The organism is Pantoea sp. X-Soil-OKNW-556, from assembly GCF_059730695.1.
On record NZ_AP035990.1, the window covers coordinates 4,307,169 to 4,422,511 of the forward strand.

106 protein-coding genes, 1 tRNA gene and 3 rRNA genes (2 of these 110 cut by a window edge) are annotated in these 115,343 nt (G+C 53.6%); 60 read left to right on the forward strand and 50 right to left on the reverse strand.

Going from position 1 to position 115,343, the window contains the following annotated elements:
• The 3 genes in view from AC6I8T_RS20090 to argC are tightly spaced (at most 24 nt apart) and all read right to left on the reverse strand, a layout consistent with a single transcriptional unit that may run on beyond the window.
• Positions 1–1,215, reverse strand: partial view of an argininosuccinate synthase gene (locus tag AC6I8T_RS20090; RefSeq protein ID WP_415174985.1) — the 5' portion only. 3 nt of this gene lie to the left of the window's left edge; 1,215 of the gene's 1,218 nt are visible here — the first part of the coding sequence; its start codon is at positions 1,213–1,215; the stop codon falls past the left edge of the window.
• A gap of 24 nt (positions 1,216–1,239) precedes the next feature.
• The gene (argB, locus tag AC6I8T_RS20095) at positions 1,240–2,016 is read right to left on the reverse strand and encodes an acetylglutamate kinase (RefSeq protein WP_208724393.1); all 777 of its coding nucleotides are present in this window, start codon (positions 2,014–2,016) and stop codon (positions 1,240–1,242) included.
• 18 nt (positions 2,017–2,034) lie between these two features.
• Positions 2,035–3,039 (reverse strand): N-acetyl-gamma-glutamyl-phosphate reductase, encoded by a 1,005-nt coding sequence (argC, locus tag AC6I8T_RS20100; RefSeq protein WP_208724394.1) that lies wholly within the window; start codon positions 3,037–3,039, stop codon positions 2,035–2,037.
• A gap of 167 nt (positions 3,040–3,206) precedes the next feature.
• On the opposite strand from argC, the gene argE reads away from it, so the two are divergent.
• Together argE and ppc are read left to right on the forward strand one after the other, a co-directional pair.
• Positions 3,207–4,355, forward strand: coding sequence for an acetylornithine deacetylase (gene argE, locus AC6I8T_RS20105; protein ID WP_415174988.1), 1,149 nt, complete (start codon positions 3,207–3,209; stop codon positions 4,353–4,355).
• Between the two features lie 244 nt (positions 4,356–4,599).
• Positions 4,600–7,251 (forward strand): phosphoenolpyruvate carboxylase, encoded by a 2,652-nt coding sequence (gene ppc, locus AC6I8T_RS20110; RefSeq protein WP_208724396.1) that lies wholly within the window; start codon positions 4,600–4,602, stop codon positions 7,249–7,251.
• 106 nt (positions 7,252–7,357) lie between these two features.
• Here the strand turns inward: ppc and metF are convergent, their stop codons facing one another.
• The 3 genes from metF to metB form a co-directional block, all read right to left on the reverse strand.
• Complete coding sequence (gene metF, locus AC6I8T_RS20115) at positions 7,358–8,251, reverse strand: methylenetetrahydrofolate reductase (protein ID WP_208724397.1); 894 nt, start codon at positions 8,249–8,251, stop codon at positions 7,358–7,360.
• 216 nt (positions 8,252–8,467) lie between these two features.
• On the reverse strand, positions 8,468–10,903 hold the full coding sequence (locus AC6I8T_RS20120) for a bifunctional aspartate kinase/homoserine dehydrogenase II (protein WP_497834260.1): 2,436 nt from the start codon (positions 10,901–10,903) through the stop codon (positions 8,468–8,470).
• A gap of 2 nt (positions 10,904–10,905) precedes the next feature.
• Positions 10,906–12,066, reverse strand: coding sequence for a cystathionine gamma-synthase (metB, locus tag AC6I8T_RS20125; RefSeq protein WP_013510983.1), 1,161 nt, complete (start codon positions 12,064–12,066; stop codon positions 10,906–10,908).
• Between the two features lie 277 nt (positions 12,067–12,343).
• On the opposite strand from metB, the gene metJ reads away from it, so the two are divergent.
• Complete coding sequence (gene metJ, locus AC6I8T_RS20130; protein ID WP_013510984.1) at positions 12,344–12,661, forward strand: met regulon transcriptional regulator MetJ; 318 nt, start codon at positions 12,344–12,346, stop codon at positions 12,659–12,661.
• Between the two features lie 79 nt (positions 12,662–12,740).
• Here the strand turns inward: metJ and rpmE are convergent, their stop codons facing one another.
• The gene (gene rpmE, locus AC6I8T_RS20135) at positions 12,741–12,956 is read right to left on the reverse strand and encodes a 50S ribosomal protein L31 (RefSeq protein WP_013510985.1); all 216 of its coding nucleotides are present in this window, start codon (positions 12,954–12,956) and stop codon (positions 12,741–12,743) included.
• A gap of 226 nt (positions 12,957–13,182) precedes the next feature.
• Here rpmE and priA point away from each other — a divergent pair, with 226 nt between their 5' ends.
• From priA to rraA, 6 genes are all read left to right on the forward strand, one after another.
• Positions 13,183–15,381 (forward strand): primosomal protein N', encoded by a 2,199-nt coding sequence (gene priA / locus AC6I8T_RS20140; RefSeq protein ID WP_497834261.1) that lies wholly within the window; start codon positions 13,183–13,185, stop codon positions 15,379–15,381.
• A gap of 167 nt (positions 15,382–15,548) precedes the next feature.
• Entirely contained in the window at positions 15,549–16,580 is a 1,032-nt protein-coding gene (cytR, locus tag AC6I8T_RS20145) for a DNA-binding transcriptional regulator CytR (RefSeq protein WP_208724399.1), read from the forward strand.
• Between the two features lie 152 nt (positions 16,581–16,732).
• On the forward strand, positions 16,733–17,569 hold the full coding sequence (gene ftsN, locus AC6I8T_RS20150; RefSeq protein WP_497834262.1) for a cell division protein FtsN: 837 nt from the start codon (positions 16,733–16,735) through the stop codon (positions 17,567–17,569).
• Between the two features lie 88 nt (positions 17,570–17,657).
• Complete coding sequence (hslV, locus tag AC6I8T_RS20155; protein WP_071883917.1) at positions 17,658–18,188, forward strand: ATP-dependent protease subunit HslV; 531 nt, start codon at positions 17,658–17,660, stop codon at positions 18,186–18,188.
• An 11-nt stretch (positions 18,189–18,199) separates the two neighbouring features.
• Positions 18,200–19,531 carry an ATP-dependent protease ATPase subunit HslU gene (gene hslU / locus AC6I8T_RS20160; RefSeq protein WP_208724401.1) on the forward strand — a complete coding sequence of 444 codons (1,332 nt, stop codon included), beginning with the start codon at positions 18,200–18,202 and terminating at the stop codon, positions 19,529–19,531.
• 150 nt (positions 19,532–19,681) lie between these two features.
• Positions 19,682–20,167, forward strand: coding sequence for a ribonuclease E activity regulator RraA (rraA, locus tag AC6I8T_RS20165; RefSeq protein WP_013510991.1), 486 nt, complete (start codon positions 19,682–19,684; stop codon positions 20,165–20,167).
• A gap of 59 nt (positions 20,168–20,226) precedes the next feature.
• Here rraA and zapB read toward each other — a convergent pair whose 3' ends face one another.
• Positions 20,227–20,466, reverse strand: a complete 240-nt coding sequence (gene zapB / locus AC6I8T_RS20170) for a cell division protein ZapB (protein ID WP_208725598.1) — start codon at positions 20,464–20,466, stop codon at positions 20,227–20,229.
• A 430-nt stretch (positions 20,467–20,896) separates the two neighbouring features.
• Here zapB and AC6I8T_RS20175 point away from each other — a divergent pair, with 430 nt between their 5' ends.
• The 3 genes from AC6I8T_RS20175 (at position 20,897) to glpX (ending at position 24,390) form a co-directional block, all read left to right on the forward strand.
• Positions 20,897–21,739: an MIP/aquaporin family protein gene (locus AC6I8T_RS20175; protein WP_208724402.1), complete on the forward strand. Its 843-nt coding sequence runs from the start codon at positions 20,897–20,899 to the stop codon at positions 21,737–21,739.
• A 30-nt stretch (positions 21,740–21,769) separates the two neighbouring features.
• On the forward strand, positions 21,770–23,284 hold the full coding sequence (gene glpK, locus AC6I8T_RS20180; RefSeq protein WP_208724403.1) for a glycerol kinase GlpK: 1,515 nt from the start codon (positions 21,770–21,772) through the stop codon (positions 23,282–23,284).
• 95 nt (positions 23,285–23,379) lie between these two features.
• Positions 23,380–24,390, forward strand: coding sequence for a class II fructose-bisphosphatase (glpX, locus tag AC6I8T_RS20185; protein WP_497834263.1), 1,011 nt, complete (start codon positions 23,380–23,382; stop codon positions 24,388–24,390).
• Here glpX and emrD read toward each other — a convergent pair.
• Positions 24,380–25,576: a multidrug efflux MFS transporter EmrD gene (gene emrD, locus AC6I8T_RS20190; RefSeq protein ID WP_208724405.1), complete on the reverse strand. Its 1,197-nt coding sequence runs from the start codon at positions 25,574–25,576 to the stop codon at positions 24,380–24,382. The genes glpX and emrD overlap by 11 nt on opposite strands.
• A 290-nt stretch (positions 25,577–25,866) precedes the next feature.
• Between emrD and fpr the strand changes: the two genes are divergently transcribed.
• The 3 genes from fpr to tpiA all read left to right on the forward strand — a co-directional run bounded on the left by fpr (position 25,867) and on the right by tpiA (position 28,196).
• A complete protein-coding gene (gene fpr / locus AC6I8T_RS20195) occupies positions 25,867–26,613 on the forward strand; it encodes a ferredoxin--NADP(+) reductase (RefSeq protein WP_497834264.1) in 747 nt (248 codons plus the stop codon).
• A gap of 104 nt (positions 26,614–26,717) precedes the next feature.
• Positions 26,718–27,308, forward strand: coding sequence for a YiiQ family protein (locus AC6I8T_RS20200; RefSeq protein ID WP_208724407.1), 591 nt, complete (start codon positions 26,718–26,720; stop codon positions 27,306–27,308).
• A 120-nt stretch (positions 27,309–27,428) separates the two neighbouring features.
• Positions 27,429–28,196, forward strand: a complete 768-nt coding sequence (gene tpiA, locus AC6I8T_RS20205; protein WP_013510999.1) for a triose-phosphate isomerase — start codon at positions 27,429–27,431, stop codon at positions 28,194–28,196.
• Positions 28,197–28,237: 41 nt separating this feature from the next.
• On the opposite strand, the gene AC6I8T_RS20210 is transcribed toward tpiA, so the two are convergent.
• From AC6I8T_RS20210 to cpxP, 5 genes are all read right to left on the reverse strand, one after another.
• A complete protein-coding gene (locus AC6I8T_RS20210; RefSeq protein WP_497834265.1) occupies positions 28,238–28,993 on the reverse strand; it encodes a CDP-diacylglycerol diphosphatase in 756 nt (251 codons plus the stop codon).
• Positions 28,994–29,122: 129 nt separating this feature from the next.
• Positions 29,123–30,112, reverse strand: coding sequence for a sulfate ABC transporter substrate-binding protein (locus tag AC6I8T_RS20215; RefSeq protein ID WP_208724409.1), 990 nt, complete (start codon positions 30,110–30,112; stop codon positions 29,123–29,125).
• 142 nt (positions 30,113–30,254) lie between these two features.
• Positions 30,255–31,217 (reverse strand): 6-phosphofructokinase, encoded by a 963-nt coding sequence (gene pfkA / locus AC6I8T_RS20220; protein WP_084877898.1) that lies wholly within the window; start codon positions 31,215–31,217, stop codon positions 30,255–30,257.
• A 208-nt stretch (positions 31,218–31,425) separates the two neighbouring features.
• A complete protein-coding gene (gene fieF, locus AC6I8T_RS20225; protein WP_208724410.1) occupies positions 31,426–32,328 on the reverse strand; it encodes a CDF family cation-efflux transporter FieF in 903 nt (300 codons plus the stop codon).
• A gap of 178 nt (positions 32,329–32,506) precedes the next feature.
• Entirely contained in the window at positions 32,507–33,016 is a 510-nt protein-coding gene (gene cpxP / locus AC6I8T_RS20230) for a cell-envelope stress modulator CpxP (protein ID WP_208724411.1), read from the reverse strand.
• A 149-nt stretch (positions 33,017–33,165) separates the two neighbouring features.
• Between cpxP and cpxR the strand changes: the two genes are divergently transcribed.
• Genes cpxR through trmL form a run of 3 tightly spaced genes read left to right on the forward strand, consistent with a single transcriptional unit; the run spans position 33,166 to position 35,746 of the window.
• Complete coding sequence (cpxR, locus tag AC6I8T_RS20235) at positions 33,166–33,864, forward strand: envelope stress response regulator transcription factor CpxR (RefSeq protein ID WP_013511005.1); 699 nt, start codon at positions 33,166–33,168, stop codon at positions 33,862–33,864.
• Positions 33,861–35,237 carry an envelope stress sensor histidine kinase CpxA gene (cpxA, locus tag AC6I8T_RS20240; RefSeq protein ID WP_021186123.1) on the forward strand — a complete coding sequence of 459 codons (1,377 nt, stop codon included), beginning with the start codon at positions 33,861–33,863 and terminating at the stop codon, positions 35,235–35,237. Before cpxR ends, cpxA begins: the two co-directional genes overlap by 4 nt.
• A 35-nt stretch (positions 35,238–35,272) precedes the next feature.
• The gene (gene trmL, locus AC6I8T_RS20245; RefSeq protein ID WP_208724412.1) at positions 35,273–35,746 is read left to right on the forward strand and encodes a tRNA (uridine(34)/cytosine(34)/5-carboxymethylaminomethyluridine(34)-2'-O)-methyltransferase TrmL; all 474 of its coding nucleotides are present in this window, start codon (positions 35,273–35,275) and stop codon (positions 35,744–35,746) included.
• On the opposite strand, the gene cysE is transcribed toward trmL, so the two are convergent.
• From cysE to AC6I8T_RS20270, 5 genes are all read right to left on the reverse strand, one after another.
• A complete protein-coding gene (cysE, locus tag AC6I8T_RS20250) occupies positions 35,743–36,561 on the reverse strand; it encodes a serine O-acetyltransferase (RefSeq protein ID WP_013511008.1) in 819 nt (272 codons plus the stop codon). The genes trmL and cysE overlap by 4 nt on opposite strands.
• Positions 36,562–36,629: 68 nt before the next feature.
• On the reverse strand, positions 36,630–37,649 hold the full coding sequence (gpsA, locus tag AC6I8T_RS20255) for an NAD(P)H-dependent glycerol-3-phosphate dehydrogenase (protein ID WP_036627773.1): 1,020 nt from the start codon (positions 37,647–37,649) through the stop codon (positions 36,630–36,632).
• On the reverse strand, positions 37,649–38,116 hold the full coding sequence (gene secB, locus AC6I8T_RS20260; RefSeq protein WP_021186120.1) for a protein-export chaperone SecB: 468 nt from the start codon (positions 38,114–38,116) through the stop codon (positions 37,649–37,651). The genes gpsA and secB overlap by 1 nt, the downstream gene beginning before the upstream one ends.
• Before the next feature lie 39 nt (positions 38,117–38,155).
• Positions 38,156–38,410, reverse strand: a complete 255-nt coding sequence (gene grxC / locus AC6I8T_RS20265; protein ID WP_013511011.1) for a glutaredoxin 3 — start codon at positions 38,408–38,410, stop codon at positions 38,156–38,158.
• A gap of 17 nt (positions 38,411–38,427) precedes the next feature.
• Entirely contained in the window at positions 38,428–38,859 is a 432-nt protein-coding gene (locus AC6I8T_RS20270) for a rhodanese-like domain-containing protein (protein ID WP_013511012.1), read from the reverse strand.
• Between the two features lie 249 nt (positions 38,860–39,108).
• Between AC6I8T_RS20270 and envC the strand changes: the two genes are divergently transcribed.
• Both envC and AC6I8T_RS20280 read left to right on the forward strand, forming a co-directional pair.
• Positions 39,109–40,410 carry a murein hydrolase activator EnvC gene (gene envC, locus AC6I8T_RS20275; RefSeq protein ID WP_208724414.1) on the forward strand — a complete coding sequence of 434 codons (1,302 nt, stop codon included), beginning with the start codon at positions 39,109–39,111 and terminating at the stop codon, positions 40,408–40,410.
• A gap of 3 nt (positions 40,411–40,413) precedes the next feature.
• Complete coding sequence (locus tag AC6I8T_RS20280) at positions 40,414–41,319, forward strand: divergent polysaccharide deacetylase family protein (RefSeq protein WP_208724415.1); 906 nt, start codon at positions 40,414–40,416, stop codon at positions 41,317–41,319.
• Positions 41,320–41,349: 30 nt separating this feature from the next.
• Here the strand turns inward: AC6I8T_RS20280 and tdh are convergent, their stop codons facing one another.
• Positions 41,350–42,378, reverse strand: a complete 1,029-nt coding sequence (gene tdh / locus AC6I8T_RS20285) for an L-threonine 3-dehydrogenase (protein ID WP_208724416.1) — start codon at positions 42,376–42,378, stop codon at positions 41,350–41,352.
• Positions 42,379–42,388: 10 nt separating this feature from the next.
• Positions 42,389–43,585, reverse strand: coding sequence for a glycine C-acetyltransferase (locus tag AC6I8T_RS20290; RefSeq protein ID WP_208724417.1), 1,197 nt, complete (start codon positions 43,583–43,585; stop codon positions 42,389–42,391).
• A 231-nt stretch (positions 43,586–43,816) separates the two neighbouring features.
• Here AC6I8T_RS20290 and rfaD point away from each other — a divergent pair, with 231 nt between their 5' ends.
• The 12 genes from rfaD (at position 43,817) to coaD (ending at position 56,059) form a co-directional block, all read left to right on the forward strand.
• The gene (rfaD, locus tag AC6I8T_RS20295) at positions 43,817–44,749 is read left to right on the forward strand and encodes an ADP-glyceromanno-heptose 6-epimerase (protein ID WP_021186115.1); all 933 of its coding nucleotides are present in this window, start codon (positions 43,817–43,819) and stop codon (positions 44,747–44,749) included.
• A gap of 17 nt (positions 44,750–44,766) precedes the next feature.
• Positions 44,767–45,810, forward strand: coding sequence for an ADP-heptose--LPS heptosyltransferase RfaF (gene rfaF, locus AC6I8T_RS20300; protein ID WP_208724418.1), 1,044 nt, complete (start codon positions 44,767–44,769; stop codon positions 45,808–45,810).
• 2 nt (positions 45,811–45,812) lie between these two features.
• Entirely contained in the window at positions 45,813–46,790 is a 978-nt protein-coding gene (gene rfaC / locus AC6I8T_RS20305; RefSeq protein WP_021186113.1) for a lipopolysaccharide heptosyltransferase RfaC, read from the forward strand.
• Positions 46,787–47,863 carry a glycosyltransferase family 9 protein gene (locus AC6I8T_RS20310; RefSeq protein ID WP_021186112.1) on the forward strand — a complete coding sequence of 359 codons (1,077 nt, stop codon included), beginning with the start codon at positions 46,787–46,789 and terminating at the stop codon, positions 47,861–47,863. Before rfaC ends, AC6I8T_RS20310 begins: the two co-directional genes overlap by 4 nt.
• A 9-nt stretch (positions 47,864–47,872) precedes the next feature.
• Entirely contained in the window at positions 47,873–48,865 is a 993-nt protein-coding gene (locus AC6I8T_RS20315) for a glycosyltransferase family 8 protein (RefSeq protein WP_208724419.1), read from the forward strand.
• A gap of 35 nt (positions 48,866–48,900) precedes the next feature.
• Positions 48,901–50,154, forward strand: coding sequence for an O-antigen ligase family protein (locus tag AC6I8T_RS20320; RefSeq protein ID WP_208724420.1), 1,254 nt, complete (start codon positions 48,901–48,903; stop codon positions 50,152–50,154).
• Positions 50,155–50,175: 21 nt separating this feature from the next.
• Positions 50,176–51,159, forward strand: a complete 984-nt coding sequence (locus AC6I8T_RS20325; protein ID WP_497834266.1) for a glycosyltransferase — start codon at positions 50,176–50,178, stop codon at positions 51,157–51,159.
• Positions 51,160–51,231: 72 nt separating this feature from the next.
• Complete coding sequence (rfaQ, locus tag AC6I8T_RS20330; protein ID WP_208724422.1) at positions 51,232–52,308, forward strand: putative lipopolysaccharide heptosyltransferase III; 1,077 nt, start codon at positions 51,232–51,234, stop codon at positions 52,306–52,308.
• Entirely contained in the window at positions 52,301–53,434 is a 1,134-nt protein-coding gene (locus tag AC6I8T_RS20335) for a glycosyltransferase family 4 protein (protein WP_208724423.1), read from the forward strand. The genes rfaQ and AC6I8T_RS20335 overlap by 8 nt, the downstream gene beginning before the upstream one ends.
• Before the next feature lie 92 nt (positions 53,435–53,526).
• A complete protein-coding gene (gene waaA / locus AC6I8T_RS20340; RefSeq protein WP_021186106.1) occupies positions 53,527–54,801 on the forward strand; it encodes a lipid IV(A) 3-deoxy-D-manno-octulosonic acid transferase in 1,275 nt (424 codons plus the stop codon).
• On the forward strand, positions 54,801–55,577 hold the full coding sequence (locus AC6I8T_RS20345; RefSeq protein WP_021186105.1) for a glycosyltransferase family 2 protein: 777 nt from the start codon (positions 54,801–54,803) through the stop codon (positions 55,575–55,577). Before waaA ends, AC6I8T_RS20345 begins: the two co-directional genes overlap by 1 nt.
• Positions 55,574–56,059 (forward strand): pantetheine-phosphate adenylyltransferase, encoded by a 486-nt coding sequence (gene coaD, locus AC6I8T_RS20350; protein WP_021186104.1) that lies wholly within the window; start codon positions 55,574–55,576, stop codon positions 56,057–56,059. Before AC6I8T_RS20345 ends, coaD begins: the two co-directional genes overlap by 4 nt.
• On the opposite strand, the gene mutM is transcribed toward coaD, so the two are convergent.
• The 4 genes from mutM to radC form a co-directional block, all read right to left on the reverse strand.
• Entirely contained in the window at positions 56,056–56,865 is an 810-nt protein-coding gene (mutM, locus tag AC6I8T_RS20355) for a bifunctional DNA-formamidopyrimidine glycosylase/DNA-(apurinic or apyrimidinic site) lyase (protein WP_208724424.1), read from the reverse strand. The genes coaD and mutM overlap by 4 nt on opposite strands.
• A 69-nt stretch (positions 56,866–56,934) precedes the next feature.
• Positions 56,935–57,102: a 50S ribosomal protein L33 gene (gene rpmG, locus AC6I8T_RS20360; protein WP_001051798.1), complete on the reverse strand. Its 168-nt coding sequence runs from the start codon at positions 57,100–57,102 to the stop codon at positions 56,935–56,937.
• Between the two features lie 11 nt (positions 57,103–57,113).
• Complete coding sequence (gene rpmB / locus AC6I8T_RS20365; RefSeq protein WP_013511031.1) at positions 57,114–57,350, reverse strand: 50S ribosomal protein L28; 237 nt, start codon at positions 57,348–57,350, stop codon at positions 57,114–57,116.
• Between the two features lie 243 nt (positions 57,351–57,593).
• A complete protein-coding gene (gene radC / locus AC6I8T_RS20370) occupies positions 57,594–58,247 on the reverse strand; it encodes a RadC family protein (RefSeq protein ID WP_208724425.1) in 654 nt (217 codons plus the stop codon).
• A 193-nt stretch (positions 58,248–58,440) separates the two neighbouring features.
• On the opposite strand from radC, the gene coaBC reads away from it, so the two are divergent.
• The 3 genes from coaBC (at position 58,441) to slmA (ending at position 60,811) form a co-directional block, all read left to right on the forward strand.
• Positions 58,441–59,661, forward strand: a complete 1,221-nt coding sequence (coaBC, locus tag AC6I8T_RS20375) for a bifunctional phosphopantothenoylcysteine decarboxylase/phosphopantothenate--cysteine ligase CoaBC (protein WP_497834267.1) — start codon at positions 58,441–58,443, stop codon at positions 59,659–59,661.
• Entirely contained in the window at positions 59,639–60,097 is a 459-nt protein-coding gene (gene dut / locus AC6I8T_RS20380) for a dUTP diphosphatase (protein ID WP_013511034.1), read from the forward strand. Before coaBC ends, dut begins: the two co-directional genes overlap by 23 nt.
• A gap of 117 nt (positions 60,098–60,214) precedes the next feature.
• On the forward strand, positions 60,215–60,811 hold the full coding sequence (slmA, locus tag AC6I8T_RS20385) for a nucleoid occlusion factor SlmA (protein WP_021186099.1): 597 nt from the start codon (positions 60,215–60,217) through the stop codon (positions 60,809–60,811).
• A 36-nt stretch (positions 60,812–60,847) separates the two neighbouring features.
• Here the strand turns inward: slmA and pyrE are convergent, their stop codons facing one another.
• Together pyrE and rph are read right to left on the reverse strand one after the other, a co-directional pair.
• The gene (gene pyrE, locus AC6I8T_RS20390) at positions 60,848–61,489 is read right to left on the reverse strand and encodes an orotate phosphoribosyltransferase (protein WP_021186098.1); all 642 of its coding nucleotides are present in this window, start codon (positions 61,487–61,489) and stop codon (positions 60,848–60,850) included.
• A 49-nt stretch (positions 61,490–61,538) separates the two neighbouring features.
• Positions 61,539–62,255 carry a ribonuclease PH gene (gene rph / locus AC6I8T_RS20395; RefSeq protein ID WP_021186097.1) on the reverse strand — a complete coding sequence of 239 codons (717 nt, stop codon included), beginning with the start codon at positions 62,253–62,255 and terminating at the stop codon, positions 61,539–61,541.
• A gap of 144 nt (positions 62,256–62,399) precedes the next feature.
• Between rph and AC6I8T_RS20400 the strand changes: the two genes are divergently transcribed.
• Entirely contained in the window at positions 62,400–63,584 is a 1,185-nt protein-coding gene (locus AC6I8T_RS20400; protein ID WP_036627752.1) for a NupC/NupG family nucleoside CNT transporter, read from the forward strand.
• A 79-nt stretch (positions 63,585–63,663) separates the two neighbouring features.
• Here AC6I8T_RS20400 and AC6I8T_RS20405 read toward each other — a convergent pair whose 3' ends face one another.
• Entirely contained in the window at positions 63,664–64,107 is a 444-nt protein-coding gene (locus AC6I8T_RS20405; protein WP_021186095.1) for a DUF3574 domain-containing protein, read from the reverse strand.
• Between the two features lie 151 nt (positions 64,108–64,258).
• Between AC6I8T_RS20405 and AC6I8T_RS20410 the strand changes: the two genes are divergently transcribed.
• The 8 genes from AC6I8T_RS20410 to AC6I8T_RS20445 all read left to right on the forward strand — a co-directional run bounded on the left by AC6I8T_RS20410 (position 64,259) and on the right by AC6I8T_RS20445 (position 72,131).
• The gene (locus tag AC6I8T_RS20410; RefSeq protein WP_208724427.1) at positions 64,259–65,122 is read left to right on the forward strand and encodes a YicC/YloC family endoribonuclease; all 864 of its coding nucleotides are present in this window, start codon (positions 64,259–64,261) and stop codon (positions 65,120–65,122) included.
• Between the two features lie 403 nt (positions 65,123–65,525).
• Complete coding sequence (gene lpxP, locus AC6I8T_RS20415; RefSeq protein WP_208724428.1) at positions 65,526–66,449, forward strand: kdo(2)-lipid IV(A) palmitoleoyltransferase; 924 nt, start codon at positions 65,526–65,528, stop codon at positions 66,447–66,449.
• Positions 66,450–66,617: 168 nt separating this feature from the next.
• Positions 66,618–68,039, forward strand: a complete 1,422-nt coding sequence (locus AC6I8T_RS20420; protein ID WP_497834268.1) for an efflux transporter outer membrane subunit — start codon at positions 66,618–66,620, stop codon at positions 68,037–68,039.
• 70 nt (positions 68,040–68,109) lie between these two features.
• On the forward strand, positions 68,110–69,255 hold the full coding sequence (locus tag AC6I8T_RS20425; protein WP_437180267.1) for an alanine racemase: 1,146 nt from the start codon (positions 68,110–68,112) through the stop codon (positions 69,253–69,255).
• A gap of 112 nt (positions 69,256–69,367) precedes the next feature.
• Positions 69,368–69,763 carry a polyketide cyclase gene (locus AC6I8T_RS20430; RefSeq protein ID WP_208724430.1) on the forward strand — a complete coding sequence of 132 codons (396 nt, stop codon included), beginning with the start codon at positions 69,368–69,370 and terminating at the stop codon, positions 69,761–69,763.
• A gap of 355 nt (positions 69,764–70,118) precedes the next feature.
• The gene (locus tag AC6I8T_RS20435; protein WP_235056630.1) at positions 70,119–70,466 is read left to right on the forward strand and encodes a hypothetical protein; all 348 of its coding nucleotides are present in this window, start codon (positions 70,119–70,121) and stop codon (positions 70,464–70,466) included.
• A 75-nt stretch (positions 70,467–70,541) separates the two neighbouring features.
• The gene (locus AC6I8T_RS20440) at positions 70,542–71,189 is read left to right on the forward strand and encodes an oligosaccharide flippase family protein (RefSeq protein ID WP_497834269.1); all 648 of its coding nucleotides are present in this window, start codon (positions 70,542–70,544) and stop codon (positions 71,187–71,189) included.
• Positions 71,190–71,513: 324 nt separating this feature from the next.
• A complete protein-coding gene (locus tag AC6I8T_RS20445) occupies positions 71,514–72,131 on the forward strand; it encodes a trimeric intracellular cation channel family protein (RefSeq protein ID WP_013511048.1) in 618 nt (205 codons plus the stop codon).
• Here AC6I8T_RS20445 and ligB read toward each other — a convergent pair.
• A complete protein-coding gene (gene ligB, locus AC6I8T_RS20450) occupies positions 72,078–73,814 on the reverse strand; it encodes an NAD-dependent DNA ligase LigB (RefSeq protein ID WP_208724432.1) in 1,737 nt (578 codons plus the stop codon). The two genes, AC6I8T_RS20445 and ligB, sit on opposite strands and share 54 nt — an antisense overlap.
• 239 nt (positions 73,815–74,053) lie before the next feature.
• On the opposite strand from ligB, the gene gmk reads away from it, so the two are divergent.
• Genes gmk through recG form a run of 5 tightly spaced genes read left to right on the forward strand, consistent with a single transcriptional unit; the run spans position 74,054 to position 79,910 of the window.
• Positions 74,054–74,677 carry a guanylate kinase gene (gmk, locus tag AC6I8T_RS20455; RefSeq protein ID WP_036627742.1) on the forward strand — a complete coding sequence of 208 codons (624 nt, stop codon included), beginning with the start codon at positions 74,054–74,056 and terminating at the stop codon, positions 74,675–74,677.
• A 54-nt stretch (positions 74,678–74,731) separates the two neighbouring features.
• Positions 74,732–75,007: a DNA-directed RNA polymerase subunit omega gene (gene rpoZ, locus AC6I8T_RS20460; protein WP_013511051.1), complete on the forward strand. Its 276-nt coding sequence runs from the start codon at positions 74,732–74,734 to the stop codon at positions 75,005–75,007.
• Positions 75,008–75,027: 20 nt separating this feature from the next.
• On the forward strand, positions 75,028–77,136 hold the full coding sequence (gene spoT / locus AC6I8T_RS20465; protein WP_021186074.1) for a bifunctional GTP diphosphokinase/guanosine-3',5'-bis pyrophosphate 3'-pyrophosphohydrolase: 2,109 nt from the start codon (positions 75,028–75,030) through the stop codon (positions 77,134–77,136).
• A gap of 3 nt (positions 77,137–77,139) precedes the next feature.
• Entirely contained in the window at positions 77,140–77,835 is a 696-nt protein-coding gene (trmH, locus tag AC6I8T_RS20470; protein ID WP_021186073.1) for a tRNA (guanosine(18)-2'-O)-methyltransferase TrmH, read from the forward strand.
• Positions 77,832–79,910 (forward strand): ATP-dependent DNA helicase RecG, encoded by a 2,079-nt coding sequence (recG, locus tag AC6I8T_RS20475; RefSeq protein ID WP_208724434.1) that lies wholly within the window; start codon positions 77,832–77,834, stop codon positions 79,908–79,910. Before trmH ends, recG begins: the two co-directional genes overlap by 4 nt.
• Positions 79,911–79,972: 62 nt before the next feature.
• On the opposite strand, the gene AC6I8T_RS20480 is transcribed toward recG, so the two are convergent.
• On the reverse strand, positions 79,973–80,461 hold the full coding sequence (locus AC6I8T_RS20480) for a MarR family winged helix-turn-helix transcriptional regulator (RefSeq protein WP_208724435.1): 489 nt from the start codon (positions 80,459–80,461) through the stop codon (positions 79,973–79,975).
• A 70-nt stretch (positions 80,462–80,531) separates the two neighbouring features.
• On the opposite strand from AC6I8T_RS20480, the gene AC6I8T_RS20485 reads away from it, so the two are divergent.
• From AC6I8T_RS20485 to AC6I8T_RS20495, 3 genes are all read left to right on the forward strand, one after another.
• The gene (locus tag AC6I8T_RS20485) at positions 80,532–81,467 is read left to right on the forward strand and encodes a quinone oxidoreductase family protein (RefSeq protein ID WP_208724436.1); all 936 of its coding nucleotides are present in this window, start codon (positions 80,532–80,534) and stop codon (positions 81,465–81,467) included.
• An 84-nt stretch (positions 81,468–81,551) separates the two neighbouring features.
• On the forward strand, positions 81,552–82,931 hold the full coding sequence (locus tag AC6I8T_RS20490) for a nucleobase:cation symporter-2 family protein (RefSeq protein ID WP_208724437.1): 1,380 nt from the start codon (positions 81,552–81,554) through the stop codon (positions 82,929–82,931).
• 119 nt (positions 82,932–83,050) lie between these two features.
• Positions 83,051–84,733: an AsmA family protein gene (locus AC6I8T_RS20495; RefSeq protein ID WP_208724438.1), complete on the forward strand. Its 1,683-nt coding sequence runs from the start codon at positions 83,051–83,053 to the stop codon at positions 84,731–84,733.
• Positions 84,734–84,836: 103 nt separating this feature from the next.
• Here AC6I8T_RS20495 and fabY read toward each other — a convergent pair whose 3' ends face one another.
• The 5 genes from fabY to typA all read right to left on the reverse strand — a co-directional run bounded on the left by fabY (position 84,837) and on the right by typA (position 89,792).
• Positions 84,837–85,784 carry a fatty acid biosynthesis protein FabY gene (gene fabY, locus AC6I8T_RS20500; RefSeq protein WP_021186441.1) on the reverse strand — a complete coding sequence of 316 codons (948 nt, stop codon included), beginning with the start codon at positions 85,782–85,784 and terminating at the stop codon, positions 84,837–84,839.
• A gap of 59 nt (positions 85,785–85,843) precedes the next feature.
• The gene (dtd, locus tag AC6I8T_RS20505) at positions 85,844–86,281 is read right to left on the reverse strand and encodes a D-aminoacyl-tRNA deacylase (RefSeq protein ID WP_208724439.1); all 438 of its coding nucleotides are present in this window, start codon (positions 86,279–86,281) and stop codon (positions 85,844–85,846) included.
• Positions 86,278–87,147 (reverse strand): virulence factor BrkB family protein, encoded by an 870-nt coding sequence (locus AC6I8T_RS20510; protein ID WP_021186439.1) that lies wholly within the window; start codon positions 87,145–87,147, stop codon positions 86,278–86,280. The genes dtd and AC6I8T_RS20510 overlap by 4 nt, the downstream gene beginning before the upstream one ends.
• 3 nt (positions 87,148–87,150) lie before the next feature.
• On the reverse strand, positions 87,151–87,747 hold the full coding sequence (yihX, locus tag AC6I8T_RS20515; protein WP_021186438.1) for a glucose-1-phosphatase: 597 nt from the start codon (positions 87,745–87,747) through the stop codon (positions 87,151–87,153).
• Between the two features lie 224 nt (positions 87,748–87,971).
• Positions 87,972–89,792: a ribosome-dependent GTPase TypA gene (gene typA / locus AC6I8T_RS20520; protein ID WP_021186437.1), complete on the reverse strand. Its 1,821-nt coding sequence runs from the start codon at positions 89,790–89,792 to the stop codon at positions 87,972–87,974.
• A 444-nt stretch (positions 89,793–90,236) separates the two neighbouring features.
• On the opposite strand from typA, the gene glnA reads away from it, so the two are divergent.
• The 4 genes from glnA to AC6I8T_RS20540 all read left to right on the forward strand — a co-directional run bounded on the left by glnA (position 90,237) and on the right by AC6I8T_RS20540 (position 94,598).
• Complete coding sequence (glnA, locus tag AC6I8T_RS20525) at positions 90,237–91,646, forward strand: glutamate--ammonia ligase (RefSeq protein WP_013511064.1); 1,410 nt, start codon at positions 90,237–90,239, stop codon at positions 91,644–91,646.
• Between the two features lie 260 nt (positions 91,647–91,906).
• Positions 91,907–92,956 carry a nitrogen regulation protein NR(II) gene (gene glnL, locus AC6I8T_RS20530; RefSeq protein WP_013511065.1) on the forward strand — a complete coding sequence of 350 codons (1,050 nt, stop codon included), beginning with the start codon at positions 91,907–91,909 and terminating at the stop codon, positions 92,954–92,956.
• Positions 92,957–92,963: 7 nt separating this feature from the next.
• The gene (glnG, locus tag AC6I8T_RS20535) at positions 92,964–94,373 is read left to right on the forward strand and encodes a nitrogen regulation protein NR(I) (protein ID WP_013511066.1); all 1,410 of its coding nucleotides are present in this window, start codon (positions 92,964–92,966) and stop codon (positions 94,371–94,373) included.
• A gap of 99 nt (positions 94,374–94,472) precedes the next feature.
• On the forward strand, positions 94,473–94,598 hold the full coding sequence (locus tag AC6I8T_RS20540; RefSeq protein WP_021186435.1) for a YshB family small membrane protein: 126 nt from the start codon (positions 94,473–94,475) through the stop codon (positions 94,596–94,598).
• A gap of 31 nt (positions 94,599–94,629) precedes the next feature.
• On the opposite strand, the gene hemN is transcribed toward AC6I8T_RS20540, so the two are convergent.
• Positions 94,630–96,003, reverse strand: a complete 1,374-nt coding sequence (gene hemN / locus AC6I8T_RS20545) for an oxygen-independent coproporphyrinogen III oxidase (RefSeq protein WP_497834270.1) — start codon at positions 96,001–96,003, stop codon at positions 94,630–94,632.
• Between the two features lie 236 nt (positions 96,004–96,239).
• Entirely contained in the window at positions 96,240–96,758 is a 519-nt protein-coding gene (gene yihI / locus AC6I8T_RS20550) for a Der GTPase-activating protein YihI (protein WP_208724441.1), read from the reverse strand.
• 621 nt (positions 96,759–97,379) lie between these two features.
• On the opposite strand from yihI, the gene yihA reads away from it, so the two are divergent.
• Entirely contained in the window at positions 97,380–98,018 is a 639-nt protein-coding gene (gene yihA / locus AC6I8T_RS20555; protein WP_497834271.1) for a ribosome biogenesis GTP-binding protein YihA/YsxC, read from the forward strand.
• Between the two features lie 88 nt (positions 98,019–98,106).
• On the opposite strand, the gene spfP is transcribed toward yihA, so the two are convergent.
• The 5 genes from spfP to AC6I8T_RS20580 all read right to left on the reverse strand — a co-directional run bounded on the left by spfP (position 98,107) and on the right by AC6I8T_RS20580 (position 103,549).
• Entirely contained in the window at positions 98,107–98,154 is a 48-nt protein-coding gene (gene spfP / locus AC6I8T_RS20560) for a small protein SpfP (RefSeq protein ID WP_071892919.1), read from the reverse strand.
• A 276-nt stretch (positions 98,155–98,430) separates the two neighbouring features.
• A complete protein-coding gene (gene polA / locus AC6I8T_RS20565) occupies positions 98,431–101,217 on the reverse strand; it encodes a DNA polymerase I (RefSeq protein ID WP_497834272.1) in 2,787 nt (928 codons plus the stop codon).
• Between the two features lie 368 nt (positions 101,218–101,585).
• Entirely contained in the window at positions 101,586–102,215 is a 630-nt protein-coding gene (dsbA, locus tag AC6I8T_RS20570) for a thiol:disulfide interchange protein DsbA (RefSeq protein WP_021186430.1), read from the reverse strand.
• A gap of 26 nt (positions 102,216–102,241) precedes the next feature.
• A complete protein-coding gene (locus AC6I8T_RS20575; RefSeq protein WP_021186429.1) occupies positions 102,242–103,228 on the reverse strand; it encodes a serine/threonine protein kinase in 987 nt (328 codons plus the stop codon).
• Between the two features lie 45 nt (positions 103,229–103,273).
• The gene (locus AC6I8T_RS20580; RefSeq protein WP_021186428.1) at positions 103,274–103,549 is read right to left on the reverse strand and encodes a YihD family protein; all 276 of its coding nucleotides are present in this window, start codon (positions 103,547–103,549) and stop codon (positions 103,274–103,276) included.
• A gap of 71 nt (positions 103,550–103,620) precedes the next feature.
• Between AC6I8T_RS20580 and mobA the strand changes: the two genes are divergently transcribed.
• Positions 103,621–104,196, forward strand: coding sequence for a molybdenum cofactor guanylyltransferase MobA (mobA, locus tag AC6I8T_RS20585; RefSeq protein ID WP_021186427.1), 576 nt, complete (start codon positions 103,621–103,623; stop codon positions 104,194–104,196).
• Positions 104,193–104,705 (forward strand): molybdopterin-guanine dinucleotide biosynthesis protein MobB, encoded by a 513-nt coding sequence (gene mobB, locus AC6I8T_RS20590; RefSeq protein ID WP_208724444.1) that lies wholly within the window; start codon positions 104,193–104,195, stop codon positions 104,703–104,705. The genes mobA and mobB overlap by 4 nt, the downstream gene beginning before the upstream one ends.
• A 169-nt stretch (positions 104,706–104,874) precedes the next feature.
• Here mobB and rrf read toward each other — a convergent pair.
• From rrf to AC6I8T_RS20610, 4 genes are all read right to left on the reverse strand, one after another.
• Positions 104,875–104,990 (reverse strand): 5S ribosomal RNA (gene rrf / locus AC6I8T_RS20595).
• A gap of 105 nt (positions 104,991–105,095) precedes the next feature.
• Positions 105,096–107,997, reverse strand: a 23S ribosomal RNA gene (locus tag AC6I8T_RS20600).
• A 214-nt stretch (positions 107,998–108,211) separates the two neighbouring features.
• Positions 108,212–108,286, reverse strand: a tRNA-Glu gene (locus AC6I8T_RS20605).
• A 90-nt stretch (positions 108,287–108,376) separates the two neighbouring features.
• A 16S ribosomal RNA gene (locus AC6I8T_RS20610) occupies positions 108,377–109,918 on the reverse strand.
• Together the 16S, 23S and 5S rRNA genes with 1 tRNA gene alongside form the textbook arrangement of a ribosomal RNA operon.
• 528 nt (positions 109,919–110,446) lie before the next feature.
• Between AC6I8T_RS20610 and mdtD the strand changes: the two genes are divergently transcribed.
• The gene (mdtD, locus tag AC6I8T_RS20615) at positions 110,447–111,850 is read left to right on the forward strand and encodes a multidrug transporter subunit MdtD (RefSeq protein WP_208724445.1); all 1,404 of its coding nucleotides are present in this window, start codon (positions 110,447–110,449) and stop codon (positions 111,848–111,850) included.
• On the opposite strand, the gene rbsR is transcribed toward mdtD, so the two are convergent.
• From rbsR to rbsC, 4 genes are all read right to left on the reverse strand, one after another.
• A complete protein-coding gene (gene rbsR, locus AC6I8T_RS20620) occupies positions 111,847–112,839 on the reverse strand; it encodes a ribose operon transcriptional repressor RbsR (protein ID WP_367998811.1) in 993 nt (330 codons plus the stop codon). The genes mdtD and rbsR overlap by 4 nt on opposite strands.
• Positions 112,840–112,843: 4 nt before the next feature.
• A complete protein-coding gene (rbsK, locus tag AC6I8T_RS20625) occupies positions 112,844–113,773 on the reverse strand; it encodes a ribokinase (protein WP_208724446.1) in 930 nt (309 codons plus the stop codon).
• Between the two features lie 65 nt (positions 113,774–113,838).
• The gene (rbsB, locus tag AC6I8T_RS20630; protein WP_021183614.1) at positions 113,839–114,714 is read right to left on the reverse strand and encodes a ribose ABC transporter substrate-binding protein RbsB; all 876 of its coding nucleotides are present in this window, start codon (positions 114,712–114,714) and stop codon (positions 113,839–113,841) included.
• A gap of 26 nt (positions 114,715–114,740) precedes the next feature.
• Positions 114,741–115,343 carry the 3' portion of a ribose ABC transporter permease gene (gene rbsC, locus AC6I8T_RS20635; protein ID WP_021183615.1) on the reverse strand. The gene runs 369 nt beyond the window's last position, so only the last 603 of its 972 coding nucleotides appear in the window; its start codon lies off the right edge, out of view — the gene reads right to left on this strand; the stop codon is at positions 114,741–114,743.

The following is a 115,343-nucleotide window of genomic DNA, read 5'->3' on the forward strand; positions in this document are numbered from 1 at the left end:
CTTCTTCTGCTCGTTCAGTGCACGGATGCGTGCAGACAGTGAGAACAGACGGATAAAGCCACCCGCGTGACGGTGATCGTACACTTCGTCTTCGCCGAAGGTCGCAAACTCTTCTGAATACAGGCTGTTGATCGATTTTTTCTGAATCGCTGTCGCCTGACCTTTGTAAAGTTGCAGAACCACTTCACCGTTCACCAGTTCAGCCAGGGACTCAGCCGCCGCCTGGATGGACTGACGCAGCGGCGCAAACCAACGGCCATCGTACACCACGTATGACATCTCCTGGCCCAGCTGCTCACGCCATTTGAAGCTGTCGCGATCCAGCACCAGCTGCTCAACGGCACGCAGCGCGTTAACCATAATGGTGCCGCCCGGGGTTTCATAGCAACCACGAGATTTGATGCCGACCAGACGGTTTTCCACGATGTCGATACGACCTACGCCGTGTTTCGCACCCAGCGCGTTCAGTTTTTCCAGACAGGCGAACGGACTCAGCTTCTCGCCGTTAACGCCAACCACGCGACCTTTTTCCACGGTCACGGTGACGTTTTCCGGCTGATCCGGTGCTTCCAGCGGGTCAACGGTCCACACCCAGCAATCTTTGTTCGGTGCGTTCCACGGGCTTTCCAGCACGCCACCTTCGGTGGAGATGTGCCAGGCGTTTTCATCACGGCTGTAGATTTTTTCCAGCGACGCGGTGGTCGGGATGTTGCGCTCTTTCAGGTAGTCGAGCAGCGCTTCACGCGAACGCAGGTTCCATTCACGCCACGGCGCCACCACTTTCAGCTGTGGTGCCAGTGCGGTGTAGGTGGTTTCGAAACGTACCTGGTCGTTACCTTTACCGGTTGCGCCGTGGCACAGGGCATCGGCACCCACTTTCAGCGCCAGCTCAACCTGCGCTTTGGCGATAATCGGACGCGCCATTGAGGTACCCAGCAGGTAGGTGCCTTCGTACAGCGCACCGGTTTGCAGCACCGGGTAAACGTACTCGCTGATGAACTCTTCGCGCAGGTCAACCACATGACATTCAGAGGCACCGGATTGCAGCGCTTTCTTCTCAACGCCTTCCAGATCTGCCGGGTCCTGACCGATATTCGCCACGAACGCGACCACTTCACAGCCGCCGTAGTTCTCTTTCAGCCATGGAATGATGGCAGACGTATCAAGGCCACCGGAGTAAGCCAGAACAATTTTTTTGATGCCTTGCGTTTGCATTTCGTAATCCTTGAATCAGTATCGTTAAGCGAGAATCCGGGTGCCAATCGACACGCCGTTGAAAAGAGTTGGCAGCTGTTCAGCATGACGCCAGCTGGCAATATCCACCGGGCGACCCAGAGTACGTGCCGCGTCCAGCGCTGCATTAACTTTAACAATCATGCCATCGGTAATAATGCCCTGGGCGATCAGCTGTTCCGCTTTCGCGGCCGTCATCTCTGCGATGCGTTGACCTTTGCCATCGAGAATGCCGCTGACATCAGACAACAGTACCAGATCCGCACCAATGGTGGCCGCCAGCGCAGTCGCCGCCTGGTCAGCGTTGACGTTCATCAGATCGCCACCATCAGTGATCCCGATGGAACTGATCACCGGCATATAACCCGCGCCCAGCAACGTGTTGATCAATGCCGGGTTGCCCGGTGTGGCGTTACCGACGTGGCCCAATTCTTCATCAAACTGCGCCACATTTACCAGACCCGCATCACCCAGGCACAGGCCCACCGCGTTGATGCCATACTTCTTCGCCCAGGCGAGCAACGTTTTGTTCGCCGTACCCGCCAGAGCACCGGTAATAATGTCAATCTGATCGGCTGGCGTCACGCGCAAACCGTTCTTCTTTTTCACCGGCAGCGCGAGCTTCTTCATCAGCTCATCCACCAGGCAGCCGCCGCCGTGCACAATGATCAGCGGACGCTGATACTCGTTACGATACGCCAACAGCGCATCGAACAGGCGAGCCAGCGCTTCTTCGCTATCCAGCAGGACGCCACCCAGTTTAATAATCAGAGGATTGGTCATGGTTTACTTACTCGCCCGTTAAATCAGAGACAGTGTTTCGGGGAAGCCGAAACGAATATTCAGACACTGCACCGCCTGCGAAGAAGCACCTTTCAACAGGTTATCTTCTGCGGCAACCACAATCAGGTGCTCACCCTGCACGGCAAAACCGATATCACAGAATGGCAGGCCAACCACACCTTTCAACGCAGGCACACCTTTCTTATACAGACGCACCAGCGGTTTGTCGTGGTAGGCGTTATGGAAAGCTTCTGCCACGTCCTGTTCGCTGACGCCCGGTTTCAGGCGGCAGGTGACGGTAGCAAGAATGCCACGCGGGAAGTTGCCCAGATGCGGCGTAAAGATCACCGGCGTACCGAGATGGGCAACAATTTCCGGATGGTGGCGATGATTGAAGATGCCATAAGGTTGCAGGCTGACTTCACAGAAACTGGTAGTGACGCTGGCTTTACGCCCGGCACCGCTGACGCCGCTGGTCGCGTTAATCACCGGCCACTGGTCTTGATTCAGCAGGCCCGCTTCCACCAGCGGTTTCAACGCCAGTTGAGAGGCGGTCGGGTAGCATCCCGGTACCGCCACCAGCTGGGCTTCTTTGATTTTTTCGTGCTGCCATTCCGCCAGGCCGTAAACCGCTTTGTCCAGCCAGTCGCCGTGTTGATGGGTGAAACCGTAATATTGATTGTAGAAAGCACCGTCGTTAACACGGAACGCACCGGAGAGATCAAATACCACGCAACCGGCTTTCAGGAATTCCGGCGCCAGATCGTGACTGACTTCATGTGCGGTGGCGAGGAACACCACATCGACTTTATCCGCCCACTCAGCGGCATCGCTCAGCGGCTGCAATGGCAGGTCGACAATACCTTTCAACTGCGGATGCAGGTCTGAAAGTAACTTTCCGGCATCCGGGCTTTGCGCTGAAACCGCTAAAGCGGTTATGTTCATATGCGGATGGCGATTCAGGTAGGTGGCAAGCTCTACGCCAGCGTAACCACTGGCACCAACGATCAGCGTATTCAACATCAGGCTGTATACCTTATTACAGTCACACGTTCCGGGTCGCGGCCTTGCCCCGTTGCCCACGATGCCGTTTGCACAGATTTACTGTTCACATGCAGACGACGTTAATGTATTTTTATTCACTATTAATGCATGAATATTGATACATCCTAACCCAAGGACCGTCAACAGTGAAGACAAAATTACCACCTTTTATCGAACTCTACCGCCAGCTGATTGCCACACCATCAATCAGCGCCACCGACGCCGCGCTCGATCAGAGCAATGAAACTTTAATCAATTTGCTGGCGGGCTGGTTTCGCGATCTTGGCTTCGATACTGAAGTGCAACCTGTACCGGGTACACGGCATAAATTTAACCTGCTGGCGCGCACGGGTTCCGGCGCGGGTGGTTTATTATTAGCAGGCCATACCGACACGGTTCCGTTCGATGATGGCCGCTGGACGCGCGATCCCTTTACCCTGACTGAGCATGACAACAAGCTTTACGGTTTAGGCACGGCAGATATGAAAGGCTTCTTCGCCTTTATTCTGGATGCGCTGCGTGACGTAGACGTGACCAAACTGAGCAAACCGCTCTACATTCTTGCCACCGCCGACGAAGAGACGACGATGGCAGGCGCGAAGTACTTCGCTGAATCCACCCAACTGCGCCCGGACTGCGCCATCATCGGCGAACCGACTTCGCTGAAACCGGTACGCGCGCACAAAGGCCATCTCTCCAATGTGATTCGTATTCAGGGACAATCGGGCCACTCCAGCGATCCCTCACGCGGCGTGAACGCCATTGAGCTGATGCATGAATCCATCACCCAATTGATGCAGCTGCGTAATACGTTGAAAAGCCGTTACAACCATGACGGTTTTGCCATTCCGTACCCGACCATGAACTTTGGCCATATTCACGGCGGCGATGCCGCTAACCGTATTTGCGCCTGCTGCGAACTGCATATGGATATTCGACCGTTACCGGGGTTAACCCTGAGTGATCTGGATGGTCTGCTGAATGAAGCGCTGGCTCCGGTGAGTGAGCGTTGGCCGGGTCGTTTGACCGTCGGTGAACTGCATCCGCCGATTCCGGGTTACGAGTGCCCGGTCGACCATGAACTGGTGAAAGTGGTGGAAAAACTGCTGGGTACGCCGACCGAAGTGGTGAACTACTGCACCGAAGCACCGTTTATTCAGCAACTTTGCCCAACGCTGGTGTTAGGCCCCGGTTCTATCAATCAGGCCCATCAGCCTGATGAATTTATTGATACCGCATTTATTAAGCCAACCCATGCGCTCATCACGCAGGTTGTCCATCATTTTTGTCACTGATGGACAATCGATGGGGCATTTCACTGTTTAATCAGCAAAATGCCCCGTCAATGTTCGGGATTTGATAATAAGAATAACTTATCTCGCTTCGCTCTGGTTAAATTCTTTGAATTTCCAGCATTTAGCAGCGAAATTTCGTCAGTTTAAGGCAATTGACGAACAGAGCGATACGTGGCTAGATAAAAGACGAAGTTATGCCCGTTGGGTATATGAATTAAAAAGACGATAAGGGTGTCAGGGTCACATGAACGAACAATATTCCGCAATGCGAAGTAATGTCAGTATGCTCGGCAAACTGCTCGGGGATACGATAAAGGATGCACTGGGAGAGAACATCCTCGATAAGGTGGAGACCATCCGCAAACTCTCTAAGTCATCCCGTGCCGGAAATGACACTCATCGTAAGGAACTGCTGTCCACGCTGCAAAACCTGTCCAATGACGAGTTGCTGCCGGTGGCGCGTGCATTTAGCCAGTTCCTGAATCTTACCAACGTGGCTGAACAATATCAGACCATTGCGCGCAGTGGCGAAGGTGCCAACCACCCGGAGCTGCTGAAAAGCACCTTCGATCGCCTGAAGCAGCAGAAAGACCTGAATGAGAGCGATATCCGCGCGGCGATTGAGTCACTGTCGCTGGAGCTGGTGCTGACTGCGCACCCAACCGAGATCACGCGTCGGACGCTGATTCATAAGCTGGTTGAGGTGAATAGCTGCCTGCAACAGCTCGACCATAGCGATATCACCGAATATGAATACAACCAGGTGATGCGCCGTCTGCGCCAACTGGTTGCCCAGGCCTGGCACACCGATGAAATTCGTAAATATCGCCCGACCCCGGTTGATGAAGCCAAATGGGGCTTTGCCGTGGTGGAAAACAGCCTGTGGGAAGGCGTACCGGCGTTTCTGCGCGAGCTGAACGAGCAGGTTGAAGAAACCTTTGGTATGCAGCTGCCAGTGGATTTTGTCCCGGTACAATTTACCTCCTGGATGGGCGGCGACCGCGACGGCAACCCGAACGTTACCGCTACCATCACGCGACAGGCTATGCAGCTCGGCCGCTGGAAAGCTGCCGACCTGTTCCTGCGTGATGTCGGCGTGCTGATTTCCGAGCTGTCAATGTCCGAGTGCAGCGACGAAGTACGTGAACTGTGTGGCGACCCGGAAGCGCTGGAACCCTACCGCGTGATTCTGAAACGCATCCGTAGTCAGTTGATGAGCACCCAGGCCTTCCTGGAGCGTCGTCTGAAAGGCGAGCGCGTGCCACGTCCTGCTGATTTGCTGGTGTCCAACGATCAGCTGTGGCAACCGCTGTTTGCCATCTATCAGTCACTGCAACAATGCGACATGGGCATCATCGCTAATGGTCAGCTGCTGGATACGCTGCGCCGCGTGAAGTGTTTTGGCGTGCCGTTGGTGCGTATCGATCTGCGTCAGGAGAGCACCCGTCATACCGAAGCGATTGCCGAAGTGACGCGCTATCTCGGCCTCGGTGATTATGAAAGCTGGTCAGAAGCCGACAAACAGGCTTTCCTGATCCGTGAACTGAATTCCAAACGTCCCCTGCTGCCACGCCAGTGGGAGCCGAGCGATAATACCCGCGAAGTGCTGGATACCTGCAAAGTGGCAGCCGAAGCGCCGCAAGGCTCGATTGCCGCTTACGTCATCTCTATGGCAAAAGTGCCATCCGACGTGCTGGCGGTGCATCTGCTGCTGAAAGAAGCCGGTATCACCTACGCCATGCCAGTGGCACCGCTGTTTGAAACGCTCGACGACCTGAACAACGCCAACGACGTGATGAGCCAGCTACTGGGCATCGACTGGTATCGCGGCTTTATTCAGGGCAAGCAGATGGTGATGATTGGTTATTCTGACTCCGCGAAAGATGCTGGCGTGATGGCCGCAAGCTGGGCGCAGTATCAGGCCCAGGACGCGTTAATCAAGACCTGTGAAAAAGCCGGTATCGCCCTGACGTTGTTCCACGGACGCGGCGGTTCCATTGGTCGTGGTGGCGCACCGGCGCATGCTGCGCTGCTGTCGCAGCCGCCGGGTAGCCTGAAAGGTGGCCTGCGCGTGACCGAACAGGGTGAGATGATCCGCTTCAAATACGGCCTGCCGGAAGTGACTATCGCCAGCCTGTCGCTGTATACCGGTGCGATTCTCGAAGCCAACCTGATGCCGCCACCGGAGCCAAAAAGCGAATGGTGCGACATTATGGACGGTCTGTCGGCTCACTCCTGTGCGATGTACCGTGGCTATGTACGTGAAAATCCTGATTTCGTTCCCTATTTCCGCTCTGCAACGCCGGAACAGGAACTGGGTAAACTGCCATTGGGTTCACGCCCGGCCAAACGCCGTGCCACCGGTGGCGTGGAGTCGCTGCGCGCGATTCCGTGGATTTTTGCCTGGACGCAGAACCGTCTGATGCTGCCAGCCTGGCTGGGTGCCGGTGCGGCAATCCAGAAAGCGATGGAGCAAGGTCACCAGGATCAACTGGAAGCGATGTGCCGCGACTGGCCATTCTTCTCCACCCGTCTTGGCATGCTGGAGATGGTGTTCTCGAAAGCCGACCTGTGGCTGGCGGAATATTATGATCAGCGTCTGGTGGATAAATCATTGTGGCCGCTGGGCCAGCAACTGCGTGACCAACTGGATGCGGATATCAAAGCAGTGCTGACCATCGCCAACGATGCGCATCTGATGGCGGATCAGCCGTGGATTGCCGAATCCATCGCGCTGCGTAATGTCTACACCGACCCGCTGAACGTGTTGCAGGCTGAATTGCTGCACCGTTCGCGTGCGCAGGAAGAGCGTGGTGATGCGCCGGATGCGCGTGTTGAGCAAGCGTTGATGGTGACTATCGCGGGTGTCGCAGCGGGTATGCGTAATACCGGTTAAGCAGACATATCAAGGGGCTTCGGCCCCTTCTTGATGTGGCCCGTAGCGGCGCGATTTATCGCGCATGGGATTGCGCGATAAATCGCGCCGCTACGAGTTTGTATGACTAATTATGATGAGGTCGTACACCCAGGGTGTGGCAAATCGCGTAGCTCATCTCCGCACGGTTCAGGGTGTAGAAGTGAAAATCTTTCACCCCTTCACGCGACAGGATTTTCACCATATCCATCGCAATGTTCGCACCGACCATTTTGCGCGTTTCCGCGTCATCATCCAGCCCTTCAAACATCGCGTTCATCCAGCCCGGCACACGCACGTTAGTCATGGTGGCGAAGCGTTGCAGCTGCTTGAAGTTGGACACCGGCAGAATGCCCGGCACGATTTCCACATCGATACCGGTCGCCACACAACGGTCGCGGAAGCGCAGGTAGCTTTCGACGTCGAAGAAAAATTGCGTGATGGCACGGTTAGCACCGGCATCAATCTTGCGTTTCAGGTTGATCAGGTCTGCCTGTGCGCTTTTCGCTTCCGGATGCACTTCAGGATAGGCGGCAACCGAGATATCAAAATCGCCCACATCTTTCAGCAATTCGACCAGATCAGACGCGTACATATCCGGTTTACCGCTACCCGGTGGTAAATCGCCGCGCAGCGCGACGATATGGCGAATGCCGCTGTTCCAGTAATCGCGCGCGATGGTGCGTAACTCATCACGCGTGGCATCGATGCAGGTCAGATGCGGTGCTGCTTCCAGGCCGGTGCGCTCTTTAATGCCCTTGATGATGCTATGGGTACGGTCACGCTCGCCCGAGTTGGCACCATAGGTAACCGAAACAAATTTCGGCTTCAGGCTGCTAAGACGGTCAATAGAGTTCCACAGGGTTGCTTCCATTTCGCTGGTACGTGGCGGAAAAAACTCAAAAGAGACATTAATTTGCCCGTTCAGCTCAGCCAGGCTTTGATTCAGCGCTTCGCGCTGATTGGCATGAAAGAAACTCATCCTGTTACCTCACCTTCACACATCGATTATTTGTGGTTTTCGAACATCCATACGTTTAGACGTCCAGATGCACAAAATGAACGATTCCCGACTTAGCGTCAACTGAAAATTAATGTCCAGGCGTGACAAATATTCAACCAACATGAAGGAATTTCACGATGGTGGGAAAAAATGAAAAATGCAGACGGCCCGTCACCGTCTGCATCATAAGGCGGGTTACAGCAGTTGCGCGAGGCGGTTGATATCCGACTGGATGGCTCCGGCGGTGACATCACGCCCGGCACCTGGCCCACGAATGACCAGCGGGTTATCACGATACCAACGACTTTCAATGGCGAACACGTTATCGCACGGCAGCAGCGCCGCCAGCGGATGTTCCGGACGCACCGCTTCTACGCCAACACGCGCTTTGCCATTGGCATCGAAACGCGCGACATAGCGCAGCACCAGCCCCATCTCCTGTGCTGCTTCCAGACGCTGGATCATCTGATCATTCAGTTCATCAGCATTCTCAAAGAAGTGATCAATCGATTCGCCTTCGCAGCTGGCGGGTACCAGCGACTCCACGCGAACCTGGTCTGGTTCGATGTTATAGCCCGCTTCACGCGCCAGAATCACCAGCTTGCGCATCACATCCTGACCGGAGAGGTCAACGCGTGGATCCGGTTCGGTCAGCCCTTGCTGCCACGCCTGATCCACCAATTCGGTAAACGGCACGGTGCCGTCAAACTGCAAAAACAGCCAGGAGAGCGTCCCGGAGAAGATGCCGCTGATGGCGAGAATCGAATCACCGCTTTCACGCAAATCGCGCACCGTATAGTTCACCGGCAGACCCGCACCCACGGTGGCGTTGTACAACCAATGGCGGCCGGTTTTGGTGAAAGCATCACGAATCTGTCGCCAACTCTGGCTGTTCGACGCACCAGCCACCTTGTTGGCGCTGATAACGTGGAAGCCGTGGCTGGCAAAATCGAGATACTGCTGCGCCAGCGGCTCACTGGCGGTAACGTCCAGCACCACCAGATCATCAAACGGATGCGCGCACATCCACAGGAACAACGACTCTTCATCGCGCTCCTCGGCTTCATCATCAAAGAAAGCCAGGGCGCGGCTGGCATCAAGACCGTCGTAGCTCAGCAGGCTGCGGCGACTGTCTGCCACCCCTGCCAGCACAAATTCGAATCCGGTGCGTGCCGACAGCGTCTCCTGCTCGCGCGCAAACAACTCCAGCCAGCGGGAGCCGATATTGCCTTTACCAAACAGCATCAGGCCAATACGCTTTTCGGCGCGAAACAGCGACTGATGTAGACCCTGAATCAGATGCTGGGTCGGGCCGACACGCAGTACTGCCACGATGCTGATATGTTCTTCTGACTGCCAGACAAACTCCACCGGCTGGTCTTTAATTTGTTGCCAGAAACGATGGCTGTGCAGGGGGTTACGCGTGACTCCCGCTCCCACCAACGCTACCAGCGCTAAACCATCACGCAGTTGCAAATGGCCAGGCAACGCCGCGTCCTGCAACAGGTTAAAGGCGCTGTTCACCACTTCCGAGGTGTAGCACAGTTGCAGCAACTGGCGATCAGGATGGGTACCCACCGCTAATGGACGCAATTGTGCGCGCTTCAGCAGCAGATCGATTTCTTTATTCAGGGTGGCGAAATCATGGCTGGTGGGGATCTGGATTTCAATCAGGCAGACGTCATCGTGGCTGGTGACAATGCGTGCGCCCGTGCCCGAGGCCAGCACACGCTCAATGCGCGTCGAACCCTGTTCCGGCTGGTAGCTACAACGCAGTTGCAGGTCGATATCGCTATTCGACACCGGCTGCAAGGTACGGGTATGCAGCACCGGTGCAGCCAGACGTGCCAGTTCACTTGCCTCATCGAGGCGCAGCAACGGTAACAGGCAAGCATCCGACACCTTGCGCGGGTCAGCGCTATACACCCCGGCCACGTCGCTCCAGATGGTTACGCGTCCGACACCGGCCAGCGCACCAATCTGCGTGGCGGAATAGTCCGAGCCGTTACGGCCCAGCAGCACGGTTTCACCGGCATCGTTACGGCTGATAAAACCGGTTACTACCAGGCGCTGATGCGGATGCTGTGTCAGCAGCGCCTGCAACAGCGGCCAGGATTTTCCTTCATCAACCTGCGGTTGCGCGGCACGCTCGGCACGCAGAAAATCGCGGGCATCCAGCCATACGGCTTCGATATCACGCTGGCTCAGCACCGCCGCCATCAGCCGTGCTGACCAGATTTCACCGTGCCCTACCACCTCGGCGTATACCGCGTCGGTAATGGTGCCATCCAACAGCGCCGCCAGTTTTTCCAAATCACGAATAAAAGTCGCGGTGAGGGTTTCTGCCATTTCAGCCGGTAACAGCGATGCAATCAGCTCGCTGTGAAAACGCCGTAACGCCTGTTGCACCTGGTGCGCTGACAACCGATCGCTCTGGCTCAGCTTAAGCCAACTGATCAGCTGGTTGGTGGTGCTGCCTGCGGCAGAAACCACCATCAAATCGCCCGGCTGGCTGTAATCCGCCATGATGCTGGCAACGCGTTGATAGCAACGGGTATCGGCCAGGCTACTACCACCAAATTTATGCAACTGCTTACTGGTCGGCGTTCCCGCGCCTGCTGAAATCGTCATGGTTACCCCTCGGCTGCGATCCTGAATGCATTATCCAGATCGGCGATTAAATCTTCGTGATCTTCAATTCCGACAGAAATACGTAGCAACGTTTCGGAAATTCCCGCTGCGGCACGCGCTTCGGCCGACATGCCGGCATGCGTCATGGTGGCGGTGTGCGATATCAGGCTCTCAACACCACCCAGTGACTCAGCCAGCGTGAACAGCTGCAACGCTTTGAGGAAACGGCGCAGGCGCGCTTCGTCGGCGTCCAGCTCGAAACTTAACATGGCACCAAAGCCGCGCTGTTGACGTACCGCATACTCGTGACCGGCATTTTCCGGCAGGGAAGGATGATACAGTTTTTTCACCAACGGTTGTTGCTTTAGGTAATCAACAATTGCCAGCGCATTGCGCTGTGCGGCCGCCATACGCGGCCCCAGAGTACGCAGGCCACGCAGCAGCAGATAGCTGTCGAAGGCCGCACCGGTTACACCAATGTTGTTGGCCCACCAGGCAAGGTCCGTCGCCAATGCCGGATCTTTAGCAATCACCGCACCCGCCACCACATCGGAGTGGCCATTCAGGTATTTGGTGCAGGAGTGAATCACCAGGTCGGCACCCAGCGCCAGCGGGTTTTGCAGTGCCGGGCTGAGGAAGGTGTTATCCACCACGCTGATGGCACCCGCTTCACGCGCGGCCTGACAAATCGCGGCAATATCCACCACGCGTAATAAAGGATTGCTGGGGCTTTCCACCAACACCAGCTTCGGTTTTTCTGCCAGAGCCGCCTGTAACGCCGCTTTATCGCCCTGATCGACAAACTTAACCCGGTACGCGCCGCGCTTGCTCAGGCTGTCGAACAGACGATAGCTGCCGCCATAGCAATCGTGCGGTGCCACCAGCAAATCACCCGGCTTCAGGAACACGGTGGTCACCAGATGAATCGCTGACATGCCGGTATTGGTTAATACCGCACCTGCGCCACCTTCCAGTTCTGCCAGCGCACGTTGCACCACGTCACGCGTCGGGTTACCACGACGAGAGTAGTCATGGGCGCGTGGCTGGTTGAAGTCAAGGAAGTTATAGGTGCTGGAGAGGTGAATCGGTGGGACAACGCAGCCATATTGCTCGTCATCATTCAAACCGCTGCGTACTGCGATGGTTGCCTGTTTACGCGTCATGGTGCTTACTGTTCCTGAAGAGTAAAAAGAAGAGGCAACAGGATAGCATTCCGACAATAGACGTCAATACATCTGGACATCTAAATGTCTTTGCGTATAGATTGAGCAAAGCATCAATACCCGCTAAAATTACGCGTCATCGCCTGGTGTTCAGCGCGCTTTCTCCGGGAAAGTGATGTTTAAGCATAAAACCTGCATTTTCAGGGGTCAGGCACCAAGAAATCGGGCATAATCAACGGATTTCCCCACATTCCACTTTTATTGATTAAGGTAACCCATGGCTGAATGGAACGGCGAATATATCAGCCCTTACGCTGAGCACGGTAAGAAGAGCGAGCAGGTCAAGAAGATCACGGTATCTATCCCGCTGAAAGTGCTGAAAATTCTAACGGATGAGCGCACCCGTCGTCAGGTTAATAACCTGCGTCATGCCACCAACAGTGAACTGCTGTGCGAAGCCTTTTTGCATGCCTTCACCGGCCAACCTCTGCCGGACGACGTAGATCTACGTAAAGAGCGTAGTGATGAGATCCCGGAAGAAGCGAAGAAGATCATGCGTGAGATGGGCATCAATCCCGATACCTGGGAATACTGACGCCAGAAACAAAAAAACCCAGCCGAAGCTGGGTTTTTTCTTGTAGCCGACACCCACAGGCGTCGACGACAAACAAATCTTATTTCTTGCTGGTCGGCAGGCTGAAACGCTTGTTGAAGCGATCAACACGGCCACCGGTGTCAACAACACGCTGCTTACCAGTGTAGAACGGGTGGCATTTGCCGCACACGTCCAGGTTCAGGTTGTGAGCCATAGTAGAGCGAGTATTGATCACGTTACCGCAAGAGCAAGTGATGGTCACTGCTTCGTATTTCGGGTGAATACCTTGTTTCATGGGAGAACCTCATAAAAGGCCGTGTCGCTCTCCGTGCCAGGCTATACCTGCACAGCACCACACGCGGTTGAACAATTAATGTGTAATCTTTGACGAGCGTTTCTCATCAAAGGCGGCGCAGTATACAGAAAATGACCGCTTTTGGCAAATGGCGCGGATGGATATCCGCTCGCCGCGTCAGCGTGTACACTACTTCTCCTTATTACAGAATCGGATAGAGATCGACATGCCCGTTGTTCAGGTTGCCCTGCCCGTTCCGCTGCCTCGCCTGTTTGACTACCTGCTGCCTGCCGATGCACCGCTGCCGGTGACAGGCGTGCGCGTCAGTGTGCCATTCGGCAACCGGAAAATGGTGGGCATTGTGGTCGGCATACGCGAAACCAGCGACCTGTCCCTGACACAACTAAAGCAGATTGATGAATTGCTGGATGACAGCAGCCTCTATTCACCCGCGCTGTGGCGCATTTTGCAGTGGGCAGCGCAGTATTATCACTCCCCGTTGGGCGAAGTGTTGAACCATGCCTTGCCGGTGCTGTTGCGCCAGGGCAAACCGGCGCAGGAAGCCCCGCTGTGGCAATGGGTAATCAATGACGCCGGGCGTGAAGTGGCGCTGGATAGCCTGAAACGCGCCCGCAAACAGCAGCAAGCGCTGGCGGCACTGCGCCAGCAGCCACTCTATCGTCATCAGATTGGCGACCACGATCTCACCGATGCGGCCTTGCAGGCACTACGTGCCAAAGGCTTGTGTGATCTGCGTGAGCACGCTGCGCCATTACACGACTGGCGGGACACGTTTGCCGTTAAAGGAGAGAGGCTGCGGCTTAACACCGATCAGGCCATGGCGGTCGGCGCGATTCGCAGCGAAGACGATCGCTATGCCGCCTGGTTGCTGGCCGGGATCACCGGCTCAGGGAAGACGGAGGTCTACCTGAGCGTGCTGGAAAACGTGCTGGCGCGCGGTAAACAGGCGTTGGTACTGGTGCCGGAAATTGGCCTGACGCCGCAAACCATCGCCCGCTTTCGTGAACGTTTCGATGCGCCGATTGATGTGCTGCACTCGGCGCTGAATGACAGCGAGCGCCTCGCCGTTTGGCTGCGGGCGCGCAGTGGTGAAACCGCGATTGTGATTGGCACACGATCGGCGCTGTTTACGCCGCTGGCACGTCCCGGCGTGATCATTATTGATGAAGAGCACGACAGTTCCTATAAACAGCAGGAAGGCTGGCGTTATCAGGCGCGCGACCTGGCGGTGTTTCGCGCCCATGAGGAAGATATCCCGATTGTAATGGGATCGGCCACGCCCGCGCTGGAAACGCTGCACAACGTGCGCAACGGCAAATATCGTCAGCTCAACCTCACCAAACGCGCCGGTAACGCTAAACCGGCGTTGCAGCAATTGATTGATCTGAAAGGACAACAACTGAAAGGCGGTCTGGCCCCAGCCCTGCTGGGCAAAATGCGTCAGCATTTACAGGCAAATAATCAGGTACTGTTGTTCCTCAACCGCCGCGGCTTCTCACCGGCCCTGATGTGCCACGACTGTGGTTGGCTAGCCGAGTGTCAACGCTGCGATCGCTACTACACGCTGCATCAGCACCATCGTCAGCTGCGTTGCCACCATTGCGACAGTCAACGCCCGTTGCCGCATCAGTGCCCACAATGTGGATCAACCCACTTGATGCCGGTGGGTGTCGGAACCGAGCAGTTAGAACAGCAGCTCGGTACGCTATTTCCCGGCGTGCCGGTGTCCCGCATCGATCGTGATACCACCAGCCGCAAAGGCGCGCTGGAGCAACACCTGGCGGATGTGCATCGCGGTGGCGCACGCATTCTGGTCGGCACGCAGATGCTGGCAAAAGGCCACCATTTCCCGGATGTTACGCTGGTTTCGTTGTTAGATGTTGATGGCGCGCTGTTCTCCGCCGATTTCCGCGCCGCTGAACGTTTCGCACAGCTCTATACTCAGGTTGCAGGCCGCGCGGGCCGTGCAGGTAAACAGGGAGAAGTGCTGTTGCAGACGCACCACCCGGAACATCCGCTGCTGCAAACCCTGTTGCATCGTGGTTATTTTGCCTTTGCCGAGCAGACGCTACTGGAGCGTCAGTCTGTGCATCTACCGCCGTGGACCAGCCATGCGCTATTTCGCGCCGAAGATATGGATAACCAGCAGGCCGCCGAGTTTCTCAATCAGTTACGTAACCTGATCGAGGCCAGCCCGTTGAAAGATCAGGCGCTGTGGCTGATGGGACCCGTTCCGGCGCTGCAACCCAAGCGCAGTGGCCGCTGGCGTTGGCAGCTGTTGCTGCAACACCCATCGCGCAAACGGCTGCAACAGCTGCTGAGTAGCTCGCTGCCACTGCTCTCAACGTTACCCGCCGCCCGCAAAGTCAAATGGACGCTGGATATTGACCCGACTGAGAGCTGAGTCGCGTCATATCTGCGAGGCGGATCGAAAAAAGTCGCACAAGTCACAATTTTTATGCAAATTAAGTAACAACACTGCCCGCGGTTCGGTTAACAATAGTGCCGACCCGACAGATGCCCGCCTTTAGTCAGAAATTCAACGCGCCGTACCGCGTCAGGAGTAAAACGTTGGACCAGAAGCAACCCTCAACCACCGCCACCATGAAAGATGTGGCTGAGAAAGCGGGCGTTTCGACCGCCACGGTTTCTCGTGCGTTGATGAACCCGGAAAAAGTCTCGGCAGCCACCCGACAGAAGGTGGAACAGGCAGTGATTGCCGTCGGGTATGCACCTCACGGTCTGGCGCGCAACGCCAAACGCGGTGAAACACAAACTATCCTCGTCATCGTGCCGGATATCTGTGATCCCTTTTTCAGCGAGATTATCCGTGGCGTAGAAGTGACCGCGGCGCAAGAGGGTTACCTGGTGTTAATTGGCGATTGCGCCCACCAGAACCAGCAGGAAAAAACCTTTCTCAACCTGATGCTGACGCGTCAGATTGATGGCATGGTGCTACTCGGTTCACAACTGCCGTTTGAGGCGGGGGTTGAAGATCAACGTAACCTGCCGCCAATGGTGATGGGTAACGAATTCGCACCTGAAATGGCGCTGCCTACGGTGCATATCGATAACCTGACCGCCGCTTTCGAGGCGGTGAATCACCTGTTGCAACTGGGCCATCGCCAGATTGCCTGCATTACCGGTCCAGAACATGTTCCATTGTGCCAGTACCGTTTACAGGGCTACATCCAGGCGCTGCGGCGCAGTAATCTCCCGGTCGATCCCACGCTGATTGTGCACGGTGATTTTACCTTTGAAGCCGGAGCCACGGCGCTGAAGCAGCTGATGAGTTTGCCTAACCCACCAAAAGCGCTGTTTTGTCATAGCGATTTGATGGCGCTGGGTGCCATGAACCAGGCTCGCAAGCTGGGTATGCGTATCCCTCAGGATCTCTCCGTGGTGGGTTTCGACGACATCGAACTGGCGCAATATTACGATCCCCCGTTAACCACTGTTGCTCAGCCGCGCTTTGATATTGGCCGTGAAGCGATGTTGTTGCTGTTGGATGAGTTACAAGGCAAGCGCGTCAACAATGGTTCACGCTTGCTCGATGCGGAATTACGTGTGCGTGGCAGCACCGCCCCTGTCGCAAAACGTTAAAAATGACTACCTTTACAGCGCATTTTCAGCGGATTCTTAAGGCAGTCTTCGCTGGTCAAAGTTCCAGCCCTTGAGTAACATGGCGCATTCCTTGCCGGGCAATTAACAGCACATTTACAGGCCCGCATTTTTTAAAGGGTATCAGAACGAGAGTGGCACAAAGAGATTACGTAGGCCGCGGGCGTTCAACAGGGACGCGTCGCAAAAAAAGCACAGGCCGCAGCAAGAAAAGTAAGGGCGGTTCTGGCACCTCCAAACTGATGATCGTACTGGCTGCGGCTGTACTGGTCACCTTTGCCGGTGGCTTATGGTTCATCTCCCATCATAAGAAAGAAGAGTCACCGGTTATCCCGGACCATAAAGCAGCCGGTAATGGCTTACCGCCGAAGCCGGAAGAGCGCTGGAAATACATCAAAGAGCTGGAGAATCGTCAGCTCACTGTCCCTACCCCCACTGAACCTTCAGCAGGTGGCGGAATACAATCACAAACGCAGTTGACCGATGAACAACGCCAGCTACTGGAACAGATGCAGGCAGATATGCGTCAGCAGCCAACCCAGTTGAATGAAGTGCCGTGGAATGAACAAACTCCGGCGCAACGTCAACAAACGTTGCAGCGCCAACAACAGTTGCAACGTCAGCAGCAAGCCCAACAGCAACAGCCGGTAACCCGCCAGCAACCCGCTCCGATTACCCGTGAGCCAGAGCCGCAAACCCGGCCACAGGAAACGGTGAAGGCGAAACCCGTCGAGAAAGCGCCGTCACAACGTTGGATGGTGCAGTGTGGTTCATTCAAAGGCACCGAGCAGGCCGAGTCTGCTCGCGCCGCGCTCGCTTTCGAAGGTTTTGAAAGCCGGATCACTACCGGTGGCGGCTGGAATCGCGTGGTCATTGGGCCATTTAAAGATCGCAGCAGCGCTGACAGCACCGTAAAACGCCTGCACAGTTCCGGTCACGGAAACTGTATTCCCCTCGCATTGGGGGGTTGAAACCCTCTCAATTTACCCCATATCAGGTTGCATGATACTCCGCGCCCGGTGCGCGGAGTCCTTTTCTACTGCAACAAGGGGTCTGCCCGTGACAACAATAGTAAGTGTGCGACGCAACGGCCAGGTAGTGATTGGCGGTGATGGCCAGGCTACTCTCGGCAATACCGTAATGAAAGGCAACGTTAAAAAAGTGCGTCGTCTTTACAACGACAAAGTGATTGCCGGTTTCGCTGGCGGCACCGCAGATGCCTTCACCCTCTTCGAACTGTTCGAACGCAAGCTGGAAATGCACCAGGGTCATCTGGTGAAGGCTGCGGTTGAGCTGGCTAAAGACTGGCGTACCGACCGGATGCTACGTCGTCTGGAAGCGCTGCTGGCAGTGGCTGACGAATCGGCTTCACTGATCATCAGCGGCAACGGTGATGTCATCCAACCAGAAAATGATCTGATTGCCATCGGTTCGGGTGGACCTTACGCCCAGGCCGCAGCACGCGCCCTGCTGGAAAATACTGAGTTGGGTGCTAAGGATATCGTGGCGAAAGCGCTCGATATCGCGGGTGATATCTGCATCTACACCAACCATAACGTTAACTTCGAAGAATTACCGTCTAAGGCGTAAGGATCAAAACCATGTCTGAGATGACTCCCCGCGAGATTGTCAGCGAACTGAATCGCTTTATTATCGGCCAGGACGGCGCAAAACGTGCTGTGGCGATTGCGCTGCGTAACCGCTGGCGTCGTATGCAGCTCGACGAAGAGCTGCGTCATGAAGTCACCCCGAAAAACATTCTGATGATCGGCCCGACCGGTGTCGGTAAAACCGAAATTGCCCGTCGCCTGGCTAAACTGGCTCATGCGCCGTTCATCAAAGTGGAAGCCACCAAATTCACCGAAGTTGGCTACGTCGGGAAAGAAGTGGACTCCATCATTCGCGATCTGACTGACGCGGCCGTGAAAATGGTGCGCATTCAGGCGATTGAGAAGAACAAATACCGTGCCGAGGAGATGGCAGAAGAGCGCATTCTCGACGTGCTGATCCCGCCGGCCAAAAATAACTGGGGCCAGCCAGAGCACGCCTCGGAACCTTCAGCCGCACGCCAGGCTTTCCGCAAGAAACTGCGTGAAGGTCAGCTGGACGATAAAGAAATTGAGATCGATCTGGCTGCCGCACCAATGGGTGTGGAGATCATGGCACCGCCGGGTATGGAAGAGATGACCAGCCAGTTGCAATCCATGTTCCAGAACCTGGGTGGTCAGAAGCAGAAGCCGCGTAAGCTGAAAATCAAAGATGCCCTGAAGCTGCTGATTGAAGAAGAAGCCGCCAAACTGGTGAACCCGGAAGAGCTGAAACAGGACGCCATCGAAGCCGTTGAACAACACGGCATCGTGTTTATCGATGAGATCGACAAAATCTGTAAACGCGGCCAGACGTCTGGCCCGGATGTCTCGCGTGAAGGTGTTCAGCGTGACCTGCTGCCACTGGTAGAAGGCTGCACCGTTTCGACCAAACACGGCATGGTGAAAACTGACCATATCCTGTTTATTGCTTCGGGTGCATTCCAGGTGGCCAGTCCGTCGGACCTGATCCCGGAATTACAGGGGCGTCTGCCGATTCGTGTGGAATTGCAGGCACTGACGGTGAATGATTTCGAGCGCATCCTGACTGAACCGAACGCCTCTGTCACCGTACAGTACAAAGCGCTGATGGCGACCGAAGGTGTGAACGTTGATTTCACCGAGGATGGTATCCGTCGTATCGCCGAGGCCGCATGGCAGGTCAACGAAACCACCGAGAATATCGGTGCGCGTCGTCTGCATACCGTGCTGGAGCGTCTGATGGAAGATATCTCCTACGACGCCAGCGATCGTAACGGTGAGTCCATCACCATCGACGCTGAATATGTTGGTAAGCATCTTGACCAACTGGTGGCTGACGAAGACCTTAGCCGCTTTATCCTGTAAGTCATCGCTTCAACGAAGCCCGGCCACTGTGCCGGGCTTTTTTTTGCACAGGATATTGATGTAGCGCTTTTTTTAGCAGGTGATGATTTTGCCAACACTTGCCAGATAGCGATATACTTACCGCTCCTGTGGCAAACAGACGACATCACTATGAAATACGATACATCTGCACTCTGCGACATCTACCATGAAGAAGTGAACGTTGTTGAACCGCTTTTTTCGAACTTTGGTGGACGCACTTCATTCGGTGGCCAGATAACCACAGTGAAATGTTTTGAAGACAACGGCCTGTTGTATGACCTGCTGGAAGAGAATGGCCGGGGTCGAGTCCTGCTGGTCGATGGCGGCGGCTCGGTGCGTCGCGCGCTGGTTGATGCCGAGGTGGCACGCCTGGCAGTACAAAACGAGTGGGAAGGAATTGTGGTGTACGGCTCGGTGCGTCAGGTCGACGAACTGGAAGAGCTGGAACTTGGTATTCAGGCGATTGCAGCCATCCCGGTGGGTGCCGCTGGTGAAGGTATCGGTGAGAGCGATGTGCGCGTCAACTTTGGTGGCGTGACTTTCTTTTCCGGCGATCATCTCTACGCCGACAATACCGGTATGATCCTGTCTGAAGACGCGCTTGATATCGAATAGCATCGGAAACGAAAACGGGTGCCATCAGCACCCGTTGTGATAAGCCGTTCAAAGTACGCTTAGACTTCTTCCATTTTTCCCAGCAGTGCGCGTAAACGCTCCTGCCACACATGCTGTTCTTCTTTCAGCTGCTGATTTTCACGCACCAGCGCATCCTGATTGCCTGAAGATTGCTGTACTTCATTCTTCAGGTGATTGTTCTGCTCTTTCAGCTCTTCGATTTCCATCTGCAACAGGGTGATGGTATCAATCGCCTGCTGTACTTTCGCTTCCAGTTTTTCGAACACTTCAAATGACATCTTTCTGACCTCTCCTAAATCTTGCAAGGCGTTGATGGTGCTGACCAGACGCAACGCGCGCCCGTCCATGACGTGGCCAGCAACGATGTCCCGATTGTATGTAGCGCGCCCCGGCAAGTCCAGCGGCGCAAGGCTTGCGAAGGAAGTCTGTAACACTTTTCAGTTAATGCCTAAAAAAAAGCGCCACAAGGAGCATATTTTCCATCTCGCCGAGAAATTCCTTATTGGCTGTAGGGGAAATAGTGCTTAAAAAACCGCAAAAAACGCGAAAACGCGCATTTTTATGACAGACCACACAGAATTCAATTTCGCTATTTCTCGTTTATGCTCGTTAACGATAAATTTACAGCAGCCCTACAAGAGAGCTGGGTGACTCAACGGATTGAGAACAACAACTGATAAAATTTAACCTCGCTTCAGGAATGCCATTATGAGTCAGACAACGAATACGCTAACAGGTCAGTGCATCGCCGAATTTCTTGGTACCGGTTTGATTATCTTTTTCGGCGCGGGCTGTGTCGCTGCTCTGAAACTTGCCGGAGCCAGCTTCGGTCAATGGGAGATTTGTATTATCTGGGGTTTAGCTGTCTCCATGGCGGTTTATCTGAGTGCTGGGGTTTCAGGCGCTCATCTCAATCCAGCAGTGACCGTAGCGCTTTGCCTGTTCGCCAACTTTGAAGGCCGCAAAGTGCTGCCTTACATTGTGGCGCAGGTTGCCGGTGCGTTCTGTGCGGCGGCGCTGGTCTACGGTCTTTACTACAGTTTGTTTATCGATTTCGAGCAAAGCCATCAGATGGTGCGCGGCAGCGTAGACAGTCTGCAACTGGCAGGGATCTTCTCAACCTATCCCAACCCTCATATCAGTGTAGGTCAGGCATTCCTGGTTGAGATGGTTATTACCGCCGTGCTGATGGCGGTCATCATGGCGCTGACCGATGACGGTAACGGTGTGCCGCGTGGCCCAATGGCCCCGCTGCTGATTGGTCTGTTGGTTGCTGTGATTGGTGGTTCAATGGGTCCGCTCACTGGCTTCGCCCTGAACCCGGCGCGTGATTTCGGCCCGAAAGTTTTCGCATGGCTGGCAGGCTGGGGTAGCGTCGCCTTCACCGGTGGCAAAGATATTCCTTACTTCCTGGTTCCGATTTTTGGCCCGCTGGTCGGTGCCTGTCTCGGTGCCTTTGGTTACCGCGCTCTGATTGCACGACACCTGCCGAGCGTAGCAACCAGCAAGTCAGAAAGTCCGGTTGCGCATGCTGAGCAGCGTAAAGCCTAAGTTTCACATTTAGATCATCAGGAAAATCATATGACTACGACAGATAAAAAATACATCGTCGCGCTCGACCAGGGCACAACCAGTTCACGCGCCGTGATACTGGACCACGACGCGAACATCGTCGCCGTCTCTCAGCGCGAATTCACTCAGATCTACCCGAAAGCGGGTTGGGTTGAGCATGATCCGATGGATATTTGGGCATCACAAAGTTCAACCCTGGTTGAAGTGCTGGCTCACGCTAACATCCGTTCGGACGAAATCGCCGCCATTGGTATTACCAACCAACGTGAAACCGCCATCGTTTGGGATAAAGCCACCGGCAACCCGGTTTACAACGCCATCGTGTGGCAGGATCCGCGTACTGCGGATTACTGTAATAAATTGAAGAAAGAGGGTCTGGAAGAGTATATCCAGCACACCACCGGTCTGGTGATTAACCCCTACTTCTCCGGCACCAAAGTGAAGTGGATTCTCGATAACGTTGAAGGTGCGCGTGAGCGTGCAAAACGTGGCGAGTTGCTGTTCGGTACGGTGGATACCTGGCTGGTATGGAAAATGACCCAGGGCCGTGTGCACATCACCGACCACACCAACGCCTCTCGTACCATGATGTACAACATTCACAAACTGGAGTGGGATGAGCGTATGCTCGAAATCCTCGACATTCCGCGTGAAATGTTGCCAGAAGTAAAAGGTTCATCTGAAATCTACGGCCAGACCAACATTGGTGGTAAAGGCGGTACGCGTATTCCAATCGCAGGTATTGCGGGTGACCAACAGGCAGCGTTGTACGGCCAACTGTGCGTTCAACCGGGTATGGCGAAAAACACCTACGGCACCGGTTGCTTTATGTTGATGAACACCGGCACTGAAGCGGTAACCTCGACCCACGGTTTGTTGACCACCATCGCCTGTGGCCCGCGTGGTGAAGTGAACTATGCGCTGGAAGGTGCGGTGTTTATCGGTGGTGCGGCGATTCAGTGGCTGCGTGACGAGATGAAGCTGTTCAGCGATGCCGCTGACTCCGAATATTTCGCGCAGAAAGTCAAAGACAGCAACGGCGTATATATGGTGCCCGCCTTTACCGGCCTCGGTGCTCCGTATTGGGACCCGTATGCTCGCGGTGCCATTTTCGGTCTGACCCGTGGTGTTAACGGTAACCACATTATTCGCGCCACCCTGGAGTCGATTGCCTTCCAGACGCGTGATGTGCTGGAAGCGATGCAGAACGACGCTAACACCCGCCTGCAATCTTTGCGCGTGGATGGTGGTGCCGTTGCCAACAACTTCCTGATGCAGTTCCAGGCCGATATCCTTGGCACCCGTGTGGAGCGTCCGGAAGTGCGTGAAGTCACCGCGTTGGGTGCAGCGTATCTGGCCGGTCTGGCGGTCGGTTTCTGGAATGACCTGGAAGAAGTGCGTTCCAAAGCCGTCATTGAACGTGAATTCCGTCCGAGCATTGAAACCACCGAGCGTAATTTCCGTTACGCTGGCTGGAAGAAAGCCGTGGCTCGCTCTCAGGCCTGGGAAGAACAGGACGAGTAATGCCCCTTCGACCCGCGGCTCCCTGCCGCGGGTTTTTCCCGCCGCTTTTCCCCGCTGTGCTACACTGCCCGCCTGTTTTTTGTCAGGTGCAGACCATGAAACGAGAACTCGCGATTGAATTTTCCCGCGTTACCGAAGCCGCCGCGCTGGCGGGCTATCACTGGTTAGGACGCGGCGACAAGAATGCTGCCGACGGCGCTGCTGTCAACGCCATGCGTATTATGCTGAACACCATCAATATCGACGGCCAGATTGTGATCGGTGAAGGCGAAATCGATGAAGCGCCTATGCTGTACATCGGCGAAAAAGTCGGAACCGGCCAGGGTGATGCCGTCGATATCGCCGTCGATCCGATTGAAGGTACGCGTATGACAGCACTGGGCCAGGCCAATGCGCTGGCAGTGCTGGCAGTGGGTGATAAAGGCAGCTTCCTGCATGCACCTGATATGTACATGGAAAAATTGATTGTCGGACCGGGCGCACAAGGCGCTATCGATCTCAATCTACCGCTGGAAACTAACCTGAAGAATATCGCCGCAGCGCTGGGCAAAGCGCTCAGTCAGCTAACGGTGTCGATTCTGGCGAAACCGCGCCACGATGCGGTGATTGCGCAGTTGCAGCAACTCGGTGTACGTGTGTTTACTTTCCCGGATGGCGATGTCGCAGCATCGATTCTGACCTGTATGCCCGACAGCGAAGTCGATGTCATGTATGGCATTGGCGGTGCGCCGGAAGGTGTGGTATCCGCCGCGGTGATCCGTGCACTGGATGGCGATATGCAGGCGCGTTTGCTGCCGCGCCATCAGGTCAAAGGTGACAGCGAGGAGAATCGCCGCCTTGGTGAGCAGGAATTGCAACGCTGTGCCGTGATGGGCATTGAAGCGGGTAAAGTGCTGACCCTGGAACAAATGGCGCGTAACGATAACGTGATTTTTGCCGCCACCGGCATCACTACCGGCGACTTACTTAAAGGCATTACCCGTAAAGGTAACATCGCCACCAGCGAAACCCTGCTGATTCGCGGTAAATCCCGTACCATTCGCCGCATCCAGTCGATCCATTATCTGGACCGTAAAGACGCGGCGCTGCATCCGTTTATCCTGTAACCGTCTGCTTGCCGCTCTCGGGATGGCGTGAGAGCGGCCACCAACACAGTAACATCACCAGCGCTGTAACGAACATCAGCATGCCGAGGCTGAACTGATCGCGCTGCGGCATCAACGCTGACAGCCACGCCACCAGACCGGAACCGAGGTTCTGTAAACCGCCAATTAGCGCACCGGCGCTGCCAGCCAGCCACGCATACGGCTCCATCGCGCCGGAAGTTGCCAGCGGAAACAGCATCCCTGCGCCGAAGAAAAACAGCGCCGCAGGCACCAGCAACGTCCAGATGTTCATCACGCCAAACCAGGACGGCACCCACATCATCAAGCCTGCCAGCAGGCAACTGTTTACGCCATACCACATCAGCATGTGCCAGGATTTCTGCTCGCGCCCGGCAAACCAGGCACCAAAGAAAGCCGCCGGGATCGGCAGAATAAACAGGATACTGACCGTCAAACCATCCAGACCGAGCACACCCCCCAGCAGCACGCCACAACTGGCTTCAAATACCGCGATACCCGCCAGCGCGCCAATCAGCAGCAGCAGATAACGGACGAAGTTACCATCACTGAGCAGGGTGGCGTAGCGCCGCATAAAAGGTGTCACCGCCGTTTCGGTCGGTCGGGTTTCCGGTAACCAGCGCGCCATCGCCAGCGTCACGCCAACGCACAACAACAGCAGGAAAGCGAAACAGGCATGCCAGCCAAATAATTTGGTCAGCAGCGCCCCGATCACCGGGGCCAGCAGCGGACTGACCAGAATTCCCATGTTCAGTAAGCTATTGGCCTGCCGTAACGCCACACCGGCATACAAATCGCGCGGCATGGTACGCGCCATCACACCGGCCACGCCGGTACCCAATCCCTGAATCGCGCTGCCCAACACCAGGATATGCAGCGAGGGAGCGAACAATGCGATCAACGCGCCCGCAGCAAAGATCGTCATCCCGGCAAGGATCACTGGTCGCCGCCCGATGCTATCTGACAGCGGACCATAGATCAGTTGCGATCCACCATAGGTCATTAAGTAGCCCGCCATCACCTGCTGCATCGCGCCACTGTGCACGCTGAGCGCATCCGCCATGATTGCCATGGCGGGTACATAGATGGTTTGCGCCATCTGTCCGACAGCGACCAGCACAATCAGCATCAACAGCAGCAGGCGGTTTTCCGTTTTAGATATCAACATGGAACAAAATGTCTGCCTGATAAACAAAGTAAAGACAGCAGTAAAAAAGGCTGGCTGTCATGAATGGCGGCAAAAATATCAGGATTCGATGACAAAGCGAGGGTTGAGTACAAAGCCGTTGCCCGATCATCGTCAAGCTGCGACACCAGCTTGTAAAGCGTCCGCTACAGTTGAAGCTGAGTGCGCTGCATTTGTCGCTGAGAGCCATTTACCCCCGTAGAGACTGGAAATCTTCCCGGCTGCTGACGAAGATAGTGACATGCCTGAAAAATCAACAATAAGGAGTGAGCATGGCAGAGTGGGTCAATGCTGAAGTACAAGAGGTGAAAAACTGGACCGATGCCCTGTTCAGCCTGCGCGTGCGGGCGCCGATCGATCCTTTTATTGCCGGGCAATTTGCCAAACTGGCGCTGGAAATCGACGGTGAACGCATGCAGCGCGCCTATTCTTACGTCAATGCACCGCAGGACCCGCTGCTGGAGTTCTATCTGGTGACGGTACCAGAAGGCAAACTCAGCCCAAGGCTCCAGGCACTGCGTCCCGGTGATCAGCTGATGGTGACCAAAGAAGCCTCCGGTTTTTTTGTGCTGGATGAGATCCCCGATTGTCAGACGCTGTGGATGCTGGCAACCGGCACCGCGATCGGTCCCTATCTGTCGATTCTGCAACAAGGGGACGGACTGGAACGTTTTGAGAATATCGTGCTGGTGCATGCGGCTCGCTTTGCCGCCGATCTCAGTTTTCTGCCCCTGATGCAGCAATTGCAGCAACGTTATCAGGGCAAATTACGCATTGAGACGGTGGTCAGCCGTGAACAGATTGCAGGTTCGCTGCACGGACGGGTCCCTCAGCTGATCGAAAGTGGGGAACTGGAGCGGTCGGTCGGGTTATCGATGGATGCCGAGAGCAGTCACATCATGTTGTGCGGCAATCCGCAAATGGTACGCGACACCCAACAATTGCTGAAAGACAGCCGCGATATGCGTAAACATTTCAAACGTAAACCCGGGCATATGAGCAGCGAACACTACTGGTAAGATTCGCCACGAATAATGACAGTTTTTTACCGGCGTGGGTTTTGACTTTCGCCGGTAAAAACCGTTCTAATCGTGGGCTACGTTATTGGGTTAGGACCGAAGCAATGAAGAATTTGCCAGGCGCGTTGCTGCTCAGCCTCGCACTGACATTTCCCGTCTGGGCAGAAGACGCACCACCACAGGATCGCAGCGATCATCTGCCTGCTGCCCCCTATTTGCTCCCTGGTGCACCCACCTTTGATATGACCATTGCGCAGTTCCGTGAAAAGTACAATGCCGCCAATCCTGACTTGCAGTTGCTGGAGTATCGCGCTATCGACAGTCGCGATGACAAAAGCAATCTGACGCGTGCTGCCAGCAAAATCAACGAAACGCTGTACGCCTCCACGGCCCTGGAGCAAGGCACCGGGAAGATCAAAACCCTGCAAATTACCTGGCTCCCGCTACCCGGTCCCGACGAGAAGAATGCCCAGGAAAAGGCGATGGCCTACATGACTGCCCTGCTACGCTTTTTCTCTCCCGGCTTATCAGCGGAAGATGGACGCAAAAAACTCGATTCGCTGCTCAGTGCAGGCAAAGGTTCACGCTATTTTGCCCGTAATGAAGGTGCGTTGCGTTTTGTCGTTGCCGACAATGGCGACAAAGGTCTGACCTTCGCCGTCGAGCCGATAAAACTGGCACTCGCCACCCCCTGATCACCCCGGCAAAAATGACGAAAAGCAAAGCCAGCAGCATATTTGATCTCTATACTGTCTGGCAGACATCGCTGCCACTGAGCAGCGCTATTTCATGAATCGCGTTATGCGGAGGAAAGAATGCGACATCCACTGGTTATGGGTAACTGGAAACTGAACGGCAGCAAGCACATGACGGAAGAGCTGATCGCAGGTTTGCGTAAAGAGCTGTCAGGTGTTGAGGGTTGCGGCGTGGCAATTGCGCCACCGGCACTCTACCTTGGCCAGGCGAAACATGCCATTTCCGGTAGCCACATTGCGCTGGGTGCTCAGAACGTGGACGTCAACCTGTCTGGTGCTTTCACCGGCGAAACTTCAGCTGACATGCTGAAGGATATCGGTGCTAAATACATCATCATCGGCCACTCTGAGCGTCGTACTTATCACAAAGAAAGCGATGAATTTATCGCGAAGAAATTCGCTGTGCTGAAAGCCGCAGGTCTGGTACCGGTGCTGTGCATTGGTGAAACTGACGCAGAGAATGAAGCAGGCAAAACAGAAGAAGTCTGCGCACGTCAGATCGATGCAGTGCTGGAAACTCAGGGTGCGGAAGCCTTCCAGGGTGCCGTGATTGCCTACGAACCAGTATGGGCGATTGGTACCGGCAAGTCAGCCACTCCGGCGCAGGCGCAGGCGGTACACAAATTTATTCGTGACCATATTGCGAAGAAAGATGCCGCAGTTGCTGCTCAGGTTATCATTCAGTACGGCGGTTCTGTAAACGATAAAAATGCCGCAGAGCTGTTTACTCAGCCGGACATCGATGGTGCGCTGGTTGGTGGTGCATCGCTGAAAGCTGACGCCTTTGCCGTGATCGTCAAAGCCGCAGCGGCAGCGAAAAACGCCTGAGTATTCTGATATCTGACGAGGCGGCTGATGAGCCGCCTTTTTTATTGCAGAATCTGGCAGCGATGATCCTGCAATTCCTCTGCCGAGCCGCTATTTAATCGGGTCCAGTTACGTTCAATTGCCATCAACGCCAGACGACCATCCGGTAACGCAGCCAGCGCCATGCCGTATTTACCCATCTCCGAACGGGCGTCAGGGACTTCCGTTGCCAGACGAATAAAAACACTCTGCTGTGCCAGTTGCGTAGCTGTCAGGGTACGGATCTGATAACGGTGGTTTTGCAGCACTTCACTTTGCCATTGCTCGTTAAGCTGTGGAGCCAGCAAATCCAGCCGCTGACGCACATCTGGTCGCAAGCAAGAAATATGAATATGTAGCTGATTTTGCGTGCGGCCATATTGCGAATTAATCGCCAGCGATAGCGCGCTATCCTCAATAGGTTTACCACGGCGCTGTGCCAGCAATACCCGCTCACCCCAGGCATCCGCAAACAGATTTGGCGTGTTCGGGTTCAACAACAGTGGGCTTTCCATTCCGGTGATTTTTTCGATTGGCATCAGCAGATATTGCAAAGGGCCATTGAGATCTTTCAGCGTAACGTAACCTTTTGCCACATCCACCCGCTGACAGGGTGCGGGGTTGCCTTTTTGCGTCATGCCTGGCAGGCACTTCTCGCTGATGATTTTCCACAAGGCATTAGAATCTTTCTGGAAGTGTCCGGCGGCCAGCAATAAACCGGCAACCACAACGGCAAGCAGTAAGATAATCAGACTCAGGGCACGGCGGCTTCCCTGCATGGCTCGATCCTCTGTTCATCATCTGCCTGCATCCTCGCCTGTCGCGTGACGAATGTCACGGACTTTCACCACGCCAGAAAAGCAAAACGGCCAGCTTACGCTGACCGTTATAAGACGATGGCAAAACGATTACGGTTTCATAATCTGATCGTAAGTACCGCCATCGGAGAAGTGGGTTTTCTGTGCTTTATCCCAGCCACCGAATTTGCTGTCGATAGTAAACAGTTTTACCGGCGCGAAGGTGCTGGCAAATTTCTTCGCCACCGCTTCATCGCGTGGACGGTAGAAGTTTTCCGCAGCGATGGTCTGTCCTTCCGGCGAGTAGAGATATTTCAGGTACTCTTCAGCGACTTTGCGTGTGCCCTGCTCGTCTACCACTTTATCCACCACCGACACCGTGGGTTCTGCGAGGATCGATTCGCTCGGGGTGATGATTTCAAACTTATCTTTACCCAGCTTGTTAACCGCCAGATAAGCTTCGTTTTCCCAGGCGATCAGCACGTCACCAATGCCACGTTCTACAAAGGTGTTGGTCGCGCCTCGCGCACCGGAATCCTGCACTTCAACGTTCTTGAACAGCGCTTTGACATACGCCTGAGCTTTAGCCTGATCGCCGTTGTTCTGATCTAATGCCCAGCCCCAGGCCGCGAGATAGTTCCAGCGCGCGCCACCGGAGGTTTTCGGGTTTGGTGTAATCACCGAGACACCCGGTTTGATTAAATCGCCCCAGTCGTGGATCCCTTTCGGGTTCCCTTTGCGCACCAGGAAGACAATGGTAGAGGTGTAAGGTGCAGAGTTATCTGGCAGGCGTTTGATCCAGTTCTTATCAATACGGCCTCGCTCGGCAATGGCATCAACGTCGGACTGCAACGCCAGCGTCACCACGTCAGCACGGATTCCGTTAATGACCGAGGTGGCCTGTTTGCCAGACCCTCCGTGTGACTGGCGGATCACCACGTTGTCGCCGGTTTCCTGTTTGTAATGTGCGCTAAACGCTTTGTTGTACTGTTCATACAGTTCACGCGTCGGATCGTAAGACACGTTTAACAGCTGAATATCCTTTGCCAGAACACTGGTAGAAGCCAGTAACAGGGTGACACCAATACTCCACTTGTTCATTGCTTGCTCTCCGAAGTCGTTATAGAACAAGACTGACACAAACTAATCCACGGATTAAAGAATTAAAAATAAGCTGTTATAACCGAGGGGAATATAAGCAGAGATAAAAAAGGCGCGTTCAATAACGCGCCTGATTTTTTGATTAGTAGAGTTTTTTCGCGGTATCCAGCCAGTCACGTTTAAACGGACGCTTCATGTTTTCAATCGCGTCAATGATGTCATGATGCACCATCTTCTCGTTCTGGATGCCGACACAGCGGCCACCGTAGCCCTGCAACAGCAGCTCGATAGAGTAAGCCCCCATACGCGACGCCAGGATGCGGTCATAAGCGCAAGGCGCGCCGCCACGCTGAATGTGGCCCAGTACGGTCGCACGCGTTTCGCGTTTGGTTTCCGCTTCAATGTAATGCGCCAAATCGTCGATATCACAGATATGTTCAGTGATCGCCACGATGGCATGTTTTTTACCTTTGGCGATACCGGCTTTGATTTCGGCAACCAGTTCTTCACGGGTATACGGAATTTCTGGCAGCACGATGAACTCACAACCGCCAGCAATTGCCGCCGCCAGCGTCAGGTCACCACAGTAGCGGCCCATCACTTCTACGATCGAAATGCGTTGATGTGAAGAAGAGGTGTCGCGCAGACGGTCAATCGCTTCAACGACGGTTTCCAACGCGGTGAAATAACCGATGGTGTAGTCAGTACCGGCCACATCGTTATCAATGGTGCCCGGCAAGCCAATGCACGGGAAACCCATTTCTGTCAGGCGCTTAGCACCCATGTAAGAACCGTCACCGCCAATCACCACCAGCGCATCAATCCCGCGCTTTTTCATATTTTCGATGGCAACCTGACGGACTTCTTCGTTACGGAATTCCGGGAAACGCGCAGAGCCGAGGAAGGTACCACCACGGTTGATCATGTCGGAGACACTGTAGCGATCAAGGTTGATCATCCGGTCTTCATAGAGTCCCAGATAGCCGTCGTAGATACCAAAAACTTCAAGTCCTTCACTCAGCGCGGAACGTACGACTCCGCGAATGGCTGCGTTCATGCCTGGGGCGTCGCCGCCGCTGGTCAGTACTCCGATTTTTTTGATCATGACAACCTCTGGATTGTTCAAAGCTAGGGATTATTCTCGCCAGTGCCTCTGCGCTAACCAGCTCGCGATCGCACGGCCTTATAGTTGTGAGATAGTATATCAAAGGCTGAATGCTGAATTGATTCAGGTCAGACAAGTTTTCGCTATTTTTTTACAAAGTTGTTAGCGTTACGTCATTTTTATAACGTAACGGCATGATTGTTAAGTATTAAAACTGGAAAAAGCCTTGTTGATTTTCTGGCACTACCGAACAAGGGTCCTGGTGGATAATCACATCTGAACCGGGAAACTTGTCGCGTATCGCCCGCTCAATCTGATCGGCGACCTTATGTGCCTGAACCAGCGGCAGGTGATCATCCATCTCCAGATGCAGCTGGATAAAGCGCGTTGGACCGGACTGACGGGTGCGCAGATCATGTGCGCCACGTACGCCGGGCCAGTTGGCAATCACACCGATGATCGCCTGACGTTCTTCTTCTGGTAAAGCGCGATCCAGTAACGACTGCACCGCCTCATAGCCCATGCGCAACGCGTTATAAAGGATATATATGCCAATCCCCAGCGCAAACAACGCATCAGCCCGCGCAAAACCATAGCTGGCTAACCCCAGAGCCATCAGAATCGCACCGTTCATAATCACATCAGACTGGTAATGCAACATATCTGCGCGAATCGCCTGGCTACGGGTATGTCTTACTACCCAGCGTTGAAAAGTGACCAGCACCAACGTAGAACCGAGCGCAATCAACGTAACCACAATACCCACCAACGGCGCATGCAGGGTTTCGGGTGAGGCCAGATGCTGGATACCGGTCAGAAACAGGAACAATGCCGAACCCGAAATAAACATGCTTTGCGCCAGCGCGGCCAGTGATTCGGCTTTACCGTGACCAAAAGTATGGTCCTCATCAGCAGGTTGCAGTGAATAACGCACCACCAGCAAATTGGTGAGTGACGCGGCGATATCTACCAGTGAATCGACCAGGCCCGCCAGCACGCTGACCGAACCGGTGTACCACCAGGCAAAAATTTTCACCACGAGTAACGATATTGCCATCACCGTGGCAGCCAGTGCTGCACGCTTCACCAGTTTTGCGTAAGAGTTTTCCATACCAATGCCTCACGGACGCCCGCGTCATCTCTGAATGGCACAAGTTTATCATTTGCGGGTTAACGCTGCCTGAATTGGCCGTTTATTAGGGAGCTTAATCAGCAGATAAAAAAAACCCCGCCATCATGGCGGGGAAGACAGGGATGGTGTCTATGGCAAGGAAAACAGGGATACTATGTTACTGGTTACTGCTGGTACTACTCACTGCTTGCAGCGGTGATGATGGCTGCAATTCTGCGAGCCGGCGCATTTCATTAAGACGCCGCTCATAATTCTTCTGCACTGTCGCTTGCTGGGCAGGCGTTAGCAGGTGGTACATCTGGTTACGAACCCGAGCCATCACAATGTTTTGCTCTACCTGGGCTTGGGCAATTTTTTCTGCCTGCAAGCGGATGGCCGATTCGTTAAATTTGTCTGCAATGACAAGGTCATGCATGGCCTCTATATCCTGAAAGCTGACAGCAGGACGCTCCAGTCGCGCTTGTTGCATCAGGTCTCGCATTTGTTGCCGTTGCTGTTCAGTCAATTCAATGCCATCAAACATGTGGCTTTGCGGATTTTGCGTCATACTGCCTGTCGTCAATCCGCCATTTTGATGCATCTCGTCAATCGTCGTCTCCGCAGCTCCTGCGCTGACGTAACTGAGAACCATCGCTGAGGCAATGACGACGGCGGTTAAGTTGCGCATCGTTACCCCCAGTTCGTTCCGTTTTGCGATTCAACGAGGGCTAGTGTACGGCGATAGCTGCAAACATCCGTCAGGGGGTGTAAAACTACGTAAAGCGTTGGATTGGCGACATAGGAACACGGTATTTTGCCTGCGGAGGGCAATAAAAAATGAATAAGATCCTGTTGGTTGATGATGACCGCGAATTGACTTCGCTGCTTAAAGAACTGCTTGAGATGGAAGGTTTTGAGGTAATGGTTGCCAGCGATGGCGAGCAGGCACTCAACCTTCTTGATAACACCGTAGACCTGTTGCTGCTTGATGTCATGATGCCGAAAAAGAACGGCATCGATACGCTGAAAGAACTACGTCAGCAACACCAGACTCCGGTGATTATGTTGACCGCCCGCGGGAGTGAACTGGATCGCGTCCTTGGCCTTGAATTGGGCGCGGATGACTATCTACCAAAACCTTTTAACGATCGTGAATTAGTCGCGCGTATCCGTGCCATTCTGCGTCGTTCCAACTGGAGTGAGCAGCAACAGCAGCACGACAACAGCTCGCCAACGCTGGAAGTGGATTGCTTGCGCCTGAATCCGGGTCGCCAGGAGGCCAGTTTCGATAATGAAACACTGGATCTCACCGGTACTGAGTTCACCCTGCTTTATCTGCTGGCACAGCATCTTGGCCAGGTGGTTTCACGCGAACATCTCAGCCAGGAAGTGCTGGGTAAGCGCCTGACACCGTTTGATCGTGCCATCGATATGCATATTTCTAACCTACGTCGTAAATTACCGGAACGTCGTGATGGCCATCCGTGGTTTAAAACCCTGCGCGGACGTGGCTACCTGATGGTTTCGGCATCATGATTGGAAGTTTGACCACCCGCATCTTCGCCATCTTCTGGCTTACCCTGGCGCTGGTGTTGATGCTGGTATTAATGGTACCTAAACTCGACTCGCGTCAGATGACCTCGCTGCTGGAAAGTGAGCAGCGGCAAGGCATCATGATTGAACAGCATGTTGAAGCAGAACTGTCGCAGGACCCACCGAATGATTTGATGTGGTGGCGTCGGTTATTCCGCGCAATTGAGAAATGGGCACCGCCAGGCCAACGGCTGCTGCTGGTGACCAGTGAAGGGCGCGTAATTGGTGCCCAGCACAACGAAATGCAGGTTATCCGCAACTTTATTGGTCAGTCCGACAATGCAGATCATCCGCAGAAGAAAAAGTATGGACGGGTTGAGATGGTCGGTCCCTTTGCCGTGCGTGATGGCGAAGATAACTACCAGCTGTATCTCATCCGTCCCGCCACCAGTTCACAACTCGATTTCGTCAATCTGTTGTTTGATCGTCCGTTGCTGCTGCTCATCGTCACCATGCTGATCAGCTCCCCGCTATTGTTGTGGCTGGCATGGAGTCTGGCGCGCCCGGCGCGCAAGCTTAAGCATGCCGCGGATGAAGTGGCGAGCGGAAACTTGCGGCAACACCCGGAACTGGAATCGGGACCGCAGGAGTTTCTTGCCGCAGGTTCAAGCTTCAACCAGATGGTGAGCGCACTTGAGCGCATGATGACGGCCCAACAACGCCTGCTGTCGGACATCAGCCATGAGTTACGTACACCGCTCACGCGTTTGCAATTAGCCACCGCGCTTCTGCGCCGACGTCACGGAGAAGGCAAAGAACTGGAGCGTATTGAAACCGAAGCCCAGCGTCTGGATGGGATGATTAACGACCTGCTGGTGCTGTCGCGCACCCAGCATAAAAACGCGTTAGTCAGCGAAGCGATGAAAGCCAATCAGCTGTGGAATGATGTGCTGGAAGATGCCAAATTCGAAGCGGAGCAGATGGGTAAACGTATGGATGTGCCCTATCCGCCGGGACCCTGGCCTCTGTATGGCAACCCCCATGCGCTGGAAAGTGCGTTGGAAAACATTGTACGCAATGCGCTGCGTTATTCGCACACCCACATCAGCGTCAGTTTCTCGGTGGATATCGAGGGCATTACCGTTCATGTAGATGACGATGGCCCAGGCGTTAGCCCGGAAGATCGTGAGCAAATTTTCCGCCCGTTCTACCGCACTGATGAGGCACGCGATCGTGAATCTGGTGGCACCGGCCTCGGTCTGGCTATCGTCGAAACCGCGGTGCAACAACATCGTGGTTGGGTGAAAGCCGATGACAGCCCACTTGGTGGTCTGCGTCTGACGCTCTGGTTACCGTTGTACTCCGCCCGGCAATAATTTGTTATGCTTCGGCCCTCGTTCCCGGGGGCCTTATGCTAAACATCGTTTTATTTGAACCTGAAATCCCGCCTAACACCGGCAATATCATCCGTCTCTGCGCCAATACAGGCTTTCAGCTGCACCTGATTCACCCACTGGGTTTTGGCTGGGATGATAAGCGTCTGCGTCGTGCCGGGCTGGATTACCACGAATTCACCGCCATCAAACATCATACCGATTACGCAGCATTCGTTGCGGCTGAAGCTCCACAGCGGTTGTTTGCGCTCACGACCAAAGGCACCCCGGCGCACAGCGCCGTACGCTATCAGGCGGGGGATTATCTGGTGTTTGGACCGGAAAGCCGTGGCTTACCCGCCGACATTCTTAACGCGCTGCCACCGGAGCATAAGATTCGCATCCCGATGATGCCGGAAAGTCGCAGCATGAATCTGTCGAACGCGGTGTCAGTGGTGGTATACGAAGCGTGGCGCCAGTTGGATTATGCTGGCGCACTGATCAAGAGCTAGATGCCGTCGCCGTATTCAAAACCCGGCGAGCCATTGAAGTGTTGGTCCATATCCATCGAAGGCTTATCGCTGGCAGGCTTACCGACAATACGTGCCGGAACGCCTGCTGCGGTGGTATGCGGCGGCACCGACTGGAGCACCACAGAACCGGCACCAATTTTGGCCCCGCGTCCCACTTCAATATTGCCAAGAATTTTAGAACCCGCACCAATCATCACCCCTTCACGAATCTTCGGGTGGCGATCGCCGCTGGTTTTGCCGGTACCACCCAGCGTGACGTTTTGCAGGATAGAGACATCGTTCTCCACCACTGCGGTTTCACCGATAACGATGCCAGTGGCGTGGTCGAGCATGATGCCATGACCAATGCGCGCTGCCGGGTGAATATCGACAGCAAAAGAAACCGAGATTTCATTTTGCAGATAGACGGCCAGCGCACGGCGACCTTCCTTCCACAACCAATGGCCAATGCGATAAGCCTGAAGGGCGTGGAAGCCTTTCAGGTACAGCAGCGGTGTGGAATACTTGTCGACCGCCGGATCACGCTGGCGCACCGCCTGGATGTCGTATGCAGCCGACACGATCATCGACGGGTCTTCGCGATAGGCTTCCTCCACCACTTCGCGAATCGCGATGGCAGGCATAATCGGGTTAGCCAGTTTGTTCGCCAGCATGTAGCTGAGCGCGCTACCGAGGTTTTCGTGCTTGAGCAACGTCGCATGGAAAAAACTGGCCAGCATGGGTTCACAATCAGCCAGCGCTCTGGCTTCCGCTTTGATGTTGTTCCAGACCAGTTCTAACTCTTCAGACGACATTGCTGTGTACTCCCGATAAAAAAAGCGCCTGATGGGGCGCTCCAGGTGATAAGGCTGGGCATGCTGCTTCAGCTTTGGCTGTTTTCGTCCTTCCGTGCACGGCCAAGTAAACTCAATGCTGCCTCTCGCGCTGATTTTTCGCAATATAATACCTGATAAATCTGCTCGGTTATTGGCATCTCCACACCAACACGCGCAGCTAATGCTCTGACTTCTTTGGTATTTCTGTAACCTTCTACAACTTGTCCGATAATGCGTTGCGCCTCATCCACGTTCTCACCCTGTCCCAGCATCATGCCGAAACGACGGTTGCGTGATTGATTATCGGTACAGGTCAATACCAGGTCGCCAAGCCCCGCCATCCCCATAAATGTGGTCGGATCGGCCCCGAGAGCAGCGCCAAGTCGGCTCATCTCCGCCAGGCCACGGGTAATCAACGCCGTGCGGGCATTCGCGCCAAAGCCGATACCATCAGAGATGCCTGCGCCGATAGCAATGACGTTTTTGACCGCACCGCCCAGTTGCACACCGATAAAATCGGGGTTGTTGTACACCCGGAAGCTTTTCCCGCAATGCAACTTTTGCTGCAAATCGTCAGCAAACTGCGCATCCGTCGCGGCCAGTGCGATGGCTGTGGGTAAACCTGCCGCCAGTTCTTTGGCGAAGGTCGGTCCAGAGATCACCGCCAACGGGATATCATCCCCCAGGATTTCACGCGCCACATCTTGCAACAGACGCCCGGTTTCTTTCTCCAGCCCCTTCGTCGCCCAGACAATACGTGAGTCTGCGTGTAAATGTGGCTTAAGTTGCATCAGAACGTCACCGAAGACATGGCTCGGCACTACCACCAGCAGATCGCGGCTGGCGTTAACCACTTGGGCTAAGTCCGCTTCAGGAACGAGATTGTCGGGGAAAGGTACATCGGGCAGAAAAGCGGTGTTGCAACGGTCGGACTGAAGTTGCGCGACACTTGAAGGGTTATGGCCCCAGAGCAAAACCGGGTGGCCATTGCGCGCCAGCGTGATGGCGAGTGCGGTGCCGTACGAGCCGGCACCGAGGACGCTAATTGAAGCGTTGCGTGTAGTCATCAGGCATCCTGATGTGGTGCGTCGCCTTCACTCTGCTGCTGTTGCAGATAATTCATGAACAGCGCATCAAAGTTGACTGGCGCCAGGTTGAGTTGCGGGAAAGTACCGCGAGAAACCAGGCTGGTGATGCATTCACGCGCATACGGGAACAGAATGTTCGGGCAGTATGCACCAAGGCAATGCGCCATCTGAGTGCCCTCGATACCGCTGATGGTGAAGATACCCGCCTGCTGAACTTCGCACAGGAATGCAGTTTCTTCGCCGACGCTGGCGGTCACGGTCACACGCAGCACCACTTCATAGACTTCATCAGCCAGCTGAGAGGACGCGGTGTCCAGATCCAGCTTCACTTCCGGTTCCCACTCTTTCTGGAACACCTGAGGCGCGTTTGGCGCTTCGAAAGAGACGTCTTTAGTGTAAACACGTTGAATCTGGAACTGCATTTCGTTGGTGCTATGTTCTGACATGTTACAAAATCCTGTGAGTTAGAATTGTGTGGCCGTAAGTTATGCCTGTAATAAGGGATCAAGTCCCTGGCGCCCATCCAGCGCAAAGAGATCATCGCAGCCACCAATGTGCTGCGCATCAATAAAGATCTGTGGCACCGTCGTTCTGCCGCTGCGTTGAATCATCTCTTCACGTTTCACCGCATCCCCATCGATAGGAAGCTCCTGAAACGTCACACCTTTCTGATTCAGCAACGCCTTTGCCCGGTGGCAATAGGGGCAGGTCGCTTTGGTGTAAATCTCAACATTAGCCATGCAGTTACCTCTGCGAATTATTTACCGCGTACCAGCGGCAGGTTTTCACCGCTCCAGCCGCTCACGCCGTCTTTAAGGACAGATACCTGCGTGAAGCCAGCTGCGCTCAGCTGTGCTGCCGGTTCGCCAGCGCTCTGGCCCGTGGCACATACCACAATTATGGGCTGAGACTTATGCTTTTCCAGCTCGCCAAAGCTGCCTTTTTTGATGTCTGCCGCCGCTACATTCAGCGCCCCAGAAATGTGTCCTTTGCGGTAGTCGTCGCGCGAACGAACATCTACCACCACCGCGTCCTCTTTGTTAATCAGACGCGTCGCTTCGCCACGGCTGATAGTTTTTACTTTAGAGAACATACCTTTAACGGTGGTTACAATCACCAGAACGAGTAACACAACCCATGCCAGACTGAGGATGGGGTGATTGCTTGCAAACTGCATAATTTCTTGCATGAGGGGTAACGACTCCAGACCGGGCTAATAAGCTAAAACAAGGGTTCTGAGTATACCTGCGCCACCTCGCATGTACAGTCGCTAAGGGGTCAGAGTTACGATTTGTGCGTCATTTTCCAAAAAAAGTGTTCTAATCGCAAAATTGAGACAAAGTTTATGCTTGTAAGCTGATGGCCGACATGTTTGGAAAAGCAAAACCCGGCCCGGTAAACTGGTAAGCGGCTGTTCATCGTGGAATAATTAGCGACTATGAAGGGAAAAGCGATTGTTTTACCAACAAGGACCTGTCACAACGGCCCAGCGCATCCGTTGTCATCACGCTGGTCCGCACTCTCCCTCAGCCTGCTCTGTGCGGGCGCTCTGTTATTGCCGCCCCTTGCGCACAGTGACGATGACAGCAAATCTCAGTTGAAATCCATTCAGCAGAATATTGCCGAAAAAGAGAAAAGTGTTCAGGCACAAAAACAGCAGCGCAGCAAACTGCTGAATCAGCTGGAAAGCCAGGAAAAAGTGATTGCGCAGGCCAGTCGCCAGTTACGCGAAACCCGCAACAGCCTGAGTGCGCTCGACAACGACATAACCCAACTCAACACCTCCATCGCCCGGCTGGAAAAACAGCAAGCGCAGCAGGAAAAATTGCTGGCACAACAACTTGATGCCGCCTTCCGCCAGGGACAACACAACGGCCTACAGTTATTGCTGGGCGGTGAAGAAGCACAACGCAGTGAACGTATCCTCGCGTATTTCGGCTACCTCAATGCGGCACGCCAAAAGAATATTGATGACCTGAAGCAGACGCAGCAACAGTTAGCGGAACAGCGTCAGGCATTGCAGGACAAACAGCAGCAGCAAAAAAATCTCCTCGCACAGCAGCAGACGCAGCAGGGCAAACTGGAATCCGCCAGTGCGGCACGTAAGAAAACCCTGACGGCCCTGGAAAGTTCGCTGCAAAAAGACCAGGCTGACCTGGTGCAAATGCGCCAGAACGAAAGTCGCCTGCAAGACAAAATTGCCAAAGCGGAACGTGAAGCACGCGAACGCGCCGAGCGTGAGGCTCGCGAGGCGGAGAAAGTCCGTCAGCGTCAGGCACAGGCGAAAGCCAAAGGTTCCAGCTACCAACCTACGCAGAGCGAGCGTGAGCTGATGGCGCGTACCGGTGGGCTTGGCCGTCCCGGCGGCCAGGCTGTCTGGCCGGTGCGTGGACGTGTGGAGCACCGTTTCGGTGAAACCATGCAGGGTGAATTACGCTGGAAAGGTCTGGTGATTGATGCGCCAGAAGGAACCGAAGTGAAAGCCATCGCCGATGGGCGCGTATTAATGGCCGACTGGCTGCAAGGCTACGGTCTGGTTGTGGTGCTCGAACACGGTAAAGGCGATATGAGCCTTTACGGCTACAATCAAAGTGCGCTGGTGAGTGTCGGTGCCCAGGTGAAGGCAGGACAGCCTATTGCCCTGGTAGGTACCAGTGGCGGCCGCGGTACGCCCTCACTCTATTTTGAAATCCGGCGTCAGGGACAGGCCGTAAACCCACTGCCGTGGTTAGGAAGATAAGCTTTGTTTCAACCTCATAAACTCTCTGCCGCCTTGTGCGGCCTGTTTTTGTCACTTTCCGCCCATGCAGGCAAACTCTCCATCGTCATTGACGACTTTGGCTATCGACCAGTCGAAGAGAACAAAGTGTTGCAGATGCCTGCCGCAGTTTCTGTTGCCGTACTACCCAATGCAACCTATGCCCGCGAGATGGCGACAAAAGCTCATCAAAGCGGGCATGAAGTTCTTATCCATCTGCCAATGGCCCCTCTCAGCAAGCAGCCATTGGAGAAGGATACGCTCACCCCGGAGATGTCCAGTGCGGAAATTGAACGCATTATTCGTGATGCCGTTGGTAAAGTGCCCTACGCGGTAGGCCTGAACAACCATATGGGCAGCAAGATGACCTCAAGTCTGCCGGGAATGCAGAAAGTGATGCAGATACTGAATCACTATAACTTTTACTTTCTGGATAGCATGACCATCGGCAATAGCCAGTCAATTCCCGCAGCGCAGGGTACCCATGTTAAGGTGCTGAAACGTCGGGTATTTCTTGATGACAGCCAGAATGATGCCGCTATTCGCCAGCAATTCACCCGCGCAGTAAAACTGGCGCAGCGTGATGGCTATGCTATTGCGATCGGGCACCCTCATCCCAATACGGTGCGGGTCCTGCAACAAATGCTGCCAACCTTACCTGCCGATATCACCCTGGTAAGACCCAGCCAGTTGCTGAATGAGCCACTGCATCCGGGTACCACAATGCCACCGACCAAAACACAACCTGAGCCACAGCCGCACTTCCGGGCGCCTGGCATCTGTAAGGTCAGCAAACCATTGGCTCCGGTGCCGCAGAGTCGGGCTGTTGATATATTGGAAGAAAGTATTGTTGAAAGCCCACTCATCGATTCGCTTAAGCAGCTTTTTTAATAAAACCCGGCCTGAACGCCGGGTAATCACCTAATCCCAACTCAGCACCACTTTGCCTGAGTGACCGGAACGCATCTCGTCAAACCCTAGCTGGAAGTCATCAACAGGGAAACGGTGGGTGATAACTGGCGTCAGATCGAGACCGGATTGAATCAACGCCGCCATTTTATACCAGGTTTCGAACATCTCTCGTCCGTAAATACCTTTGATAAACAGTCCTTTGAAGATTACCAGGTTCCAGTCGATCGCCATCTCACCCGGCGGAATGCCAAGCAGCGCAATACGTCCACCGTGATTCATCACTTCCAGCATGCTACGAAACGCCGGAGGCGCGCCGGACATCTCCAGCCCAACATCAAAGCCTTCAGTCATACCGAGGGATACCATCACGTCACGCAGATTCTCCTGTGCAACGTTGACAGCGCGTGTGACACCCATTTTGCGTGCCAGATCGAGGCGATATTCGTTGATGTCTGTGATCACCACATTGCGTGCACCGACATGTTTGCATACCGCAGCAGCCATGATGCCAATTGGCCCGGCACCGGCAATCAACACATCCTCGCCCACTAAATCAAACGACAAGGCGGTATGTACGGCATTACCGAATGGGTCAAAAATCGCCGCCAGTTCATCGGAGATATTGTCGGGGATTTTGAAGGCGTTAAAGGCGGGAATGACCAGATACTCGGCGAAGCACCCCTGGCGATTCACCCCAACGCCGATGGCGTTGCGGCACAGGTGAGTACGCCCGGCCCGACAATTACGGCAGTGGCCACAGGTGATATGCCCTTCACCCGACACGCGATCGCCGATCGTGAAGCCTTTCACTTCCTGGCCGATAGCCACCACTTCCCCGACATATTCATGGCCGGTGATCATCGGTACCGGGATGGTTTTACGCGACCAGTCGTCCCAGTTGTAGATGTGAATATCAGTACCGCAGATGGCGGTTTTCCGGATTTTTATCAGCAGATCGTTATGACCGGGTTCAGGGATCGGCGCATCGGTGATCATCCAGATGCCTTCTTCTGCTTTTAATTTCGCGAGTGCTTTCATTGCCGGCTCCTCAGACGATAACGCCCAACTGCTGACCAATACGAGTGAAGGCCGCTACCGCATGTTCCAGTTGCGCCTGGGTATGACCCGCTGAAATTTGGGTACGGATACGCGCCTGGCCTCTAGGCACCACCGGATAGAAGAAACCCGTCACGTAGATCCCTTCTTGTTGCAGCAAACGGGCAAACTCCTGCGCGACTTTTGCCTCCCCAAGCATCACCGGAATGATGGCGTGGTCGGCACCAGCCAGGGTAAACCCGGCGGCGGTCATTTTCTCCCGGAAATAGCGCGCGTTTTCCCACAGACGCTGGCGCAATCCATCACCTTCACTGAGGATTTCCAGAACTCGCAACGACGCAGCGACAATGGCCGGGGCCAGTGAGTTGGAGAACAGATAAGGGCGTGAGCGCTGACGCAGCCATTCAACGACCTCTTTTTTCGCGGCAACATACCCCCCGGACGCCCCACCAAGCGCTTTACCCAGCGTCCCGGTCAAAATATCGATGCGATCCATTACCTGACAATATTCATGAGTGCCGCGACCACTGGCCCCGACAAAGCCAACCGCATGTGAATCATCCACCATTACCAGCGCATCAAACTCATCCGCCAGATCGCAAATACCCTGCAAGTTGGCAATCACGCCGTCCATTGAGAACACCCCATCGGTGGCAATCAGGATATGACGCGCACCGTTGTCGCGTGCATCCTCCAGCCGGGCGCGCAGTTCGTTCATATCGTTGTTGGCATAGCGGTAGCGCTGCGCTTTGCACAGGCGAACACCATCAATGATTGAGGCATGATTAAGCGCATCCGAAATAATGGCATCTTCCGCATCCAACAAGGTTTCAAACAGGCCGCCATTCGCGTCAAAGCAGGAGGAAAAGAGAATAGCGTCTTCCATGCCGAGGAACTCAGCCAGCTTACGTTCCAATAGCTGATGGATGTCCTGAGTTCCACAGATAAAGCGCACTGAAGCCATGCCGAAACCGTGTGTATCCATTCCCTCTTTGGCGGCCTGAATTAACGCCGGATGATTCGCCAGCCCCAGATAATTATTGGCGCAAAAATTGATGACCGGCTGACCGTTGCCAACATTGATTTCTGCCTGTTGTGGCGAGGTAATCGTGCGTTCCTGTTTGAACAATCCATCCTGACGCGTTGTCTCAAGTTGTTGACGGATTTGCGAATAAAATCGACTGGACATGATTCTGCTCCTCATATAGCAAAATTTTGGCACATATTACTGATAGAAAAGCGCATCAACGACATTTCAGCCGATGAAATCTCCATTTTGCAGCATAGTTCACGCTGCGAACGTGAAATATGACGGCCTTCCGGAGTCATCTGGCTGCCTGCTGCGGGCTGAAATGTTATGATGTTAGGTATTAGTGCGTGAAACCTCCTGTTTCACCCCAACTGTTTAAAGGCAAAGCACATGATTATCGTAACGGGTGGCGCTGGCATGATTGGCAGCAACATCGTCAAGGCGTTGAACGATCGCGGTCATACTGACATTCTGGTGGTGGATAATCTGAAAGATGGCACCAAATTCGTGAACCTGGCGGATCTGGACATCTCTGATTACATGGATAAAGAGGAATTCCTCACCTACATCATGTCCGGTGAAGATCTGGGGCCGATTGAAGCGGTGTTCCACGAAGGTGCCTGCTCAGCCACCACCGAGTGGGACGGCAAATACATGATGGACAACAACTATCAGTATTCCAAAGATCTGCTGCACTTCTGCCTGGAACGCGAAATCCCCTTCCTGTACGCCTCTTCTGCCGCCACATACGGCGGTCGTAACGACAACTTTATCGAAGAGCGTCAATACGAGCAGCCGCTCAACGTTTATGGCTACTCGAAAATGTTGTTTGACCACTACGTGCGCCAGATTCTGCCGGAAGCGGATTCGCCGGTGTGCGGCTTCCGTTACTTCAATGTGTACGGCCCGCGTGAAGGCCATAAAGGCAGCATGGCAAGCGTAGCATTCCACCTCAACACGCAAATCAGCAACGGCGAAAATCCGAAGCTGTTTGAAGGCAGCGATACTTTCCGTCGCGATTTTATCCATGTTGATGACGTGGCTGCGGTGAACCTGTGGTGCTGGGAAAATGGTATCTCCGGCATTTACAACTGCGGTACCGGCCGTGCGGAGTCCTTCCAGGAAGTGGCGGACGCGGTGCTGAAATTCCATCAGCAGGGCGAGATCGAATACATCCCGTTCCCGGACAAGCTGAAAGGCCGCTATCAGGCCTACACCCAGGCAGATCTGACCAGGCTCCGTGCGGCGGGTTATGACAAGCCGTTCAAAACCGTGGCCCAGGGGGTTGCGGAATATATGGTGTGGCTGAACCGTAACGCATAAGGGATCCGGCAGCAGCGATGAAAATTCTGGTTATTGGCCCCTCCTGGGTCGGCGATATGATGATGTCGCAAAGTCTCTATCGCACGCTCAAGGCTGAGCATCCTGAGGCTGTTATTGATGTTATGGCACCCGCCTGGTGCCGACCGCTGCTGTCACGTATGCCGGAAGTCAATCAGGCGCTGGCGATGCCACTCGGTCATGGTGCCCTGGCGCTGGGCGAACGTCGTCGGCTGGGCAAAACCTTACAGGCGAGTGGCTACGATCGCGCTTATGTGCTGCCGAACTCCTTCAAGTCAGCGCTGGTACCGTTTTTTGCCGGAATCAAACGCCGTACTGGCTGGCGTGGTGAGCTGCGTTACGGCGTATTGAATGATGTGCGGGTGCTGGATAAAGCAGCGTTTCCGTTAATGGTTCAGCGTTATGTGGCGTTGGGCTACGACAAACCTGTGCCATCTGCGCAGCAGCTACCGCAGCCATTGTTGTGGCCGCAGCTCAGAGTTGAAGACGATGAGAAACGCATGACGGCCGCCCAGTTTGGACTTTCTGCCGATCGTCCTGTCATTGGCTTTTGCCCCGGCGCTGAGTTTGGTCCGGCAAAACGCTGGCCACATTATCATTATGCTGCGTTGGCGGAACAACTCATCAGCGAAGGCTATCAGGTGGTGCTGTTCGGTTCGGCTAAAGATCGCGAAACCGGCGATACCATTGTGCAGACCCTGCCGGAAGCCGCACGCCATCACTGTAAAAACCTTGCGGGTGATACCCAATTGGAGCAGGCGGTCATTCTGCTGGCGCACTGTGCTGCGGTGGTGAGCAATGATTCCGGATTGATGCATATTGCCGCTGCGCTCAATCGCCCGCTGGTCGCGTTGTACGGGCCAAGCAGCCCTGACTTCACGCCGCCATTGTCACATCAGGCGCGAGTCATTCGCCTGATCACCGGCTATCACAAAGTCCGGAAAGGGGATGCCGCAGAAGGTTATCACCAGAGTCTGATAGATATTCAACCGATGCGCGTGCACCAAGAATTAAGCGCTTTGCTAACTGCGGCGCAGGAGTAAACATGCACGTCCTGATTGTGAAAACGTCCTCAATGGGCGACGTACTGCACACCCTGCCTGCATTGACCGATGCCATGCAGGCCATTCCCGGCATTCGTTTTGATTGGGCGGTGGAAGAAAACTTTGCCCAAATTCCAGCATGGCATCCTGCCGTGGATAAAGTCATGCCGGTCGCCATCCGCCGCTGGCGCAAGCATTGGTTTGGCAGCCAGCAACGTGAAGAACGCGTGTTATTTAAACGTGAGTTGCAGTCACGTCAGTACGATGTGGTGATTGATGCGCAAGGGTTGATCAAAAGCGCAGCGTTGGTCACTCGCCTGGCAAAAGGCGTGAAGCACGGACAGGACAGCCGCAGCGCTCGCGAACCCTTCGCCAGTTGGTGGTATGACAAACGCCATGAAATCAATAAACAGCAGCACGCGGTAGAACGTACTCGTGAACTGTTCGCGAAAAGCCTCGGTTATGAAAAACCAACCACGCAGGGTGACTATGCGATCGCCGGACATTTCCTGAGTTCACTGCCGCAAGATGCGCATCAGTATCTGGTGTTTTTACACGCGACGACGCGCGACAATAAACATTGGCCGGAAGCACACTGGCGCGAGCTTATTAAATTGGTGCAACCAACCGGTCTGCGCGTGAAATTACCCTGGGGTGCCGAACATGAGCATCAGCGCGCGTTGCGTCTGGCGGAAGGTTTTGACCATGTTGAGGTGCTGCCACGTCTGACACTGGAGCAGGTGGCTCGCCAGTTGGCAGGAGCATGCGCTGTGGTTTCCGTTGATACCGGGTTGAGCCATCTTACGGCAGCATTGGATCGCCCGAACATTACCCTGTATGGCCCAACGGATCCGGGGCTGATTGGTGGATATGGGAAGAATCAGATGGCGCTTGTTTCTCCAACCAGAGCATTGGGTGATTTGGTAGCCGATGAAGTAATGGCACATCTTCAGACTGTAATAGCGGAAGACGCAAAATGAATTATGTTCTGATCTATCTGATGCTGCTGCCATTGCAGTACATGATGAAACTTTTTAAAAAACCCACCGGAAAAAGTTTAGTCATCCAGACAGCGAAGATCGGCGATTTTATTAATATAACACCGATGTTGCGTGCGTTAGGCCAATCTGACGTTTTAATCAGCCGCGCTGTAGAGCCTTTGGTACGTCATGATGACACCATCGCCCATTACTATCTGATTGAAGACGCAAAGCGCAGCTTATGGAGCAAACTTTGTCTGGCGTTTACCCTGATGAATCGCTACGACAATGTTTATCTGACACAGCCGAATAGTGTTAATCTGTTCTTCGCGTCATTATGCAATGCGCCAAATAAGCAATTTTTACTGACCTATGTTCGTAAGTCCTACCATAAAGTGTTTTATCGTAGCGCGACGGGCATCGTTGAGCATACCAGGCAGAGTTTGACGCTGGATAGCTACCTGAAACTCATTAATCGGGATTATCGCTATACCGATTTTCCCAAACATGCCACCTCGCCTTTGTATGTTCCGACCACGATTCCCTTGCCGCTTAGTACTCCCGTACAAGGTATAAAGATTGGCATCAGTATCTCTGCCGGAAATAAAGCCAAGACTATCCCTGCTGCCATCTGGGCTCAGATCATTGAGTCATTGTCCTCCCTACCTTGTACGTTTTATGTTTTTGGACCTCCGGCGGAACAACCCTGGCTGGATGAATTATTAACGCTGACTGCTGACAAAAAAAACATTATCAGCCTGATTGGTCAGCTGAATTTAGAAGATGTGCCCTGGGCTATCTCACAGATGGACTTTTACATCGCATCTGATTCGGGAAATGCCTATATTGCCGATGCTCAGCAAGTTCCGGTAATTATGTTCTATGGCCCCTGTGAAATCAGAGAGCAGCGTCCGGTATATCGCGTCTTGTTTATTGGACCCGACAACATTGAAGCCTCAACCTTTGTCTTCGCCACTCGATTTAAATTTGAACAGCCCGCCGAAGTTCTGTTTGGTCTGAATGAAGATAAGATTATGAAAATTAGCAAATTTATTGAAAATAGTCAGGGGTAGTACAGCATAATGGCAACACACCTTCATACTGAGGCCGTCCAGCAAAGCGAAACACTGCTTAACACGCTGCCTCACAACGACGAATCGGTTATACATGTTGCATTTGGCATTAATCATAACTATGCCAGAGGAATGGGTATTACCCTCTTTTCATTGCTAAAGCACCATCCCACTACGGCTTTTCATATTCATATATTTACCGATACATTAGCTGATGATGATATTGATCGCCTGAAGCAATTGGCCGGTAACCAGCCGCTCGCCATAACACTCCATCTTTTCAATGACAGTTGGCTGGAAAAGCTGCCCGTAGTCGGACGCTATCCAAAGAGTATTTATTATCGGTTCCTGATTCCGGAAACTGTCGCTCGCTATAGCGATCGTGTTTTCTACCTTGATGCCGATACATTAGTGGTGGGAGATTACTCTCCGCTATTCACGCTGGATATCAGCCATGTCATCCTGTGTGCCAGTAATGACACCGTACGTGCACGCCAGAATCAATGTCCGAAGCTGGGCCTTAAACAAGGCAATTATTTTAACTCTGGTTTTATGTTGATCAATATCCCGCGTTGGCTGGCGAATGACACCACCCAGAAAATAATAGATTTATTAGTTGCTCAGGGTGCAAATTTTGGATTCCCCGACCAGGACGCATTAAACATTCTTCTGGAAAATGACACCCTGATATTGCCGGATAAATACAATTTTATTTACGACATCATTGCGAACAAGGTCTGGCATAATTTTAGCACCCCTAATGATACTGTCATGATCCACTACACTGGAAAATGCAAACCCTGGCATGCATGGAGCGGCGGTAATCTTTCACATCTTTATTTAGATTATTATCGTTTATCTCCCTGGTCATCACTGCATCTTGATAAACCTCGTCATCATAAAGAGATGAAACGTTTTGCCAGGATAAAATTCCATAAAAAAGAGTACGCTGCCAGTCTCTTCTGGATGATTAATTATATTAAACATAAATTTTTTAAATAAGAATGATGATGCGCATTGCTGAAATTTCTAAACTCATGAAAACTGAACAGGGAAGAGGGATAGTATTTTATTCTCTCACAATAATCTCGATGGCATTTTTCTTTGTCTCCGGAGAGATTTCCCGCAACGCCTATTACATGCTTACCTACATCTCGTTTTTTAGCTTCGCCTGGCTGGTGTGGCGCGAGAAAAAACTCTATTTTTACTGGATACCTACCCTGGTCCTACTTTTAGGCCTGAGTAAGTGGGTTTGGGCAATCACAACGATTAACCACCAGTTACCACTGATTGCTGAACACTATAAAATCAGTGGAAAAAGAATGATTCTGGGGGCGTTTGTCATTTACTGCGTCTATCGTCTGTCTCCTGAATGGCGATTGCCTGCCCGTCTGGTCCAGGTTGGGACGTTGATTTTGTGTCTCACGATTTTCGTTGTAGCCTGTATTGGGATTGAACAAGTTATCCATACCGGAGAACGCCCTAAAATTAATTCAGATGCGGCAACCTCTGGGGCTTACATGTTCACAGTGCTTTCGCTGGTGACCTTGTGGTCTCTCCGCCGTGTTTTTCCCCGACATTACGCCGCGCCATATTTTATCACCCTGGTTGTCTCCTTTATTTTACTCGGCGTTACCCAAACGCGTTCCGCTATTTTATTGTTCAGCCTGTTCTGCATTGCCAGTATGTTGCATCACATTGTGACCACCCCCGGGCGTTCACGATTGATTTGGCTGGGCATTTTTTCAGCCATCCTGCTTACCGGTATTTTTAGCCTCAGCAAATACTCAGACCAACTATTTGACCGCGTAGAGACGGTTAAAACAGAGGTTCAGCAATATTCCGCAGGGGATCCGAGCACCTCAATTGGTGGACGATTTGGCATGTGGCAGGCAGGATTATGGGCCTTCACGCAGCATCCGTGGGGGCAAAGTGCCGACACGCGCAGTCTGGAAACGAAAGAATGGCTGGATAAACATCAGCCGAAAAATGAAATCGCCTATCTCAATATTCAATACCATACCCACAACGATCTCGTTGAGAGCTTTTCATTGCAAGGCATCGTTGGCGGGATGATCATGCTGGGCTTTTTTCTTGGTTTATTGCTGGTGCCGTTATTTGGTAAATCTCCGCGCTACGAAGCTTTATTATTAGCTATCCCGGTTATCTATTTTAGTATGGGCGACTCGCAATTTTATAACCGAGAATCTCCCTACTTCATTCTTCTGGTGTGGGGATATTTTATGATGACGCGACAGGTAAAAACCGAGCATTCTAGGCACCATGATTAAACACGAGCGATGAAAGAAAGTATGCCCTTCCCTCTCCTCTCCATCATCACCCCAATGTACAACGCCGGGGTGATGCTGGACTCTTTTATGCAATCACTGCTGACGCAGACGCTGACCAATCTGGAGATCATCATTGTCAATGATGGTTCTACCGATGGCTCCGGTGAGCGTGCTGATGTTTATGCACAGCAGCACGCACAGGTGAGGGTAATCCATCAACCGAATGGTGGTGTATCGCGCGCGCGAAACGCGGGTCTGGCCGTAGCACGCGGCAAGTATGTGACTTTTCCAGACGCCGATGACACCATGAATCCGACGATGTATCAGACCTTAGTCGAAATGGCTGAAAGTGATAACCTCGATGCCGCCCAGTGCAATGCTGAATGGTTCTTTCAAGCCAGCCAACTTATCAAGCCGTTGATACCCCATGACCGGTTAAGGTCCACCGAAGTACTGCGTGGTCCGGAATGGTTAAATCGGGCGCTGAAGACCCATCGCTATATGCATGTTGTTTGGCTGGGTATTTATCGTCGCGAGTTAATTGAACAACTACAGTTGTATTTTGCACCCGGGTTACATCATCAGGATATTCCCTGGACGACGGAATTCATGCTCAACGCTCAACGTGTACGCTACACCGATCGCGTGCTTTATCGTTATTACATGCACGATAGTTCTGTCAGCAATCGCAAGCGCACGGGTGAAAAGAATGTGGCCTATCAACGCCATTACCTGAAAATTGCCCAAATGCTGGAGGAGATCAATGCCCGCTACCAGCATAAAGTGACAATCTACCCGACGTTTCATTATCAGATTACGCACGAAGCGTTGAGCGTCTGCCATAGTATTCGCCGTGAACCCGATGCGGGTGCGCGCCAGGCGATCATTCATGACATCTTCGCGACCCAAACGCATAGGCGTATGCTGCGTAATGCGCGTGGCATCCGGCAATGGTATCAGTTGCTGTTGTGGTTAAGTCGTCTTTATCGCTGGCGTAAGAAATAAGCGCCGCGCCTGGCTTTCACCCCTGGTGGGTTTGCCCTACAATCAGCTCACTGAATTTTGAGATCATTTAGTATGGCAAGCCCGATTCCAGACCACTTTTCACCCCAAAATATTCTGCTGATAAAGCTGCGCCATCATGGCGATATGCTGCTGACCACGCCGGTGATCAATGCACTTCGCCAACGTTACCCACAAGCCAATATTGACGTCCTGTTGTATAAAGAAACGCGCCCAATGCTGGAAGCTCATCCGGCCATTCGGCAACTGCACATCATCGATCGCAACTGGAAAAAGGAAGGCGGCTGGCAGAAATTCCGCCATGAAGTTGCGTTGATTTCTGCTGTACGCGCGTGCCATTACGATCTGGTGATTAATCTGGCGGATCAGTGGCGTAGCGCCATTCTCACCAAACTTTCTGGTTCCCCGTTTCGTATTGGTTTCGCCTTTCACAAGCGCGATAGCGCCATCTGGCGCTGGTGCCATAACCTGCTGGTGAGTACCGATGATCACGGTAATCTCCACACCGTTGAACAAAATATGTCGGCACTGTCCCCTCTCGGCATCACCGCGGCAGGGGCCAAAGCGTCTATGCATTTCAGCGCCGCCGACCAGCAAAAAGTGCAGGAAATATTAGCCCGGCAACAGGTCAATGCACCTTATGTGGTAGTGCAACCCACTTCACGCTGGGAATTCAAATGCTGGGATGATGAAAAAGTCGCGCAGTTAATCGACGCTCTGGCCGCAGACGGTCATACCGTGGTGCTGACCTCCGCCCCGGATAAAAAAGAGTTGGCGATGATTGAACGTATCCGGTCCTTGTGTCAGAGCGACAATGTCGTATCACTCGCCGGTCAATTCTCTTTGCCACAACTGGCGGCACTGATCGCCAAAGCCCGATTGTTTATTGGTGTCGATTCCGCGCCGATGCATATGGCTGCCGCGCTTGATACGCCCTGCCTGGCGCTGTTTGGCCCCACTAAGCTACAGTTCTGGCGTCCCTGGGGCGATAATAATCGCATTATCTGGGCCGGTGATTACGGCCCCCTGCCCGACCCGGACTCCATCGACACCAAAACGCACCAGCGCTACTTAGCGATCATCCCGGTTGCCGATGTGGTCGCCGCGGCAAGGAGTTTTTTGCATGACTAAGCTACGCCTGGCAATTGTCCGGCAGAAGTATCGTCCGGACGGCGGGGCCGAGCGCTTTATTTCGCGCGCGCTGGAAGCACTGGACAGCGAGCAACTGGACCTCAATATCATTACTCGCAGCTGGCAAGGCACGCCAAACCCGGCCTGGCATCTGCACATTTGCAATCCGACCAAATTTGGCCGTGTCTCGCGTGAGCGTGGCTTTGCCGTGGCCGCCCGCGCCTGCTGGGAACGGGAAAAGTTTGATATTGTGCAGAGCCACGAGCGTATTGCGGGTTGCGATATCTTTCGCGCAGGCGATGGCGTGCATCGTGTCTGGCTGGAGCAACGCGCGCGTATTGTCTCATCATGGCAGCGCCTGAGCGCCTCGCTTAGCCCTTATCATCGCTACGTATTACAGGCCGAACGCGAAATGTTCAATGCACCGTCGCTGAAAGCGGTAATCTGTAATTCAGAGATGGTAAAGCAGGATATTTTGCGTTGTTTCTCGTTAGATGCCAGCAAGATCCATGTCATTCACAACGCTATTGATAGCCAACGTTTTCAACCGGCTACCGCAGCACAGCGCGACATATCACGCCAGCAGCTCCGGCTGCCGCAGAACGCGACGGTGATGATTTATGTTGGCTCCGGTTTTGAACGCAAAGGCTTAAAAGCGGCAATTGAAGCCGTTGCGCGCAGCGATCGCTTCCTGGTTGTCGTCGGCCAGGACAAGCAGATGACGCGTTATCAGCAGCTGGCTAACCAACTGAATTGTCTGGATCGCCTGAGATTTGTTGGTGTGCAGCAGGACGTGCAGCCTTTCTATCATGCTGCCGATGCCTTGCTGCTGCCAACACTCTATGATCCTTTTCCGAATGTGGTGCTGGAAGCCATGGCCTGCGGGTTGGCGGTGATCACCAGTACCGGTTGCGGCGGCGCTGAATTCATTCAGGCTGGTCAGGAAGGCTTCGTATGTGATGCTTTGGATATCAAAGCGTTGAATGAAGCCGTGCTGGCAATTCCATCACTTTCGCAGAACTCCGCACTGGGTGAGGCCGCACGCCGCAGAATTGAACCTTATGGTCCACAACGACTGGCACAAGCGCTGACCTCGCTTTACCAGCAAGTGCTTAAGCCTGTTTGACGAAGGGGTATGAGCAGGCGTCAGGTTTCTGATAACATGCCGTCATCTTGATTTCTTATGCTTTTTGACGCGAACCTGTCGTAACGATAACTATGACGATTCTATACACAGCCCTGCTCTACCTGATCCAGCCTCTTATCTGGCTGCGCCTGTGGCTGCGCGGTCGAAAAGCCCCGGCGTATCGCAAACGCTGGGCGGAGCGCTATGGCTATTGCAGTGGAAAAGTTGAGCCGAACGGCATTGTGCTGCATTCAGTTTCGGTGGGAGAAACCCTCGCTGCGGTGCCGCTGGTGCGCGCGCTACGCCATCGCTACCCGACACTGCCGATTACCGTGACCACCATGACACCCACCGGTTCAGAACGTGCACAATCGGCGTTTGGCAAAGATGTGCATCACGTTTATCTGCCTTACGATCTGCCGGGTGCCATCAATCGTTTCCTTGATACGGTCAATCCCAGACTGGTGATCATCATGGAAACCGAGCTGTGGCCCAACATTATCCGTATTCTGCATCAGCGTCAGATCCCGTTAGTGATTGCCAATGCGCGTCTCTCGGAACGCTCCGCGAAAGGCTACAAAAAGCTGGGCGGCTTTATGCGCGACCTGCTGCAACGCATCACTTTGATTGCGGCGCAGAATCAGGAAGATGGCGACCGTTTTCTCAGCCTCGGGCTAAAACGTTCACATCTGGCGGTCACCGGTAGCCTGAAGTTTGATATCTCAGTTACGCCGGAGCTGGCAGCTAAAGCTGTCACGCTACGTCGCCAGTGGGCACCGCGTCGCCCGGTGTGGATTGCCACCAGCACCCACGATGGTGAAGAAGCGATTGTGCTGGATGCGCATCGCCGTCTGTTGGCGCAATTTCCCGACCTGCTGCTGATTCTGGTACCGCGCCATCCGGAACGTTTTAAAGATGCCTGTGAACTGACGCAGAAGCGTGGTTTCAGTTTTACGCTACGCAGCAGCGGCGAGATCCCTTCCAGTGCTACGCAGGTGGTGATTGGCGATACCATGGGTGAACTGATGTTGTTGTACGGGATTGCCGATCTGGCCTTTGTCGGCGGCAGCCTGGTGGAACGTGGCGGTCATAACCCGCTCGAACCCGCCGCCCATGCGATTCCGGTACTGATGGGCCCGCATATCTGGAACTTCAAAGATATCTGCGCCAGGCTGCAACAGGCGGAAGGGCTGATTACCGTGACCGATGTGGTGTCACTGGAGAAAGAAGTCGCCAATCTACTACAGGATGATGACTATCGTCGCTACTATGGTCGCCACGCCGTTGACGTACTGCATCAAAATCAGGGTGCATTACAGCGTCTGCTACATTTACTCGAACCCCATTTGCCACCGCGAGCACACTAATGTCGCAACGCCAACGTCTCTCCGTGGTGATGATCGCCAAAAATGAAGCGGAACTGCTGCCGGAGGCATTGGCTTCCGTCAGTTGGGCGGATGAGATCGTGGTGCTGGATTCCGGTAGCCATGATGCAACCGCTGAGGTTGCTCGTCAGCATGGCGCTCAGGTGTACCAGGCGGAAGCCTGGGCAGGATTTGGCAAACAACGTCAGCGCGCACAAGCCAGGGCCAGTGGCGATATGATTTTGATGATCGATGCCGATGAGCGCGTTACCCCGCCGCTACGCCACGCCATCGAGCAGGTGTTGGCGCAGCCTCCTGCCGCTACCGTCTACAGCCTGAACCGCAGCAACCTGTTTCTTGGTCGCTTTATGCGGCACAGCGGTTGGTATCCCGATCGCGTGATGCGCCTGTATCCGCGCCACCTGAACTACAACGATAATCTGGTGCATGAGTCGCTGGAAACGCAAGGTGCCCCGGTCGTCAGGCTGGAGGGGGATTTACAACATCTGACCTGCCGCGATTTGGTGGTGTTCCAGCGCAAACAGTTGAACTACGCTGAAGCCTGGGCTCAGGAGCGCTTTCAGCGCGGCAAACGCTGCGGAATTTTCTCCATCTTCAGTCACACGCTTGGGGCATTTCTGAAAACCTTGCTGCTGCGTGCGGGTTTCCTTGATGGTAAACAAGGCTGGATTCTGGCTGTGGTTAACGCGCAGTACACCTTCAATAAATATTCGGCGCTGTGGGCGCTGCATCACACCTCAACACAAGGCCGCGTATGAGCACCAAAGCGATTTATCCCGGCACCTTCGATCCCATTACTCTCGGTCATCTGGATATCGTCACACGCGCTGCCCGGATGTTCGACCACATCGTGCTGGCAATTGCCGCCAGTCCGAGTAAAAAGCCGCTGTTCAGCCTGGATGAACGTGTTGATCTGGCACGCCAGGTCACGGCGCATCTGGGAAATGTTGAGGTGATCGGCTTCAGCGATTTGATGGCGAATTTCGCCAAGGCTCAACAGGCGAATGTGTTGGTGCGTGGCCTGCGTGCTGTCTCCGACTTCGAATATGAGCTACAGCTGGCACATATGAATCGCCATCTGCTGCCTGACCTCGAAAGCGTGTTTCTGATGCCATCCGAAGGTTTCTCGTTTGTTTCATCTTCGCTGGTAAAAGAAGTGGCACGTCACCAGGGCGACGTGCAGGCATTTCTGCCTGCCGTGGTACATCAGGCACTGCTGAGTAAGTTAGCGCAGCCTTAATGCTGGCAGCGTGGACACCAGAAGGTGCTGCGTTGCCCATGCTTGCCACTGACGATTGGCGTGCCGCAGGCACGACACGGCTCACCGGCCCGACCATAAACCTGTAATTCCTGGGCAAAATAGCCTGGCTTGCCGTCGGTTTGCAGAAAATCACGCAGCGTCGTGCCGCCCTGCTCAATCGAGCGTAACAATACTGCCTTGATGGTATTGGCCAAGAGCGTCGCTTCAGTCTGGCTCAGGCTCATCGCCGGACGATCAGGGATGATCCCGGCAGTAAACAGCGATTCGCTGGCGTAAATGTTTCCCACGCCCACGACCACTTTGTTATCCATCAGCCATTGTTTGATCACCGTGCGTTTACCGCGAGATTTTTCAAACAGATAGTCGCCATCAAATTCGTCGCTGAGCGGTTCCGGACCGAGATGCGCCAGCACGCTACTGCCCGCCAGGTCATGGGCCCACAGCCAGGCACCAAAGCGACGCGGATCGGTATAACGCAACACTTTGCCGTTACTCATCACCAAATCAACATGGTCATGCTTAGCTGGTGGCAGTTCGCCGGGAAGCATGCGCAGGCTACCGGACATGCCGAGATGAATGATAATCCAGCCATGCGGCAACTCCAGCAGCAGATATTTCGCACGACGCTGTACACTCAGAACCAGCTGGTCGCTTAGCGCGTGGATTTCGCTGGAAACAGGCCAGCGCAAGCGGGAATTGCGCACGACGGCGTGCAGAATGGTTTCGCCCACTAAATGGGGTTCTATGCCGCGTCGGCTGGTTTCTACCTCGGGTAATTCAGGCATCTCATCTCCTCAACGAACCGCAGAAACAAAAAACCCGGCCGAAGCCGGGTTTTTCGCAGAACACTAAAATTACTTAATTTTAGCTTCTTTGTAGATCACATGCTGACGTACAACCGGATCGAACTTTTTCAGTTCCAGTTTCTCAGGTTTAGTACGTTTGTTCTTCGTGGTGGTATAGAAGTGACCTGTACCAGCAGAGGAAACCAGCTTGATCTTCTCACGAATACCTTTAGCCATGATTCAGTTCCTTAGTACTTCTCACCACGGGCGCGGATTTCGGCCAGAACCGTATCGATGCCCTTCTTATCAATAACACGCATACCTTTAGCAGATACACGCAGAGTAACGAAGCGCTTCTCGCTCTCAACCCAGAAACGGTGTGAGTGCAGGTTCGGCAGGAAACGGCGTTTCGTCGCGTTCAATGCGTGGGAACGGTTGTTACCGGTCACCGGACGCTTTCCAGTTACCTGGCAGACTCGTGACATGTCTATTCTCCAAAAATCAAATCAGCTCGAGCTTTAAAAACTAGGTTTTGGCCGCCTCGTCAGGCCTTAGCCCGCCCAGGCGAGTTCCATGTGAACCCGCTAAGCTGGCCCAAACGCCAAACCCGAGATTCTCAAAGGTGGCGTAGTATACGCCGGTCAGCGCTGGTGCTCAAGTCCCGAACAAATAAAGATCCCTATGGATCGCGCAAAAACACACCGTTTCCGCCGGTTTCGTCACCAGAATTACAGCCAGCCACGCTCGGCAAAGGACGTAAACTCGCCATGACCGATCACCAGATGATCAAGCAGTCGGATATTCAGCAGTGTACAAGCCTTGCTGATTCTTTGGGTAATTTCCCGGTCAGCGCGGCTGGGTTCGGCAATGCCTGAAGGGTGATTGTGTGCCAGAATCACTGCCGCCGCATTGAGTTTTAGCGCTTCACGCACAATTTCGCGCGGATGGACTTCCACGCTGTTTATCGAGCCGGAAAACATTTTTTGCGCCTGTAAAACGCGGTGCTGATTGTCGAGAAACAGCGCCATAAAAATTTCCCGTTCCTGATGCGCCAACACGCTTTGCAGGTAGTGGCGTGTCACCTGCGGGTTTTCCATCACGTTTTCACGCGCCAACTGGCTGGCAAAGAAACGCCTTGCTGTCTCAGCCACCGCCTGAAGCTGAGTAATCTTGGCTACCCCTACGCCTTTAGTATCCGCCAACTGCTCCTGGTTGGCGCTCAAGACATCATACAGTGAGCCAAATTTATTCAGCATCTGTCGCGCCAGTGCCATAACGCTGACGCCGTAGGAACCGGTACGTAAAAAAATCGCCAGCAGCTCCTCATCATTCAGCGCTTCAGCGCCCTTCGACGCCAGTTTCTCTCTTGGTGCCAGTTCCATGATTACGCCCTCTTCCCTGCGTTGCGGCCATCCTGAACCAGCAACGTGGTGAAATCCAGCCAGTTTATGGGGTTTTCAGAGCCGCCTCGCAAAGGTCGCAACCCGTGAAAATGGCGCGAGTGGTTTTTGTGGTAAAGTTGCGTTATCTGCCGCGCCTGGCGCGGCAATCTGCGTTGAACCGAGGCGATTGAAAATGACGGGATTAGCCGGAAAAAAAGTTCTGCTGGGCGTAAGTGGCGGCATTGCAGCCTATAAAGCACCGGAACTGGTAAGACGATTGCGCGATCGCGGTGCCGATGTGCGTGTGATGATGACCGAAGCGGCCAAAGCGTTTATTACGCCCCTCAGCCTCCAGGCCGTATCGGGGTATCCGGTATTTGACGATCTGCTTGACCCGGCAGCCGAAGCCGCAATGGGCCACATTGAGCTGGCGAAATGGGCAGACCTGATTTTGCTGGCACCGGCTACCGCTGACCTGATTGCCCGCGTCACCGCTGGCATGGCGAACGATCTGGTGACCACAACCTGTCTGGCAACCGCGGCCCCGATTGCCATCGTGCCTGCCATGAATCAGCAAATGTATCGTGCTGCCATTACGCAGGAGAACCTGCAACGCCTGCATGCGCGTGGTGTGTTGATTTGGGGACCAGACAGCGGCAGCCAGGCCTGTGGCGATATCGGACCGGGACGGATGCTCGATCCGCTGGCGATTGTAGCTTATGCGCTGGAATGGGCCTCACCCGTCAACGATCTGCAACATCTCAACATTATGATCACCGCCGGACCGACCCGTGAGGCTCTCGACCCGGTACGTTACATCACCAATCACAGCTCAGGTAAAATGGGGTTTGCCATTGCCGCCGCCGCCGCCAGACGCGGGGCGAAAGTGACGTTGGTTGCCGGTCCGGTCACGTTGCCCACACCCGCATGGGTGCAACGCGTGGATGTCACGAGTGCTCAGGAGATGGAAGCGGCAGTGATGGCGCAAATCAGCCAACAACATATTTTCATTGCCAGCGCAGCCGTGGCAGACTACCGGGCGGCAAATATTGCCGCAGAGAAAATCAAAAAACAGGGTGGCGATGATAATGTCACACTGCAACTGGTGAAGAATCCCGACATCGTGGCGGGGGTGGCGGCACTCAAAGAGGGCCGTCCCTATGTCGTCGGGTTTGCCGCCGAAACCCGGAATGTGGAAGAATACGCGCGGCAAAAACGGGTACGTAAAAATCTCGACCTGATTTGCGCCAATGATGTGGCAAAAGCGGGCCAGGGGTTCAATAGCGACACCAATGCTCTTCACCTTTTTTGGCAGGAAGGAGAAAAAGTCTTACCGCTCAGTGATAAGACGCTCCTTGGCCAACAATTATTAGACGAGATTGTCAGCCGTTATGATGAAAAAAATCGACGTTAAAATTCTTGATGCGCGCGTAGGAACTGAGTTCCCGCTGCCGACTTATGCAACCTCGGGTTCAGCCGGACTGGATTTACGCGCCTGTCTGGATGAGGCACTGGAAATCACCCCAGGCAGCACCGTGCTGGTGCCGACTGGCCTGGCGATTCATATTGGCGATCCCAGCCTCGCGGCCGTCATTCTGCCTCGCTCCGGTCTTGGCCATAAGCACGGCATCGTGCTGGGTAACCTGGTGGGTTTGATCGACTCCGATTATCAGGGTCAGCTGATGGTTTCTGTCTGGAATCGTGGGCAGGATAGCTTCACGCTGAACCCAGGTGACCGTCTGGCACAGCTGGTCTTTGTACCTGTGGTGCAAGCCGAGTTTAATCTGGTGGAAGATTTTGACGCCAGCGTGCGTGGCGCGGGCGGCTTCGGTCACTCTGGCCGTCAGTAACACGCGCTTTTCGCTTACGCCTCTGCCCTTGCTTCTTTTCTGCTCTGTGCGCATTGAACACAGGGCAGACGCGTGAGTGTTGCCTGTTTATGGTGAATTTCAGGGGTCTTGAAGGTCATGGCAGAAAAAAAGGTCGCGAAGCGCAACCGTCGCGAAGAAATTTTGCAGGCACTGGCGCAAATGCTGGAGTCGAGCGATGGCAGCCAACGCATCACCACCGCGAAACTGGCGGCCAGTGTAGGTGTTTCTGAAGCGGCACTCTATCGTCACTTTCCCAGCAAAACACGCATGTTTGACAGCCTGATCGAGTTTATCGAAGACAGCCTGATTACGCGCATCAATCTAATCCTGAAAGATGAAAAAGAGACGGTGGCGCGCCTGCGTCTTATCGTGCAATTGCTTCTGGGATTTGGTGAGCGTAATCCGGGACTGACGCGTATTCTGACCGGCCACGCATTGATGTTTGAGCAGGACCGCCTGCAAGGACGCATCAATCAGCTGTTTGAGCGCATTGAAGTGCAGCTACGCCAGGTGATGAAAGAGAAGAAGATGCGTGATGGTGAAGGCTTCCAGACCGATGAAACCCTGCTCGCCAGCCAGCTATTGGCGTTCTGCGAAGGGTTGCTGTCGCGCTATGTCCGTTCTGAATTCCGCTATCGTCCCACCGCGGATTTCGATACCCGCTGGCCATTGTTGGCGGCACAACTGGTTTAACTGTCGCGGCGCGATAAATCGCGCCGCAACGGATGATTAAATCCCGTACTCTTTACGATACGCGCGCACTTTCGCCAGATGGTCTGCCATCTCCGGCTTCTCTTCCAGATAATCAATCAATTCCGCCAGAGTAATGATTGCCGTGACTTTACAGCGGTAATCGCGCTCCACTTCCTGAATCGCCGAGATGTCACTACGACCACGCTCCTGACGATCGAGAGAAATCAGCACGCCCGCCAGAGTGGCGTTATGGGCGTTGATGATGTCCATTGATTCGCGAATCGCCGTACCTGCGGTGATCACATCATCCACCAGCATCACTTTGCCCTGGAGCGGGCTGCCAACCAGCAGGCCACCTTCGCCGTGATCTTTGGCTTCTTTACGGTTGAAGCAGTAAGGCACGTCACGGTCATGATGATCGGCCAGTGCTACCGCAGTGGTGGTGGCGATCGGAATGCCTTTGTAAGCCGGACCAAACAGCAGGTCAAAATCAACACCGCCATCCACCAGGGCCTGCGCGTAAAAACGACCTAACAACGCCAGATCACGCCCGGTATTAAACAGACCAGCATTGAAGAAATAAGGGCTTTTGCGCCCGGATTTCAGGGTGAACTCACCAAACTTCAATACCCCTTTGTTCAGGGCGAACTCAATAAACTGACGCTGCCAGGCTTTCATTTCTCACTCCTCAAATAAAGAAAAGGCGACTCTCTGGTCGCCTGTTACATCAATCTGCTAACGCCGCTTTCTGCGCCACAATTAATTGCTCAATCCCGCCGCGCGCCAGCGCCAACAGTTGCAGCAACTCGTCATGGCTGAACGGTTCACCTTCTGCCGTGCCCTGCACTTCAATCATGCGGCCATCTTCCAGCATCACCACGTTCATATCGGTTTCTGCGGCAGAATCTTCCACATATTCAAGATCGCAACGCGCTTCGCCTTCAACGATACCGACAGAAATGGCGGCGACCATGCCTTTCAACGGACTGGATTTCAATTTGCCATCCGCCACCAGCTTGTTGAGAGCATCAGCCAGTGCTACACAGGCCCCGGTGATGGACGCGGTGCGCGTGCCACCATCAGCCTGAATCACGTCACAATCCAGCGTGATGGTGTATTCACCCAGCGCCTGCAAATCGACTGCGGCGCGCAGCGAGCGAGCGATCAGGCGCTGAATCTCCAGCGTGCGGCCACCCTGTTTGCCTTTAGCCGCTTCACGCGCCATACGGCTGTGCGTAGAACGCGGCAACATGCCGTACTCGGCGGTGACCCAGCCTTGCCCCTGGCCTTTGAGGAAACGCGGTACGCCTTCGTCAACGGTGGCAGTGCACAGCACTTTGGTTTCACCGAACTCAACAAGGACCGAGCCTTCGGCATGTTTGGTGTAGTGACGAGTGAGGGTGACGGGACGCACTTGATTGGCGTGTCGGCCTGCTGGACGCATGGTTTCTCTCCGGCTTGCTTAGGTTTGGCTGCGCATTATACGGACTTCCTCTGCGCCTGTCCTGTCCTGAGGCGGCACAATCGCAGATGAAATTCCGCTCGCTCTGTGGCTAAATGCGCGTTTTCCCACTTAAAAAGATAAATGATGACAGCGATACTCCATTTCCTGCTGGCGCTGGTGGTGATCTTTGCCCTTGCGCTTCTGGTCAGCCACGACCGTAAACAGATTCGTCCACGTTTTATTCTGCAATTGCTGCTGGTAGAAGCCGCACTCGGCTGGTTTTTCCTGCACTCCGCCAGCGGCCTGGCGGTGGTGAGTTCTGTGGGTGGTTTCTTCGAAACGCTGCTGACCTTCGCAGCTCAGGGCAGCGATTTTGTCTTCGGCGGCATGAGTAAACAGGGCCTGGCGTTTATTTTCCTCGGCGTGCTCTGCCCGATTGTTTTTATCTCTGCACTAATCGGTATTTTGCAGCATTGGCGAATTCTGCCGTTGTTGATCCGTCTGGTCGGCACCCTGCTGTCAAAAGTTAACGGCATGGGCAAACTGGAGTCGTTTAACGCGGTCAGCACCCTGATTCTTGGGCAATCGGAAAACTTCATCGCCTACAAAGGTATTCTGGGTGATATCTCCGCGCCGCGCCTCTACACCATGGCGGCAACGGCGATGTCCACGGTATCTCTCTCCATCGTTGGCGCTTATATGACGATGATTGAAGCGAAATACGTGGTCGCTGCGCTGCTGCTCAATATGTTCAGCACCTTTATTATCCTGTCGATCATCAACCCGACGCGCGCACAGGATGAAGAACATATCGCGCTCGATAAGCTGCATGAGGATCAGAGCTTTTTTGAAATGCTGGGGGAATACATTCTCGCCGGGTTCAAAGTAGCGATGATTATTCTGGCGATGCTGATTGGTTTTATCGCGCTGATTGCCGCCGTGAACGCGCTGTTTGCTGCCGTGTTCGGCTACAGTTTCCAGCAATTACTGGGGTACGTATTTTATCCGTTCGCCTGGTTGGTCGGCATTCCCTCTGCGGATGCGTTACAGGCGGCCAGCATCATGGCGACAAAACTGGTTGCCAATGAATTTGTGGCAATGATCGAGCTGAAAAAAGTGGCTGCCGAAATGACGCCGCGCGGTCTGGGGATTTTGTCGGTATTCCTGGTGTCGTTCGCCAACTTCGCCTCGATCGGCATCGTCGCCGGAGCGATTAAAGGGCTGAACGAAGCGCAGGGTAACGTGGTATCGCGCTTCGGCTGGAAACTGGTGTACGGATCAACGCTGGTCAGTTTGCTGTCTGCGGCGTTTGCCGGATTGTTTATCTGATACGAATTCGTAGCGGCGCGATTTATCGCGCGCTGCCAGAAAAACCTGCGCGATAAATCGCGCCGCTACGGAAACTATTTTAAAAACCCACGCACACCAGACCATCAACCCGCATTACCGATTCCTGGCTGAAGCGTTTCTTGTAGATATCACGCAATGCGTTGATGTTGTCTGAGCTGGCACGATCTGGCGAATGAATTAGCATCAGCGCTTTGCTGTTTTCACGCGCCAGTTTGCCATTCTCCCCCAGCCACTGCCCTTTGGCGTCATACACCGACAAGCCATCTTTGAAGCGCGGCGTAACATCGCTATCGACAAAATGCTGCCACTCCTGCTCAGTCACCGTGCCGCCCTGCGGTTTACTCATGCCAAACCACAACGTGGTTTGCATCATCATATCCCCACCGGCACACACCGGCGTCGGCGTGCTGGTTGGCGCAGACTGGGTGATGGTAGTGGGATGCGTCTGACAGCCTGCCAGCAGCAATGCCAATGCGAAAGATGCGATAAATTTTGTTGCCATACAGATTTCCCTGAACTGAATGCCCGTCGCTATCATAGGTGTCTGGTTTGAAAAGGCCAGTGCTTAGCTGCCCATATTTCAGGCTTTTACCTGTCATGCCATAGCGTAGCTCGCTATAATTCACTAAATTTTCTTCACACGAGTATCGCTTATGATCCGCAGTATGACCGCTTACGCACGTCGCGAAGCCAAAGGCCACTGGGGCAGCGCCGCCTGGGAACTCCGCTCCGTTAACCAGCGCTACCTGGAAACCTACATCCGCCTGCCAGAGCAGTTCCGCAGCCTGGAACCCGTCATTCGCGAGCGTATTCGCAACCGACTGACACGCGGCAAAATTGAGTGCAACTTGCGTTTTGATGCCGATCCGGGCGCGCAGGGCGAACTGATTCTCAACGAATCGCTGGCAAAACAGCTGGTCCAGGCGGCCAACTGGGTGAAAATGCAGAGCGATGAAGGTGCGATCAATCCACTGGATATTCTGCGCTGGCCGGGTGTGATGTCAGCAAAAGAGCAGGATCTCGACGCCATTAATGCCGAACTGCTGGCCGCGCTGGATGGTGCACTCGATGACTTTATCACCGCGCGCGAAACCGAAGGTGCAGCTCTGAAAACCCTGATTGAACAGCGCCTTGATGGCGTAACCCAGGAGGTCAGCAAAGTTCGTGTGCAGATGCCTGAAGTATTGAAGTGGCAGCGCGAACGTCTGGTGACCAAACTGGAAGAAGCCGAAGTCCAGTTAGAAAACAATCGTCTGGAGCAGGAACTGGTGATGATGGCGCAGCGTATTGATGTCGCCGAAGAACTGGACCGCCTGGACGCGCATGTAAAAGAAACTTTCAACATTCTGAAGAAGAAAGAAGCGGTCGGTCGTCGCCTCGATTTTATGATGCAGGAGTTCAACCGTGAGTCGAACACCCTGGCATCGAAATCGATTAACGCCGACATCACCGCGTCAGCAATTGAGCTGAAAGTGTTGATTGAGCAGATGCGCGAGCAGATTCAGAATATTGAGTAACATCTGTACTGCCCCCCATTTCTGCCGGGGGGCAGTACAACAAATCAGTATAGTTCCTGTTCGCTAGTCGATTTTTTTCAACGCGCAACGTAAATAATGCGTAAAGATTCGTACCCAGCCATGTCTGTTTGGGACACCCCTTAACCACTTCGACAGTGTTAAATGCCTCCCAATCCGCTTATAATCTATTGTTAATCAAGATATATCTGTCCGTTATCAAGACAATTCTTCTTGATAATTCCCCGTTCAATGAATCCATTCAATCTTAAAGATTGCGGAGATTAGGTTTCTTTAACGGCACTATTTGCTAATCTGCTGGTCGAAATTAAGACTGCTGTACCGCGCCCTGAACACCTGGACCTGCTTCTATGTGCGATACATTCACTGATCACATGAAGGTGTTATGAAAAAAACCGGGCAGTTCTGCTCTCAACTCCTCCACCCTCGCTACTGGTTTACCTGGTTTGGGTTGGGCGTGTTATGGCTACTGGTACAACTTCCTTACCCCATCCTTATCCGTCTCGGGGCCGGTGCTGGCAAACTGTCACGCCGCTTCCTGAAACGCCGCGAGCGCATTACGCGTCGTAATATTGAACTCTGCTTTCCTCACATCAGTGATGAAGAGAAAGAGCAGATGATCGCGGGCAACTTTGCCTCCCTGGGCATGGCGCTGGCGGAAACGGGCATTGCCTGGTTCTGGTCGGATCGTCGGGTGCGCCAGTTGTTTCAGGTGAGTGGTATGGCCAACCTGAAAACCGCCCAAGACCATAAACGAGGCGTGATGGTAATTGGCGTGCATTTTATGTCATTGGAATTGGGCGGCCGCATCACCGGGCTGTGCCAGCCAATGATGGCGATGTATCGCAAACATAACAATCAGGCGATGGAGTGGGCGCAAACCAAAGGCCGTATGCGTTCCAACAAAGCCATGATTGACCGGCGTGACCTGCGTGGCATGGTGCAAGCGCTGAAACAGGGCGAAGCCGTTTGGTTCGCTCCAGACCAGGACTACGGCCCGAAAGGCAGTGTCTTTGCGCCGCTGTTTGCCGTTGAGAAAGCGGCAACGACCAACGGGACTTTTGTGTTATCACGTCTGGCTCGCCCGGCGATGCTGACTATCGTGCTGATTCGTAATCCGCAGAAAAACGGCTATCAGTTGATCATCCAGCCGGAGTTGGAAAACTACCCACATGATGATGAATCCGCTGCGGCCGCTTACATGAACAAAGTGATCGAGCGTGAAATCCTGCGTGCACCTGAGCAATATCTCTGGCTGCATCGCCGCTTTAAAACCCGCCCGCCAGGTGAAGCGTCGCTCTACGTCTGACCTGATGCAGCAGGCTCCGGCCTGCTGCCTGACCCGCCAAAAAACATTTCACAACCATTCTTAACGAAAAACAGGTTTGTCAAAATTTGCACAGCCTTTTGTAATGGTCGCCATTTCCTTTTCCTGACCAAACTTATGACTCTGCTTTTGACTTCACCCCGGCGAGCGATGCTCGCAATTGCGGTTGCCAGCGCGCTGCTGGCCGGTTGCGCCAATCCTCACGGCTTACATACCAGCAACCATATGCTTGATGCCAATACATTGCAGGCACAGGACACGCTGAAAAATGCCCACTTCAGCACCGCTAACTGGCCGAAAACGCAATGGTGGCAAAGTTTTGACGATGCTCAGCTTAATCATCTGATTAACGATGCCATGGCCTCCAGCCCAGACCTGCAAGTAGTAAACGCCCAGGCCGACAAAGCCAATTCACAGGTTATCGCCGCCAACGCTGAACGTTATCCGGATGTCGATCTTAACGCCGGGATTACCCGCTCACGGGTAGCAAAAGTGGACGACCCGCTGCTAGAGGGCAAAACCTACAGTACGCTGCGTACCGCCAACGTAGGTCTGAGCTACACCTTTGATTTATGGGGTGGGAAGAAAGATGCAGCCGAAGCAGCACTCGGCCAGGCGCGCGCCAGCGAACTGGATCGCCAGGCCAGCCAGTTAACCCTGGCCGCTAACGTCACGCGTGCATGGAACAACCTTAATCTGGCGTGGACCAATGCCGATCTGGCAAAACAGGCCGCCGATCGTGCCAATGGCATCGCCAAAATTCAGCAGCAATATGTTTCCGCCGGACTCACGTCTGACTATCAATACAAGCAGGCGTTATCGCAGCAAAAAACCGCTGAAGCCTCGCTTACGGAAGCAAAACAGGACGTCACCGACGCCGGTATTCAACTTTCGACGCTGGTCGGCAAAGGCCCGGATTACTGGCATAACCTGAAGCCAGCGAAACTGAACGTACCCACCGCTGCACTGCTGCCAGGCAATATTCCAGCCGATCTGCTGGGTCGCCGCCCGGATGTAGTCGCCGCACGTTGGCGAGTAGAAGCGGCAGCGAAAGACATCGCCGCGACCAAAACCGAGTTCTATCCCAATATCAACCTGGTGGCGGAAGCCGGTACACGCTCACTGCTGGGTGACGCTTTGTTTGGCGCGCCGAGCCGCTTCTTTAATGTTGGGCCAAGCCTGTCGCTGCCAATTTTTGATGCCGGTAAGCGCCGTGCCGATTTAGCTGAAAGTGATGCCAACTGGGATCTGGCGGTGGCGCAATACAACAAATTGCTGATTAGTTCGCTGGGTAATGTCAGCGATACCATCACCCAGTTGCAGTCCATTCAGGATCAACTGGCACAGCAGGAAAGTGCCAACCAGCTGATTCACAGTGCCTGGGATGACCTGAACCGCGAATATGCAGCGGGCCTGCGTCCATATCTGGACGTATTGACCATCCAGAATCAGTTAATCGAATCCGACCAGAAACTGGTGGCGCTTAAAGCCCAGCAGATCAATCTGGCGGTGGTGTTGATTGAAGATTTAGGTGGTGGATTCCATAACGGGGATGCTACGCCCCACAGTTAAGCGGATGGCTGGTATTCTGCCGCAGGTTGGTGAATGATGGTTCGCTCATTGGCTCAACCTGCGGATAATCATGATGGAACAAGATATTGAGGCTGGCTGGCTCCGGCCTCTTATTGCTGACCGACTTACCCCTTTTATGGAGATTGATGCAGCTCGCCTGCAACGCAATCTTCAGCAGATGCAACAAAAAGCCGATGCGGCTGGCGTTGCTCTGCGTCCTCATATCAAAACCCATAAAAGCGTCTGGATAGCCCGGCAACAACGAGCGCTTGGCGCGCGTGGTGTTACGGTGTCAAAACCGAGCGAAGGTGTCGCCTTTATTTTAGGGGGCGAGCGTGACCTGCTACTGGCTTATCCGGTGGTGCTGGCCGATACGTTGACCGAATTACTTCAGGTCGCCGCAGAAAACCATGCCCGTATTACCTGCATTGCTGACTCCCTGAATGGCGTGTCTGCGTTAGCAACAGCGCATCAGCAACAGCCGACAGCGGAGCTGGCGGTTGCCATCAAGGTGGATGTTGGGCTGCATCGGGTGGGGGTCGATCCTGAAAGTGATGCTGCGCTGACGCTGGCTGAAGCTATCAATGCCGCCGGACTTCCTTTTGCCGGGCTGGTTTCTCATGCCGGCCAGGCTTATGGTGCCGGTCATCCCGCCGCCATCTGCGAGGTTGCCCGTCAGGAAATCGCACTGATGCGTGGTGTTCAGCAACGCCTGATGTCTGCGGGATTTACGCCTTGCCCAATCTCTGTCGGCTCAACCCCCACGGCACTGGCGGCCCCGGTTGCGGAAGGCAGCAATGAAATTCGTCCCGGTAATTACGCGTTACTTGATCTGACGGCCTGGCGTTTAGGCTTATGTACGCCAGACGCGCTGGCGTTAAGTGTGGTCACGCGCGTGGTGGCGGTGAATACGCATTACGCCATTATCGATGCGGGCTCCAAAATGCTCAGCTCCGATAAAGGCCCCCACGGCACCAATGCCAGCGGTTTCGGCATTGCCGTGGATGAGCAAGGGAATCAATTTGAGGTGGTGAAATTATCCGAGGAACACGGCTTCCTGCAATTTAGCCATCAGGCTCCCGCTGTGGGGGCGCTACTGCGTATCTTCCCCAACCACAGTTGTGCGGTTGTGGCACAGTCCGACCGCTTTGTGTTGCGCCATGCCGACGGTTTGGCTGAAGTGCTCAACATAGAGGGACGGGGCAAGTTCATCTGACCACGAGGCTTTTTCTGGAAACCTCTTCTGCGCCACACTTCCGGCACCGGGCCGTTTCCAGCCCGGTGACCGCGTGCTTTAATGCCTCTTTATCCGCCCAACAGGAGGTCCCATGCTGCCATCTCAGACAGTGACTCTGACCATTCCACGTAACTGGTTAGATTTATATGAAACCATCTGGAAACCCGAGTGTTTCGCAAAATGGGCAAGCGGGCTAAGTAGCAGCACGCTAACGCAGGAAGGGAATATCTGGAAAGCCAAAGGACCTGAAGGCACGGTAAAGATTCGTTTCACGCCGCACAATCCATTTGGCGTAATGGATCACTGGATCGATACCGGCATCGGTAAGGAGATCTACATGCCGATGCGGGTGATTGCGAACGAACAAGGTGCCGAGGTGGTGATAGTCGTTTACCGTCAGCCACTAATGTCTGATGAGAAATTTGCCCAAGACGTTGCATGGGTAAAACGTGATCTGGATAACCTTCTACACCTTTTAACCCATTAGAATCAATGAATTATAAAAACTTTCTTACTCAGCTATTCTCTGGCAGTAATCGGCACTGACAAACAATTTTTCTTCACCAAAGCCTTTAACTGTTTTGCACATTTTGTGGCCGTTTTTCATTGTAACCACCAGTTTGGCTAACGCTTCCGTACCAGGAAAATTCCTGGTACGGAAGTCATCTCTCACTTCAGGTCCACTGATTTTCTGACGTTTTTTTTATCCGGGCTGAAAAACGTTATTTACCCTCTCTGACAATAACGTAAAAGACTAATAGATCCCTTACCCTTCTCATTATATTTTCAGATGAAAAAACCAAAACCATTTATTATTGAGTGTCATTTATAGGAGTTTTCTCATGGTGTTAATTCAAATAAAACACGGTATAACTCCCTTACACACAGCAGTACTTAATAATAACAATGGCAGGGTAAATAACATGGACCGCTCAACCTATCCTTTATTGTCAGAAAGAGAATTCGTTGAGATTGCCAGAAGGATTTTGGCTGGGGAATATAATTATCAAAATGGATTTTATCGTGATCTGGCTGATTTTCTTCTGACAGGAGGAGATAGTGCTATGACACAAAAACAATTGCACACCAGGGGCGTCTTTTTAAATTCAGAACATCATTTGATCGAATGCATCATTACATGGCAATCACTGAAAGGTATTTCAGGGCTTCGCCAGGATTGGCTGCACTGATGAAATATGTGCTCTGGCCTTGTCGCCCGGGCGACCCTCAAATTGCACTGGTACATGTACCATAACGAGCAGAGTATGACGATACGTGTAAGAAATCTGACCGGCGCTACCAAGTGGTCAATATTGTCATCAATAAAAATCATTGGCATCGGTGTATTACAGCTTTCACTTCTGGCGCAAATATTACAGGCAAACGAGTTAAATTTACTTGCCGTTGCCATTGCATGTTTATTAGTTATAGACACATTAGCCGATCGCGGATTTGGCAACTCCGCTATTCGCAACCAAAATTTAAGCATCAGCGATCTCTCCGTTCTTTATTGGGGGAACATGTTGCTTGGGCTATTAATTTTCGCCGTCATGTTTATTGGTAGCGATCTTTTTAGCCGAGTAATGAATCAGCCCGAACTGGCAATTATGCTGGAAATGATTTCGGTGATTTTCATTATTGTTCCGCAAGGGCAACATTACCGCGCCATATTGCAGCGAGAAAAACAATTCACTCGAATTGCATTTACAGAAATCTTGTCAGTGCTGGTTGGACTGAGTGTGACCTTGTTCACCGTGTGGCTGACCCCTTCAGTACTCTGTGCTATCTGGGGTTACCTGGCGATGGTCTCAATTCGCATGCTGGTCTACTGCTACTACGGCCGTTCATGGTTCCAACCTGAATACCGTTTTAGCCTGAAAAGCTTTGCCGGTATGCGAGCAAGAAACGGATAATAAAAACAAGTCTGTATGGTGGGCTCTGGGCATCTGAGAGGATGCGTTCGCGTGCTGCTTGCCAGCACGCTTTTTTCTTTTCCACGCCGGCAACTACCCCCTTCTGTCCACATGCGTTAAGCCGGATTGGCGCATACTGAACACACCATTCACATCATTTTTTATAATGCGAATAAGAAACATCTATCCTCACACCCCCGTAAAACAGGCCTTATAAAGCCACTAATATCAAAACAACTAATCCGATGTCACTTTTTTAGAAAATCTCAGTGGTCTACACTCTGGGAAGTCTTTAGCCTTGCCGCCAATTATCTGGAGTGCTCTATGCTGTTAACCGTTCTCTACATCATTGGTATCACCGCCGAGGCCATGACTGGTGCGCTGGCGGCAGGCAGACGCAAAATGGATCTGTTTGGCGTCATTATTATCGCTTCCGTTACCGCGATTGGTGGCGGATCGGTACGTGACATTCTACTCGGCCATTATCCGCTGGGTTGGGTTAAGCATCCCGAATACATCATGATTGTTGCGGCGGCGGCGGTAATCACCACGGTGGTAGCACCGCTGATGAATCATCTGCGCAAAGTCTTCCTGGTGCTGGATGCGTTGGGCCTGGTGGTTTTCTCCATAATAGGTGCCCAGGTGGCACTGGATGGGGGCCATACCGCAGTTATCGCCGCGATTAGCGCAGTCATCACCGGTGTATTTGGCGGCGTACTGCGCGATATGTTCTGCAATCGCATCCCGCTGGTGTTTCAGAAAGAATTGTATGCCGCTGTCGCCTTCGCCTCAGGCTGGCTCTATATCCTGCTGTTGAAAACATCGCTGGCCAATGAGGTAGTGGTAATCGTCACCCTATTGTTCGGCTTTTTCGCTCGCCTGCTGGCGCTACGGTTCCGCCTCGGCTTGCCGATTTTCAACTATCCCCATCCCGATCACTGATGCGCCGCCGGGGATCGCCTGTTGCTGTAAAAACGTGATGAGTTGCTGCACCTGATGATCGTGCAGCATGGTCACAATCCGTTGCGCCAGCGTGCTGCCAATACCCGGTAGCTGTTGCCAGCCCTCCGTCGTGCGCATCTGCAATTGTTGCCACTGAGTGTCAGGCAAGGCTTGTAATGCGGCACGCGGTATCGGCAAGCCCAGCGCCATCACCCAACGGCGTAGCGGTTGCTGACGGGTCTGATTAAACCGCCGCCAGATCTGTTGCGCCCGCGTCGGTGATATCCCAGCCACCTGAGCGATTTGTTCGGGAGTCAGTTCCAGCCAGGAAAACAGATGGGTGATGGTGCCGCTATCCAGCAAGCGTTGCCAGGTGCTGCGTTGTATACCGTTAATATCCAGCACTGATTTTTCGCTGAGCCAGCTCAGTCGTGACAGGAATTGTGCCCGACACGGTGCATTGAATGCCAGACAACTGAGTTCATTAAAATCGCTGCTTTGTGGTGCGTCGGGGTATTCGCGCAGTCCAACACGCCAGATAACCCGTTCAACACGCGGAATGCCCAATCCGGCGAGAACCAATGTCACCTGATCGCCTGCAATCACATCCAGCTCACGCCAACGTCGTAGCGAACCAATATTGACCCGGCGCACGGTTTTATCATCCAGCTGCACCGGGATAAGATTCAAAACCACCGCGATTTTTCCGGTTCGTCCGACATTGAACTCCACCGAACGCACTTCGCTGCTGATCTCCGCTGGTTGATATTTCCACGCAGCTGACCAGTTGCCCTGCCCGGGCTGCCAGTCACGCCCCATGCGAACAGGCGATTGGTGGATAACAATACCATCGGTGGCAAAGGGTAATTTTCCCTGAAACCAGCGATCGCGCCAGCTTGCTACCTCGTCCTCATCATTGACCCGTTCGCTCCAGCGTTCGGCCAGGTCAAATCCCCAGCGCGACAATTGTGCCAGCCGTTCTGACATGGACGCCGGACCATCCGGCCACGCCCAGATAAACACCCCCAGTTGCGCCAACAACGGAGTGGCATCACGGCGCATCATCGCGCCCGCCACCTGTGCCCGGGCATTGCTGCCACCATCCTGCGCCTGCTGATGATCGGTCATCTGCAAAAATAATTCCCCTTGCAGCACCACCTCATTCTGATTGGTGCTGATCTGCTGCGGGATAGCCGGGATCATGGCTGCCTTATCCCGCCACTCTTCACCGCGCAGGCCGTCACCACGACTGACCAGAGAGGCCAACCGCCCCTGACGATAAATCAATGTGACGGCCACACCGTCAACCTTCGGCTGGACCCACACATCTGACTTACCCTGCATCCACTCCATGACAGCCCGCTGGTCACGCAATTTGCGCACGCCGGTATGTGCCACCGGGTGCTGCGCAGTGCCGTCTGTTGTGGGTTGTGCCGCGTAAGTCGCCATGTCTGGCGTGAAGCACAGCTGCCAATGTTGCAGACGTTGTTGCAGGCTGTCGTAATCAGCATCGCTTACCAGGTTCTGTCCCTGCCGGTAATAGGCATCATCCCAGTGTCGGAGTTGGGTTTGTAACTGCGTAATCTCCTGCCCAGCCCGTACCGGGGACCAGTTGGGACAAACCCTCTCGGCCAATACGCCCGCGCTGAAGAGCCATAACAACAAAACCATGTATCCTTTCATCTTCGTTCTCCTTTTTGTCTATTGGAGAACACCCTGCATCTGGCAGCCAGCAGCGAAAAAGGATTCTGGATGTTATGTTCCCGCGTTTTTTCACGAGTTGCAGCGCTGAACAATACGGCTGGAGCAGCCTCACAAAAAAAGAAATGCGCCTGACGCGGCGGCAAACGCTGCGTGGCGGGCGTAAGCCGTGTATACTGTGCAGGAAATCGACTCCGCTCTTTACTCAATTCAAGAAAATCATGGCTCAAGGCACGCTCTATATTGTTTCTGCCCCCAGCGGCGCAGGTAAATCCAGTCTGATTCAGGCGCTGTTGAAGACACAACCGTTATACGATACGCAAGTGTCTGTTTCCCATACCACCCGTGGCGTGCGCCCCGGTGAGAGTCATGGTGAACATTACTTTTTTGTGTCAAAACCGGAATTCGAAGCCATGATTGCCGAGGATGCCTTCCTTGAGCATGCGGAAGTCTTTGGCAACTATTACGGCACCTCCCGTGCGGCCATTGAACGTGTATTGGCAACCGGCGTTGATGTTTTTCTGGATATCGACTGGCAAGGTGCGCAGCAAATCCGCCAGAAAATGCCTGCCGCACGCAGCATTTTTGTTTTGCCACCCTCAACGGAAGAGTTGGATCGCCGTCTGCGCGGCCGTGGCCAGGATAGCGAAGAGGTGATTGCCCGCCGTATGGCGCAGGCCGTGGCGGAAATGAGCCACTATGCCGAATACGATTATTTAATTGTGAATGATGATTTTGATCTGGCGTTGTCCGATCTGAAAACCATTATTCGCGCAGAACGTCTGCGCATGAGTCGCCAGAAATCGCGACATGATGCTTTAATCAGCAAACTATTGGCAGTCTGAATTCACTTTCAGTATTATGCCCAGTCATTTCTTCATCTGTGGAGTAGCACACCTATGGCACGCGTAACCGTTCAGGACGCAGTAGAAAAAATTGGTAACCGTTTTGACCTGGTGTTGGTCGCTGCACGTCGTGCACGTCAGATGCAGGTAGGCGGCAAAGATCCGCTGGTTCCGGAAGAAAACGATAAAGCCACCGTTATCGCGCTGCGCGAAATCGAAGAAGGTCTGATCACCAACCAGATTCTGGATGTGCGTGATCGTCAGGAACAGCAAGAGCAGGAAGCCGCTGAATTACAAGCCGTTACCGCTATCGCTGAAGGTCGTCGTTAACAGCAGCCTGCAGGTCAACCTTGTATCTGTTTGAAAGCCTCAATCAACTGATTGAAAAATACTTGCCTGAGGAGCAAATCAAGCGCCTCAAGCAAGCTTATCTTGTCGCGCGTGATGCCCACGAGGGACAAACACGCTCCAGCGGTGAGCCTTATATCACCCATCCTGTTGCCGTTGCCTGCATTCTGGCCGAGATGAAACTCGACCACGAAACGCTGATGGCCGCGTTGCTGCATGATGTTATCGAAGATACCCCCGCAACTTACCAGGACATGGAACAACTGTTTGGCAAAAGCGTTGCCGAACTGGTTGAAGGGGTGTCAAAACTCGATAAGTTGAAGTTCAGGGATAAGAAAGAAGCCCAGGCTGAAAACTTCCGCAAAATGATCATGGCGATGGTGCAGGACATCCGCGTCATTCTGATCAAACTGGCTGACCGCACCCATAACATGCGCACGCTTGGCTCGCTGCGACCGGATAAACGCCGTCGTATCGCACGAGAAACCCTCGAAATTTATAGCCCGCTGGCCCACCGTCTCGGTATTCATCACCTGAAAACCGAGCTGGAGGAGCTGGGCTTTGAAGCGTTGTACCCGAACCGCTATCGGGTCATCAAAGAGGTGGTTAAAGCGGCGCGCGGTAACCGTAAAGAGATGATCCAGAAGATTCTTTCTGAGATTGACGGCCGCCTGCAAGAGGCTGGGATTCCCTGTCGCGTCAGTGGCCGTGAGAAGCATCTCTATTCGATCTACCGCAAAATGCATCTGAAAGAGCAACGATTTCACTCGATCATGGATATTTACGCCTTTCGCGTCATCGTGAAAGATTTAGATACCTGCTATCGCGTACTCGGACAGATGCACAGTCTGTACAAACCGCGTCCTGGACGCGTCAAAGATTACATCGCTATCCCCAAGGCCAACGGCTATCAATCTTTGCATACCTCGATGATTGGCCCGCACGGCGTGCCGGTTGAGGTGCAAATCCGTACCGAAGATATGGATCAGATGGCGGAAATGGGGGTTGCGGCACACTGGGCCTATAAACAGGCCGGTGAAAGCGGCACCACCGCGCAAGTACGTGCCCAGCGCTGGCTGCAAAGCCTGCTGGAGTTGCAACAAAGCGCGGGAAGCTCCTTTGAATTTATTGAAAGCGTGAAATCAGATCTCTTCCCGGACGAGATTTATGTGTTCACGCCTGAAGGCCGCATTGTCGAACTGCCCGCTGGCGCAACACCTGTCGACTTTGCCTATGCGGTCCATACCGATATTGGCCATGCCTGTGTCGGCGCACGCGTTGATCGCCAGCCTTATCCGCTGTCGCAGCCACTCACCAGCGGGCAAACCATCGAAATTATTACCGCGCCGGGTGCCCGACCCAACGCCGCCTGGCTTAACTTTGTCGTCAGTTCCAAAGCGCGCGCCAAGATTCGCCAGTTGCTGAAAAACCTCAAACGCGAAGATTCTGTTAACCTCGGCCGTCGCCTGCTCAGCCATGCGCTGGGTGGTAGCCGTAAACTGGCTGAAATTCCGGCAGAAAATATCCAGCGCGAGCTGGAACGCATGAAGTTGACCAGTATGGATGATCTGCTGGCGGAAATTGGTCTGGGGAACGCGATGAGCGTAGTGGTGGCGAAAAATCTGCTGCAATCAGAGAACTCAGCACCACTCGTCAGCAACAAACGTAATAAGTTGCCGATTAAAGGTGCTGATGGCGTCCTGATTACCTTCGCCAAATGCTGCCGTCCGATTCCGGGCGATCCGATCGTTGCACACGTCAGCCCTGGTAAAGGCCTGGTGGTGCACCACGAGTCCTGCCGCAATATTCGCGGCTACCAGAAAGAACCAGAAAAGTTCATGCCGGTAGAATGGGATAAAGTGACCGATCAGGAATTTGTCGCCGAAATTAAAGTCGACATGTTCAACCATCAGGGCGCGCTGGCAAACCTGACCGCGGCCATCAATACCGCCGGTTCAAACATTCAAAGTCTCAATACCGAAGAACGAGACGGCCGTGTTTATAGCGCCTTTATCCGTCTGACCGCGCACGATCGCGTCCATCTGGCTAACATTATGCGTAAAATTCGCGTAATGCCCGATGTGATTAAAGTTCACCGAAATCGTAATTAGTGCATGAACGATCAACGTTTTGCTCGTATCCGCGAGATGCTGGCCCTGCGCCAGCACGATCTCACCGTCTGTATGGAACAGGTGCATAAGCCGCACAATGTCTCGGCGGTAATTCGCACGGCCGATGCTGTCGGTATCCATGAGGTCCATGCGGTCTGGCCCAGCGTGCGCATGCGCACCATGGTATCGGCCTCCGCTGGTAGCAACAGTTGGGTGAAGGTCAAAACGCATCGCAATATCGCTGAAGCCGTATCCCATCTGAAGACGCAGGGTATGCAGGTGCTGGCGACGAACCTGTCGGCCAAGGCCGTGGATTTTCGCGAGATCGATTACACACGTCCCACCTGTATTCTGATGGGTCAGGAAAAAACCGGTATCACCGCAGAAGCGCTGGCCCTCGCGGATCAGGACATCATTATCCCAATGGTTGGCATGGTGCAGTCGCTTAATGTCTCAGTCGCTTCCGCGCTGATTCTGTATGAAGCACAACGCCAGCGACAAAATGCCGGTATGTACCAGCGTACCTACAGTTTGCTGGATGAAGAGGAGCAGCAGCGCCTGCTGTTCGAAGGGGGTTACCCGGTTCTGGCACGCGTGGCGAAGCAAAAAGGATTGCCCTATCCGCACATCAACGACCTCGGTGAAGTGGAAGCCGATGCCGAATGGTGGGCAACAATGCAAGCGACGGGCAAAAAATGAAAGGCCGTCTGCTGGATGCCATCCCGCTCAGTACCCTGACCGGCGTCGGCGCCAGCCAGGCGGCGAAACTGGCCAAAATTGGCCTGTTTACCATCCAGGATCTGCTGCTGCACCTGCCGCTGCGCTACGAAGATCGCACCCAACTCTATCGTATTAATGACCTGCTGCCGGGCATCTGGGCCACGGTGGAAGGGGAAGTGCTGAGCAGTGAAATCACCTTTGGCCGCCGCCGTATGCTGGTGTGCCAAATCAGCGATGGCACTGGCGTGCTGACCATGCGCTTCTTCAACTTCAATGCCGGGATGAAAAACAGCCTGGCGTCAGGCCGTCGCGTCACTGCTTACGGCGAGATTAAACGCGGTCAGCGCGGTGCAGAGATTATCCATCCCGAATATCGCATTCAGGGCGAACACAGCAGCGTTGAGTTGCAGGAAACCCTGACGCCGGTTTATCCCACCACCGAAGGTATCCGCCAGGCAACGCTGCGCAACCTGACCGATCAGGCGCTGGCGCTGCTGGAAACCTGCGCCATTGCCGAGCTGTTGCCGCCAGAACTGAGCGGTGGATTGATTAGCCTGCCAGACGCATTGCGTACTCTGCATCGCCCGCCACCTGATTTGCGTCTGAGCGAGCTGGAAACGGGCCGTCATCCGGCACAGCGCCGGTTAATTATGGAAGAACTGCTGGCACATAACCTCAGCATGTTGGCAGTGCGCGCTGGTGCACAGCGCCATCACGCACTGCCGATGCCGGCCAATCATCAGTTGGTCGATAAATTGCTGGCCGCCCTGCCGTTCTCCCCTACCGGCGCGCAGCAACGGGTGGTCGCGGAAATTGAGCGCGATCTGGCACACGACTTCCCGATGATGCGTCTGGTGCAAGGCGATGTGGGATCGGGCAAAACGTTGGTCGCGGCAATGGCTGCGTTAAATGTGATTGCCCACGACAAGCAGGTGGCGCTGATGGCCCCCACCGAATTGCTCGCCGAACAGCACGCTAATAATTTCCGCCAATGGTTTGCGCCTCTCGGTATTGAGGTGGGCTGGCTGGCGGGTAAGCAAAAAGGTAAGGCTCGTCAGGCGCAGCAGGAGGCGATTGCCAGCGGGCAGGTAGCGATGGTGGTCGGTACCCATGCGCTGTTTCAGGAGCAGGTACAATTTAACGGCATGGCGTTGGTGATTATCGATGAACAGCACCGTTTTGGCGTCCACCAGCGTCTGGCACTCTGGGAAAAGGGCGAAGAACAGGGTTTTCATCCGCATCAGCTAATCATGACCGCGACACCGATTCCACGCACCCTGGCGATGACCGCCTACGCGGATCTCGATACTTCTACCATTGATGAGTTACCGCCAGGCCGAACCCCGGTCACCACCGTCGCGATCCCCGACAGCCGCCGTAACGATATCATCACGCGTGTGCAAAGCGCCTGCCAGGAAGGTCGTCAGGCGTATTGGGTCTGTACACTGATTGAAGAGTCTGAGCTGCTGGAAGCACAGGCGGCCGAAGCGACCTGGCAAGAGCTAAAAGTCGCGTTGCCGGATCTCCAGGTCGGGCTGGTGCATGGCCGTATGAAACCGGCTGAAAAGCAGGCGGTGATGCAGGCATTTAAAGCCAATGAAATCCAACTGCTGGTCGCCACGACGGTCATCGAGGTTGGAGTGGATGTGCCGAACGCCAGTCTGATGATCATCGAAAACCCGGAACGCCTCGGCCTTGCACAGCTGCATCAGTTACGTGGACGTGTCGGGCGCGGTGCGATCGCCTCGCATTGTGTGTTGCTGTACAAAGCACCGCTAAGTAAAACGGCACAAAAGCGTTTGCAGGTGTTGCGTGACAGCAACGACGGCTTTGTTATCGCCCAGCATGATCTGGAGATTCGTGGTCCCGGTGAACTGCTTGGCACGCGCCAGACCGGTAACGCCGAGTTCAAAGTCGCCGATTTGCTGCGTGATCAGGGCATGATCCCGGAAGTTCAGCGCGTGGCACGCCATATCCACCAGCATTATCCTGAGCAGGCCGTGGCGTTGATTGAGCGCTGGCTACCGGAAACCGAACGCTACAGCAACGCGTAGCGGCACGATTTCGTGCGTGTTGCAGGAAAACCCCGCACGATACATCGCGTCGCTACAATGGGTCAGGTCCCCGTGTTTTTATCACGCTCCAGCGCGGTAAAATCCCCGACAAATTTTTGCAGTAACCGCGCCAGCTCAACACGCTCATTCTCCTGCCACGCCTGAAACACCTCACCGTAAATCCTGCTCCGTGCCGCATCGATTTTGTCGGTCATCACTTTACCCGCAGCCGTAATGACCGCTTCATTGACGCGCTTGTCCTTTGTATTCTTCTGGCGCTGCGCCAGACCAATTTCCTCCAGCTTCGCGACCTGTCGACTGACGGTGGTGTAGTCACGCCCAACCCGATCCGCCAGTTCAACCACACCAATCGGACCGAAACGACTGATCTGCACCAGCAGCGGAAACAGCGCTCGATCAAGCTGAATATTGGATTCTTTTATTAGTAATTCATCACGTTGTGGGCGGTTGAACGTCCCAACAATGGTCAGTAACGCATTGTGCAGATCATCGAAAGCTGAACTATTATGTGTATTTTGCACACTTTTCATTGACGGCATCCAGAGACAGGAATAATGTGTGCATAATACACATATATTCCGATTAACTGAAGGTGAAAACATGAAAGCAGCAATAGTTTCCGCAGCAGGCGAACTGCCGGTATACGGCGATTTCCCTGAACCTCAAGCCGATGACCACCAGGTTGTGGTCACAGTCAAAGCCGCCGCCATTAGCCAGTTGGCGAAGGCGCGTGCCGCAGGTTCCCATTACAGCTCGGCCACGCACTATCCGTTTATTACCGGGATCGATGGCACCGGTTATCTCAACAATGGCGACCCGGTGTACTTCCTGGCATTTAACGCCCCCTGGGGAAGTATGGCGGAAAAAACACGGGTGCCCACCGAGGCTATCGTCCCGCTACCGAAAACGCTGGATCCGGTGCTGGCTGCTGCACTTGCCAATCCGGGTATGTCCTCGTGGGCGGCTTTAACGCGTCGCGCACGTTTACTACAAGGCGAAACCGTGCTAATCAATGGCGCAACCGGGACATCAGGTGGACTGGCAGTGCGTATCGCGCGTCATCTTGGTGCCGGAAAAATTATTGCCACCGGACGCAACCGTGCGGTGCTGGAACAACTTCACACCCAGGGGGCAGATATTACGCTGACCCTTGATGCGTTACCGACCGCTCTGCCCGCGCTGATGGCTGACGGCATTGATGTGGTGCTGGATTATCTGTGGGGCCAGAGCGCGCTCGATATCATGCAGGCGGCGGTGGCCGGTGGTGAGAAGGTGGTCCGTTTTGTGCAAATTGGTTCCCTCAGCGGCCAGGAGATCTCATTGCACAGCAAGTTACTGCGCTCCTCTGGGCTGACCCTAATGGGCAGCGGCCTCGGTAGCGTATCCAATAGCGAACTGGTGGCTTGTATCGGCGAGCTACTGACAGCCGCAGCGCAAAGCGATTTTTCGATTCCCTTCCAGATGCGACCACTGAGTGAAGTCCATAGCGCCTGGGGTGAAGACGATAGCCGTTGCCGTACGGTATTTACGCTCTGAGGTGGTGAGGGGCATTGCAAACGTTTGCTTTCATTCGGCATCGGTTTAAAATCGCCCCCTTTGTTGTGATTGAGAACGTCCACCATGTCCGTCGATACCGCTGAACCCCGCCAGCCTGCCAATGCGGCAAAAAGTGAACTGATTTACCGTCTTGAAGATCGCCCACCGTTGCCACAAACACTGTTTGCTGCCTGCCAGCATCTGCTGGCGATGTTTGTCGCGGTAATTACCCCCGCGCTGCTGATTTGTCAGGCGCTGGGCCTGCCGGCACAGGACACCCAGCACATTATTAGCATGTCGCTGTTTGCCTCTGGCGTCGCATCGATTCTGCAAATCAAAACCTGGGGACCGGTCGGTTCCGGGCTGCTGTCAATTCAGGGCACCAGTTTTAACTTTGTCAGCCCGTTGATTATGGGTGGCATGGCGCTGAAAAATGGAGGGGCCGATATTCCCACCATGATGGCAGCGCTGTTTGGAACGCTGATGGTCGCCTCCTGCACCGAGATGGTGCTGTCCCGCGTGCTGCATCTGGCTCGTCGCATTATCACGCCGCTGGTTTCTGGCATTGTGGTGATGATCATCGGTTTGTCGCTGATTCAGGTTGGGCTAACCTCCATCGGCGGTGGTTTTGCAGCCATGAACGATCACAGTTTTGGCGCACCGAAAAACCTGCTGCTGGCTGGCGCGGTGTTGTTGGTGATTATTCTGCTCAACCGTCAGCGCAATCCTTATTTGCGTGTCGCCTCGCTGGTGATCGCTATGGCCGTTGGCTATTTGCTGGCATGGGCGTTAGGTATGCTGCCGGAAAATACCACCCCGACCAATCAGGCGCTGGTTTCGGTGCCATCACCGCTCTACTACGGCCTTGGTTTTGACTGGAATCTGCTGATTCCGTTGATGTTGGTATTTATGGTGACCTCCCTGGAAACCATCGGCGATATTACCGCCACCTCGGACGTTTCTGAACAACCGGTGAGCGGCCCGCTGTATATGAAACGCCTGAAAGGGGGCGTGCTGGCCAATGGTCTTAACTCTTTTGTATCCGCATTGTTCAATACGTTTCCAAACTCCTGTTTTGGCCAGAATAATGGCGTGATCCAGCTGACCGGTGTGGCCAGCCGCTATGTGGGCTTTGTGGTGGCACTGATGTTGATTGTGCTCGGGTTGTTCCCGGCGGTCAGCGGATTTGTGCAGCACATTCCTGAACCGGTACTGGGCGGCGCAACGATAGTGATGTTTGGTACGATCGCGGCTTCCGGGGTACGCATTGTTTCTCGCGAGCCATTGAATCGCCGCGCGATTATGATTATCGCGCTGTCGCTGGCTGTTGGCCTTGGTGTTTCTCAGCAGCCACTGATTCTGCAATTCGCGCCAGACTGGCTGAAAACCCTGCTTTCATCAGGCATTGCCGCTGGCGGTATCACCGCTATCGTGCTCAATCTCGTCTTCCCCCAGGAAAAGTAATACTCACGGCAGGCTGAGGCCTGCCTGATATTTATCCGCTTTTACATCCAGGCTGTTGAGCTGTAACGGTAATTCAGGCATAACAACCTCTTACCGGATAAAAGATCGGGATGGATGCAATGAAATTTCTAGGCAAATTTTTCCTTACCTTACTGCTGCTAATTCTGCTGGCGCTGGTCATCCTGTATGTGTTGCTGCAAACACAGTGGGGTGCAGGCTGGTTTAGCCGTTGGGTGAGTGATAAAACCGACTGGCATCTTTCCCTCAGTAAAATCGAACACAACTTCTCTTCCCCTTCGCATATCGTCCTCGATGACTTTAGCTTTGGGCACGATGGTCAACCGGCCGTGCTGGTCGCGAAACGCGTTGATCTCGGGCTGGCATTGGTACAGTTCAGCGATCCACTGCACTTTAGCAGCATCGAATTGCGTGACGGCGAAGTGAATCTGGCTAACCTGACCCCGGATAACGCGCTGCCGCTTCAGGCCAACCGTTTGCAGCTCAACAATATGCGCATCGATAGTCCGGGCAGTGCGTTACCGATGTTTGCCCGTAAGGTGAACGGTGGCATTTTACCGTGGAAGCCAACTGCCAATGATATGCTGGGTAGCGATGCGCAGTTTCAGATGAGCGCGGGTGAGATGACCCTGGATGGTGTGAAGGGAAATAACGTGTTGCTGCAAGGTAATGTGGCACAACATCGTCTGGTGCTGAGTAATATTGGGGCCGATCTGGCGCGTGGTTCGATGACCGGTGATGCCGAACGTGATGCGCAGGGCAACTGGAAGATTAACCAGTTGCGCCTCAATGATATCCGCCTGCAAACCCATAAAGATCTGCTCGATTTCCTCAACCCGATCAGTGATGTGCCCTCGGTGACAATTAATCGCCTGGATATGACTGATGCACGTTTGCAAGGGCCGGATTGGGCGGTCACTGACCTCGATTTAACCCTGAAGAATTTCACCTGGCGCGGTAATGACTGGCAGAGCGAAGACGGTTCTCTGGCGATGAATGCCGGGAATTTTATTAACGGTACCTTTGAACTGAATGACCCCATCGTGAATGCCGACTTCTCAACGCAGGGCATCGCGCTGACGCAGTTCAGTTCCCGCTGGGCCAATGGCGTCATCCGTGCCAGCGGTAACTGGACGCGCAGTGATAAACGCCTGACGCTGGATGAACTGGCGGTAGCCGGACTGGAATATACCCTGCCGCAGAACTGGCGCGACCGCTGGCAACAGAGCTTACCAACGTGGCTCGACAGCGTACTGGTGAAACGTGTGACCGCCAACCGCAACCTGATTATTGATATCAATCCGGCGTTTCCATTCCAGATGACGGCACTGGATGGCAGCGGTGAAAACCTGCTGCTGGCCCGACAGCAGCAATGGGGGTTCTGGGCCGGTAAAGCCAGTTTTAACGCCGCCGAGGCGACCTTTAACCGTACTGATTTACGTCATCCGTCAATTAGCTTCAGCGCAGATGATCAACAGATTCAGGTCAATGAACTGAGTGCCTTTAATGGCAGCGGTTTACTGGAGGGGACGGCTACGGTCAACCAGCAGCCGCAACGTGCGTTGACGCTGCATCTGAAAGGCCAGGCGGTCCCGGCAAATATCCTGCAAAATTGGGGCTGGCCAGCGTTGCCGTTGAACGGAAATAGCAATTTATTGTTGCAGGTGAACGGTTCGCTGAACGCAGCGTCACCGCTACGTCCAAGCGTCAATGGCAATCTGTCGGTAACAACAGATACCCAGTCGGTGCAACAGACCATGCATGACGGGCAGATTCAGCCGTAAACACGCTAACCACCCCCTGTAGCGGCGCGATTTATCCCGCGATTTTCACGGCTTTCAAAACCCGCGCGATAAATCGCGTCGCTACGGTGTATGCAAGATTTAATTAATCAATCCGCGCGCCAGAGCCACCCTCTTCCAGTGCCCCCTGGGAATCGGCAGGTAAAACGATATATACCCCTTCAAACACCGCCCCCAGCTCATCGTCACCAAACAGTTCAACCTCCATCTGCACCCGCGCTTTACGCCCGCGCGCCAGACGATCGAGATCGCCACTCAACGAACCGAGATCGGCAATCGCCCCCGGCCGGCCACTAATCGGTTTGCTGTAACGAATGTGCGCATCGGCAAGAATAATGGTGCCGCCCAGATGACGCTCACGCAGCAGCAGCCAGATCAACCCCCAACCGGTCAGCGTCGCCAGTGAGAACAGGCTACCGGCAAATAACGTATGGTGTGGGTTTTGGTTGCCGGTTTCCGGCATGGTGGTGACAAACTTCTGCCCGGTATATTGCAGAATTCGCACGCCCATTTTTTCACTTAACGGGATATGCTCATACCATGCCTGCTGGAGCTGCCCGCACCAGTCGGCGCGGTGCAGGATATCATCGAGCGTCACCACCGGTTTAATCATCAGGAAATGGCGTACCGGGGTGGTTTGCGGCGCGGTGATCTCCCCCTGATTGACATACCCCAGCTTGGCAAAGAATTCGACGGCATCTTCACGCGCGCTACAGGTCACGCGTTTTGCCCCTTCCTGGCGCGCCACTGATTCCAGCGTCATCGCCACCAATGTACCCAAGCCTTTACCCTGGACTGACGGGTGAACGGCAAGGAAGCGGATAGCCGCTTCATTTTCAGCATTAATGTATAACCGCCCGACAGCGACCGGCTTGCCCTGTTCATCCACCACCATTTGATGATGGGCCAACGCATCCCATGCATCACGCTCGGAACCCTGCGGCTGCCGCAACGGTTTTCGTAACATTTCCCAACGGAACTGGTAGTACATATCCAGTTCTTCAGCGGTTTGCGGTACGCGAAGATGATACATAAAGTGATTCTCTCGTTCGGAGCTTACGTGGCTAATCCCTTGCCGCTCGGCTGAAAATCTCACACCTGCAACCAAAAGGTCACCGGACCATCGTTAACCAGCTCAACCTGCATATCGGCGGCAAAGCGGCCATTGGCGGTAGATACGCCCTGCTCACGGCAGCAGGCGCTGAAATATTCATAGAGACGTTCAGCTTCTGCCGGTTCAGCGCCGCCAGAGAAGGAGGGTCTCATGCCTTTTTGGGTATCAGCAGCCAGCGTAAACTGCGACACTACCAGCACGCTGCCACCTGCCTGCTGTACGTTAAGGTTCATCTTGTCGTTCTCATCAGCGAAAATGCGATAGCCCAGAACGCGCTCACACAACCGTTGTGCTTTTTTCTCACCGTCGCCCTTTTCAACACCCAGCAACACCAGCAAACCGGCACCAATTTCCCCTACCACCGCGTTGTCGACGCTGACACTGGCGCGACTGACGCGTTGAATCAAAGCAATCATGTTTCCTCTCGTTCTTTTTCTCGTTCACGCAGTTTTAATTGACGATAGTCATCCAGCGTGACGGTAATTTCTGCCCCTAACAACACAATACACCAGGTCCAGTAAACCCACAGGAACAGAATCGGGATTACGGCCAACACCCCGTAAATCAACTGATACGAGGGAAACATCGTAACATAGAGCGCAAAGCCTTTTTTGCCCAGCTCAAACAGCAGGCCCGCAACAACTGCGCCCACCAGCGCGTCGCGTCCGGGAACGCGGCGGGTAGGTACAATGCTGTACAGCAACCAGAAAGCGAGAATCGAGAGCAAGAGAGGAAAGACGCGTAGCACCTGCTCGATCAGGCTGTTGACACCAGAGGTGCTCACCCAGCGCAACGACAGCAGGTAGGAGCTGATCGCCAGACTCGCTCCCGCCAGCAGTGGACCAAGGGTAAGAATCATCCAGTAGACCGCGAACGAGTACACCATTGGCCGTTTTTTATCACTGCGCCAGATAACGTTCAACGCACTGTCTACCGAATGCATCAACAATAGCGCGGTGACGATCAGGCTGACAGCGCCCACGGCGGTCATCTTATTGACGTTGGCGACGAACTGTTCCAGATAGCGCTGAATGGTGTTGCCTGCCGCTGGCATAAAATTGGTAAAAATGAAGTTTTTGAGCTGCACGCTAATATCGGAGAACACCGGGAAGGCGGCGAACAGCGCAAAGACCACGGCAATCAGGGGCACCAGTGCCAACAATGAGACGTAGGCCAGGTTACCTGCCTGTGTCGTCATGTTGTCTTCATCAATGCGCCGCCACAGCAGTTTGACCCACAGGAAAAAGGCATGCCAGGAGTGGCGCAAATGGCGCAGGTACATCACTCAGCGATGACTCGCGAACCAGGCTGGCACGGTTTTGCTGTCGGTAACCAACACACTTTCAATGCCGAGCGCACGAGCGGCCTCGATATTGGGCGGGTTATCATCGAAAAATACCGCCTGGTCAGCCGTAAAGCCTTCGTTATCCAGCACGAACTGATAGATGCGGGCTTCGGGTTTACGCATACCAATATCCTGCGACATGTAGAGTTTATCGGCAGCCTGTTGGACCTCGGGAAATTGCGACGGCCAGAACTCAAAGTGCAACTGGTTAGTATTGGAGAGGATCACCACCCGGTGTCCATCTGCACGCAGCTGGTTCATCAGCGCCAGCGTCTCTGGGCGTACATCGATAAACACGGCATGCCAGCCTGCGGTGAATTGTTCATAACTCAGCGCCACATCGAGCTGCTCACATATCCGGGCAGCAAACTCCGGGTCGCTTATTTCGCCGCGTTCGTGTTGTTCGAAGGCTTCATCCATGCGGAAACGGCTTTGTAGCGTTGCCAGCGGCACGCGCCCCAGGTCACTCCAGACGCCAAGTACCCGGTTAAAATCGATATCAACAATCACATTGCCTAAATCAAAGATGTAGAGCATGACGCCTCCTTTATATTCCCTGGATCATTCACTCTAGCGGCAAATGCGAAGGCTGAACAGGCGGGGTGGCGGGGAAATGCCCGATCTGGAAGCGGGCGCACTCTTCTCTTTTTCAGCTCGCACGCGGGTTACATGCAGAATTGGCCTTGCACATTTATCAGACAATTGCCCGACACTCAGGCAAAAAAAAGCCCCGCATTGCGGGGCTTTCTCTATGTGTTCGCTTAGTCTTTGCTGCCGCGAGACGCACGCTTACGGTCGTTCTCGGTCAGGTGACGTTTACGAATACGGATTGACTGTGGAGTTACTTCTACCAGTTCGTCGTCATCGATGAACTCGATAGCCTGCTCCAGCGTCATTTTCACTGGCGGAACCAGAGTGGTCGCTTCGTCGGTACCTGACGCACGCATGTTGGTCAGTTTTTTACCGGTCAGGCAGTTTACGGTCAGGTCGTTAGAACGGCTGTGAATACCGATGATCTGGCCTTCATAGACTTCTGCACCGTGGCCGAGGAACAGCTTACCGCGATCCTGCAAACCGAACAGGGCGAAGGCTACCGCTTTACCCTGACCGTTCGAGATCAGTACGCCGTTCTGACGCTGACCCACTTCGCCCGGACGCACGTCGTCGTAGTGGCTGAAGGTGGAGTACAGCAGACCAGTACCTGAAGTCATGGTCATGAATTCGTTACGGAAGCCGATCAGGCCACGGCTTGGGATCACGTAGTCAAGGCGCACACGGCCTTTACCATCTGGATCCATGTTTTTCATGTCGCCTTTACGCTCACCCATCGCCATCATCACAGAACCCTGGTGGGTTTCTTCGATGTCGAGGGTAACGTTTTCGAACGGCTCTTGTTTACGGCCTTCGAACTCACGGAAGATTACTTTCGGACGGGATACCGCCAGCTCGTAGCCTTCACGACGCATGTTTTCGATCAGTACGGACAGGTGCAGTTCACCACGACCTGAAACGCGGAAGGCGTCAGCATCAGCGGTTTCTTCAACGCGCAGCGCAACGTTGTGTACCAGTTCTTTGTTCAGACGCTCCAGAATCTGGCGCGAGGTCACGTACTTACCTTCTTTACCGCAGAACGGTGAGGTGTTGACGTTGAAGAACATGGTTACTGTCGGCTCGTCCACGCTCAGGGCTGGCAGCGCTTCCACATTCTGCGGATCACAGATGGTGTCAGAGATGTTCAGCTCACCCAGACCGGTGATCGCGATGATGTCGCCCGCTTCAGCCAGGTCGCTTTCGATACGTTCCAGACCGAGGTGGCCCAGTACTTTACCGACTTTACCGTTACGGGTTTTGCCTTCGCTGTCGATGATGGTAACTTGCTGGTTCGGCTTCACTTTACCGCGTTTGATGCGGCCGATACCGATAACACCCAGGTAGTTGTTGTAGTCCAGCTGAGAGATCTGCATCTGCAACGGCGCTTCGACTTCAACCTGCGGCGGAGAAACACGGTCAACAATCGCCTGATACAACGGGGTCATGTCGTCTGCCATGTCGTTGTGATCCAGACCTGCGATACCATTCAGCGCAGAAGCGTAAATGATCGGGAAGTCCAGCTGTTCGTCAGTCGCATCAAGGTTAACGAACAGGTCAAATACCTGATCAACCACCCAGTCCGGACGCGCGCCAGGACGGTCAACTTTGTTGATAACAACAATCGGCTTCAGGCCGTGAGCAAAGGCTTTTTTGGTTACGAAGCGAGTTTGCGGCATCGGGCCATCCATCGCATCGACAACCAGCAGCACCGAGTCCACCATGGACATCACGCGCTCAACTTCACCACCGAAGTCGGCGTGTCCCGGGGTATCAACGATGTTGATACGATAGTCATTCCATTTGATGGCGGTGTTTTTCGCGAGGATGGTGATTCCACGCTCTTTCTCCAAATCGTTGGAGTCCATTACGCGCTCAGTCGCTTCGGTACGGGCGTCAAAAGTACCGGACTGTTGCAGCAGTTTATCAACCAGGGTGGTCTTACCGTGGTCAACGTGCGCGATGATGGCGATGTTACGCAAATTTTCGGTCACAGCTTTGCCTCAGGCATTATAGAAATAGAAATAACGCGCTATTGTACACGGATTAAGCGGAAGACTGAACATGATCACAGATTTCGCCTAAAGTTTCTTACAGCGCTGGTTTTTAGCACCAATTGCGGTGCATTAATCTGCACTGCGATGGCATTTTGCACTGAAATAGTGCTTTTATTTGCCACAAAGGCACCATTTCGGTGCATCAAATCCATCCTGGTGCAGTCATCGACTCACGACAGGGCGCATCACAGCACGATTTTATCCGCTGTAATAAAGTTGGCACAGAATTCGCTTTAGTATTCTCAAGCGAAAACGACAGTTGCACAACGGTTGAAGAGCTTGCCGAGATCTTTGGTTAGGAGATGTCAGAACCCATGACACATTCCAGGCAACGAAGTTCTCTCACCACGACGACAATGACAATTTCCAGGAGAGTTGAGTATGTCCGCTGAACACGTTCTCTCGATGATGAACGAGCACGAAGTTAAGTTTGTTGACCTGCGTTTTACCGATACCAAAGGTAAAGAACAGCACGTTACTATCCCTGCTCACCAGGTTAACGCTGACTTCTTCGAAGAAGGCAAAATGTTCGATGGCTCCTCCATCGGTGGCTGGAAAGGCATTAACGAATCAGACATGGTACTGATGCCGGACGCAACCACTGCCGTTCTGGACCCGTTCTTCGAAGATCCGACGCTGATCATCCGTTGTGACATCCTTGAGCCAGGCACCATGCAGGGCTACGATCGCGACCCGCGTTCTATCGCCAAGCGCGCAGAAGACTTCCTGCGTTCTTCTGGTATCGCTGATACCGTTCTGTTCGGACCTGAGCCGGAATTCTTCCTGTTCGATGACATCCGTTTCGGTTCTTCAACTTCTGGTTCACACGTTGCTATCGACGATATCGAAGCAGCATGGAACACCGGTAAAGAATACGAAGGTGGCAACAAAGGTCACCGTCCGGCCATCAAAGGTGGTTACTTCCCGGTTCCGCCGGTTGACTCAGCTCAGGACATCCGTTCTGCTATGTGTCTGACCATGGAGCAGATGGGTCTGGTGGTTGAAGCTCATCACCACGAAGTGGCAACTGCTGGTCAGAACGAAGTGGCAACCCGCTTCAACACCATGACCAAAAAAGCTGACGAAATTCAGATCTACAAATACGTTGTTCACAACGTTGCTCACGCTTACGGCAAAACTGCAACCTTCATGCCGAAGCCGATGTTCGGTGACAACGGTTCAGGTATGCACTGCCACATGTCTCTGTCTAAAGGCGGCGTGAACCTGTTCTCTGGCGACAAATACGGCGGCCTGTCTGAAACTGCTCTGTTCTACATCGGCGGTATCATCAAGCACGCTAAAGCCATCAACGCCCTGGCTAACCCGACCACCAACTCTTACAAGCGTCTGGTCCCAGGCTACGAAGCTCCGGTAATGCTGGCTTACTCTGCCCGTAACCGTTCTGCTTCAATCCGTATCCCGGTTGTTGCCAGCCCGAAAGCACGTCGTATTGAAGCGCGCTTCCCGGACCCGGCTGCTAACCCGTACCTGGCATTCACCGCGCTGCTGATGGCTGGCCTCGACGGCATCATCAACAAGATCCACCCGGGCGATGCGATGGACAAAAACCTGTATGACCTGCCGCCGGAAGAAGAAGCTGAGATTCCAAAAGTGGCTGGTTCACTGGAAGAAGCGCTGAACTGCCTGAACGAAGACCGCGAGTTCCTGACCCGTGGTGGCGTGTTCACCGACGACGCTATCGACGCGTACATCGAACTGCGTAAGTCTGAAAACGACCGCGTTCGCATGACTCCGCACCCGGTAGAGTTCGAGCTGTACTACAGCGTGTAATTAATTAAATATTCCGCGGATTTCGTGTTGCAGCAAGGCGGCAACCGAATGAATCCCGGGGAGCTGAGATAGCTCAGTGCCCCGAGTGAGTGAGAGCAGCCAACGCGGCTGCGGCACGAAAGACGCTGAAGATTTTTTGTTGCCGTGGAAACTTTCAGCCCATCTTCGGATGGGCTTTTTTCTCCACGAATTCATCGTTCAAATTACGGTTTTTACAACCAAAGGCTATAATGCACTAAATTAGTGCAGAGGAACGCTGTATGGCAACTGGCACGCTGCCCGATGCGGGGCAGATTCTCAACTCCCTGATAAACAGTATTTTGCTGGTTGATAATGAATTAGTTATTCATTACGCCAATCCGGCGGCACAGCAATTACTGGCGCAGAGTTCACGGAAATTATTTGGCACGCCGTTACCTGAATTAACCGGCTATTTTTCGCTGAATATTGAGGTTATGCGCGAGAGTCTTGAGGCCGGCCAGGGCTTTACAGACAGCGAAGTGACCTTAGTGGTGGATGGCCGCGCGCATATTATGTCGCTCACGGCGCAACGTCTGCCCGATGGCTTAATTTTGCTGGAAATGGCGCCGATGGATAATCAACGCCGCCTCAGTCAGGAACAAATTCAGCATGCTCAGCAGGTCGCCGCCCGCGATTTAGTACGTGGTCTGGCACATGAAATTAAAAACCCGCTGGGGGGTTTGCGTGGTGCCGCGCAATTACTATCTCGCGCCCTACCCGACCCTTCGCTGAATGAATATACCAAGGTCATTATTGAGCAAGCCGATCGACTGAGAAATCTGGTAGATCGTTTGCTTGGCCCTCAGCAGCCTGGTTTGCATGTCACTCAGAGCATTCATCAGGTGGCTGAACGCGTGGTCAATCTGGTGTCGATGGAGTTGCCGGATAACGTTTCGCTGGTGCGTGATTACGACCCCAGCCTGCCGGAGTTGCCACACGACCCGGATCAAATCGAACAAGTTCTGCTGAATGTAGTACGCAACGCGCTTCAGGCGTTGGGTGAAGAAGGCGGCACAATTATTATCCGCACCCGCACCGCGTTCCAGTTAACGCTGCATGGTGTGCGATATCGCCTGGTGGCACGCATTGATATTGAAGATGACGGCCCAGGCATTCCGGCTCAACTGCAGGATACGCTGTTCTATCCGATGGTGAGTGGGCGCGAAGGCGGCACCGGTTTAGGTCTGTCGATTGCCCGCAGTCTGATCGATCAGCATTCAGGAAAAATAGAATTTAACAGTTGGCCTGGTCACACCGAATTCTCGGTTTACCTGCCTATTCGCCAGTGAGGTTTCTATGCAACGAGGGATAGTCTGGATCGTCGATGACGATAGCTCCATCCGCTGGGTGCTTGAACGTGCGCTCACTGGAGCCGGTTTGAGCTGTGCAACGTTTGACAGCGGCAACGAGGTGCTGGAAGCGCTCTCGACCAAAACCCCAGATGTTTTACTGTCAGATATTCGTATGCCAGGCATGGACGGATTGGCATTGCTGAAACAAATCAAACAGCGCCATCCGATGCTGCCGGTCATCATTATGACGGCGCACTCCGATCTTGATGCCGCCGTCAGTGCTTATCAGCAGGGTGCTTTTGATTACCTGCCAAAGCCATTTGATATTGATGAAGCGGTCGCGTTGGTAGAACGCGCCATCAGCCACTATCAGGAGCAGCAGCAGCCGCGCAATCAACCGGTAAGCGGCCCTACGACCGATATTATCGGTGAAGCACCAGCGATGCAGGATGTGTTTCGCATTATTGGCCGTCTGTCGCGTTCTTCTATCAGCGTGCTGATTAACGGTGAATCCGGGACCGGTAAAGAACTGGTGGCGCATGCCCTGCATCGCCATAGCCCGCGCGCTAAAGCACCCTTTATCGCGCTGAACATGGCGGCGATTCCCAAAGATTTGATTGAGTCTGAGCTGTTTGGTCATGAGAAAGGTGCATTTACCGGTGCCAATCAGATTCGTCAGGGACGTTTTGAGCAAGCTGATGGCGGTACGCTGTTCCTTGATGAGATCGGCGATATGCCGCTCGACGTGCAAACCCGCCTGCTGCGCGTGCTGGCCGATGGTCAGTTCTACCGTGTTGGCGGTTATGCGCCAGTTAAAGTGGATGTGCGTATCATCGCCGCAACCCACCAAAACCTGGAAATGCGCGTACAGGAAGGCAAATTCCGTGAAGACTTATTCCATCGTCTGAACGTAATTCGTGTTCATCTGCCACCGCTGCGTGAACGTCGTGAAGATATTCCGCGCCTGGCCCGCTACTTCCTGCAAGTTGCTGCACGCGAACTGGGTGTAGAAGCGAAAATTTTGCACCCGGAAACCGAAGCGGCGCTGACGCGTTTGCATTGGTCCGGTAACGTGCGCCAGCTGGAAAATACCTGTCGCTGGCTGACCGTGATGGCTGCGGGCCAGGAAGTACTGATTCAGGATCTGCCCGCAGAACTGTTTGAATCCAGTACGCCGGAAAGTCCGGTGCAGTCGCTGCCGGATAGCTGGGCCACCTTACTGGCACAATGGGCGGATCGTGCACTGCGTTCCGGTCATCAAAACCTGCTATCTGAGGCACAGCCGGAGATGGAGCGCACCCTGCTCACAACCGCTTTGCGTCATACGCAGGGACATAAACAGGAAGCGGCGCGTTTGCTTGGCTGGGGACGTAATACCCTGACACGTAAACTGAAAGAGCTGGGCATGGAGTAAGTGTAAAAAGCGGGCTTATTGCACGATTTTTATGCTCACCCCATCTGTACAGACCGGTGCCGTTCAGTATCATACGGGCGGCAATCGGGAGAAGAGAACATGTTCCAGTCAGTCATCCAGGTGATCACGCATAATATCGCGGCGATCGGCAACGCGGCCAGCCATTCACCGCAAACGGCCATTGCCGCTGTGATGTGCGCCATTACCGTGAGTCTGTTCAGTTAATACAAAGGGAGCCCTGGCTCCCTTTGTCGTTTTAAATCACCCGCGAAAACTGCTGCTGGCGCGCTTTCTGCCGCAGATACGCATCAAAGCACATGCAGATATTACGGATCAGCAGGCGGCCCACGCCAGTGATGCGCAATCCCCTTTCATGCTGTTCCACTAAACCATCCGCCACCAGCGGCGCCAATAGTTGCAAGTCCTCAGCAAAATAGCGCCTGAAGGCGATCGGCCACTGCGCCTCAATAGCCGCGTAATCCAGTGCGAAGTTACAAATCAGCGCCTTAATAACATCACGACGCAGGCAATCATCGTCACTAAGGGTCAGGCCGCGCCATAGCGCGTTACCTTGCTCCTCCACGCTGGCGTACCAGGTTTTTAACTCTTTATGGTTCTGCGCGTAACTGTCGCCGATCATACTTATTGCCGACACCCCCAGCCCCAGCAGGTCCGTCTCACCCTGCGTGGTATATCCCTGAAAATTACGGTGCAATTTGCCAGCACGCTGCGCCACCGCCAGTTCGTCGTCCGGCCGGGCGAAGTGATCCATACCAATGAACTGATAGCCTTCACCGGTTAACGTGGCAATGGTCTGCTGCAAAATTTCCAGCTTTTGCGTAGCACTGGGTAGCTCATCATCTTTGATCTTGCGTTGGGCGGCGAATAACGCGGGCAGATGCGCGTAATTAAATACGCTGAGACGATCAGGGTTGAGGTCGATAACGCGTTGCAAGGTAAATGCAAAGCTCTCTGGCGTTTGCAGGGGCAATCCGTAGATAAGATCGATACTGACCGAGCGAAAACCCTGATCACGCGCACGTTGCACCAGCGCAAAGATAATTGCCTCATCCTGCACGCGATTGACCTTCTCCTGCACCGCTTTATTGAAATCCTGTACGCCCATGCTAAGGCGGTTGAAACCCAGCGCGCCCAGATGATCGATCATCTCCAGCTCAATTTCGCGCGGATCAACCTCGATCGACATTTCGATATCATCCGCAAGGAGAAAATGGCTGCGCAACAGGCCCACCAGCCGACTAACCTGCTGCTGATTGAGGAACGTGGGCGTTCCACCACCCCAGTGCAGCTGGGTAACACGGCGGCCCGCAAATAGCGGCGCACGCTGACGAATTTCCTGCTCCAGCACATCAAGGTAACGGTCTGCTTTGTGCAACTGACGCGTGACGATTTTATTGCAACCACAGAAGTAGCACAGCCGATGGCAAAACGGGATATGCACATAAAGTGAGAGAGGACGTTCGGGATAGCGAGCCACCGCTTGCTGAAAATCGGCTTCGCCAAAATTCTCACTGAATTCCAGCGCAGTAGGATAGGAGGTGTAGCGTGGACCGGCGTAATTATACTTTTCGATTAGCCGCTGATCCCATTCAATCTGCTGCGATGACATGCTCACTCCTTACGGTGACGTCGTCTGAAGGCGGGTCGCGAAGCAGAAGAGTGAACAGGGTGACGAGCAGAAACCCGGCGTAAACGCGACTTCAGGCGCGACAGACGGCGTAGTTTAAACAATAAGCTGATGAGATAACATGCCAGCAGCAGCGCTAAAATTGATCCAGGCCAAAACATCGGTCAATACCTGTTTAGCGTGGCATGCGCACATACGCATGCCGATCAAAAATGCCCTTATTTGCCTTTCAGCAGGCGCATCATGTCTTCTTCTGCCTGCTCATCATCGTCAGCGTCATCATCCAGCGCGATGCCGAGCGTTTCCATCAGCTCATCGATACGGTCCAGCGTTTCATCCAGCCAGGCCTGCTCTTCACCGCTCAGCGTTTCACCGCTTTCCAGACGATCCAGCAATGTATCCAGACGCTCATCATTCTCCAGCTTTGCCAGCTCTTCCTGCGGCGTGAGGCGAACTTTTTCCGCTTTTGCTTTAGGAGCCGGTTTTTTCACGACTGAAGTTTGTCCTTCCGCCACCAGGGCAATCGGTTTTTTGCTGCCCAGACGCGGATCCTGGGCAGTTTTGCCCTGACCTTTTCCTGTGGCCTGTTTTTCCGGATTCGCCCGGCTACCCGCAGCATGGCCACGGTGCTTTTTGTCGCGTTTACGGTCGCGCGCTTCAAGATTCAAATCTTCACGCGATTTACGTTTCGCTTTCGCGGCCGGTTTGCCGCGGGGGGATTGTGCAGGTTGCTTCATGGTGTTGGGCCTCGGCAATTTTTAATCAGTATATACCCGTCATATTACGGACTGGTGAGGTGAGTGCGCTTTTCGCCTTACCGCAGCCCGAATGATTTAAGGTATAGAATTGCGGCGAAATCTAGCAGAAAGCAGACAAAGAAAAAAGGCGACAGCCAATGCTGTCGCCTTATTTCGCACCTTCATACGAAGGAAACACGAGATAAATCCATTAATGGCTCACAACGTCCCGGTTTTTCCCTCGCCAAATCGCTCCTGCGAATTTCCCTGTCCTTGTCCGATTCGTTCCTGAATCGAGTCCTGCCTGCTCTTCGTCCCCCCTGACGCTCCTGAGCACATCATCTGATGAGTGCGGCCTTGCACTGACTCCAAATGTAGACCAATAGGTAAAATGAACAAGTAAGACGCTTCTCTTATTTATAGTGAAAATGCCACGAATTTTATTAATTCATTGAAATTAAAATATAAATATTCATAGCCTAGTAACGAGAAACGTTAATGACTGGCAGCACTTATCGCATATCTCTTACAAAATGGCGCGCAAAGACGCCATCGGGCACTTTTGCGCCATAACAGGTATACTCTGCGCAATTGCGTGAATCATTTTGCTGGAGTTTTACTTTGTCTGCTTTGAACTATCACATCACCCATTTCGTTCTCAGTGCCCCGGATATTCGTCACTTGCCTTCAGATACAGGCATTGAAGTTGCCTTTGCCGGTCGCTCGAATGCAGGCAAATCCAGTGCGCTGAATACCCTGACCAACCAAAAAAGCCTGGCGCGTACCAGTAAAACGCCGGGTCGTACCCAACTGATCAACCTGTTTGAGGTGGTGGAAGGCAAACGTCTGGTGGATTTACCCGGTTATGGTTACGCCGAAGTCCCCGAGGAGATGAAGCGCAAATGGCAACGCGCGCTGGGGGAATATCTACAAAAACGTCAGGCGTTGAAGGGGTTGGTGGTGCTGATGGATATTCGTCATCCACTGAAAGATCTCGACCAACAGATGATTGAATGGGCGGTGCAGAGTCAGATCCCGGTTTTAGTGTTGCTGACCAAAGCTGACAAGCTGGCTTCTGGCGCACGTAAAGCACAACTGAATATGGTACGCGAAGCGTCGCTGGCTTTTCAGGGGGATGTGCAGGTCGAAATGTTTTCGTCCCTGAAGAAGCTGGGTGTCGATAAACTGCGTCAAAAACTGGATAACTGGTTCAGTGAACTGGAACCGGCACAGGAAGATGACAGCCCGCCCTCTACATAACGCGTCTCTGCGGGTGTAATGACCCGCATTTTCAGATAAACGCCCAATAAAAAACGCCCCAGTCATAAATGACTGGGGCGGCTAATATTCAGCCAAATCCGATTACGTGAAGTAAAAGGTCTGAAAGATAGAACATCTTACCTCTGTACCCTACGCGAGAAACTTTACCTGATTTTTCCTGACCCACAAAGGATTTTTTGTTGTTTAGTTTCAGGAATCGACATCTTTTTTACCAGGTTCGTCACAAAAACGCGCATCCGATGTAGTTTAATTACCAAAAAAATGCTTAGACGTTAAGCAGTTACAAAACGCGCATTTTACAGACCGCTTTACCGGCTTGCTGAACCGATTAAGTAAACTTTTTTCTTATGACATTGTCATAAGCGGCTTTTCACCGCTTATGAGGTGTGACTTAGTGTGCCTGGTCCCAGTTTTCGCCGGTACCGACCTCAACCTGCAACGGAACGTCCAACTTCATGCTGCTCTCCATCAATTGACGGATCTTGTCGCTGGCGCTGTCCACCGCGTCCTGATGAATCTCAAACACCAATTCATCGTGCACCTGCATGATCATTTTGACGTTGTCGTCATTTTGTTGCAGTAACCAACCATCCACCGCAATCATCGCACGCTTGATAATATCCGCCGCCGTTCCCTGCATCGGGGCGTTGATCGCCGCACGCTCTGCTGCTTTACGGCGAATCGCGTTGCTGGAGGTGATGTCCGGCAGCCACAAGCGACGACCATCCAGGGTCTCAACATAGCCTTTCTCCGCCGCCAGCTCCCGTGTCTCTTCCATGTAACGCAATACGCCCGGATAGCGTTCAAAGTAGAGATCCATATACTTTTTCGCTTCACCGGCACCGATATTCAGCTGGCGCGACAAGCCAAATGCACTCATCCCGTAGATCAAACCAAAGTTGATCGCTTTCGCGCTACGGCGCTGTTCACCAGAAACCTTACTCAGCGCCACTCCAAACACTTCTGCTGCGGTAGCACGGTGAATGTCCTCCCCTTGCGCAAAAGCGTCCAGCAGCCCCTTATCCTGCGACAGATGCGCCATAATACGCAGCTCAATCTGTGAGTAGTCCGCCGCGACAATGCGCTTATCCGGTCCGGCAATAAACGCCTGGCGAATACGCCGTCCTTCATCGTTGCGTACCGGGATATTTTGCAGGTTGGGATCGGTGGATGACAAACGACCGGTTGCCGTAACCGCCTGGTGGTATGAAGTGTGCACTCGACCGGTGACCGGGTTGATCATCAGCGGCAATTTATCGGTATAAGTTGATTTCAACTTCGACAAACCACGATGTTCCAGTATCAACTTCGGCAACGGATAATCGAGCGCCAACTCCGCCAACACTTCTTCACTGGTTGATGGCGCGCCACCCGGGGTTTTCTTCGTCGGTTTGATCCCCTGCTTTTCAAACAGAATGGTTTGCAACTGTTTGGTTGAAGAGAGGTTGAACGGCTCACCCGCCAGCTCGTGCGCTTGCTGCTCCAGCTCAGCCAGACGTGTTGTTAGCTCCTGGGAATGTTTTGCCAGGATGTTCTGATCAATTAACACGCCATTGCGTTCTACACGGGAGATCACCTTCAGCAGCGGTATCTCGATCTCTGTGAAGACTTTTTTCGGACCCGCTTCTTTCTCCAGCTCCGGCCACATTTTCAGATGCAACTGCAAGGTGACATCCGCATCTTCTGCGGCGTAATGCCCTGCCTGCTCGATGGCAATCTGGTTAAAGGTCAGTTGATTTTTACCTTTCCCGGCAATCTCTTCAAAGGTGACGGTTTTATGATTCAGCCAGCGCGCTGCGAGGCTGTCCATATCGTGCTTCCCACCCACGCTGTTCAGACAATATGACTCCAGCATGGTGTCGTATTTAATACCGTTCAGCTCGATGTCATAGTTCTTCAGAACGCCGCGATCGTATTTGAGATTTTGCCCGACTTTGGCGGCGCTGCTGTCTTCCAGCAAAGGTTTCAGTTGAGCCAGTACTTCAGCTCTGTCCAGCTGATCAGGAGCATCAAGATAATCATGGGCCACCGGCAGATAGGCAGCTTCACCTGGAGCCACAGCGAAGGCGATACCCACAATGTTGGCACTCAGGGTATCCAGCGAATCGGTTTCCAGATCGAAAGCAAACAGCTCGCTTGTTTTCAGCTTGTCTAACCAACTCGCAAAGGTATCTTGATCCAGAATGGTGACATAACCATCAGATGACAACACGCTCGCCGTTTCGGCTTTGGCCACAGGCTGATCCGGCAGTGCTTGCGGTGTCTGCGCGTTACCCTTTTTGCCCTGCAACCATTTTCCTTCTTGCAGATCGACCAGCCAGCGCTTGAATTCATACCGGCTGAATAGCGTCTGTAGTACGGCGACATCCGGATCATTCACCGTCAGCTGCTCACAGCCGAGTTCCAGTTCTACGTCGGTTTTAATGGTTGCCAGCTGATAAGAAAGGAATGCCACGTCACGATTCTGTTCCAGTTTCGCCGCCATCGTTTTGGCACCACGAAATGACAGGTCGGCCACTTTTTCCAGGTTGTCATAGATAGATTGCATGCCACCCAGCCCTTGCAGCAGAGCCTGCGCAGTCTTTTCACCCACGCCGGGTACGCCAGGAATGTTGTCCGAGCTGTCACCCATCATGGCGAGGAAATCGATAATCAGTGCGGGTGGCACACCATATTTCTGCTCAACCTCTTCTGGCCCGAGCACCGTATTGGTCATGGTGTTGATCAGCGTGATGCCAGGCGTGACCAATTGGGCCATATCCTTATCACCGGTACTGATCAGTACCGCTCGTCCCTGCTTTTCTGCTTCAAGTGCCAGCGTGCCGATGACGTCGTCCGCCTCCACACCGGTTACCGCCAGCAGTGGCAAGCCCATTGCTTTAACCATTTCATGGAGCGGTTCGATCTGCGCACGCAGGTCGTCAGGCATAGGGGGGCGGTGTGACTTGTAGTGCTCGAACAACTCATCGCGGAATGTTTTTCCTTTCGCATCGAAGACCACAGCAACATGGCTGGGTTGGTACTGCATCAACAGGCTTTTCAACATGTTGAGAACACCATACATGGCGCCAGTTGGCTCGCCTGCGCTGTTGGTCAGGGGCGGAAAGGCATGATATGCACGGTAGAGATAGGAGGATCCGTCTACCAGAATCAGGGGATTTTCTGCAATGTGCGCCATAAGTTTGATTTTTCTTCGTTGCGATTAAGAGATGTATAAGGATGCCATAACCGGAGACGAATGTTGAATTAGCACCAGAAGATGTGATGCTTTTTCCTCATTACGCGGGGTGGATCGCAGGGATCTTATTGTGGATAACTTTGTGCGTAAATTTCATAACGTATTGTTATTTCCTTTGAACACAAGTAAATAGCCAGTAAAAACTGATGTTTTTCATATAGTTATTAAGTTTCTGTGATAGCAAGCATCTTTTTGAAAAGATGATCGTCCATGTGGATATTAACCACAAGGTTTGCAGCAGGAAGGTAAATAAAAGGCTGAGGGATAATTGAAAAACGCCGACATAGCCGGCGTTTTAACTGCTTAAATTAATTCTTCTCGACGAGGAATTTCACTACGTTGGCGTAATCTGCCACGAAATTGTCCATCGAACTGGTATCAAGGCCACCGTTGTTAACCATGTATTTGCCATTGATAAACATCGCCGGTACGCCCTGGAGATTTACATCGGAAGCGGCTTTCTGCTGTTGCGCAACCAGCGCTTTAACCGCAAAGCTGTTCCACGCTGCATCGTAATCTTCAGAGGTAATCCCCGCAGCCTTAATAAAGGTATCTTTCAGGCTAGCCGCATCAGTGACCGTCTGAGTTTTCTGGATACCATCAAAGATTGGAGCCGTGACTTTATCCTCTACACCCAGCGCCATTGCCACTGCCCACGCGTGCGTCACTACCGGGCCAAAATCACCACCCAGGAAATCAACGTGATATTTAGTTACTTTGGTGTTGGCAGGCAGATTCTTTTTCACGGCATCGCTGACATGATAAACGCGTTCGAATTGATAGCAATGCGGACAGAAGAAAGAGAAAAACTCCATTACCTGCGGTTCACCGGCGATGGGTTTCGGCAGCGTGACATACTGTTTGCCATCGGTAAATTGTGCCGCGGAGGCGCTAAATGCCAGCATTAAACCTACCAGCGCGAACCAAATCTTTTTCATCGTGAAAAATTCTCCTGACTGCTTCATTAAAATTGCGGGCTAAGCTGCAACGGCGGTTCGTGTAACAGCTTTTCCTGCTCGGTAAAAAGTGTAATTTGCCGACGCCAAAAATCTTCATCGGTCATCCACGGAAAAGCACGCGGAAAAGCAGGGTCCTGCCAGCGACGCACGACCCAGGCTAAATAATAAACCATGCGCATCGCGCGTAAAGGCTCAATCAGTGACAATTCATGTATATCAAAGTCACTGAATTCATTGTAAGCCTCCAGTAAAATATCCCACTGGATAAGTTGTTCCTGCCGATCGCCATTCACCAGCATCCACAGATCCTGTACCGCCGGTCCGGTACGTGCATCATCAAGATCGACAAACATGGGGCCATCACGCCATAGAATATTGCCGGGATGGCAGTCACCATGTAGTCGCAATGGCTGCCAGCGCGTGTGCCATATCTGATGCAGCGTGTGACTCAATCTGTCTATCGCCGCCATCAGTTGTGCTTTGAGCGCATCCGGCACCAGCATGCTCTGCTCGAGCTGTTGGCGCGGCTGTAAAATATATTCATCCAGTCCGATGGTTGGACGTTGCTGAAAGTCTTTTTGGCGACCAGTTTGATGAATCCGCCCCAGAAAGCGACCGACCCACTCCATCTGTTCTTCATTATCGGTTTCGTACTGCCGCCCACCCAGACTGGGAAATACCGCGAACATAAAACCGGCATGGTTGTTCAGCGTATTTCCCTGTAACGTCAGAGGTGCGGCAACCGGCACTTCATCATTCAGTAAATCGTGCGCAAACTGGTGTTCTTCCAGGATTTGGCCAGCGCTCCAGCGCTGCGGGCGATAAAACTTCACCACATAGCGACGTTTCTCATCATCACTGAATTGATAAACGCGGTTTTCATAGCTGTTGAGGGCGGTTAAGCCAGATTCTACGCGCAGACCCGTGTCCCAAAGTGCATCGAGGATCACATCTGGGTTCAACGTCTGGAAATTAAAGGTGGCTTCGCTCATCATTTCGCCTGTGTGTTACCTTTGCTTTAATGCGCAAGGATAGCACTACTCATCGTCCTTAATCACACCGCGTGCGCGTAATAGCGCGGTTTTAAAGTCCACTTCATAATCCTTTTTCAGACCGGGAATCTCAGCATCACTGCCTGCATCACGCATTTTGAGATGGTAAATCAATATGTCATCGGTTAATTCACTTAATGGGCCACTGAAACCTGATTCCTGCGCCAGTTTTTGTAAAAATGCCAACAGGTTAAGATCAGACTCCTTCTGCCACGCGGGTTGCAGAAGTTCGAGCAGTTCGTTGAGACGGTGATATTTCATCATTTTTTCCTTTATGCAGGTGTGAGGCTGCCAGCCTGTAAGTATCGTCCACTATTGATAAGGAGACGAAGATGACAGCATTAACCGGCGTGATTCTGGCAGGTGGCCAGGGGCGCCGTATGGGCGGTGAGGATAAAGGATTGTTGCTGTTGCAAGGTGAACCCCTTTATCAACACGTTCTGCGCCGTTTTCGGCCACAGGTCAATATTGTGTTGATAAGCGCCAACCGCAACATTGATCGTTATCAGTTAAGCGGTTGTCAGGTTGTCAGCGACTCGTTGCCGGATTACCCCGGCCCTCTGGCGGGAATGCTGAGCGGTTTGCGTCACAGCCCGTCTGAGTGGGTGGCATTCTGTGCCTGCGATACCCCGTGGATCCCTGATGATTTCGTCGCGCGCTTATGGCAAAGCAAAGCCGATGCCCCGGCGGTGTGGGTGAAATCATCCTTACGCGATCATCCGGCACTGGCTTTAGTTAATCGCTCTTTAGCCGATGCACTCGAAGCCTGGCTGTTGAGTGGGGAACGTCGTCTGATGCAGTTTTTACGGGAAAGTGGCGGCCATGCGGTGACCTTTCCTGATCCTGAATCGGCATTCCGTAATATCAACACGCCAGACGACTTACGGGATGAGGAAATACCATCATGACGATACCTTTGCTGGCGATTGCTGCCTGGAGCGGAACGGGTAAAACCACCTTGTTGGAAAAAGTGATCCCATTGCTGAAAGCACAAGGGATCCGCCCGGGACTGATTAAGCACACGCATCATAATATGGACGTTGATACGCCGGGAAAAGACAGTTTTCTGCTGCGAAAAGCGGGGGCGGATCAGGTGATCGTTGCCAGTAATCAGCGCTGGGCATTGATGTGCGAGACTCCAGATAAGCCCTTAACTCTGCATCAGATGGCGGCACGAATGGACAGTTCTTCGTTGGATTTGGTACTGGTTGAAGGATTCAAAGACGAACCGGTTGCTAAGATCGTGTTGTGGCGCACAGGTGTGAAGGGGAATATTACCGACTTACTCGATGATTACGTGATTGCGGTGGCGAGTGATGTGGAAGTGGCGTTGCCAGTGGCCGCTCTGGATATTAATCAGCCACAGCAGGTTGCCAATTTCATTGCTGAATGGTGTTTTTCACAGAAAAATCCGTGATTTTTTTCTGATACGTATCATATTCGTCGCGATGCGATTTATCGCGCGGGTTTCAGCGCAGCTTCACGTAAAACCTGCGCGATAAATCGCGCCGCTACGGGGATATTGACTGGTTTCCAGACGTAAAAAAGCCCTGAACTTTCGTTCAGGGCTTCTTCACTTATTTGATGCCTGGCAGTTCCCTACTCTCGCATGGGGAGACCCCACACTACCATCGGCGCTACGGCGTTTCACTTCTGAGTTCGGCATGGGGTCAGGTGGGACCACCGCGCTACAGCCGCCAGGCAAATTCTGTTTATCCGTACCGCCCTCACAGGCCATACGAATCAATCCGTTCGAACAATGCTGAAAATTTTCGCGTCTCTCAACTCAAAACGCCTCTGGCGTTGTAAGGTTAAGCCTCACGGGTCATTAGTACCGGTTAGCTCAATGCATCGCTGCACTTACACATCCGGCCTATCAACGTCGTCGTCTTCAACGTCCCTTCAGGACTCTCAAGGAGTCAGGGAGAACTCATCTCGGGGCAAGTTTCGTGCTTAGATGCTTTCAGCACTTATCTTTTCCGCACTTAGCTACCGGGCAATGCCATTGGCATGACAACCCGAACACCAGTGGTGCGTTCACTCCGGTCCTCTCGTACTAGGAGCAACCCCCCTCAATTCTCCAGCGCCCACGGCAGATAGGGACCGAACTGTCTCACGACGTTCTAAACCCAGCTCGCGTACCACTTTAAACGGCGAACAGCCGTACCCTTGGGACCTACTTCAGCCCCAGGATGTGATGAGCCGACATCGAGGTGCCAAACACCGCCGTCGATATGAACTCTTGGGCGGTATCAGCCTGTTATCCCCGGAGTACCTTTTATCCGTTGAGCGATGGCCCTTCCATTCAGAACCACCGGATCACTATGACCTGCTTTCGCACCTGCTCGAGCCGTCACTCTCGCAGTCAAGCTGGCTTATGCCATTGCACTAACCTCCTGATGTCCGACCAGGATTAGCCAACCTTCGTGCTCCTCCGTTACACTTTGGGAGGAGACCGCCCCAGTCAAACTACCCACCAGACACTGTCCGCAGCCCGGATTACGGGCCTACGTTAGAACATCAAACATTAAAGGGTGGTATTTCAAGGTTGGCTCCACGCAGACTGGCGTCCACGCTTCAAAGCCTCCCACCTATCCTACACATCAAGGCTCAATGTTCAGTGTCAAGCTATAGTAAAGGTTCACGGGGTCTTTCCGTCTTGCCGCGGGTACACTGCATCTTCACAGCGATTTCAATTTCACTGAGTCTCGGGTGGAGACAGCCTGGCCATCATTACGCCATTCGTGCAGGTCGGAACTTACCCGACAAGGAATTTCGCTACCTTAGGACCGTTATAGTTACGGCCGCCGTTTACCGGGGCTTCGATCAAGAGCTTCTCCTTACGGATAACCCCATCAATTAACCTTCCGGCACCGGGCAGGCGTCACACCGTATACGTCCACTTTCGTGTTTGCACAGTGCTGTGTTTTTAATAAACAGTTGCAGCCAGCTGGTATCTTCGACTGGCTTCAGCTCCGGGAGCAAGTCCCTTCACCTAATGCCAGCGTGCCTTCTCCCGAAGTTACGGCACCATTTTGCCTAGTTCCTTCACCCGAGTTCTCTCAAGCGCCTTGGTATTCTCTACCTGACCACCTGTGTCGGTTTGGGGTACGATTTCGTGTTACCTGGAGCTTAGAGGCTTTTCCTGGAAGCAGGGCATCAGTTACTTCACCACCGTAGTGGCTCGTCATCACGCCTCAGCCTTAAAGCATTCCGGATTTGCCTGGAATGCAAGCCTACACGCTTAAACCGGGACAACCGTCGCCCGGATAACCTAGCCTTCTCCGTCCCCCCTTCGCAGTAACACCAAGTACAGGAATATTAACCTGTTTCCCATCGACTACGCTTTTCAGCCTCGCCTTAGGGGTCGACTCACCCTGCCCCGATTAACGTTGGACAGGAACCCTTGGTCTTCCGGCGAGCGGGCTTTTCACCCGCTTTATCGTTACTTATGTCAGCATTCGCACTTCTGATACCTCCAGCAGACCTCACAGTCCACCTTCAGCGGCTTACAGAACGCTCCCCTACCCAACAACACATAGTGTCGCTGCCGCAGCTTCGGTGCATGGTTTAGCCCCGTTACATCTTCCGCGCAGGCCGACTCGACCAGTGAGCTATTACGCTTTCTTTAAATGATGGCTGCTTCTAAGCCAACATCCTGGCTGTCTGGGCCTTCCCACATCGTTTCCCACTTAACCATGACTTTGGGACCTTAGCTGGCGGTCTGGGTTGTTTCCCTCTTCACGACGGACGTTAGCACCCGCCGTGTGTCTCCCGTGATAACATTCTCCGGTATTCGTAGTTTGCATCGGGTTGGTAAGCCGGGATGGCCCCCTAGCCGAAACAGTGCTCTACCCCCGGAGATGAATTCACGAGGCGCTACCTAAATAGCTTTCGGGGAGAACCAGCTATCTCCCGGTTTGATTGGCCTTTCACCCCCAGCCACAAGTCATCCGCTAATTTTTCAACATTAGTCGGTTCGGTCCTCCAGTTAGTGTTACCCAACCTTCAACCTGCCCATGGCTAGATCACCGGGTTTCGGGTCTATACCCTGCAACTTAACGCCCGGTTAAGACTCGGTTTCCCTGCGGCTCCCCTATACGGTTAACCTTGCTACAGAATATAAGTCGCTGACCCATTATACAAAAGGTACGCAGTCACACCCGAAGGTGCTCCCACTGCTTGTACGTACACGGTTTCAGGTTCTGTTTCACTCCCCTCGCCGGGGTTCTTTTCGCCTTTCCCTCACGGTACTGGTTCACTATCGGTCAGTCAGGAGTATTTAGCCTTGGAGGATGGTCCCCCCATATTCAGACAGGATACCACGTGTCCCGCCCTACTCATCGGACTCACAGAATGTGCATTTTCATGTACGGGGCTGTCACCCTGTATCGCGCGACTTTCCAGACGCTTCCATTAACACACAAACTGATTCAGGTCCTGGGCTGTTCCCCGTTCGCTCGCCGCTACTGGGGGAATCTCGGTTGATTTCTTTTCCTCGGGGTACTTAGATGTTTCAGTTCCCCCGGTTCGCCTCGTTAACCTATGTATTCAGTTAACGATAGTGCATAAATGCACTGGGTTTCCCCATTCGGACATCGTCGGCTGTTGCGGTTCATATCACCTTACCGACGCTTTTCGCAGATTAGCACGTCCTTCATCGCCTCTGACTGCCAGGGCATCCACCGTGTACGCTTAGTCGCTTAACCTCACAACCCACAGACGTTTTCACGCATGCAGACTGCAAGCATTTGAGAGACTCGAACACATCGCTTTCATTTCTTATTACGGAGAAATGAAACAACGTGTCGTTTCAAATTTTCAGCTTGTTCCGGATTGTTAAAGAGCAAATATCTCAAACATGACTCGTAAGCCAGTTTTGAGATACTGAGCAGCGACACCTTTCACCTGTCACCAAGCAAGTGGCGTCCCCTAGGGGATTCGAACCCCTGTTGCCGCCGTGAAAGGGCGGAGTCCTAACCGCTAGACGAAGGGGACACATGAAGTGTCACGACTTCGCAGCCGTCTTGCTCATTACGTTTTCATCAGACAATCTGTGTGAGCACTTCGAAGGAAAGTATCTTCAGGTAAGGAGGTGATCCAACCGCAGGTTCCCCTACGGTTACCTTGTTACGACTTCACCCCAGTCATGAATCACAAAGTGGTAAGCGCCCTCCCGAAGGTTAAGCTACCTACTTCTTTTGCAACCCACTCCCATGGTGTGACGGGCGGTGTGTACAAGGCCCGGGAACGTATTCACCGTAGCATTCTGATCTACGATTACTAGCGATTCCGACTTCATGGAGTCGAGTTGCAGACTCCAATCCGGACTACGACGCACTTTATGAGGTCCGCTTGCTCTCGCGAGGTCGCTTCTCTTTGTATGCGCCATTGTAGCACGTGTGTAGCCCTGGCCGTAAGGGCCATGATGACTTGACGTCATCCCCACCTTCCTCCGGTTTATCACCGGCAGTCTCCTTTGAGTTCCCGACCGAATCGCTGGCAACAAAGGATAAGGGTTGCGCTCGTTGCGGGACTTAACCCAACATTTCACAACACGAGCTGACGACAGCCATGCAGCACCTGTCTCACGGTTCCCGAAGGCACTAAGGCATCTCTGCCAAATTCCGTGGATGTCAAGGCCAGGTAAGGTTCTTCGCGTTGCATCGAATTAAACCACATGCTCCACCGCTTGTGCGGGCCCCCGTCAATTCATTTGAGTTTTAACCTTGCGGCCGTACTCCCCAGGCGGTCGACTTAACGCGTTAGCTCCGGAAGCCACGCCTCAAGGGCACAACCTCCAAGTCGACATCGTTTACAGCGTGGACTACCAGGGTATCTAATCCTGTTTGCTCCCCACGCTTTCGCACCTGAGCGTCAGTCTTTGTCCAGGGGGCCGCCTTCGCCACCGGTATTCCTCCAGATCTCTACGCATTTCACCGCTACACCTGGAATTCTACCCCCCTCTACAAGACTCTAGCCTGCCAGTTTCGAATGCAGTTCCCAGGTTAAGCCCGGGGATTTCACATCCGACTTGACAGACCGCCTGCGTGCGCTTTACGCCCAGTAATTCCGATTAACGCTTGCACCCTCCGTATTACCGCGGCTGCTGGCACGGAGTTAGCCGGTGCTTCTTCTGCGGGTAACGTCAATGATGATGCGTATTAAACATCATCCCTTCCTCCCCGCTGAAAGTACTTTACAACCCGAAGGCCTTCTTCATACACGCGGCATGGCTGCATCAGGCTTGCGCCCATTGTGCAATATTCCCCACTGCTGCCTCCCGTAGGAGTCTGGACCGTGTCTCAGTTCCAGTGTGGCTGGTCATCCTCTCAGACCAGCTAGGGATCGTCGCCTAGGTGAGCCGTTACCCCACCTACTAGCTAATCCCATCTGGGTTCATCCGATGGTGTGAGGCCCGAAGGTCCCCCACTTTGGTCTTGCGACGTTATGCGGTATTAGCTACCGTTTCCAGTAGTTATCCCCCTCCATCGGGCAGATCCCCAGACATTACTCACCCGTCCGCCACTCGTCACCCAAGGAGCAAGCTCCTCTGTGCTACCGTTCGACTTGCATGTGTTAGGCCTGCCGCCAGCGTTCAATCTGAGCCATGATCAAACTCTTCAATTTAAGTTTGATGCTCAAAGAATTAAACTTCGTAATAAATTACGTGTTCACTCTTGAGACTTGATATTTTTTAAGTCCGTAGACTTTTGATATCAATCCTGCGAGTGCCCACACAGATTGTCTGATAAATTGTTAAAGAGCAGTGCGAGCAGCGGGTTAACCGTCTGTCGCGAGGTGGCGTATATTACGCTTTCCTCCTTCAGAGTCAATCTCTTTTTCGAGATTTTTCTCTGGCGGGATGAATCACTTCGTCCCTCGCTGACCGTCTGCGTTGCCGCTTTGCCGTGTCAGTGGAGGCGCATTATAGGGAGATAATTCTGACTGACAAGCGTTTATTGCAAAAAATTGACTGAGCGCTACTTTTTTATACGAACGATTTAAAAACAGGCATTTTGCGATGAAGAAACAGCCAAAAGCGCCGCCCTCTCGGCACAAATCATCGTAATGGCCTCAAACGTAAGTGCTATCCTGTTGGTCCAATCGCAGTTTTTCCCCTGCTGCAGACAGAATTTTATTAAAGAAGGACTTTAAATGATTCGCTCCGCGCGCAGTATGGCCGGTTTGCCCTGGATCGCCGCTATGGCATTTTTCATGCAATCGCTTGATGCCACTATCCTCAACACCGCGCTCCCTGCCATTGCGACCAGCCTCCAACGCTCTCCCCTTGCCATGCAATCCGCCGTTATCAGCTACACACTGACCGTAGCGATGCTAATTCCTGTCAGCGGCTGGCTGGCAGATCGCTTCGGTACACGCAAAATCTTTATCCTTGCAGTAACCCTGTTTACCCTCGGTTCACTGGCCTGCGCCTTGTCTGGCAGCCTGAGCCTGCTGGTAATTTCGCGCGTGGTGCAGGGGATTGGCGGAGCCATGATGATGCCCGTTGCACGACTGGCGTTGCTGCGAGCCTATCCACGCAGTGAATTACTGCCGGTTCTCAACTTTGTCACCATGCCCGGTCTGGTTGGGCCGATACTCGGTCCCATGCTCGGCGGCTTGCTGGTCACCTATGCCAGTTGGCACTGGATTTTCCTGATTAACATTCCCATCGGCCTGCTTGGTATCTTTTATGCGCGCAAGTACATGCCGGATTTCACGACACCCAAACGCCGCTTCGACTTTGGCGGCTTTGTGTTATTTGGCGTAGGTTTAGTGTTGATCTCGATTGGCATCGAACTGTTCGGCGAACGTATTGTGTCGCCCTGGCAGGCAACCGCCGTCCTGTTTACCGGTGTATTGTTGTTGCTTCTTTATATAGTACATGCGCGCCGCCATCCGGCACCGTTGATCAGTTTGCCGATGTTTAAAACCCGCACCTTTTCCATCGGCATCATTGGCAATATCGCCTCACGTCTTGGAACTGGTTGTATTCCCTTTCTGATGCCGTTGATGTTGCAGGTTGGCTTTGGTTATCCCGCGATTATCGCCGGTTGCATGATGGGGCCGACCGCCATCGGTTCGTTACTGGCGAAATCCACCGTTACCCAAGTCTTGCGACGCTTTGGTTATCGCCACACGCTGGTCGGTATTTCAGTCATTATCGGCTTCCTGATTGCCTCCTTCTCGCTGCAAACGCCAGGAGGAAGTGTGTTATTGCTACTGCTGGCGTTGTTTGTGCTGGGAATGGCAATGTCGACACAGTTCACGGCGATGAACACCATCACCCTGGCGGATCTGAATGATGAGAACGCCAGCGGTGGCAATAGCGTGCTGGCGGTAACGCAGCAACTGTCCATCAGCTTTGGGGTGGCGGTGAGTGCCGCCGTGTTGCGCTTTTATCAGGAATTTGACGGCACCACGGTGCAACATTTCCATGCCACCTTCCTGACGATGGGGGTGATCACGGTACTGGCCGCGTTTACCTTTATGTTGCTGCGCAATGGCGATGGCCGCCATTTGATCACTAACCGCGATAAAAAGAAGAAAAGCGCTTAAACCGAACCGCGCTCCACCAGCTCCGGCGTCAGGACCAGCGTTTGCTGACTGGCGTCGGGATCGCTCATGCGATGAATCAGGGTATCAATCGCCAGCTCTCCCAACTCATCCTTTGGCTGATGGACGGTGCTTAACGGCGGCGTGAGATAACGCGCCAATTCAATGTTGTCGTATCCCATCACCGCAATATCCTGCGGTACGCGCAGACCAGCCTGAAACAGCGCATGGTAGACACCCACAGCCATCGCATCATTGCTGGTAAAGACCGCTTCCGGCAGCGGATCCAGCGTCAGCAACTGATTCATGGCGTTAAAACCACCCTGAAACTCAAAGTCACCATCAACGACGTAGCCCGGCAGCACCGGCAATCCACTGTTGGACATTGCTTTCTGGAAGCCATCCAGACGCAGTCGCGCCGGGGTTTTATCCAGCGGCCCGGCAATGCAGGCAATACGACGATAGCCACGATCGATCAGATGCTGGGTGGCCATCTCACCGCCCAGCAGCGCGTTATCCTGAATAATGTCGCCACGCCCTTCAAACGGTGCCCAATCCATCATCACCATCGGAATCGACGGATAGCGATTCAGAATATCCGCCGAGGGCAGGTGGGTTTCCGTACACATGATCAGCAGGCCATCAACGCGCTTTTGCAACAGCGTTTCCAGGCTGCGATTCATGCGCTCCTCATCACCTTCGGTGTTACACAGAATCAAACTGTAGCCACGCTCATAACAACTGTTCTCAACGCCGCGCACCACTTCGGAATAGAAGGGGTTATTGCTGGCCGTCAGGAGCATACCAATGGTGCGTGTCTGATTTATTTTCAGGCTACGTGCGAGGGCAGATGGGGCGTAATTCAGGGAACGGATGGCCTGCTCCACCTTTTCACGCACCTGCTCGCTAACAAAGCGATTGTTATTAATGACGTGTGAAACGGTGGAGGTGGAGACGCCCGCGAGACGGGCGACATCTTTCATGGTAGCCAAACGCTTAGCCCTGTTGTTGCAGGAAGGCATCAATCTCGGTACGCCACGGCACCGAGGGCTGAGCGCCTGGGCGCGTAACGGCAATAGCCGCCGCCGCATGCGCGAAACGTACCGCATCATGCATCAAGACACCTTCCAGACGGGCGGTAATAAACGCGCCATTGAAGGTATCGCCAGCCGCGATGGTGTCGACAGCCTGTACGCTAAAGCCAGGAATGCGTACACCCTCGCCTTTCTCGCTCAACCAGACACCGCGACGGCCCAGCGTAATCAACACCGTCTGAATACCTTTGCTGTGCAATGCCGCCGCTGCACGCGCCGCATCTTCATCGCTTTTCACTGCGATGCCGGTGAGAATTTCCGCTTCGGTTTCGTTCGGCGTGATGACATCAATCAGCGCCAGCAATTCATCGGAAAGATGCGTGGCAGGAGCCGGATTAAGAATCACCTGCGTCTGCTGCGCTTTGGCGATTTTCGCCGCCGCCAGCACGCTTTCCAGCGGCGATTCCAGTTGCATCAACAACGCATCTGCATCCGCGATCACCTGTTGATGGCGATCAACGCAGGCAGGCGTTAACGCCGCATTGGCACCGGAATAGATGCCGATATTGTTTTCACCTTCGCCATTCACGAAGATCATCGCCACACCGGTGGCTTCATCCGCTACGGTTTCCACCGGCGCGGTATCAATTCGGTCCTGTTGCAGCTGCTGGCGGATACGCTCGCCAATATCATCAGCGCCCACACAGGCAATAAAGGCGATATCGGCACCTGCGCGCCCGGCTGCTACCGCCTGATTAGCCCCTTTGCCGCCAAAGGCAATCTGATACTGTTTCCCGATCACCGTTTCGCCCGGACGTGGAAAGTGGGCGAGGTTAAGGATGTGATCGGCATTGATGCTGCCAAGTACGGCCAGTTTTGCGCTTTTGCTCATAGGGAGTGATCCATCAAAGTTGCGCCACCTCAATGGTGGCGCGTTGCCCTGCTTTTCTTCGCGTGTTATTTGGTAACCAGTTTCAGATCGACCGGGTTGATCGCCTGCACTTTTTCACCTTTCAATACTTTATCCGCAGTCTCTACGCCGATGATACCAATCTTGTCAGGCATCTGCGCAACGGTCGCAGTCAGTTTACCGGCTTCTACCGCTTTTACACCGTCAGCGGTGCCGTCAAAGCCCACCACCACCACATCGGTTTTACCGGCGGTTTGCAGTGCGCGCAGTGCGCCCAGCGCCATTTCGTCGTTCTGTGCGAATACAGCCTGCACATCCGGATGCGCCTGCAACAGGTTCTGCATCACGTTCAGACCTTTGGTACGGTCAAAATCCGCTGGCTGGCTGGCGAGGATATTGAATTTATGTGCATCGGCAGCCTGTTTGAAGCCATCACCGCGCTCACGCGCCGCTGACGTACCGGCAATACCCTGCAACTCGATGATTTTCGCGCCATCACCCAGTTTTTTCGCAATGAAGTCACCCGCCATTTTGCCGCCAAAGCGGTTGTCAGATGCCACATGACTCACCACCTTGCCCTGTGACGCTACGCGGTCGAGGGTGATCACCGGAATATTCGCCTGGTTCGCCATCTTCACGGCGTTGCCTACGGCATCAGAGTCGGTAGGGTTAATCAGCATCAGTTTGGTGCCACGCACGGTGAGGTCCTGCACGTTCGCCAGCTCTTTCGCCGGGTTGTTCTGCGAGTCCAGCACCACCAGGTTATAACCCAGCTTGTCGGCTTCTTTCTGTGCGCCATCTTTCAGCGCCACAAAGAACGGGTTGTTCAGGGTAGAAACCACCAGAGCGATAGTATCCTTCGCCATCGCGCTGGCACTCAGAGTGGCGCCAAGAATGACGGCCAATGCGGTTAACTTTTTCATGAATTCATCCTGTGTGAAGGTCAGAGTTATTTACTGCTTTTGTTATCCACCAGCACTGCCAGCAGAATTACCACTGCTTTTACAATCATTTGATAGTAAGAGGAGACACCTAACAGATTGAGGCCGTTGTTCAGGAAGCCGAGAATCAATGCCCCGATCAGCGTCCCCATGATGCGACCTTTACCTCCCGCCAGGCTGGTACCGCCCAACACCACAGCGGCGATCGCATCCAGTTCATAACCCGTGCCCGCTGTCGGCTGCGCTGATGAAAGACGCGCTACCTCAATGGTGCCCGCCAGCGCCGCCAACATGCCGCACAGTGAATAGACGATAATTTTGACGCGGTTAACGTTGATACCAGACAAACGCGTGGCCGCTTCATTGCCACCCAGCGCGTAGATATAACGCCCCAGACGCGTGTGATGCAGCATGTACCAGGCCAGCGCGAACACCACCGCCATCAACCATACCGGGGTCGGGATGCCCAGAGGGCGACCAATACCGAACCAGCCAAACAGGTCGGCGTTGTCGCTAAAGCCGGTATTAATTGGGCTGCCGTCGGTGTAAACCATAGTGACGCCACGCAGCAGCAGCATCATCACCAGGGTGGCGATAAACGCCTGCACTTT

Excerpts from the sequence above, each read along its gene's own strand:
- argB (WP_208724393.1), bottom strand. The coding sequence starts at position 2,016 with ATGACCAATCCTCTGATTATTAAACTGGGTGGCGTCCTGCTGGATAGC.
- argC (WP_208724394.1), bottom strand. The coding sequence starts at position 3,039 with ATGTTGAATACGCTGATCGTTGGTGCCAGTGGTTACGCTGGCGTAGAG.
- ppc (WP_208724396.1), top strand. The coding sequence starts at position 4,600 with ATGAACGAACAATATTCCGCAATGCGAAGTAATGTCAGTATGCTCGGC.
- metF (WP_208724397.1), bottom strand. The coding sequence starts at position 8,251 with ATGAGTTTCTTTCATGCCAATCAGCGCGAAGCGCTGAATCAAAGCCTG.
- AC6I8T_RS20120 (WP_497834260.1), bottom strand. The coding sequence starts at position 10,903 with ATGACGATTTCAGCAGGCGCGGGAACGCCGACCAGTAAGCAGTTGCAT.
- metB (WP_013510983.1), bottom strand. The coding sequence starts at position 12,066 with ATGACGCGTAAACAGGCAACCATCGCAGTACGCAGCGGTTTGAATGAT.
- metJ (WP_013510984.1), top strand. The coding sequence starts at position 12,344 with ATGGCTGAATGGAACGGCGAATATATCAGCCCTTACGCTGAGCACGGT.
- rpmE (WP_013510985.1), bottom strand. The coding sequence starts at position 12,956 with ATGAAACAAGGTATTCACCCGAAATACGAAGCAGTGACCATCACTTGC.
- priA (WP_497834261.1), top strand. The coding sequence starts at position 13,183 with ATGCCCGTTGTTCAGGTTGCCCTGCCCGTTCCGCTGCCTCGCCTGTTT.
- hslU (WP_208724401.1), top strand. The coding sequence starts at position 18,200 with ATGTCTGAGATGACTCCCCGCGAGATTGTCAGCGAACTGAATCGCTTT.
- rraA (WP_013510991.1), top strand. The coding sequence starts at position 19,682 with ATGAAATACGATACATCTGCACTCTGCGACATCTACCATGAAGAAGTG.
- zapB (WP_208725598.1), bottom strand. The coding sequence starts at position 20,466 with ATGTCATTTGAAGTGTTCGAAAAACTGGAAGCGAAAGTACAGCAGGCG.
- AC6I8T_RS20175 (WP_208724402.1), top strand. The coding sequence starts at position 20,897 with ATGAGTCAGACAACGAATACGCTAACAGGTCAGTGCATCGCCGAATTT.
- glpK (WP_208724403.1), top strand. The coding sequence starts at position 21,770 with ATGACTACGACAGATAAAAAATACATCGTCGCGCTCGACCAGGGCACA.
- glpX (WP_497834263.1), top strand. The coding sequence starts at position 23,380 with ATGAAACGAGAACTCGCGATTGAATTTTCCCGCGTTACCGAAGCCGCC.
- emrD (WP_208724405.1), bottom strand. The coding sequence starts at position 25,576 with ATGTTGATATCTAAAACGGAAAACCGCCTGCTGCTGTTGATGCTGATT.
- fpr (WP_497834264.1), top strand. The coding sequence starts at position 25,867 with ATGGCAGAGTGGGTCAATGCTGAAGTACAAGAGGTGAAAAACTGGACC.
- AC6I8T_RS20200 (WP_208724407.1), top strand. The coding sequence starts at position 26,718 with ATGAAGAATTTGCCAGGCGCGTTGCTGCTCAGCCTCGCACTGACATTT.
- tpiA (WP_013510999.1), top strand. The coding sequence starts at position 27,429 with ATGCGACATCCACTGGTTATGGGTAACTGGAAACTGAACGGCAGCAAG.
- AC6I8T_RS20210 (WP_497834265.1), bottom strand. The coding sequence starts at position 28,993 with ATGCAGGGAAGCCGCCGTGCCCTGAGTCTGATTATCTTACTGCTTGCC.
- AC6I8T_RS20215 (WP_208724409.1), bottom strand. The coding sequence starts at position 30,112 with ATGAACAAGTGGAGTATTGGTGTCACCCTGTTACTGGCTTCTACCAGT.
- pfkA (WP_084877898.1), bottom strand. The coding sequence starts at position 31,217 with ATGATCAAAAAAATCGGAGTACTGACCAGCGGCGGCGACGCCCCAGGC.
- fieF (WP_208724410.1), bottom strand. The coding sequence starts at position 32,328 with ATGGAAAACTCTTACGCAAAACTGGTGAAGCGTGCAGCACTGGCTGCC.
- cpxP (WP_208724411.1), bottom strand. The coding sequence starts at position 33,016 with ATGCGCAACTTAACCGCCGTCGTCATTGCCTCAGCGATGGTTCTCAGT.
- cpxR (WP_013511005.1), top strand. The coding sequence starts at position 33,166 with ATGAATAAGATCCTGTTGGTTGATGATGACCGCGAATTGACTTCGCTG.
- cpxA (WP_021186123.1), top strand. The coding sequence starts at position 33,861 with ATGATTGGAAGTTTGACCACCCGCATCTTCGCCATCTTCTGGCTTACC.
- trmL (WP_208724412.1), top strand. The coding sequence starts at position 35,273 with ATGCTAAACATCGTTTTATTTGAACCTGAAATCCCGCCTAACACCGGC.
- cysE (WP_013511008.1), bottom strand. The coding sequence starts at position 36,561 with ATGTCGTCTGAAGAGTTAGAACTGGTCTGGAACAACATCAAAGCGGAA.
- gpsA (WP_036627773.1), bottom strand. The coding sequence starts at position 37,649 with ATGACTACACGCAACGCTTCAATTAGCGTCCTCGGTGCCGGCTCGTAC.
- secB (WP_021186120.1), bottom strand. The coding sequence starts at position 38,116 with ATGTCAGAACATAGCACCAACGAAATGCAGTTCCAGATTCAACGTGTT.
- grxC (WP_013511011.1), bottom strand. The coding sequence starts at position 38,410 with ATGGCTAATGTTGAGATTTACACCAAAGCGACCTGCCCCTATTGCCAC.
- AC6I8T_RS20270 (WP_013511012.1), bottom strand. The coding sequence starts at position 38,859 with ATGCAAGAAATTATGCAGTTTGCAAGCAATCACCCCATCCTCAGTCTG.
- envC (WP_208724414.1), top strand. The coding sequence starts at position 39,109 with ATGAAGGGAAAAGCGATTGTTTTACCAACAAGGACCTGTCACAACGGC.
- tdh (WP_208724416.1), bottom strand. The coding sequence starts at position 42,378 with ATGAAAGCACTCGCGAAATTAAAAGCAGAAGAAGGCATCTGGATGATC.
- AC6I8T_RS20290 (WP_208724417.1), bottom strand. The coding sequence starts at position 43,585 with ATGTCCAGTCGATTTTATTCGCAAATCCGTCAACAACTTGAGACAACG.
- rfaD (WP_021186115.1), top strand. The coding sequence starts at position 43,817 with ATGATTATCGTAACGGGTGGCGCTGGCATGATTGGCAGCAACATCGTC.
- rfaF (WP_208724418.1), top strand. The coding sequence starts at position 44,767 with ATGAAAATTCTGGTTATTGGCCCCTCCTGGGTCGGCGATATGATGATG.
- rfaC (WP_021186113.1), top strand. The coding sequence starts at position 45,813 with ATGCACGTCCTGATTGTGAAAACGTCCTCAATGGGCGACGTACTGCAC.
- AC6I8T_RS20310 (WP_021186112.1), top strand. The coding sequence starts at position 46,787 with ATGAATTATGTTCTGATCTATCTGATGCTGCTGCCATTGCAGTACATG.
- AC6I8T_RS20315 (WP_208724419.1), top strand. The coding sequence starts at position 47,873 with ATGGCAACACACCTTCATACTGAGGCCGTCCAGCAAAGCGAAACACTG.
- AC6I8T_RS20320 (WP_208724420.1), top strand. The coding sequence starts at position 48,901 with ATGAAAACTGAACAGGGAAGAGGGATAGTATTTTATTCTCTCACAATA.
- AC6I8T_RS20325 (WP_497834266.1), top strand. The coding sequence starts at position 50,176 with ATGCCCTTCCCTCTCCTCTCCATCATCACCCCAATGTACAACGCCGGG.
- rfaQ (WP_208724422.1), top strand. The coding sequence starts at position 51,232 with ATGGCAAGCCCGATTCCAGACCACTTTTCACCCCAAAATATTCTGCTG.
- AC6I8T_RS20335 (WP_208724423.1), top strand. The coding sequence starts at position 52,301 with ATGACTAAGCTACGCCTGGCAATTGTCCGGCAGAAGTATCGTCCGGAC.
- waaA (WP_021186106.1), top strand. The coding sequence starts at position 53,527 with ATGACGATTCTATACACAGCCCTGCTCTACCTGATCCAGCCTCTTATC.
- AC6I8T_RS20345 (WP_021186105.1), top strand. The coding sequence starts at position 54,801 with ATGTCGCAACGCCAACGTCTCTCCGTGGTGATGATCGCCAAAAATGAA.
- coaD (WP_021186104.1), top strand. The coding sequence starts at position 55,574 with ATGAGCACCAAAGCGATTTATCCCGGCACCTTCGATCCCATTACTCTC.
- mutM (WP_208724424.1), bottom strand. The coding sequence starts at position 56,865 with ATGCCTGAATTACCCGAGGTAGAAACCAGCCGACGCGGCATAGAACCC.
- rpmG (WP_001051798.1), bottom strand. The coding sequence starts at position 57,102 with ATGGCTAAAGGTATTCGTGAGAAGATCAAGCTGGTTTCCTCTGCTGGT.
- rpmB (WP_013511031.1), bottom strand. The coding sequence starts at position 57,350 with ATGTCACGAGTCTGCCAGGTAACTGGAAAGCGTCCGGTGACCGGTAAC.
- radC (WP_208724425.1), bottom strand. The coding sequence starts at position 58,247 with ATGGAACTGGCACCAAGAGAGAAACTGGCGTCGAAGGGCGCTGAAGCG.
- coaBC (WP_497834267.1), top strand. The coding sequence starts at position 58,441 with ATGACGGGATTAGCCGGAAAAAAAGTTCTGCTGGGCGTAAGTGGCGGC.
- dut (WP_013511034.1), top strand. The coding sequence starts at position 59,639 with ATGATGAAAAAAATCGACGTTAAAATTCTTGATGCGCGCGTAGGAACT.
- slmA (WP_021186099.1), top strand. The coding sequence starts at position 60,215 with ATGGCAGAAAAAAAGGTCGCGAAGCGCAACCGTCGCGAAGAAATTTTG.
- pyrE (WP_021186098.1), bottom strand. The coding sequence starts at position 61,489 with ATGAAAGCCTGGCAGCGTCAGTTTATTGAGTTCGCCCTGAACAAAGGG.
- rph (WP_021186097.1), bottom strand. The coding sequence starts at position 62,255 with ATGCGTCCAGCAGGCCGACACGCCAATCAAGTGCGTCCCGTCACCCTC.
- AC6I8T_RS20400 (WP_036627752.1), top strand. The coding sequence starts at position 62,400 with ATGACAGCGATACTCCATTTCCTGCTGGCGCTGGTGGTGATCTTTGCC.
- AC6I8T_RS20405 (WP_021186095.1), bottom strand. The coding sequence starts at position 64,107 with ATGGCAACAAAATTTATCGCATCTTTCGCATTGGCATTGCTGCTGGCA.
- AC6I8T_RS20410 (WP_208724427.1), top strand. The coding sequence starts at position 64,259 with ATGATCCGCAGTATGACCGCTTACGCACGTCGCGAAGCCAAAGGCCAC.
- lpxP (WP_208724428.1), top strand. The coding sequence starts at position 65,526 with ATGAAAAAAACCGGGCAGTTCTGCTCTCAACTCCTCCACCCTCGCTAC.
- AC6I8T_RS20420 (WP_497834268.1), top strand. The coding sequence starts at position 66,618 with ATGCTCGCAATTGCGGTTGCCAGCGCGCTGCTGGCCGGTTGCGCCAAT.
- AC6I8T_RS20425 (WP_437180267.1), top strand. The coding sequence starts at position 68,110 with ATGATGGAACAAGATATTGAGGCTGGCTGGCTCCGGCCTCTTATTGCT.
- AC6I8T_RS20430 (WP_208724430.1), top strand. The coding sequence starts at position 69,368 with ATGCTGCCATCTCAGACAGTGACTCTGACCATTCCACGTAACTGGTTA.
- AC6I8T_RS20435 (WP_235056630.1), top strand. The coding sequence starts at position 70,119 with ATGGTGTTAATTCAAATAAAACACGGTATAACTCCCTTACACACAGCA.
- AC6I8T_RS20440 (WP_497834269.1), top strand. The coding sequence starts at position 70,542 with ATGACGATACGTGTAAGAAATCTGACCGGCGCTACCAAGTGGTCAATA.
- AC6I8T_RS20445 (WP_013511048.1), top strand. The coding sequence starts at position 71,514 with ATGCTGTTAACCGTTCTCTACATCATTGGTATCACCGCCGAGGCCATG.
- ligB (WP_208724432.1), bottom strand. The coding sequence starts at position 73,814 with ATGAAAGGATACATGGTTTTGTTGTTATGGCTCTTCAGCGCGGGCGTA.
- gmk (WP_036627742.1), top strand. The coding sequence starts at position 74,054 with ATGGCTCAAGGCACGCTCTATATTGTTTCTGCCCCCAGCGGCGCAGGT.
- rpoZ (WP_013511051.1), top strand. The coding sequence starts at position 74,732 with ATGGCACGCGTAACCGTTCAGGACGCAGTAGAAAAAATTGGTAACCGT.
- trmH (WP_021186073.1), top strand. The coding sequence starts at position 77,140 with ATGAACGATCAACGTTTTGCTCGTATCCGCGAGATGCTGGCCCTGCGC.
- recG (WP_208724434.1), top strand. The coding sequence starts at position 77,832 with ATGAAAGGCCGTCTGCTGGATGCCATCCCGCTCAGTACCCTGACCGGC.
- AC6I8T_RS20480 (WP_208724435.1), bottom strand. The coding sequence starts at position 80,461 with ATGAAAAGTGTGCAAAATACACATAATAGTTCAGCTTTCGATGATCTG.
- AC6I8T_RS20485 (WP_208724436.1), top strand. The coding sequence starts at position 80,532 with ATGAAAGCAGCAATAGTTTCCGCAGCAGGCGAACTGCCGGTATACGGC.
- AC6I8T_RS20490 (WP_208724437.1), top strand. The coding sequence starts at position 81,552 with ATGTCCGTCGATACCGCTGAACCCCGCCAGCCTGCCAATGCGGCAAAA.
- AC6I8T_RS20495 (WP_208724438.1), top strand. The coding sequence starts at position 83,051 with ATGAAATTTCTAGGCAAATTTTTCCTTACCTTACTGCTGCTAATTCTG.
- fabY (WP_021186441.1), bottom strand. The coding sequence starts at position 85,784 with ATGTATCATCTTCGCGTACCGCAAACCGCTGAAGAACTGGATATGTAC.
- dtd (WP_208724439.1), bottom strand. The coding sequence starts at position 86,281 with ATGATTGCTTTGATTCAACGCGTCAGTCGCGCCAGTGTCAGCGTCGAC.
- AC6I8T_RS20510 (WP_021186439.1), bottom strand. The coding sequence starts at position 87,147 with ATGTACCTGCGCCATTTGCGCCACTCCTGGCATGCCTTTTTCCTGTGG.
- yihX (WP_021186438.1), bottom strand. The coding sequence starts at position 87,747 with ATGCTCTACATCTTTGATTTAGGCAATGTGATTGTTGATATCGATTTT.
- glnA (WP_013511064.1), top strand. The coding sequence starts at position 90,237 with ATGTCCGCTGAACACGTTCTCTCGATGATGAACGAGCACGAAGTTAAG.
- glnL (WP_013511065.1), top strand. The coding sequence starts at position 91,907 with ATGGCAACTGGCACGCTGCCCGATGCGGGGCAGATTCTCAACTCCCTG.
- glnG (WP_013511066.1), top strand. The coding sequence starts at position 92,964 with ATGCAACGAGGGATAGTCTGGATCGTCGATGACGATAGCTCCATCCGC.
- AC6I8T_RS20540 (WP_021186435.1), top strand. The coding sequence starts at position 94,473 with ATGTTCCAGTCAGTCATCCAGGTGATCACGCATAATATCGCGGCGATC.
- hemN (WP_497834270.1), bottom strand. The coding sequence starts at position 96,003 with ATGTCATCGCAGCAGATTGAATGGGATCAGCGGCTAATCGAAAAGTAT.
- yihI (WP_208724441.1), bottom strand. The coding sequence starts at position 96,758 with ATGAAGCAACCTGCACAATCCCCCCGCGGCAAACCGGCCGCGAAAGCG.
- polA (WP_497834272.1), bottom strand. The coding sequence starts at position 101,217 with ATGGCGCACATTGCAGAAAATCCCCTGATTCTGGTAGACGGATCCTCC.
- dsbA (WP_021186430.1), bottom strand. The coding sequence starts at position 102,215 with ATGAAAAAGATTTGGTTCGCGCTGGTAGGTTTAATGCTGGCATTTAGC.
- AC6I8T_RS20575 (WP_021186429.1), bottom strand. The coding sequence starts at position 103,228 with ATGAGCGAAGCCACCTTTAATTTCCAGACGTTGAACCCAGATGTGATC.
- AC6I8T_RS20580 (WP_021186428.1), bottom strand. The coding sequence starts at position 103,549 with ATGAAATATCACCGTCTCAACGAACTGCTCGAACTTCTGCAACCCGCG.
- mobA (WP_021186427.1), top strand. The coding sequence starts at position 103,621 with ATGACAGCATTAACCGGCGTGATTCTGGCAGGTGGCCAGGGGCGCCGT.
- mobB (WP_208724444.1), top strand. The coding sequence starts at position 104,193 with ATGACGATACCTTTGCTGGCGATTGCTGCCTGGAGCGGAACGGGTAAA.
- mdtD (WP_208724445.1), top strand. The coding sequence starts at position 110,447 with ATGATTCGCTCCGCGCGCAGTATGGCCGGTTTGCCCTGGATCGCCGCT.
- rbsK (WP_208724446.1), bottom strand. The coding sequence starts at position 113,773 with ATGAGCAAAAGCGCAAAACTGGCCGTACTTGGCAGCATCAATGCCGAT.
- rbsB (WP_021183614.1), bottom strand. The coding sequence starts at position 114,714 with ATGAAAAAGTTAACCGCATTGGCCGTCATTCTTGGCGCCACTCTGAGT.